Origin of the sequence: Dinoroseobacter sp. S375 (genome assembly GCF_049800775.1) — a bacterium.
In the GTDB taxonomy this organism is placed as follows: Bacteria; Pseudomonadota; Alphaproteobacteria; order Rhodobacterales; family Rhodobacteraceae; genus Dinoroseobacter.
The window spans coordinates 55,866-167,251 of record NZ_JBNAFR010000003.1; the positions used below are offsets into that span (position 1 = coordinate 55,866).

A 111,386-nucleotide genomic window follows, 5' to 3' on the forward strand; every position below is an offset into this window, starting at 1 on the left:
AGAGCCGCCAGATCGGTGGAGACCGCCGCCAGACCGGCACGCTGGCTGCCGCCCTTGGTGGTGAAACCATGGCCGGGCAGATCCACCGCGACCACCCGGTAGCGCGGTGCGAGCGCGGTCATCAGATCGGCGAAACTATGCAGCGACGCCCCCGCCCCATGCAGCAAGAGCAGCGTCGGTCCCTGCCCCATGACCTGCACATGCCATTGATGCGGCGTCACCCGCAGAAACCGACTGGCCTCCGCATGGGGCCAGTGGCGCTTCTCGAGATCCCAGTTCATGTCTCCAGCGCGGCGGTCACGGCGCTGGACAGGCGTTGGCTGTCCGCGCGGGGCATGGGGATATACGGCGCAGCGAGTTCCCCGGCCAGCTCGCGCAACTGCGGCTGCGGGCGCTTGCCCATGTCGATCACGACCGAGGGCGTCTCTTGCCCGCGCAGGGCCCGCGCCATGGCGCGGGCGTCCTCGGCGGCACTCGGGCGATCCGGCGAACCATCCAGCGCGATATTCGCCCGCCCATCCGTCAAAAGCGCCACGGTCGGGCTCAGCCCGCGCCCCTTGCTCAGCTCCGCGAGATCCAGCGAGGCCCGAAGCCCCGCCGCCAGAGGCGTGCCGCCCCCACCCGGCAAGGCCGCCAGACGGCGCTTGGTCTGCACCAGCGACCGGGTCGGCGGCAGCAGCAGCTCGGCCCCCGTGCCGCGAAACGCGATCAGAGCCACGTGATCCCGGCGGGCATAGGCCTCGGCCAGCATCAACTCCACCGCGCCCTTGGCTTCGGCCAACCGCGCCAGCGCGGCGGAACCCGAGGCATCCACGGCAAAGATCAGCAGGCGGTCGGATTTCTCTTCAAAGCGGCGCAGGCGGATATCCTCGGCCCGCACCAGCACCTTCTGCGGCGCATCCGGGGTCAATTTCCGGCGGATTGTCTGCCATGGCGCTGCCGCGCGCAGGGTCGCGACCAGATCGATCCGCGCCTGCCCGTCCAGCCGCCCGGGGCGCGATGGCAGGGGCCGTCCGCGTCGATTGCCCTTCTTGGCCGCACCCGCGCCGCCGCCGGATTTGGCCGTGCGCGGCGCCTTGGCCGCCGCGATCCGCGCCAACAGGTCGGGCGGAAGGACCGCTTTGGCGGCTTCCAGAAGGATCTCTTCCGGCAAGCGCTGGGGCGTGTCGTCGCTGTCCTGCTCCTCATCCGGCGCGGCATCGCTTTCCGGCGGCGGGCTGTCCGGCGGGGTTTCGGGCGGGTCCGCGTCCTCCGTCTCTTCACTCGGAAACCGGGTGGCGCGCGGGGCGAGCACAAGCTCGGTGGCCGTGATCAGGTCGTCCTCGGACGCCTCGGCCCGGCCGTCCAGCGCCGCCGCGGCACGCGCCACGCGCAATGCCAAAAGGGGCGCGCGCAGGCTGTCGATGCCGAGCCGCACGGCAGCCACGGTCATCGCCGTGATGGCGGTATCGGGCAAGCGCACCTGGGTGAGCCGGGCGCGGGCAGCGGCGATTTCATCGCGGTTATAGGCGGGCTCGGGACAGTCGCCCTGGGCCAACCCCTCCAGATCAAGATGCAGCGCCAGCCGGTCCGCGAGGCACTGCGCGAGGCGCTCGTCCTCCTCCGCACCCTCATCCATGGCGATCAGGGCATGACCCTGATCCGTATCCAGCATCTGGGCCAGACGCGCGGCGAGCCCGGGTGTCATTCGCTCGGCCATGGGCGCGATCAGCGCAACAGGACCAGCCCCCAGCAGGCCCGGCGCCCGCACAAGCCGCCCGGCCGAGAGCGTCGCCGCCAGATCCACGCCACCGAACAGCTGCGCATCCCCGATCCCCGGCGGCAGGCGACGCGGAGCCGCAAGCAGATCGCGCAGGGGGGCGAGCAACCGGTCCCGCACGGGACCCGAACGCGCGCGCATCCACAGCCCACCGAGACCTTCGGGGTCAATGGCGAGCAAGGCGACCGCCGTGGCCGCCTGAGCCCAGCGCTCCACCGGGTCCGTATGGGGGGTCTGGATCACGCGAGAACGCTGTCGACCACGCGGCTCACTCGGGTGGTCGAGCCAGCCTCGTCCAGCGGGTCACGCCGCAGACGGTGGCGCAGGGCCGAGGCCGCGATGGTGCGCAGGTGGTCGCGTGTCACTTCGGTGGCACCCGCATAGGCCGCCACGGCCCGTGCGGCCTTGAGCAGGGTCAGCTCGCCCCGCAGCCCATCCGCGCCCAGCGCCACGCAGAGCTCGGCACAGTCCCGCAGGGTGGCCTCGGGCGTCGCCACCGCGCGGAGCCCCGCGCGCGCCGCCAGGATCCGGGCGCGCAGATTGGCGTCCTCGCCCTGCCAGTGATCCATGAACGCTTCATAATCCATCTCATAGGCGTCGCGACGGCGGATCACCTCGATCCGGTCGTCGATCTCGGTCGGAGAGCTCACCTCGACGCTCAGCCCGAACCGGTCCAGAAGCTGCGGACGCAGCTCGCCCTCTTCGGGGTTGCCCGAGCCCACCAGCACGAACCGCGCCGGGTGGCGGATCGAGAGGCCTTCGCGCTCGATCACGTTCTCACCCGAGACCGCCACATCCAGAAGGAGGTCCACAATGTGGTCCTCCAGCAGGTTGACCTCGTCGATATAGAGATAGCCCCTGTTGGCGCGCGCCAGCAATCCGGGCTCAAACGCTTTCTCGCCACGGGTCAGCGCGCGCTCGATGTCGAGCGCGCCCACGACCCGGTCCTCGGTGGCGCCTAGGGGCAGGTCGATCACCGGGGTCGGTTTGGACACCATCGCCTCGCCCACGCCTTCGGCCCATTCGGGCACCGCATCGCGGGTGGCGGAATTGCAGGGGCAGCGCTCGACCACCTCGATCTCGGGCAAGAGCGCGGCGAGCGCCCGCACGGAGGTCGATTTCCCCGTCCCCCGGTCGCCGAACACCAGCACGCCGCCAATGCTCGGGTCGATGGCCGTGAGGATCATGGCCTGCTTCATCTCGGACTGGCCAACGATGGCGGAGAAGGGGAACGGGTGGGTCATGCGGTCTCTTTCATGTCGGGTCGGCGCGCGGAGACGGGAGAGAGCGGTCGCCGCCCCTGCCAGGTGCCGTGATCGCCGAGAACGGAAAACCGGGCGTAGAGCTCTTCGGCAAAGAGCCCGCCCTCGCGGACGGCCCGGATCGCCTCGGCATGGGGGCCTCCGCGCCGGGCGAAGGCGGCCATGCTCTGCGTGTCGGGCCAGATGGAGAAGGTGACCTGCTGCATCAGGGGGACCTCGCCGATCCCGATCTTGAACAGGACGTTCGGATCGCGGCCGATCATGTCGCTGATGGCCGGTTCATGTTTCCAGAATTGCAGCGCGCGCGACGGGCGCACCGTGGCCCGGGTCAGCGCGGCGAGCGGGCCCGGGGCACTGGGCGTGTCCACCTCGAACGGCGCTTGCCCGGACCATTTGCCCCGCGCCGATGTGGTGGCCAGCAGGACGGTCCAATCTTCACATGCCTTGGCGCGGTAGCGCGACCAGACCGCGCCTTCGCGGGTCTGCGCCTCGGCGGTCTCGCGATCCGGCCAAGTGGCAAGAATTGCATAGACGGCGGTGTTGGGAACCGGGGTGAACCCCTCGCCAGAGCCCGAGCCGCAGAGTTTCCAGAACCCGATACCGGGGGTCTGCGGCAGCGCAAACCGGGCCGCACCCATCTGGGTCAGCGCCCAAAGGCGGTCTATCACGCTGTCGAAGCGAAAGAGGCTGAGACTGACGGTCTGAATCGGACTCACTCCAATGTGTAAACTAAGTTTGACACACTGCCTGTAAATCCGAAAGACTTATTTACATCAGCTCGTCAGACCCCCTCGGGGCGGAGGCCGCGAACTCCTCACGGCGCACCCGGGCCAGAACGGCCACGTCAACCTCGGCCGCGCCCGCATCGAAACAGGCGATTGCGCAAGCCGCAAGTGTTGCACCGCTGGTCAGCACATCATCCATCAGTAGGACATGGCGCCCCTCGAGCCCCGCGCTGCGCGCGCGGGCCGGGTTCACGCTGATGGCGCCGTCGAGATTGGCAAAGCGTTCGGTGTGACTGCGGTGGTCCTGCATCGGCGTGCGTCGTGTCCGCACCAGAAGATCGGGCACCATCTGCCGTTCCAGATGCCGGGCGGCGACCCGCGCCAGCAACACGGCCTGATTATAGGTCCGCTTCAACAGGCGCGTGCGATGCATCGGCACCGGCAGGATCAGCGTATCGCCCTGCACCAGCGGCCGGGCCGCCCGTGCGAGCCACGCCCCCGCCGGACGCGCCAGATCCGTGCGGTCGCTATGCTTGAGCTGCAGCACCAGCGTCCGGCCCAGATCCTCGTAGGTCATGGCGGCGCGCCCGCGATTCCACGGGCGCTGCGTGGTCATGCATTCCTCGCAGATATCGGTTTCATCCTCGGCCAGACCCGAAACCGGCACCCCGCAGGTCCCGCAAATCCCGCCCGCGATGAAGGGCGTCTCGCGCAGACACTCCCCACACAGGCCGAAATCGCTGGCCACCGGCGCGCGACAGCCAACGCAACTCGGCGGATAAAGCGTCTGCAGCGCGGTTTGCAATTGTCCCTGAAACACTTAAATAGCCCTCTCAACTGAGGACACTTGATGGATCGCCCACCCCGCCTGACCGATCGCACCGCACTTGCGGCGCACCGTGCCCGCGCCTGCCGCGGCGGCGGTCCTGAGCTGTTTCTCCATCGCGAAGCCCTCTCTGAGCTTCAGGAAAGACTGAGTGAGGTTAACAGGAGCTTTACCAAGCCCGCGATTGTCACCGGTTTTCCCGCGTTCTGGGCCGAGGCCTTTCCGGACGCCACGGTGGTGGCGGATACCGACCTGCTCGATCTCGAGCCCGGCGCCCATGATCTGGTGATCCATGCCATGGCGCTGCATTGGGCCGATGACCCGGTGGGGCAACTGGTGCAGGCACGCCGCGCGCTGGTCGAGGATGGCCTGCTTCTGGCGGTGAGCTTTGCCGGTGACACCCTGCGCGAGCTGCGCATCTCCTTTGCCGAGGCCGAGAGCCGTCTGCGGGGCGGGCTCAGCCCCCGGGTGGCCCCGATGGGCGATCTGCGGGATCTCGGCGGGCTTCTGCAGCGGGCGGGCTTTGCCCTGCCGGTTGCGGATCTCTCCCCCCGGCAGGTGGATTATGCCACGCCCCTGCATCTGATGCGGGAGCTGCGCGCCATGGGCGAAACCAATGCGCTCGACCAGCGCGACCGCCGCCCCCTGCGCCGCGATGTGCTGGCGGCGACGCTCGATCTCTATGCGACGGAATTTCCGGGCGACAACGGCCGTGTGCGCGCTACGTTTCAGTTTGCGTTCCTGACCGGCTGGGCGCCTTCCGAGAACCAGCCGCAACCGATGCGCCCTGGATCGGCGTCTCACCGCCTGGCCGATGCGCTGGGAACGGTGGAATTCGACCGGGATATGAACCCAATGACCGACTCGGCTGCCGCCGACAAAGGCGACGACTGACAAAGGCACGATACCGATGAACATGATGTCCAAGACCACGTCCTCTCACCTGCCGAGTGACCACCCGCCCGTCAATTTCGGCAAGATCGGCATCCTGCTGGCCAATCTCGGGACACCGGACAATTACGACTACTGGTCCATGCGCCGCTATCTGAACGAGTTCCTGTCGGACAGGCGCGTGATCGATTACAGCCCGTGGATCTGGCAGCCCCTGCTGCAGCTGGTGATCCTGACGAAGCGCCCCTTCAGCTCGGGTGCGGCCTATAAGTCGATCTGGAACGAAGAGGCCGGCGAGAGCCCGCTGATGACCATCACCAAGGACCAGACCGCCAAGATGAAAGCCGCGATGCAGGCGAAGTTCGGCGATGATGTCGTGGTCGATTTCTGCATGCGCTACGGCAATCCCTCCACCAAGTCCAAGGTCGAGGAGCTGCAGGCGCAGGGCTGTCAGAAGATCCTGTTCTTCCCGCTCTATCCGCAATACGCGGGCGCGACCTCGGCCACGGCCTGCGACGAGTTCTTCCGCTCGCTGGAACACATCAAGTGGCAGCCGATCGTGCGCACTGTAGAGCCGTATTTCGAGCATCCGATGTATATCGAGGCGCTGGCCCAATCGGTGGAGCGCGCCTATGCGGATATCAAGGACCGGCCGGATGTGCTGGTCGCCTCCTATCACGGGGTGCCCAAGCGCTACCTGATGGAGGGCGATCCCTATCACTGCCAGTGTCAGAAGACCTCGCGCCTTTTGAAGGAACGTCTCGGCTGGCCAGATGGCGAGATCGTCACCACCTTCCAGAGCCGGTTCGGCCCCGAGGAGTGGCTACAGCCCTACACCGTCGAAGAGGTCGCGCGCCTGGCCGAAGGCGGCAAAAAGAAGATCGCCGTGATCGCGCCAGCCTTCTCGGCCGACTGCATCGAAACGCTCGAAGAGATCAACGAAGAGATCAAGGAAAGCTTCGAAGAAGCGGGCGGCGAAGAGTTCACCTATATCCCCTGCCTGAACGATGACGACGCCCATATCGCGGCGCTCGCCCAGGTTGTCGAGGACAACCTCGCAGGTTGGATCGCTCCGCGCGGCTGAGCCCGAGCTGACCTGCGGACACTAAAAAAGGCGGCCCCGGGAGGCCGCCTTTTCTAATTTCTCGATCGCGTGACGCGATTAGGACGCGACTGCGGCCAGAACTGCGATCAGCAGCAGCGGCAGAACGATGCCACCTGCGGACGAGTTGGTTTCTTCAACGATGACCGGCATTTCCATCATCGGCTCTTCCATGGAGCCAGCGAAGGCGGTGGAAGCTGCTGCAGACAGGACGGCTGCGAGAACGAGTTTTTTCATGGTTCCCTCCAAAGAGATGCTCACATTTACGACTTGGACACGCCAAGAGACGCTGGTGAGCGTTCTAGACTGTACCTCGTGGTATTTTTTAAGCAGGAGAAAGTTCCGAATGCAATCAACGCCGGAGCTTCGCCCGCGCGGATGCCCAAATGTCGTCAAAACTGCAACACTCCCCATTCAAGTGAGGTCAGGGCACCCCGGTCCATGGCTTTACCCCCCTGCGTCCCCATGAAGGAGTGTCGGGAATTCAGGATTTTATGAGGCGACCTTCACAAAACCTTACGTCAAGGCGGTGCTTTGCGCGGATCTGAAGAGGCCAAGAAAAAACGGCGCCGGGGCGCCGCTTGATTTCGATCATATTCCTGCGCGGGCAAAGTCAGATCAAAAGAACCTGTGTTCCGCTGCGGGCCTTTTCGAACAATTCCGCGATGTCTTCGTTGAACAGGCCAATGCAGCCATTCGACGAGCGGCGCCCAATCTTGCGCGTGTCATGGGTGCCGTGGATTCGGTAATAGGTCCAGCTGAGATAGAGCGCGTGGGTCCCAAGCGGGTTGTCCGGGCCCGGACCCACAAAGTCCGGCCATTCCGGATTGCGCTTTTTCATGGAGGGCGTCGGACGCCAACTCGGGCCTTCGACCTTCTGGGTCACGCGGGTACGACCCTTGCGCGTCAGGTCTTCGGACAGCGGCACGGAGGTCGGGTACAGCCGGTACTCGGTCTGGTCCTCGGACCAGTAATGCAAGGCCCGGGACGAGATATCCACGAGGATCGCACCGTTCTTGGTATCCGAGAAGTATGGCCGCCAGTCGAGCGCGCGGAATCCCGAGATATTGCGGCGCACGGATTGGGTCGGCTCCTGCTCGATCTCGGTCGTTCCGGCCATCTGCGCCAGAGCCGGGCTCGCCAGCAGGGTAGAGGCCGCGCCCGTGGTCGCAAGGAAGCGACGGCGCGATACGTCAGGGGTATTTCGTCTGGACATGGTCGGACTGCTCCAATGATCTCAGAAGTTTTCGGCTCAACCTAAGCGAGTCGGTCTTAACGTACAATTCACACGCATGTCATCACATCGTGCGCAGGCAAGCGGTTGGACGTTCCGTCGAATAATCGCTAGGGAAGAGAGAAGGCACGCTATGCGAGGGGGTTACATGCGCCGAATTCTAGCTTTGTGGCTGATCCTTCCGATCATTCTGGCCGCCTGCACGCCGCCGCCGCCCACCCTGGGCCCGGATGGGCAACCCCTGCCCCGGGTCTATGATATCAACGCGTCCGATACCGGGCGGATCCAGTTCGCGATCCTCGATTCGGTCAATGTCCTGCGGCAGGCCGGAGGGCGCAGCCCGCTCGCGCTTAACCCGCAACTGAACGCCGCGGCCGCCACCCATGCGCGGGACATGGCCGTGCAGAACCGGCCCTGGCATTTCGGCTCCGACGGCTCCTCGCCGCCCGAACGGACCGCGCGCTCGGGCTATCCGGGGCAGTTCCGGGCCGAGCTGATCTCCGAGACCTACGAGACCGAGCTGGAAACCCTCGCCGCCTGGATGGAGGACCCCGCCACGCGGGAGATGATCCTCGACCCGGAGGCGCGGGATCTGGGCTTCTCCTGGTATCAGGAACCCAATGGCAAGCTGTGGTGGACGATGGTGCTCGGCGGCAGCGGCCCGCAAGTGGTCCCGGACGTCTGAGCCACGCCCCGATCCGGCACGGGATCAGGGATCAGGGATCAGGGATCAGGGATCAGGGATCAGGGATCAGGGATCAGGGATCAGGGATAGATGTCGATCGGCGTGTCGTTCTTGACCATGGCATAGATGTCTTCCATCTCGCGATTGGTCACGGCGATGCAACCGGCAGTCCAGTTCTCGCCGGTGCGCGGCCCGGTCAGGTTCGGCTGACCATGGATGAAGATATCGCCCCCCGGGCTTTGGCCCATCGCGCGGGCGCGGGCGACATCCGCCGTGTTCGGATAGGAGATCCCGAGCGACAGGTGAAAGCTGCTATTGGGGTTGCGTCGGTCGATGCGGTAGCGCCCCTCGGGGGTCTTGCCATCGCCCTCGACCTCCTTGGGGCCCACGGGCGCAAAACCGAGATCGATGTCGAACCCCCGCAGCACCGTGTCGTGATGCATCAGGTACATACGCAGCTCGTCCTTGAACACGACGATCCGGGTCACTTCGGGTCCGTCATAGCTGCGGAATCGCGAAGCTCCGCAGCCGGATAGCCCGACAGCGATACCCAGCAGCAAGAGGCGGCGGGAAAGGGTCATATGTGAAGCCTGCTCGAAAGAGGTGACGTTTTTGTTATTGGCCACAGAGTGCCAGATTTCGCCGCCCCGGACCAATCACGAATTGGGGGGAGACCGCTTTTCCAGCGCCTCTTCGATCGCCTTGAGCCGGTTCATCACCTCATCCCGATACGCGTCGGTGGCGGCGACCTCTTCGGCGGAGTGGGCATCCTGCATCGAGTTTACGATCAGACCCACCAGCAGGTTCACTACCGCGAAGGTCGTGACCATGATGAAAGGCAGAAAGAACATCCACGCATAGGGGTAGACCTCCATCACCGGGCGTACGATCCCCATGGACCACGACTCGAGGGTCATGATCTGGAACAGGGAATAAGCCGAGCGGCCCAGATCTCCGAACCAAGTGTCGAACTGGGCCGCTTGCTCGGGCGTGCAGGTCGGACAGCCAGTGCCAAAGAGCTTCGTCGCCATGACCGCGCCGATATAAAAGATGATCGCCATCAGCAAAAACACCGACCCCATGCCGGGCAGCGCGGTTACAAAGCCCTCGACCACCCGGCGCAAGCTCGGCGCGACAGAGATCACGCGCAGCACCCGGAGGATGCGGAGCGCCCGCAGGACCGAGAAGCCCTGCGCCCCCGGGACGATCGCCACACCGACGATCAGGAAGTCAAAGATGTTCCAGCCCGAACGAAAAAAGCGCGGCCCAAGGGCAACGAGCTTGATCGCCAGTTCAACGATGAAGATCCCGAGGCAGATCTTGTCGAGGGTCGTGATCAGCCCGCCTGTCGCCGCCATCAGGCTTTCGGAGGTTTCCATCCCCAGAAGCACCGCGTTCAGCACGATCACTCCGATGATGAATGAGCGGATCCGAGGGCTCTCGATCCAGTCGGCTAGGCGGGCGCGCAAGGCTGTCATCGGCGGAATTCCTCAGCTGTCGGGGTCGATATGGGGTGCGGTGAAGGCGGCAGCAAGCTCCACATGGGGGGACCAGCGGAACTGATCCACCACCTGCACCCAAGCGAGGCGATATCCCGCATCACAGAGCATCTTGGCATCGCGGGCAAAGGTCACCGGGTTGCAGGACACCGCCGCGATCCGGGGCACGCGCGCCTCGGCGAGACAGCGGGTCTGGGCTTCGGCCCCGGCGCGGGGCGGGTCGATCACCACCGCATCGGTTTTGGCCAGCTCATCGGGCAGTAGCGGTCGGCGGAAGAGATCCCGCGTCGCGACCTGCACCCGCGACAGGCCGGGCGTCTTGCGCCAGGCGGCGTCGAGCGCTTCGAGCATCTCGTCATCGCCCTCCACGGCAAGCACTTCGGCGCGTTGGGCCAAAGGCAGGGCAAAGGTCCCGCATCCGGCAAAAAGGTCGATGACCTGTTTGGCCGGGCCGACCGCCTCGGTCACGGCCGCCAGGAGCGCGCCCTCCCCCTCGCGGGTGGCCTGCAGGAAAGCGCCGGGCGGGGGCGTAACCACCGCCGGGCCAAAGCGCTGCACCGGGGGGCGGAGCGTCACCAGCACATCGCCCTCCAGGCTGAGCCGGGCCAGATCCAATCGCTGGGCCAGTGCCGTCAACCGCAGGCGCAGCGCCTCGTCCAACGCCTTGCCGCCCCGGACATCCACGTCCAGCCCCGCCTCGGACACCGTCACCGCCAGCGACAGTTCCCCCTTGCGGGAGCCAAGCTCGGGCAGAAAGGCCGCGAGATCCGGCAGGGCCGCCGTGATCGCAGGGTCCAGCACTTCGCAGGCCGGGATATCAACAATCGTGTCGCTGCCGCGGGTGTGAAACCCCAGCAACGTGCCCTTCTTCAGCCGCCGTCCGGACAGGGTCGCGCGACGACGGGAGCGGGGTGGCGAGGTCTGGATCGACCGCATCGGGGCGCTCAGGCCATGGGCGGCGAGCGCCTCGACCACGATCTGCGTCTTCCAACTGGCGACGAACGGGTCCGAGGCGTGCTGCACCGCGCAACCGCCGCAGCGCGCGTAATGGGCGCATGGGGCTTTCACCCGATCCGCCGAGGGCGTCACGATCTTGGGTGCAGAGATCCGGTCGCCGTCGATCTCGCCGCGGATCTCTTCTCCGGGCAGGGTGCGCGCCGCATAGATCGGCCCCGGCGCGATGCCGTCGCCATGAAGGCCCAGTCGGGTGATGGTCACTGTCTCGGTCATGGCCGGGCTTTAGCGGGCGCGCGCGGCTCCGGCAACTTGGTTATTCCGCCGCATCCACCAACCCGATGAAGCCTCCGGACTGGCGATTCCAGTACCGCGCATAGAGACCGCCCTTGGCCAGAAGCTCCGTATGGGTGCCGTCTTCGACGATCCGCCCCTGATCCAGCACCACGATCCGGTCCATCTGGGCAATGGTCGAGAGCCGGTGCGCGATGGCGATCACCGTCTTGCCTTCCATCACCCGGTCGAGCGCATCCTGGATCGAGGCTTCGACCTCGCTGTCCAGCGCCGAGGTCGCCTCGTCCAGCACAAGGATCGGCGCATCCTTCAGGAACGCCCGCGCCAGGGCGATCCGCTGCCGCTGTCCGCCGCTGAGCTTGACGCCGCGCTCGCCCAGATGAGCGTCATAGCCCTTGCGCCCGGCGTGATCCTCCAGATCCAGAATGAACGCGTGCGCCTCGGCCCGCTCGGCGGCGGCGATCATCTCGGCCTCTGTCGCGTCGGGACGCCCATAGAGGATGTTCTCGCGCGCCGAGCGGTTGAACATGGCCGTCTCCTGCGTGACCATGGCGATCTGCTGGCGCAGGCTGTCCTGGGTAACCGCGCGCAGGTCGGTGCCATCGATGGTCACCCGCCCGGATTCCGTATCATAGAGCCGCAGAAGCAGCCCGGTCAGGGTTGATTTGCCCGCCCCCGAGGCCCCCACAAGACCCAGTTTCTGCCCCGGCTCCACCGTCAGCGAGATCCCGTCAATCCCGCCCACATCGCGGCCATACATGAAGGTCACATCCTCGAAGGCGATCCGACCCTGTGTGGTTTTCATGGCCTCGGCCTGCGCTGCATCGGTCAGCTCATGGGGCACGGTCAGCGTGCGCATCCCATCCTCGACCTCGCCGACATTCGCGTAAATCGCCATCAGTGTGAAGCTGACCCAGCCGGTCATCTGCGCGATCCGGATCGCGATGGCCCCCGCGGCGGCGATGTCCCCCGGGGTGGCGGCCCCGTTGGTCCACAGGACCAGCGTCCCGCCGATCAGCAACACCGGCAGCACCCCCGCAATCGCCATGAGCCAGAACCGGAAGCTCGACGAGATGTACCCGAAATCCAGCGCCTTGCGGCGGTAGCTGCCCATGGCGTTCAGGGCCGCGCGGTCCTCATGCTCGGAATGCCCGAACAGCTTGACCGTCTTGATGTTGGTCACCGTATCCACGACCTGCCCGGTGACATTCGCCCGCGCCCCGGCCCGCGCGGCAGAGCGTTTGCGCACCTTGGGCAGAAACGCCCGGATCAGGCCGAGATAGGCCACGAGCCAGACGCTCAGCGCCAGAGCAACCCAGGGGTCGATGGTCAGAAGCAGGATCGCCGAACCCAGGATGGAGGCGAGCGCGAAGGCGACCACATTGATCACCTCGGAGGTGACATCCGTCACCGCGCGCGCGGTCTGCATCTGCTTCTGGGCGATGCGCCCGGCGAAATCATTGTCAAAGAAGCTCACCGACTGGCCCATGGTCCAGCGGTGCAGCCGCGACAGGACCAGCGGGTTCAGGTTGGGCTGCACCACGATGGCATTGGCCGCCGAAGACAGGCCAAAGATCGCCGGCCGGATCAGGATGAAGAACCCGGCAAAGAGCAGGACCGTGGGCCATTGGCTGGCAAAGAACCCCTCGGGCCCGGCGCCCAGCGCCGTGTCGATCACATAGCCCAGCAGCATGGCCGAGATCACCTCGAGCGTGCCCGCGAGCGCCGAGAGGGCCGCCGCCGCCCAGAGCACGGGCATCGAGCCCCGCAAGCACCAGCGCAGGAACGCGCCCAGCTGTTGCGGTGGCGGCCCGTCGGCTGGCTGGAACCCGTCGATCAGATCCTCGATCCGGCGCAAAACACTCATTCCGCGGCCTCCGTCGTATCAATGAACCCACCCGATTGCCGCGACCAGAACCGGGCATAGAGCCCGCCCTTGGCCAGCAGATCCGCATGGGTGCCGTCCTCGATCACCCGGCCGTCATCCAGAACGAGGATCCGGTCCATATGGGCGATGGTCGACAGGCGGTGCGCGATGGCGATCACCGTCTTGCCCTCCATCACGCCATAGAGCGTGTCCTGAATGGCCGCCTCCACCTCGCTGTCGAGGGCCGAAGTCGCCTCGTCGAGCACGAGGATCGGCGCGTTCTTGAGGATGACACGCGCGAGGGCGATCCTCTGGCGTTGCCCGCCGCTGAGTTTCACGCCCCGCTCGCCCACATGGGCGTCATAGCCGGTGCGGCCCTCAGGGTCCGTCAGCCCAAGGATGAAATCATGGGCCTCGGCGCGTTCGGCGGCGGCAATCACCTCGGCCTCGGTGGCGTGGGGCTTGCCATAAAGGATGTTGTCGCGGACCGAGCGATGGAGCAGCGCACTGTCCTGCTGCACCATCCCGATCTCGGCGCGCAGGCTATCCTGGGTCACCTTCGCGATGTCCTGACCATCGATCAGCACCCGACCGGCATCGGCGTCATAGAACCGCAACAGAAGCTTCACGAGGGTCGACTTCCCCGCCCCCGAGCGCCCGATCAGCCCCACCCGCGTGCCCGGCGCGAGGGTCAGGTCGATCTTGTCGAGACCGCCAGTCTCCTGCCCGTAATGGTGGCTCAGGGTCTCCAGTCTGATCTCGCCCTCGCGCAGCTCCAGCGGTTTGGCATCCGGCGCGTCCACAAGGGTGATCGGCTGCGCAATGGTCTGCAGGCCTTCGGCGATCACGCCGAGATTCTGAAAGAAATTCGACACCGCCCACATGATCCAGCCGGTCATGGCATTGAGCCGCAAGGTCAATGCCGTCGCCGCCGCGACCACACCCACCGAAGCCGCATCCTGCATCCAGAGGACCACTGCCCAGCCGACCACCCCGACGATCAGCAATCCGTTCAGGATCACCAGCACGATATCCATGGTGGTGAAAATCCGCATCTCGCGGGCAAAGGTCGTCCGGGTGGTCTCGATCGCCTCTTTGGCGTAGTCGAGCTCCCGGTCATGATGGGCAAAGAGTTTCACCGCGTGAATGTTGGTGTAGCTGTCCACGACCCGGCCCGTCACCTCGGACCGCGCCTCGGAGCTTGCCTTGGACGCGGGGCCGATATTCACGATCGTCCAGCGCACCAGCGCGAGATAGAACCCGAACCACAGGATGAGCGGCAGCGCGAGGCGCGGATCCGCCCCCATGAGCAGGATCGCAGCCCCGATCAGATACGCGAGCGAGAAGCTCAGGGCGTCGAAGACCTGAAACACCGCCTCGCCCGCGGCCGGCGGCGTCTGCATCACCCGATTTGCGATCCGCCCGGCAAAGTCGTTCTCGAACCAGCCCACGGATTGCCGCAACACCTGCCGATGGGCGCGCCAACGAAAGAGCGTGCTGTAATTCGGCAGAATCGCATTGTTCAGAAGCAGCACGTCAAAGGCCTGCAACACCGGGCGCAGCAGCAGGATGAACACGGCCACCAGCACCAGTTCAAGCCCGTGGCTCTCCCAGATCGTGGCGGGCGTGTTCGAGGATAACAGGTCCACGACCCGTCCCATGTAGAAAATCAGCCCGATCTCCACAGCCGCCACCAGCACGGACATCACCCCGGCAACCGCAAAGACGCCGCGGAACGGCTGCGACCAAGATTTGATGAACGGCCAGAGGCGCGTGGGGGGGCGATCCGTCTCGGAATAGGCCACATACGGGTCTATGAGACGCTCGAAATAGCGGAACATGGGAACGGTCCTTGGGCTGTCCTAGCTATATAGCCTCGGACACGCGAAATGCCACGGCCATAGGCTCAGAGGCGGGCCAGCAACTCCGCCTTTGACAAGCGCATGCCCGAGGCAATCCAGGCCGTTTCCAACTTGCGCAGCGCGGCCCCGATCTCGGGTCCTTGCAACGCGTCCGGCAAGTCCTTGGCCCGGAGGGGGAAGACCATCTGCGCGCCCCGTTCGACCTCAGGGATCTGCGCGGGGTCCAACGGCGTCGAGAATAGCGCGGCCCTCAGGGTCAGGACATCCCGCGCGACGAGCGCGCCAAGACGATAGCCCAACTCCGCCGGGCCGGTCAGAGCCCCCAGATGGTGACGCAGCTCTGCCAGTCTGCGGGCCTGCGCTTTGGAGAGGCGCAGCGCGTCGGTCGAGCCACCCAGGCCGGCCAACCGGCGCAGCGGCTCGGGGGACAGATCAAGCTGGCCTTCCAGGTGGATGAGGGGCGCGAGCGCCTCGGCACTCGCGCCGGGCAGCGTACGGGCGAGGACCCCAGATTGCGCCATCGCTGCGACCGCCGGGGCCGGATCTTGCGCCGCCAGCAGTTTCAGAAGTTCCGCCGTGACCCGCTCGGCCGAGAGCGTGCGCAACCCTCCGGCGAGCGCGGCGCAGGCCGCAAGCCCCTCGGCATCCAGCCCCTCCTCGGGCGCGCCATACCAGGCGGTGAACCGGAAAAAGCGCAGGATCCGCAGGTAATCCTCACGAATGCGATCCTCGGGCGCACCAATGAACCGCACCCGCCGCGCCGCGAGGTCCGGCGCACCGCCCAAAGGGTCGACAACCTCTCCGCACGCAGTGGCATAGAGCGCGTTCATGGTGAAATCCCGGCGGCTGGCATCCTCGGCAACATCCTCCGAGAACGCGACTTCGGCGTGGCGGCCATCGGTAGCGACATCCCGGCGAAAGGTCGTGATCTCAATGGGGTGACCGTCGGCGATCACGGTGACGGTGCCGTGGGACAACCCGGTGGGAATGACCTTGAACCCCGCCCCCTCGGCCAGGGCGCGCACCGTGTCAGGCAAAGCGCTGGTGGCCATGTCGAGATCGGTCACAGGTGCCCCGATCAGAGCGTTCCGGACCGTTCCGCCGACATAGAGCGCTTGATGCCCGGCCTCGGTCAACAGGTGCAGAACCCGCTGCGGGGCGGGGTCCGCCCAGGGTCCGGGCGGCAGGATCACTGCAGTGCGTCGGCGAAGCCTCGCAGGATCCGCGCAGTCGCCCCCCAGATGTAATAGGGCCCATAGGGCACCGTGTAAAAACGACGGGATTTCCCCTGCCAGATTCGGTCCTGCACGGAAAACCGGGCCGGATCCGTGACATGGCCGTAGGGCACGCGGAACACCTCCGCGACCTCGCCAAGTTCCGGCACGATCTCGAACGGGTTTGTGACAATGCCCACGAAGGGCTGCATCCGGTAGCCGGTCACCGTCTCGTGGGCAGGCAACTCGCCCACGAGTTTCACCGCATCGGCGGGCAGGCCAATTTCCTCCCAGGCTTCGCGCAGAGCCGCATCCGCAGCGGAGGCATCGCCCTCATCCACCTTGCCCCCCGGAAAGGCGATCTGACCCGGGTGATGCTTGAGCCGCGAAGAGCGCTTGGTCAGGATCAACTCGACCCCGCCGGGCCCCTGGATCAGAGGGACGAGCACCGCCGCTGGTCGCAATTTCCGGGTCGGCGGCGGCGCAAATTCCGGGTTCAGGTCGAAATCCGAGGAGCCTCCGCGCGCCGCCTGCAACGCCAGCGCGACGCGACTGGCGACATCATCCAGCGGCATCCGGACCCTCCACCGCCTCGAACCCGAGGGTTTCGGGCTTGAATTCGTAATGCGCGCCGCAGAACTGGCAATCGGCGGTGACGATGCCCTCCTCGGTGGTCATATGCGCGATGTCTTTGGCCGAGTAGATCGACAGGCTCTGGCGCACGCGGTTCGGCGAACAGGTGCATCCGAACTTCACCGGAAGGGCGTCATAGACCCGCGGGTCTTCCTCGTGGAACAGCCGCACCAGCAGGTCCGATGGCGCCACAGAAGGGCCGATCAGTTCCAGAGCCTCGACCGTATCGAGCAGGACATTCGCGCGGGTCCAGTTCTCACCCTCGTCGCCGGCCAGGATATCATCGGGTTTGAGCAACCCCGCCTCTCCGGTCGCATCACCCGCGGCAAAGGGCGACGCCTTGGGCATATGCTGGAGCATCACGCCACCGGCGCGCCAGTGTTCCGCCTGACCTGGTTCGGTGCTGCGCCCGAAGCTGATCTCGAACCGGGTGGGCAATTGCTCGGACTGGGCGAAATAGGTCTCGGCGCAGGCCGAAAGGCTGTCACCTGCGATCGGCGTGATGCCCTGATAGGGCTCCATCCCCTTGCCCTGATCGATCAGGATCGCGAAGTAACCCCGGCCGATCGCCTTGAAGGGGTCGGTCTCTGCGGCGAGCCGCTCGGCATCATAGCTGGCATAGGCGCGAATCTGGGCCGGCGCGCCCTCTTCCTCGGGCGCGTAGAAATCCGTCGCGATCAGGCGGGCGGGGCCATCGCCGCGGATCTGGAGCGACAGTTTCCACTGCAGCTTGATGGACTGGCCAATCAGCGCGGTGAGAACGGCGGCCTCCGCGACCAGCGCCTCGATCATGGGGGGATAGTCGTGCTGCGCCAGGACACCATCGAGCACACCATCGAGCCGGGCCACCCGCCCCCGGATATCGGACCGGTCGAGTTGAAACGGCAGGACTGTATCGTCCCAGGCAAGTTTGGACGCGAGTGTCATGGAGGGGCCTTCCTAGAGGGGCGCGTTGCTGGCATACCGAAGCTATATAGAAGCCGTCCGCGATGCATCCAAGGGCGCGCACAGGCAACGCGGGAGGCGTTGGACGGGTATGATCAGACGGTATGGCGAAGCAGTTCGGGCAGGGCAAGCCTATCAAAGGCGCCCGGGTGCCTATGCGATCCTGCAGCGGGGGTCACAGATCCTCACAACCGTTCAGTTCGGGGCCCAGACAGAGATCCAGCTGCCGGGGGGTGGGATCGACCCCGGCGAAGCCCCGTTACCAGCCCTGCACCGTGAGGTGCTCGAAGAGACTGGCTGGCATATCTGCGTTTTGCGAAAGCTGGGGGTTTTTCGTCGGTTCACCTTCATGCCGGAATACGGGATCTGGGCTGAGAAGCTCTGCCATATCTATCTCGGGAGGCCGACCTTGTGCATGGGCCCCCCGGTGGAAGAGGATCACTTACCGCTCTGGATGAGCCCGAGCGAGGCGACCGTGGAGCTCGCCAATGCCGGGGACCGTGCTTTTGTTTCGCAATGGGGTCGCAGTCAGGGCTTGATCTGAGAACAGCGTTCCTCACGTGTCGCTTGATACACGGCCAAAATCGAGCACGAGGCCCGAGATATCGTCGCCGAAATCCGCGCCCTGAGCGAAGCTGTCCAGTTCCCGCGGCAGCACCTCCATCAGTGTCGGGCCATCGAGGTCACGATGCTTCGCGACCCATTTTGACAGCCCGGCATCATCCAGCATGTTGCCATCGGGATCTGTGCATTCCGTGAAACCATCCGAGACCATCAGAATGCGATCGCCCGCGTTCAATGTGGTCTCGAAGCTCGTATACTCGGCCCCATCGAGCAGACCGATTGGCAATCCACCATCGCCCATGAGCTCCGGGCTGCCGCCACTGCGCAGAAGTTGGGCATGGGGATGGCCTGCCTGCACGAGACGGATATGCCCCGTTTCACTGTTCAGGATGGCGAGGATGATGGTGAAATAGTGCTCGGTATCCATCTCCTCGAGGAGCAGCGTATTCAAATCCGCCGCGACCGCACCCGGATCCCGCCCAACCGGGTTCCCGTCTGGATCCGCCTCAATCGCGATGTTCTTTCCCGGAACCGAGCCGGACAGCACACCCGCGAGACGGGCCGTCATCAATGCAGAGCTCACTCCATGGCCGGACACATCGAGCGAATAGAGACCGATTTCCGACGAGTTGATTCGGAAGAAACCGACCAGATCGCCGCCCACATGCCCGCTTGATTGCAACATCAGAGCAATCTCCGCATCGCGGAACGTCCCGATCTTGTCCCGCACCAACGATTGCTGAAGCTTCTTGGCCTCGATCAGATCGTTGTCCACGGCCTGATAAAGCGTCTTAAGCTCCGCCAGCGTCTCGGAAATCAGCGCATTCTTGTTGGTCAGCTCCCGCTCCATGCGCATGACACGCTCGCCCGCGGTGATTCTCGCCATAAGTTCGACCGTGTGCACAGGCTTGGACAGGAAGTCGTCCGCGCCGGCATCAAACCCCTCAGCGATCTCATTCTTTTCAGTCTTTGTGGTCAAAAGAATGATGTAGACATAGTGATCACAGTTCAGATCACGCAAAGCGCGACACATCTCCGGGCCGGAGAGACCCGGCATCATCCAGTCGCTGATCACGATATCGATGCGATTGTCCTGAAACACCTCCAGCCCGTGATTCCCATCCTCGGCCTCAAAGACCACATAGCCCTTTTTCTTCAACGCCATGGAGAGAATGCGGCGCTGCAATCGACTGTCATCGACCACGAGCACGTGAAGCGCACCGGCAGTCGTATCGTGGGGGGGCAGGTCGTCTGTTGGCTCAGGAATCATTCGGAACTACTCGTGTTGCTGACTTGTTCCTAAGCCCCCCCACTTAACAGGGGATGAAGTTTAAAATGCTTCGGAAATCCATTCGTCCACTCAGGATTCGTTAACATGCCCGGCCTAGAGTTCCGGCCAATGCGAGGGCGGAAAAGCGAGTGAATCATGATTGATTGGAACCGGGTCAGGGAGCTGCAGGACGAAATCGGCGCGGACGATTTCGGCGAAATTGTAGAGGTGTTTATGGAGGAGGTTGAAGCCGCGATCGGCCAGCTTCCGACCGCAGACAAGGGTGCGGATCTCGAAGCTTTGATGCACCTGATCAAGGGCTGCGCCTGGAACCTCGGGTTTCGCGCGCTTGGCAAGCTTTGCGCTGATGGGGAAGCCGCGGCTGCGGCGGGCAACGGCGCCTCCGTGGACATCCCCGAGATCGTTGCCGCCTTCGAGACCGCCAAGGCTGTGTTCTCGGACGGTCTTGAAACGCAGCTGGTCGCCTAGGCTGACGGCCTAGCCGATATCCTGCTTGGCGACCGAGACCGATTTCAGAATAGCGTAGCAGGATTGCCCGATTTTCAGGTCCAGCGCGTTGGCAGATCGGCGCGTGATCCTGCACAATAGCAGGTCAGAGCCCACCCTGAGCTGCACGAGAACGCCCGGACCCTCCCCACGCCGGATCATTTCGATCCGGGCCGTGAGACAGTTGAGCGCGGAAATCCCACTGGGACGGTCGATCGCCAACATAACATCCTTGGCCTCGATCCGGACCCGCAACTCTGTGCCCACCGGGTCACGTTGGCGCGGCAACATCAGTGTTCCGCCACTGAACGTCAGCGCACTGACACCATCGTCGAAATGATCCGTCAGCACGCCTGAGATCAAGGCACCCGCATCGCGGATCCCGAGCACAGGCGCGATGTCTGGATCCGCGAGAACCTCTTCCGCGCGCCCCACGCGCAGGACGCGCCCCCTGTCCAAGGCGACAACGGTTGTAGCAATCCGCGCAATCTCGGGCACGGAATGGCTGACATAGAGGATCGGAACGCCGACCTCGCTACAAAGCCTCTGAATATAGGGTAGGATTTCGGCTTTCCGGGACATGTCCAGAGCCGCCAGAGGTTCATCCATCAGGAGCATATCGGGCTCCGACAGAAGCGCACGGCCGATGGCCACGCGCTGCTTTTCGCCTCCGGACAGATCCGTCGGTCGACGCGGCAAAAGCCCAGAGAGCCCCAACAGGTCCACAACGGAGTCAAGAGACGCTCCGCTCATCTGGGTTCCGCGCCGTTTCTGACCATAGAGAAGGTTTTGGCGCACGGTGAGATGCGGAAACAGCCGCCCTTCCTGAAACACATAGCCCAGACGCCGCGCATGAGGTGGCACCCAGACACCCTGCCCCCGATCCACAAGAACCCGACCGGCGACACGCACCGACCCGGCATCCGGGCGCAAAAGGCCCGCCACCGCATTGACGACGGTTGTCTTGCCGGAGCCGGATTTGCCAAACAGCGCTGTGACCCCCGGCGGCGCTTCGAACTGCACATCGAGCGCAAAGGATCCGGCCCGATGCTGGACGGCGACAGACAGGGTCATGCGCCTGAAATCCGCCGAGCGACTGCGCGCGAAACCATCTCGGACAGCAGCAGCGCGCCCATGGCCAGCACAACCGAGACCAGCACGAGCCGAAAGGCCGTTTCTTCGCCCCCGGGCACCTGCAGAAACGCATAGATCGCCGAGGGCACCGTCTGGGTCTCGCCCGGGATATTAGACACAAAGGTGATCGTCGCCCCAAACTCGCCCATCGCCTTGGCAAAGGCGAGGATCGCCCCCGTCAGAACACCCGGCAGGATCAGGGGAAGCGTGACGGTGACAAAGACGACCAGCGGCGAGGCCCCGAGCGTGCCTGCCGCCTGCTCCAGCCGGGGATCCACGGCTTCGATCGCGAGGCGGATCGCCCGAACCATCAACGGAAACGCCATGATCGCCGCGGCGAGGACAGCGCCGGTCCAGCGAAAAGCCAGCACGATCCCGAAGCTCGATTCGAGGAAAGCGCCCACTGGTCCGCGTCGCCCGAAGGTCAGCAACAGCAGGTAACCCGTAACCACGGGTGGCAGGATCAAAGGCAGATGCACGAGCCCGTTGAGGATCTGCCGTCCGGGAAAGCGCCAGCGCGCCAGCGCATAGGCCACGAGGATCCCCAGGGGCAGGCTGCACAGCGTAGCCCAGATCGAGACGCGCAGAGACAAGGCGACCGCGTCCCACGCATCCGGGCCCAGCCAGTCAGTCATCGGTCTCGAACCCGTGCCGCTCGAATACAAGACGCGCTGCATCACCCGCGAGAAAGGCGAAGAATCCGAGTGCGTGATCGAGGCTTTCGGCGTTCAAAGCAGCCGGATAGCGGATGGGCGGATGGCTCTCGCGCGGGAACTCCCCTGCAATCGTCACACGCGTCTCGGCCCGAGCATCACTGGCATAGACAATGCCAAAGGGGGCTTCGGCGGTGGCGACCAGCGCGAGCGCGGCCCGGGCATTGTCCGTTTGCGCGATGCGCGGCGCGACGTCCGGCCAAACACCCAGATTGGTCAAGGCCGCCTTGCCGTAGATGCCCACGGGCACCGCGTCGACAAGGGCCATGGCGAGACGATCCTCGCCCAGCGCCTCGGCCAAGGGAAAACCCGGCGCGGGGGTCAGGGAAACAGGCTCCGCCGCGATCAGGACCAGCCGATTGCCAACCAGCCCATGGCGGGTCTCGGGACGCAGGCGATCCCGCTCTTCGAGCCAATCCATCCAGGCCTCATTGGCCAGCAGGACAATATCCGCGGGCGCGCCCTGATCCACCTGCCGGGCGATGGTCGAACTGGCCGCGAAAGTCAGGGTCACCTTTTCACCCGTGCGTTCGGTCCAAGCCGCAGCAATTTCCTCGAGGGCATTCTTGAGGCTCGCGGCGGCAAAGACCGAGACATCCGCCTCCACGCGCAGGGGCAGCGCCATCGCCATGACCAGAAACGCCAGAGCCCGCAGTCTAGTCATCCTGCGTCTCCTTGCGCAGGGCGGTTATGGCCGCGATCTGGGCGGCACCCGCCTCCTGCGCTGCGGTCTCGAGGGCGCGGAACGCGGCGAGCACCTGCTGGCCGGCCTCGGTCAGCTGCGCGCCGCCGCCCTTCGCCCCGCCCCGGGCACTGGCCACAAGGGGTTCGGCGAAGCTTTCATTCATCTGCTCCACCAGTGCCCAGGCGCGCGTGTAGCTCATCTTCATCTCGCGCCCGGCGGCCGAGATCGACCCGGTCCTTCCGATCGTCTCAAGCAGGTCAGCCTTGCCCGGCCCAAGACGCGAGCCTTCTTCGAATTGCAGGCGGATGCGGAGACGGGGGGCGGCAACCATCGGGGGGACTCGCTGACACTGGATCAGGGGGACCGTACTCGCGTTATTGTTCTCCGGCAATAACGAACCTGTGGCGGCCTCATAACGTTACAGAATATCATACAGCTAATCCAATCTGTAACGTTTTTATTGCGCGACCTTCGACGCTGCCTTATCCTACCCCATGAGGGGGAGAGGACCGGTCATGACCGAAGCCTATGTTTTTGACGGTGTGCGCACGCCGATTGGCCGCTTTGGCGGCGCGCTGTCACCTGTGCGCGCGGATGATCTGGCCGCGATCCCGATCCGGGCGCTTCTTACCCGCCACCCGAAGCTCGACCCGAGGGCCACCGACGAGATCGTGCTTGGTTGCGCAAACCAAGCCGGGGAGGACAACCGCAATGTGGCGCGGATGGCGGGCCTGCTGGCCGGACTGGGCGAGACCGTACCGGGGATCACGGTCAACCGGCTTTGCGCCAGCGGCCTCGACGCGGTGGCCCAGGTCGCACGCGCGATCCGGCTTGGCGAGGCGACGCAGGTGGTCGCGGGCGGCGTGGAATCGATGACGCGCGCGCCCTTCGTGATGGCCAAGGCCACCCGGCCCTTCGACCGGCAGGCCGAGATCCATGACACGACCATCGGCTGGCGTTTCGTGAACCCGGCCATGGCGGCGGCATTTGGCACCGAGTCCATGCCCCAGACCGCCGATAACGTAGCCGAGGATCATGGCATCGCCCGCGCGGATCAGGATGCCTATGCGTTCCGCAGCCAGACCCGCTGCGCCAAGGCCATGGAGAACGGTCACTTCGCCGAAGAGATCACCCCGGTCGAGATCTCCACGCGCAAGGGCACGACCCGGATCGACAGGGATGAGCATCCGCGCGCCGAGACAACACTGGACGCGCTCGCCCGGCTCAAAGGGATCAACGGACCGGAACGGAGCGTGACCGCAGGCAATGCCGCCGGGGTGAATGACGGCGCGGCGGCGCTCCTGCTTGGGGGCGAGGTGCTGAGCCGCCATCACACGCCCCTCGCGCGCATCGTCGCCACGGCCAGTGCCGGGGTTGCGCCCCGCATCATGGGGCTCGGTCCCGTGCCCGCGACGCGCAAGGTGCTTGAGATCGCGGGATTGTCCCTCGACCAGATGGATGTGATCGAGTTGAACGAGGCTTTCGCGGCTCAGGTGCTCGCCTGCCTGCGCACGCTCGGCCTGCCGGATGATGCGGGCCATGTGAACCCCAATGGCGGCGCGATCGCCCTCGGCCATCCGCTGGGCATGTCCGGCGCGCGGCTGGTGCTGACGGCAGTGCGCGAGTTGCACCGCAGGCAGGGGCGCTATGCCCTGTGCACCATGTGCGTCGGGGTCGGGCAAGGCGTGGCAATGATTTTGGAAAGGGTCTGACCGATGTATGCACAGATGATCAAATCCACCGGACGCGGCGTGAAGTCCCACGAGGAGATGACCCCGCAGGAGCGCGCCTTTCAGGCCCGGATCGACGCGGGCGAGACCATCGAGCCCAAGGACTGGATGCCCGAGGGCTATCGCAAGACCCTGATCCGGCAGATCGGGCAACACGCCCATTCCGAGATCGTCGGCCAGCTGCCCGAGGGCAACTGGATCACCCGCGCCCCCACGCTGGAACGCAAGGCGATCCTGCTGGCCAAGGTGCAGGATGAAGCGGGCCACGGGCTCTACCTCTATTGTGCGGCCGAGACCCTCGGGGTCAGCCGGGATGAGCTGTTCGAAGCGCTCCACGAGGGGCGGATGAAATACTCGTCGATCTTCAATTACCCGACCCTGACTTGGGCGGATATGGGGGCGGTAGGCTGGCTCGTCGACGGGGCCGCGATCATGAACCAGGTCCCGTTGCAGCGCACCTCTTACGGGCCCTATGCCCGGGCCATGGTGCGGATCTGCAAGGAGGAATCCTTCCACCAGCGGCAAGGGTTCGACATCATGCGCAAGATGGCCGAGGGCACGCCCGCCCAGCGCGCCATGGCCCAAGATGCGCTCGACCGGTTCTGGTATCCGTCGCTGATGATGTTCGGCCCGTCCGACAAGGACAGCGTACATTCCGCGCAATCCATGGCCTGGCGGATCAAGATGAACACCAATGACGAGCTGCGCCAGAAGTTCGTCGACCAGACCGTGCCACAGGCGGAGTATCTCGGCCTGACCGTGCCGGACCCGGATCTGCGCTGGAATGACGAGACCGGGCAGTATGACTTTTCCGAGCCCGACTGGGACGAGTTTTTCGAGGTGCTCAAGGGCAACGGGCCCTGCAATACCGAACGGCTGCAGGCGCGGCGGGATGCGTGGGATGACGGTGCCTGGGTGCGCGACGCCCTGAGCGCCCATGCCGCGAAATGCGCAACCCGGGTGGCGGCGGAATGAGCGGTGAATGGCCCCTCTGGGAGGTGTTCATCCGTGGGCAGCATGGGATGGGTCATCGCCATGTGGGCAGCCTGCACGCGCCGGATGCCGAGCGCGCGATCCTGAATGCGCGCGACGTCTATACCCGCCGCAACGAAGGCGTCAGCATCTGGGTGGTCGAGGCCCGGCATATCGCCGCCTCCAGCCCGTCGGACAAGGGTCCGCTCTTTGATCCGGCCGAGGACAAGGTCTATCGCCACCCGACCTTCTTCGACATTCCCGACGATGTGGGGCCGATGTGAGCGCGGTCCTGTTCGAATACCTCTGTCGTCTTGGGGACAATGCGCTGCTGCTGGGTCACCGGGTCTCGGAATGGTGCGGTCATGCGCCTGTGCTCGAAGAAGATATCGCGCTGGCCAATACCGCGCTGGATCTCATCGGGCAGGCGCAGATGTGGCTGGGCCTCGCCGCCGAGGTTGAGGGGGCCGGGCGCAGTGCCGATGATCTGGCCTATTTCCGCGATGAACGCGGGTTTCGGAATCTGTTGCTGCTGGAACAGCCGAACCGGGATTTCGGCCATACGATCCTGCGGCAATTCCTGTTTGACGCCTATCAAGAGCCGCTTTTGGCCGCCCTGTCCCAGAGCAGCGATGCCAGGATCGCCGGGATCGCGGCCAAAGTGGCGAAGGAAAGCGCCTATCATCTGGAACGGTCCCGGGGTCTTGTGATCGCATTGGGCGACGGGACCGAGGAAAGCCATCGCCGCATGCAGGCCGCGCTGGATCGGCTCTGGCCCTATGCGGGCGAGGCGCTGACATCGGATGCGGTCGAGACCGAAATCGCCGAGGCCGGGCTGGGCCCCGCGCCAGATAGCCTGCGCCCGGCATGGGAAGAGACGGTTCGCGCGACACTGACCGAGGCGACCCTCCGCATTCCCGAGAGCGATTTTGCCCAGACCGGCGGCAAGACCGGCGCGCGGCATACGGAGCATCTGGGTCCGATGCTGGCGGTGATGCAGATCCTGCCGCGCAGCCATCCCGATGCGGTGTGGTGACATGCGCCCCCCGGTCGCGCAGATCTGGTCCTGGCTTGAGAAGGTTCCGGACCCCGAAATCCCCGCCATCTCGGTCGTGGATCTGGGCGTCATCCGCGATGTCCGGTGGGAGGCCGAGACCCTGTCCGTCACCGTGACCCCGACCTATTCCGGCTGCCCGGCCACGCGTGTCATCGCGCAGGATATCGAGACGGCCCTGACCGCGCGCGGCATTGAGGCGCTGCGGATCGAAACACGCATCGCCCCGCCCTGGACCACCGACTGGATCAGCGCGGCCGGGCGCGCCAAGCTCACGGCCTTCGGCATCGCGCCGCCCAGCCCGAGCGGCGGCCCTGCCGCCTGCCCCCGTTGCGCGGGGACGGATCTCGAACGGGTCAGCCAGTTCGGCTCCACGCCCTGCAAGGCCCAATGGCGCTGCCGCAGCTGCCTTGAGCCTTTCGATTATTTCAAATGCCTCTGAGGATGTGACCATGGCCGCGCCGCGCTTTCACACTGCCACCGTCACCCGGATCGACCGCACGACACGGGACGCGGTGGCCGTGACCCTGCGCCCGGACACGCCCGAGGCGTTTGCCTTCAAGGCCGGGCAATACCTGACCTTTCGACGGCAGATCGGCGAGGTGGAGCTGCGCCGGTCCTACTCGATCTGCGCGCCCGAGGGGGACGGGGCCTTGCGCGTCGGGATCAAGCATGTGCCCGGTGGCGCGTTTTCCGGCTGGGCCAATACGGAGCTGCGCGTGGGTGACAGCCTGCAGGTGATGCCGCCCATGGGGCAGTTCACCCTGCCCGAGACGGCGGGCAGACATCTGCTTTTTGTGGCGGGCGGATCCGGGATCACACCGATCCTGTCGCTGATCGGGACACTGCTCCGGCAGGATGGAGCGGCGCAGGCGACGCTGATCTATGCCAATCGCAGCCCGGCCTCGATCATGTTCCGGGACGCGCTGGAGGACCTCAAGAACCTCTATCTCGACCGGCTGACGGTGATCCATGTGCTCGAAAGCGGGCAGGACATTCCGCTCTTCTCCGGGCGTCTCGATGCCGAGAAATGCGCCGCGCTCTTCACCCGGTGGATCGCGCTGGATCAGGTTGATGCGAGCTATATCTGCGGCCCCGGCCCGATGCGGGAGGCGGTCGCCTCCGCGCTCGCCGCCCATGGCCAGCCCGAAGATCGCATTCGGTTCGAGCTTTTTGCCGCCGATCAGCCGGGCAAACTCGCCCCCGCGCCCCGCCATGTGGCGCCGGATGCGCCGGGCATCGCGACACAGATCACCGTGGGGGGTATTCGTCAGGATCTTATCGTCGCGCAGGATCAGAGCTTGCTCGAGGCCGCGCGGGCGGCGGATATCGACGCGCCCTTTGCCTGCACCGCCGGGGTCTGTTCGACCTGTCGCGCACGGGTGCTGCGCGGCGAGGTCGAGATGCGGGCGAACCACGCGCTTGAGGACGATCAGGTGCGCGACGGCTATATCCTCACCTGCCAGAGCTATCCGGTCTCGGGCCCGCTCGAGATCGATTATGACGCCTGATCGCCTTGCTTAGAGCCTGTTTCGCGCGCTCATCCCGGATCGGACCGTCGGTCGATCACCCGCACGGCCTTGCCTTCGGACCGCGCCACGCTGCCCGGATCGCCCACGGCGACCTCGACGCTGACGCCGACCGTTTCACGGACCCGGCGCACCAGCGCCTCGCGCGCGGCACCCCGGCGTGCGTCATCGGCAGCACTCGGAAGGGCCTCCACATGGACCCGCATGGCGTCGAGCCGCCCATCCGTGAACCGCTCGATCTGGAAATGGGGCGCAAGGCCATCCGTCGCCATCAACTGCTCTTCGATCTGGGTGGGAAAGACATTCACCCCGCGCAGGATCATCATGTCATCCGAGCGCCCCGTGATCTTTTCCATCCGCCGCATGGACCGCGCAGTCCCCGGCAAGAGCCGCGTCAGGTCCCGCGTCCGGTAGCGCACCATGGGCAGACCTTCCTTGGTGAGCGTCGTAAAGACCAGCTCCCCCATCTCGCCATCTGGCAGGACCGCACCCGTCGCCGGGTCGATGATTTCGGGATAGAAGTGGTCCTCCCAGACATGGAGACCATCCTTGGTCTCGACGCATTCATTGGCGACCCCGGGCCCGAGGATCTCGCTGAGCCCGTAGATATCCACCGCATGCATATCGAACGCCGCCTCGACCTCGGCGCGCATGGCGTTGGTCCAGGGTTCGGCGCCGAACACCCCGACCTTGAGCGAGCTGTCCTGCGGGTCGAGGCCCTGCCGGTGAAACTCTTCAAGGATGTTGAGGATGTAGGAGGGCGTGACCATGATCGCATCCGGCGCAAAATCCGTGATCAGCGTCACCTGGCGCTGGGTCATGCCGCCCGAGACCGGCACCACGGTCGCGCCCAGCCGCTCGATCCCCACATGAGCGCCAAGCCCGCCCGTGAACAGGCCATAGCCATAGGCATTATGCACCATATCCCCCTTGCGCACCCCCGCCGCGCGCAAAGAGCGGGCCACCATATTGGCGAAGAGGTCGCAATCCCCCGCCGTGTAGCCGACCACCGTCGGCTTGCCCGTCGTCCCCGACGAGGCATGGATCCGCAGGATTTCGGACCGGGGCACGGCAAACATGCCGAACGGATAGTTCGCCCGCAGGTCATCCTTGCCGGTGAAGGGAAAGCGCGACAGATCCGAGAGCTGCTGCATCTGATCGGGATGCACCCCGGCCGCATCGAACCGCGCGCGGTACATGGGCACATTGGTATAGGCGTGGTTCAGGGACCATTTCAGCCGGTCCAGTTGCAATGCTGCGATCTCGTCGCGCGAGGCCCGCTCGATCGGTTCGAGCTCCTCGGGCCGTGCCCCCAAGTCTTCCATATGCGCCCCTCCCGTGGCTGGACGAAAGGTGCACCGAAGCGGATCGCAGATCAATGCGGATGCAACGAATGACGCACACAGAAACCACGGACCTGATCGCGACGCTTTGCCAGACAGGCGACCTGAAGGTCTGGTCCCTGCTGGTGACCCTTTTTGGTGACGCCGCCATGGCAGACGGGGCGGTCCTGTCGGGACCTCAGATCTCGGAAATCCTCGGACGGCTGCAGATCAGGCCCGAGGCCCAGCGCGTGGCACTACACCGGCTGCGCAAGGATGGCTGGATCACGGCCACCCGGCGGGGACGGATCGGGCTTTACGGGTTGAGCACTCGGGGCCGGGCCGAGACAGCCGCCGTCGCCGACCGGGTCTATGCCCCGTCCATCCCCGACGCCCCTGCACGCTACGTGATCGTGACACGAGACGGGACCGAGGCCCCAAAACAGGCTCTTTTACTGGGTGCGGGCCGATATCTCGGCCCTGTGCCCGGTGGTGCGGACACCCTCTCAGCCCCCCTGCCCGGGCCATTGCCGCCCTGGGTCGCGGCCTCGGCGGTGCCGGAACCGCTCGGCACAGATCTGGCATGGCTTCGGGATGCTCTGGACCACGGCCCAACCCGCCCCGAAGACCCCATGACCGCCACGGCCCAGCGCCTTGTGATCCTGCACCATTGGCGGCGTCTTGCCCTGCGGCTTGCGCCCGAGGCAGAGGCGCTTTTGGGTCCCGATTGGGTCGGCGCGGCTTGCCGGGCGCGTGTGGCCGCGCATCTCGCTGCCCTGCCCCGTCTCAGCCCGACGGCCCCCGCGCCCTAACCGGGTCCGGATCAATTTACTTGGACGGAGGATGGGACTAGCCTCATCCTTGCCGCGTTCACGGAGGAGAGGATGCGCACTCAGGTCGCCATCATTGGCGGGGGACCGTCCGGGCTCCTGCTGTCGCAGCTTCTGCACACGCGCGGGATCGACTCCGTCGTGCTCGAACGGCAAACAAAGGCCTATGTCCTGCAACGGATCCGGGCCGGCGTGCTGGAACAGGGGCTGCTCGATCTGATGACCGAGGCGGGCGTGGGCGAGCGGGTCTATCGCGAGGGCTTTGCCCATGACGGGACGCTGCTCTCCTATGGCGACGAGATGTTCCGCATTGATTTCACCGAGCACACGGACAAGCCGGTGATGGTCTATGGCCAGACCGAGGTGACCCGCGACCTCTATAAGGCGCGCGAGGCGACGGACGGACGGCTGGTTTTTCAGGTCTCGGATGTGGAGATCGTCGGAGCCGACACGGACAGCCCCGAGGTGCAGTACACGGTGGATGGCGCACGCCAGACGCTGGCTTGTGACTATGTGGCGGGCTGCGACGGGTTCCACGGGGTGAGCCGCAAGACCATCCCCGAAACCCTTCGCAAGGATTATGAAAAGGTCTATCCGTTCGGGTGGCTCGGGGTCCTCTCGCGCACACCGCCGGTCCATCACGAACTGATCTATGCCAATTCCGAGCGGGGATTTGCGCTGTGTTCCATGCGGAACGAGGCGCTCAGCCGCTACTACATCCAGTGCCGTCTCGATGACCGCCCCGAAGACTGGAGCGATCAGGCCTTCTGGGACGAATTGCGGCGGCGGATCCCCGGCGAGCAGGCCGCGCGGCTCGTGACCGGCCCCTCTATCGAGAAGTCCATCGCGCCCCTGCGCAGCTTCGTGACCGAACCCATGCGCTGGGGGCGGCTGTTTCTCTGCGGGGATGCGGCGCATATCGTGCCGCCCACCGGGGCCAAGGGGTTGAACACGGCCGCCTCGGATGTGCATTACCTCTATACCGGGTTGCGCCAAATCTATGAGGAGAGCGATGCCGAGGGCCTCGACCGCTATTCCGAACGCGCCCTCGCCCGGGTCTGGAAGACCGAGCGCTTCAGCTGGTGGTTCAGCACGCTGATGCATCGCTTCCCAGATCAGACGGAGTTCGAATACAAGATCCAGCTGGCCGAGATCGAGTTCCTGCGCACCAACAAGGCCGCCCAAGCCGCGATGGCGCAGAACTATGTCGGATTGCCCTATTGAGAGACGGTTTTCATGAGCACAGACACCCCCAACACACGCTATGACGCGGGCATGGCCGTCCGGCGCGAAGTTCTGGGCGACGTCCATGTGGACCGCGCCGAGGCCGCGCGCAGCGACCTCGACACGCCGTTCCAGACCCTGATCACCGAGGGTGCCTGGGGTACGGTCTGGGCCAGCGATGCGATCACCCGGCGCGAGCGGTCGATGCTGACCCTCGCCCTGCTCGCGGCCACCGGGAATTTCGCCGAGATCCCAATGCATGTCCGCGCCTGCGCCAATACCGGGGCCAGCCAGTCGGACGTGATGGAGGCGTTCCAGCATGTGGCCATCTATGCCGGCGTGCCCAAGGCCAACCACGCGATCAAGCTTGCCAAGGCGACCTTCGCCGAGATGGAGGGCGAGGCATGACCGAGGCGCCACCCTCGGGGGGCTATTTTCGCCGTAACCGGGACTGGCACCCGGCCCCGCTGAGCCCGGCCTACAAGACCACCGTGAAGCGGGCGCCGAGCTTTGCCCCGCTCTCCTTCCCCACGAGCCTCGGCGAAGAGACCGGACCGGTTTTTGGCCATGACATCCTCGGGCCGCGGGACAATGACCTGATCCACAATTTCAGCAAGGATGGCAGCGCGGCCATCGGGCCCCGGATCGTCGTTCATGGGCGCGTGCTGGATGAGACCGGGCGCGGGGTGCCGGATGCGCTGATCGAGATCTGGCAGGCCAATGCAGGCGGGCGCTATCGTCACAAGAAAGAGAGCTACCTCGCACCGCTCGATCCGAATTTCGGCGGGTGCGGGCGGGTGATCTCGGGCCCGGATGGACATTACGAGTTTCGCACGGTGATGCCCGGCCCCTATCCCTGGCCCAACACGGCCAATGACTGGCGTCCGGCCCATATCCATCTGTCGGTGTTTGGCCCGGCCTTCGCCCAGCGCCTCGTGACCCAGATGTATTTCGAGGGCGATCCCCTGATCTGGCGCTGCCCGATTGTCGGCGCGATCTCGTCGCCCGAGGCGGTCAAAAGCCTGATTGCCCCACTGGACATGGCCCGTAACATCCCCATGGATGCGCGCGCCTACAAGTTCGATATCGTACTGCGCGGGCGCCGTCAGACCATGTTCGAAAACCGACCCGAGGGGATGTGACCATGACCCAACCCCTGCACGATCTCAAAGAGACCCCCTCTCAGACTGCCGGACCCTATGTCCATATCGGCTGCGTTCCGAACCGGTCGGGGATCGCCGGTGTTTATCCCGAGGATCTCGGCGCGCGTCTGATCACAGGACCGGTGGAGGGCCAACAGATCACCCTGACCGGGGTGGTCCATGATGGCGCGGGGGCACTGCTCAAGGATGCATTGCTCGAGATCTGGCAAGCGGATGCAGCGGGTCGTTTTGCGGCAGGGGACCCGCGCGGTCCGGGGGATCCGCATTTCACCGGCTGGGGGCGCAGTGCCAGTGATGGCGCAACCGGCGCCTACCTCTTTGAGACGGTGAAGCCCGGGCGCGTGCCCTTCCACGACGGCAGCTTGCAGGCGCCCCATATCACCCTCTGGATCGTGGCGCGCGGCATCAATCTGGGCCTCCAAACCCGGATCTATTTCGCCGATGAGGCCGAGGCCAATGGCGAGGACCCGGTCCTGACCCGGATCGAGCATCAGAGCCGGATCCCCACCCTGCTCGCCACGCCCGAGGGCCCGGACCGCTACCGGTTCGATGTGCATCTGCAGGGCCCCCAAGAGACGATCTTTTTTGACTTCTGAGGATGGAGCCATGAGCACCAAACCCTGCATCATCTGCGTTGCGATCACCGGTTCCGTTGCCACCAAGGCGGCGAACCCGGCCGTGCCGATCACGGTCGCCGAACAGGTCGAGAGCACCCACGAAGCCTTTGAGGCGGGCGCGAGCATCGCCCATTGCCATGTGCGCAACCCCGATGAGAGCCCCTCGAGCGACCCTGAGAAATTCGCGCGCCTGCAGGAGGGTCTGCTCAAGCATTGCCCGGGCATGATCATCCAGTTTTCCACCGGCGGGCGATCCGGGGCCGGGCAGGATCGGGGCGGGATGCTGCCCCTGCGCCCGGACATGGCCTCGCTCACCGTCGGGTCGAACAACTTCCCCAAGCGCGTGTACGAGAATCCGCCCGTTCTGGTGGATTGGCTCGCCAGCGAGATGGTCACCCATGGCGTGATCCCCGAGATCGAGGCGTTCGATCTCAGCCATATCCATCAGGCCGCCGCGATGCATCGGGACGGGCGGCTGCCGGCGCGGCCCTATATTCAGTTCGTCATGGGCGTGAAGAATGCGATGCCCGTGGATCGCGAGAGCTTCGAGTTCTATGTGAAAACGGTCGAGCGGCTGCTGCCCGGGGCGGAATGGTGCGGCGCGGCCATCGGGGCCAATCAGATCGTGATGAATGAATGGTGCGTGGCCGGCGGCGGGCATGCGCGCACGGGCCTCGAGGACAACGTCCGGCTGGACCGTGAGACGCTGGCGCCATCGAATGCGGCACTGGTCCGGCGGGTCGTCGCGCTTTGCGATCAGTATGAGCGCCCGGTGGCGCGCCCGGATCAGGCGCGCGAGATCCTCGGCCTCCGCCCTGCAGCCGTCGCGGCCTAGGCCGTTGGCGTGCCGAGCCGCTCGATCCCGTTTAGCAGGTCCCGCGCATGGAGGAGCGCGGCCCCGGTTGTCTCGCACATCTGGGGCAGGATCATCCATTCCAGCGACCAGGCCGCCCCGGACCGTTCCTGCTCATGCACCATGGCGTGGTGCAGTCCACTGATCTGAGTGGCGTTGAACCGCGAGAGCGTTACGAGGATCTCGGCGGCAACCGGGTTCTGCTTGTGCGGCATGGCGGAGCTGGCACCACCACCGCTGAGCTGCACCTCATCCAGACCCTGTTGCGCCATGAGCGCGAGGTCCTGCCCCATCTTGCCGAGGCTGCCGCTCACCAGCGCGAGCCAGTTGCCATAGGCCACCACGCCATCCCGCGTCGCATGCCAGACGGGACCGGGGGGTTGCAGGCCCAACGCCTTGGCCATGTCGGCAGCAACCGCATCATCCTCCGGTGCCCGGACGCCAACCGGCCCTCCGAACTGCAGATGTTCGACCCCGGCGCGGATCTCGGGCAGGCGGGTGCGCACGCGTTCGAGGGGCGCGGTCCAGCTTGCCAGCCGATCCGCCACGGTCATGGGCAGGGCCGCCTGCATCCGGGTCCGTCCCATCAGAGGTGCCGTCCCATGTTGATTTGTGAGCGTTGCGAGCTGCGCCAGAAGGTTCGAGAGTCGCGCGTCCAACAGGTCACTGACACCGCGCAGGGACAGGGCAAGGCTCGTATCCATCACATCCTGGCTCGTCGCGCCCTGATGTAAGGCGTCGGCATCCGCGCCCATCTCGGCCCGGAGCGCGGCCACGAAGGCCGGGACGGGAACCCCGTCCCGGCGGACCCGCGCTGCAAGACCCTCCGGATCAAGGCGCACCGTTTCCATAAGCGCGACCGCGCGCTCTGCGTTTCGCAGAGCGCGCCACCGACCCTGCGCCCGGGTGAGCGCGCATTCAAAGGCCATGAACTGCGCCAGCATTGTCTCGGCAGAGAAGAGCGCCGCCACCTCGGGATCCGCAAACAGCCCGTCAAACAGCCTGTTCTGCCCCCCCGCCGCCATCAGATCAGAAACTCTGACAAAAGCGCGTCCTCGGTGATGTCCCGAAACGGGAAGCCCGCCGCATCGAGCCTGGCAAAGAGCTGCTCGAAGGCACGGGCATCCTTGGTCTCGATCCCGATCAGAACCGAACCAAAATTCCGCGCGGATTTCTTGAGATACTCGAACCGCGCGATGTCATCCTCGGGGCCGAGAAAGCCCAGAAACTCTTTCAGGGCGCCCGGACGCTGCGGCAACCGCAGGATGAAGTACTTCTTGAGACCCGCAAAGCGCAGGCTGCGTTCCTTCACCTCGGGCAACCGCTCGAAATCGAAATTGCCGCCGGACGTCACGCAGACCACCCGCTTGCCCCTGATCTCGGAGCGCAGCGGCTCCAACACGTCCACGGCCAGCGCCCCGGCGGGCTCCAGCACGATCCCTTCGACATTCAGCATCTCGAGCATCGTATGACAGATCCGGTCCTCCGGCGCCGAGAGCACGTGATCCCGCGGCACATCGCGCAGGATCTCGAAGGGGCGCGCCCCGATCCGCGCCACAGCGGCCCCATCCACGAAGTTATCGACCCGGGCGAGGGTCTGTGGCGCGCCTGCCTCCAGCGCGGCAGCGAGGCTTGTGGCCCCCGACGGCTCCACCAGGCGCAGGTCGACCGCAACCCCCGACGCGTCGAAATACCCCTTCATCCCTGAAGAGAGACCGCCCCCACCCACAGGCAGAATCACCATGTCGGGCGGGCTGTCCAATTGGTCCAGCAGCTCGACCGCGACGGTCGATTGCCCCTCCATCACATCCGCATCGTCAAAGGGCGACAGAAAGGTCGCGCCCGCCTCACCGCAATAGGCCTGTGCCGCAGCCAGCGTATCGTCGAAATAGTCCCCAACGAGCTGGATATCGATGGCCGCGCCACCGAAGATCCGCGTCTTGTCGATCTTTTGCAGCGGGGTCGTCACCGGCATGAACACCACCCCATGCACCGCGAAATGCTGACAGGCATAGGCAACGCCCTGGGCATGATTGCCCGCACTGGCACAGGCAAACTGGGTCTGCCCCTCGGCGACACGCTTCGAGATCGCGTTGAACGCCCCGCGGATCTTGTAGGACCGGACCGGCGAGAGATCCTCGCGCTTCAGCCAGATCTCGGCTCCGAACCGCTCGGACAGATGCGCGTTCCGCTGCAGCGGCGTGGCAGGGAAAAGCGGTCGCATGGCGCGCTCTGCCCTATGGGCATTATCGGCAAACTCGGTCATGGGCCGACAGTTTCAGCATCCTGCAGCGGGTGCAAGGCGGGGTCCGCTTGCCCTGCCGCGCAAAAGTCGATAACCGCACGGGCGAAGTAGCCCAAGGAGACTCCCGCCCATGTCCGCGCCAAAGAAAGTCGTTCTCGCCTATTCCGGTGGTTTGGACACGTCGATCATCCTGAAATGGCTGCAGACCGAGTATAACTGCGAGGTCGTGACCTTCACCGCCGATCTCGGTCAGGGCGAAGAGCTGGAGCCCGCCCGGGCCAAGGCCGAGATGATGGGCGCGAGCGCGATCTATATCGAGGATCTGCGCGAGGAATTCGTTCGCGACTTCGTCTTCCCGATGTTCCGGGCCAATGCGGTCTATGAGGGGCTCTACCTGCTGGGCACCTCGATCGCGCGGCCGCTGATCTCGAAGCGGCTGGTCGAGATTGCCGAGGCCGAGGGCGCGGATGCCGTGGCCCATGGCGCGACCGGCAAGGGCAACGACCAGGTCCGGTTCGAACTGGCCGCCTATGCCCTGAACCCCGACATCAAGGTCATCGCCCCCTGGCGCGAGTGGGACCTGTCGAGCCGCACCAAGCTGGTCGATTTCGCAGAGAAGAACCAGATCCCGATCGCCAAGGACAAGCGCGGCGAGGCGCCGTTCTCGGTGGATGCGAACCTGCTGCACACCTCGTCCGAGGGCAAGGTCCTCGAAGATCCGGCAGAAGACGCACCCGATTACGTCTATCAGCGCACCGTCTCTCCCGAGGACGCGCCGAACGAGCCGGAATATGTCGAGATCGGGTTCGAGAAGGGCGATGCGGTCTCGATCAATGGCAAGGCCATGTCCCCAGCGACCGTTCTGACCAAGCTCAACGAGCTTGGCGGCAAGCACGGGATCGGGCGTCTCGACCTTGTGGAGGGCCGGTTTGTCGGCATGAAATCCCGCGGCATCTACGAGACGCCGGGCGGTACCATCCTGCTGGAGGCCCATCGCGGGATCGAGCAGATCACGCTGGATCGGGGCGCGGCGCATCTCAAGGATGAGCTGATGCCGCGCTATGCGGAGCTGATCTATAACGGCTTCTGGTTCTCGCCCGAGCGCGAGATGCTGCAGGCCCTGATCGACCAGAGCCAGGAACATGTGACCGGCACCGTGCGGCTGAAGCTTTACAAGGGTCTCGCGCGCACCGTAGGCCGCTGGTCCGAGCACAGCCTCTATTCCGAGGCCCATGTCACCTTCGAGGATGACGCCGGGGCCTATGACCAGAAGGACGCGGCGGGTTTCATCCAACTGAACGCCCTGCGCCTGAAGCTGCTGGCAGCCCGGAACAAGCGCCTGAAGTAATATCGTCGCGGTCCGTCCCAGCGCCTTTGTTTTGCCAGTTTGCCCGGCTTAGGCTTGCGGGCGACACAAGCAGAGGCAGCCATGGGCGAACGCGTTGAATTCAATGGCACCACGAAAGAGTGGTTCGGGATCTGGATGGTCAATCTGGTCCTGACCATTCTGACGGTCGGGATCTATTCCGCCTGGGCCAAGGTGCGGACCAAGCAATACTTCTATCGCAACACCAAGATCGCCGGGCGGAGCTTCGACTACCACGCCACGGGCAAGCAGATCCTGATCGGGCGGATCATCGTGGTGATCGGGCTGATCGCCTATTCGGTGCTCGCAACGATCCCCATTCTGGCAATCGTTCTGCCCCTGCTATTCGTAGGGGTCTTTCCCTACCTGCTCTACCGGTCGCTCCGGTTCAACGCCCGGGTGTCGAGCTGGTCCGGCGTGCGCTTCAACTTCACCGGGACCTATGGCGGGGCGTTCAAAGCCTATCTGCTGGTGCCCTTCCTGACCGTGTTCACGCTCTATCTTGCCTGGCCCTTTGCCGAGCGCGCCCAGCGCCGCTACACCACAAACGGCCATGTGCTGGGCCGGAGCCCCTTGAGCTTCGACGCCCCGATTGGACCCTTTTACAAGGCCTTTGGCCTCTCGATCCTGTGGTTTCTGCTCGTGGTATTCTGTGGACTTGGGGTGATATTGGCCCTTTCGATCGGCCAATCGGGCATCACCGGTATGGATTTCAACGATCCGCAAGACACGGCGGAGCTGTTCGGAGGGACCGTGTTTTTGCTGGCCCTTTTCTTCCTGTTCTTCGCCTTCGTGACCTCGGTCACCCTCTTTCAGGCCTTCATTCGAAACATCGTGTACAACAATACGCTGCTGGATGGACGCCACAGCTTTGTCTCGACGGTCTCGCCCATGGCCATTTTGTGGATCGTCGCCACGAACGGTGTCGCGGTGATCTTCTCCTTCGGGCTGCTCCTGCCTTGGGCCCAGATCCGACTGACCAGCTACTTTGCCGCCCATACGGAATTCGTGCCGGACGGGTCGCTGGATGGCTTCATCTCCCATTTCGAGGCGGAGAAGAGCTCCATCGGCGATGCCTTTACCGATATCGAGGGCATCGATTTCGACATCAACTTGTGAGCCTCCGATGACCGACATACGCGCCAAGGGGATGGCCACATCCGGCGGCAGCTCGATGCAGAGCGCGGCCGAGCTCCGGGTTCAGGGCGGACATGCCCGGCTCTTTGGGGCCGAGGGCGGGTTGATGGCCGAGGACGCGCTGGGTGATGTGACCATCGAACCGCGGCTCGGCGCGCTGCCCCGCAAATTGCGGTTTCAAAACGGCGCGGAGTTCGAAAGCGAAGATTTCGACGCCATCGCCACGCTGGACCCACCCGGGTTCTGGTCACGCCTGCACGGGTTCGAACGATTTCACCCGCGCCTGATCCTCTTCGTGATCGGCGGATTGCTCGGTGGCTGGCTGGTGTACACAGTCGCGCTGACGGTTCTGGTCAATGTGGCGGTCGTGCTGACCCCTGCGCCCCTGATCCATGCCATGGACCGCAGCACGCTCGCGGCCATGGATGCCACGATCGGGCGACCAACCCAGCTGAGCGCGGGCCAGCAGGCAGGTGCGCGCGAGATTTTCGAAGATCTGCGCGCAGTGGTGCCGGACCACGCGATTGCCGAAGAGCTGACTTTGGAGTTCCGTGCCCTGCCCGGCCTCGGGCCCAACGCGCTCGCCCTGCCGGGCGGCACGGTGGTGCTGACCGATGCGCTGACGAACCAGTTCGACGATGATGTGATTGCTGCCGTGCTTGGCCATGAAATGGCCCATGTGATGGAGAAACACGCGCTCAAGCGGCTCTATCGCTCCCTCGGGATCTACGTGATGGTCGCGCTGATCGCCGGGGAAACGGGTCCGCTGCTCGAGGATGTGCTGCTCGAGGGGAATGTCCTGCTCTCGCTCTCCTTCTCGCGCGAGCAGGAAACCGAGGCCGATCAGGTCGGCCTGCGGCTGGCGGATGCGGCGGGGTATGATCCCGCGGGCCTCAAGGAGTTCTTCGAAGCCCTCGCCGCCGAGGTTGGTGATGGCGGTGGCTGGCTTTCGACCCATCCCGGCAACCGAGACCGGATCGACGATATCGACGCCTATCTGGATGCGCGCTAGCCGTCAGGAAAGCTTTCTAGCGGCCAGCTCCTCATAGATCTCCAGCGCCTCGGGCAGGAGCGGGGACTCCGTCTCGGGCAGCGGCCCTTCGGGACCGGCAAACCCGGTGGACCGGTGCACCGCCCCGTACCAATGCCGGGCCCAGACCCCGTCCTCGGGGCGGCCCCCGGCAGGCCAGGACAGCATCGCCGGATCGTAAGACAGACCAATCTCGGCACATATCCGCTGCAGCATGCCCGCAGGATCCGCGCGGATATCGGCGCTGTCCACGACGACTCCGCCGATCTTGTCAAAAAGCGCGCTCTGCTGGGGGAACCCGATATCCTCCAGCGTCATCTCCGCCCGTTTCGCCCCGTAGCTCGCAATCACCCGGGCCGGATGGCGGATCAGATGTACGTTCACGCACGCCTCGGCCCAATCCACCGGCACGCCCGGGACCATATGGTGGGGCATATGCTTCATGTAGAGATGAGGCACCCCCTCGGGGATGGGCGCCAAGCAGGATGCGGCGATCACCTGCGGGTCGGTTTCATGGGCGGCGATGATCTCTTCGGCCATGGGGTGATCCTGACCGGTCAGGGCGAGATAGGCGCCGTAGAACGGTTCGTCGCGCACGGCACAATCAGCCCGCGCGCCGAAACTGTACATCATCGCTGTCGACAGGTTGCGTGGCCCGCTCCACATGGCGATCCGCATCACGCAGCCCCCCCCGTGACACGCTCACCAATCGCGGCGGCCGCGAGTCCTGCTGCAAGGCGGCATCTGAAAATGTTGAGATCTGTAACCATTCGCCCGTGATTTCCCCTGTTTTCCGCCGAAGTTAGACCCGGATTGAAACATAGCCAAGCTTTGCCTCACCACTGCGTGACCTCACGGGCCGGTGACTTGAGCCTGTGCGACAGCTCGCGGCAAAATACCCCCATCGCAAGGAGGCCTTTATGACCCATCCCTCGTTCCCCTTCCCGAATTTCGCCCGGTTCAAGCCGGTGCTTCTGGCCGTGGCGATCGTGCTCGGCATCGCCGCGGAATGCCAGCAGGCCCATGCGGGCGGCACCGAGAAGATCGTCGTGGCGGGCGGCTGTTTCTGGTGCGTCGAGAAAGACTTCGAACAAGTGCCCGGCGTGATCGAGGCGGTCTCCGGCTACGCGGGCGGCACGGTCGACAACCCGAGCTACAAGCAGGTGACGCGCGGCGGAACCGGCCATCTGGAAGTGGTCGAAATCGAGTATGACCCGCGCAAGGTCTCCACGCGCGAGATCCTCGACAAGTTCCTGCGCAGCATCGATCCGCTGGATGCGGGCGGGCAGTTCTGCGACCGGGGGCACAGCTATACAACGGCGATCTTCGCCACCTCGGCCCAACGTGCCGATGCCGAAGCCGCCGTGGCGCAGGCCGAGGCCGATCTCGGCCGCAAGATTGTCACCCCGATCCGCGAGGCCGCGACCTTCTTCGAGGCGGAGGACTACCACCAGGATTACTACAAATCGCAAACCCGCGTCCTCACCCGGTTCGGACCCAAGACCAAGGCCGAAGCCTATAAGCGGTACCGCAAGGGCTGCGGACGCGATGCCCGGGTCAAGGCGATCTGGGGCGACGCCGCTCCCTTTACCGGAAGCTGAGTACGCATCACCCATCTCCATCGCAAAAGGCCCCGGAAGGGGCCTTTTTCATGTCGCGCGCTGAGGCGGTGGCGTCACCGGCCGCAAAACCGATGCAGCTGATGCGCGTCCGCGCGGTCCGCAGGGACCGCGCCCCCTAGCCCACCTTACAGGCCGCCAGAACTGCCATGTTCAGAATGTCATTGGCCGTCGATGTCGCCGAGCAGAGCTGGATCGGCTTGCCCACACCGGACAGGATCGGCCCGATCACCGTCGCATCGCCGAGCTGCTGCATCAGCTTGACCGAAATCGAGGCCGAGTGCCGCGCCGGCACCACCAACACATTCGCAGGCCCCGTGAGGCGGCAGAATGGATATTGCTCCATGATGTCCGGGTCGAGCGCCACATCCACGGTCATCTCGCCATCATACTCGAAATCGGCACCGCGCTCGTCGAGAACACGGGGCGCTTCGTGCATCTTGGTGGCCCGCTCCGAGACCGGATAGCCAAAGGTTGAGAAGCTGACAAAGGCCACACGAGGTTCAAGTCCCAGAGACCGCGCCGTCCCGGCCGCACGCGTCGCGATATCCGCCAGATCCGTCTGGCTCGGCCATTCATGGACCAGCGTATCCGCGATCAGCACGATGCGCCCCTTCACCAGAAGCGCCGTCACACCGACCGCGCCATCCTCGGCGGTGGCGTCGAACACCGTGTTGATCAGCCCCAGAACATGGGCCGATTTCCGGGTCGCCCCGGTCACAAGCCCATCCCCATGCCCATGCGCCAGCATCAGCGACGAGAAAACATGCCGGTCCCGCGCCGCCAGACGGTGCACATCGGACCGATCGTAGCCCTTGCGTTGCAGCCGGGTGTAGAGCAGCTCCTTGTAGCTGTCCAAATGCCGGGTGTTCCGCGCATTCACGATCTCCAGCTCACGGTAAGCATCGCCGATCCCGGCGGCCTCCAGCCGTTCGCGCACGTCATCCTCGCGGCCCACGACCAGCGCTTTGCCAAGGCCGGACCGTTGGTAGGTCACCGCAGCCCGCAGAACGCGGATATCGTCGCCCTCGGCAAAGATCATGCGCGCCTGTGTGCCCTTGGCCCGGGCAAACATGCCCTGCAGCATCGAGGCTGTCGGGTCCATCCGCGCGCGCAGTGATTGCTCGTAGCCCGCCATGTCCACGATGGGTTTGCGCGCCACACCCGTATCCATCCCGGCACGCGCCACGGCGGGCGGCACCGTATGAATCAGGCGCGGATCGAACGGCGTCGGAATGATATAATCCCGGCCAAAGCTCAGCTTGCGGCCATAGGCCAGGGCGACCTCATCGGGCACATCCTCCCGGGCAAGCTCGGCCAGAGCCTGGGCACAGGCGATCTTCATCTCGTCATTGATGGCCCGCGCCCGGATATCCAGTGCGCCGCGGAACAGATACGGAAAGCCGAGCACGTTATTCACCTGGTTCGGGTAATCCGAACGTCCGGTGGCGACGATGGCGTCGGGGCGAATGGCGTGGGCCTCTTCCGGGGTGATTTCCGGATCCGGGTTCGCCATGGCAAAGATCACCGGATCATCGGCCATGGATTGAAGCATCTCTGCCGTCACCGCACCCTTGACCGACACACCGAGGAACACATCGGCCCCCTTCATCGCCTCGGTCAACGTGCGCAGATCCGTCCGCGCCGCATGGGCCGATTTCCACTGGTTCATACCCTCGGTGCGACCCTGATAGATCACGCCCTTGGTGTCGCAGACGATGCAATTGTCATGCTTGGCGCCCATCGCCTTCACAAGCTCGATACAGGCGATCCCCGCCGCGCCCGCCCCGTTCAGAACGATGCGGCAGTCTTCGATCTTCTTGCCAGTGATGTGCAGCGCGTTCAGCAGCCCCGCCGCCGTGATCACCGCCGTGCCGTGTTGGTCATCATGGAAGACCGGGATGTCCATCTCTTTCTTGAGGCGCTGCTCGATGATGAAGCATTCGGGCGCCTTGATATCCTCGAGATTGATCCCGCCAAAGGTCGGCCCCATCAGCTTGACCGCCTGAATGATCGCGTCGGGATCCTCGGTGTCGAGCTCGATATCGATGGAGTTCACATCCGCGAACCGTTTGAAAAGGACCGACTTCCCCTCCATCACCGGCTTGGAGGCCAGCGCGCCCAGATTACCGAGCCCCAGCACAGCCGAGCCATTCGAGACCACCGCCACAAGGTTGCCCTTGGTCGTATAGTCATAGGCCGTCTCGGGGTTTTCGGCGATCGCTTCGCAGGGCACGGCGACGCCGGGCGAATAGGCGAGGCTCAGATCGCGCTGCGTGCTCATGGGGGTCGAGGCATTGACCGTCAGCTTGCCCGGGGTCGGCTCCAGATGGTAGGCGAGCGCGTCCTCGCGGGTGATCTTGTTGTTGCCGGCCATGGTCTCTCCTCCTCAACGGTCCGACTGGTGTAACGAGGTTGGCGGGGTGCCTCAACACCTTGCACGCACGGGCGATTGCGACTTTCGCACCGGCGCGCAGAGGCATACTCTGCGCGCGGGCAAGGGGGATGCAGGTGGCCAGCACAACCGTGACGCCGATGATGGCGCAATACCTGGAGATCAAGGCAGATCACGCGGATGCGCTGCTGTTCTACCGGATGGGTGATTTCTACGAGATGTTCTTTGACGACGCCGTCGAAGCGGCGGCGGCGCTCGACATCGCGCTGACCAAACGCGGCAAGCATAATGGCGACGACATCCCCATGTGCGGCGTCCCCGTGCATGCCGCCGAGGGCTATCTGCTCACCTTGATCCGCAAGGGGTTTCGGGTCGCCGTCTGCGAACAGATCGAGGATCCGGCCGAGGCCAAGAAGCGTGGCTCGAAATCGGTGGTCAAACGGGCGGTGCAGCGGCTGGTCACGCCGGGCACCCTGACCGAGGCCAGCCTGCTTGAGGCGCGACGCAACAACTTCCTCGCGGCCTTCGCGGTCGTGCGGGACGAAGCGGCGCTGGCCTGGGTCGATATTTCGACCGGCGAGTTCCGCGTCATGGCCTGCCCCCCGGCGCGGCTGCCGCTGGAACTGGCGCGTCTTACCCCGCGCGAGGTGCTGCTGACCGAGCAGAGCGACCTGCGCGCGCTCGTCGAAGAGCATCAGGCAGCCGCGACCGAAATCTCCCGCGCGAGCTTTGACAGCACCGGCGCCGTCGGGCGGCTTTGCCGGCTCTATGGTGTGGCGGATCTCGATGCGTTCGGCAGTTTCGAGCGCGCGGATCTCTCGGCCATGGGGGCGATTGTCGGCTATCTGGAACTCACGCAGAAAGGCAAGCTGCCCCTGCTGCGCAAGCCGGTGAAGGAACGCGCCCAGCGCAGCCTTCAGATCGACGCCGCGACCCGGCGCAATCTCGAGCTGACCCAATCCCTCTCCGGAGGGCGGGATGGCGCGCTTCTGTCGGTGATCGACCGGACCGCCACGGCCCAGGGCGCGCGGCTGCTGGCGCGGCGACTGGCGAGCCCGTCGGCGGATCTCAACGTGATCCGCGACCGGCTGGACGGGGTGCGGCACGGGCTTGAGGCGCCTGACCTTCTGGACATAGTGCGCAGCGCGCTGGCACAGGTCCCGGATATGGATCGCGCTCTGTCGCGTCTGGCCCTTGAACGGGGCGGTCCCCGGGACCTCGCCGCCATTCGCAACGGGCTGGCTCAAGCCGAGGCTTTGGCCGAAGCGCTGCCCGAGGACGGGCTTCCCCCGCTCTGGGCCCAATCAAAGAGCCGCTTTTTCGGCCATGACGCCCTGCGCGATCTGCTGGAAGAAGCGCTCATTGCCGAACCTCCATTGCTGGCACGGGATGGTGGGTTCGTCGCCTCCGGGTTCGAGCCGGAACTTGATGAGGCCCGCCAGCTACGCGACGAGGGGCGCGGCGTGATTGCGGGGATGCAGGCGGACTATGCCGAGGTCACCGGGGTCAGCTCCCTGAAGGTGAAGCACAACAATGTGCTGGGCTATTTCATCGAAACCACCGCGACCCATGCGGACAAGATGCTGTCCCCGCCCCTGTCCGAGCGGTTCATCCACCGTCAGACGACCGCGAACGCGGTGCGCTTTACAACGGTGGAGCTCTCGGAGCTTGAGACGCGGATCCTGAATGCCGGGGGCCGGGCGCTGGCTCTCGAAAAGGCCGTGTTCGAACGGCTCCGCGCGGCGATCCTGGATCAGGCAGCGGTTCTGTCCGATTGCGCCCGCGCGCTCGCCGAGCTCGACGTGATGACGGCCATGGCCGTGCTCGCCCGCGACGAAGACTGGTGCGCCCCGCAGGTGGATGACAGCCGCCGGTTCGACATCACCGGCGGGCGCCATCCGGTGGTCGAGGCCGCTTTGCGCGCCACCGGCAGCCCGTTTGTGCGCAATGACTGCGACCTGAGTGCGGATGACGCCGCGATCTGGCTGCTGACCGGGCCAAACATGGCGGGTAAGTCGACCTTCCTTCGGCAAAACGCATTGATCGCGATCCTCGCCCAGATGGGCAGCTACGTCCCCGCCGAGGCCGCACATATCGGGCTCGTCACGCAGGTTTTTAGCCGGGTGGGCGCGTCGGATGATCTGGCCCGGGGCCGCTCGACCTTCATGGTCGAGATGGTCGAAACGGCGGCGATCCTGAACCAAGCCGGGGATCGGGCGCTGGTCATCCTCGACGAGATCGGCCGCGGCACCGCGACCTATGACGGGCTGTCAATCGCCTGGGCCACGATGGAGCATCTGCACAGCGTCAACCGCTGTCGGGCCCTGTTTGCCACCCATTACCACGAAATGACCGGCCTCGCGACGCAGCTGCCCGGTGTCGAGAACGCGACAGTTTCGGTCAAGGAATGGGAGGGCGACGTGATCTTCCTCCACGAGGTGCGGCGCGGGGCTGCGGATCGCTCCTACGGGGTTCAGGTGGCCAAACTCGCCGGCCTGCCGGAGAGCGTGGTGGCCCGGGCCCGCGTGGTGCTGGACACGCTGGAATCCGGTGAGCGGGAGGGCGGCAATCCGGCGAAAGCCTTGCTGGAGGATCTGCCGCTTTTTGCGAGCGCGCCGCCCCCGACCCCGGTTGCCCCGGCCTCGCATCCCGTGGAAGACCGTCTTGCCAAGATCTCTCCCGATGCGCTCAGCCCGCGCGAGGCGCTCGACCTGATCTATGAATTGAAGGCACTCTCAGAAGACGAGGCGACATAGAATCCTTGTGAAGAGCCTGTTTTCGGCCCCTCATCGCGAGCTCCGAGCATGAAAAAGCCCCCACCGGCCCGAACCGGCGGGGGCTTTTCAATCTGTGACGCGTTTAGCTCGCCGGGGTCGAGGATACCCCAACATGGGCCGGGCGCAGCAACCGGTCATGGAGGAGGAAGCCCTCGGACATGACCTGAATGATGCCGCCAGCCGGAATGTTCGGCACCGGGGCTTCGAACATCGCCTGATGAAGCTGCGGATCAAACGTGTCGCCCACTTCGGGCGCAATCGGCGTGATGCCATGCTTGCCAAAGACATTGAGGATCTCGCGCATGGTCAGCTCCACGCCTTCGATCATGCCGCCCGCGATTTCACGCTGGCTGTCGTCAACGGTATCGAGCGCACGGCGCAGGTTGTCGAACACCGGCAGCATGTCGCGCGCAAGCTTGGAGCCGCCATACTGCTCGGCCTCGCGACGATCCCGCTCGCCACGCTTGCGGATGTTCTCGGCCTCGGCCAGCGAGCGCATGAGCCGATCCTTCAGCTCGTCCCGCTCGGCAATGATCGCCTCGACCCCGGGACCGGGGGCATCGGGCCCCTCTTCCGCAAGGGCGGCTTCCATTTCGGCATTGGCGGCCTCTTCTTCCGCGGCAATCTCCGCGTCGACCTCAGCGAAAATGTCTTCTTCGGTTTTGGGGTCTGCCATCTCTTCGTTTCCTCTATGCCCGGTCGCCCAGGATCTTGCCGACCAGTTGCGCTGTATACTCCACCACCGGAACGACTCGTCCGTAATTCAGTCGGGTCGGTCCGATCACACCAACGGCTCCGATAATCTTGCGGTCCGCGTTCATATAAGGGCTGACGACCAGAGAGGAACCCGAAAGTGAGAAAAGCTTGTTCTCCGAACCGATAAAAATGCGCACACCCTCGCCCGTCTCGGCCAGATCGAGGAAAGCGGCGATATCCCGCTTGCGTTCCAGATCGTCAAAAAGCTCGCGCACCCGTTCCAGATCTTCGGAGGGCGGACCATCGCCCAGCAGGTTCGCGCGGCCCCGCACGATCAACCGCTCGCTCGATTCGCCCGCATCCTGCCAGACGGCGGTTCCGGCCTCGACCAGCGCCGCGGCGATGCGATCCAGCTCGCTGCGCCGTGTCGCAATCTCGCGCCCGATGACATCAGACAGCTCGGACAGGGTCCGACCCTCGGCCAGAGCATTCAGAAAATTCGCAGCCTCACGCATGGAGGACGGCGTCTGCCCCGGCGGAGGCGAAAACACCCGGTTTTCCACATGGCCATCGGCAAAGACCAGCACCACCAGGGCGCGGTCCGGTCCAAGGCTGACGAACTCGATATGCTTGATCGGCGCGGATTCGTGCTTTGGCGTGAGCACAAGGCTCGCCCCTTGCGTGATCCCCGAGAGGGCCGAGCCCACACGATCCAGCAAGGTGCCCACATCATTGTTCTCACCCGCCGAGGATTCGATCGTCTCGCGATCCTCGCGCGACAGGTCCCCAACCTCGAGCAGGCCGTCCACGAACATCCGCAAACCAAGCTGCGTCGGGATCCGACCGCTGGAGATATGAGGCGAGTCGAGCAGGCCGAGATATTCCAGATCCTGCATCACGTTCCGGATCGTCGCGGCCGAGACCTTTTCCGACATGCTGCGCGTCAGGGTGCGGCTGCCCACCGGGTCGCCCGAGCTCAGATAGCCTTCGACCACCCGGCGAAACACCTCGCGGGAGCGATCGTTCATTTCTGCCATCACCTGGGATCGGTCATCCATCGGGTCGCGCGCCTTTGTCATGCTCAACAGAACGGCTTGGGGGCCGCTCTTTTATTTCACGCCCAACTCTGGCGTCAACGGCTTGCCATTTAGATAAGGGCGCGCCTATCTGGCGCAAATAGCGAAAGGATCGTCATGCGACCGTCAGGACGTCAAGTCAATGAAATGCGCGCTGTCTCCATCGAGACCGGGTTCACGAAACATGCCGAGGGCTCCTGCCTGATTTCCATGGGCGAAACCCGCGTCTTGTGCACGGCCTCGGTCGAAGAGCGCGTGCCCCCCTTCCTGCGCAATTCCGGACTGGGCTGGGTCACGGCGGAATACGGCATGCTGCCCCGCGCGACCCATACACGGGGGCGACGCGAAGCCGCAGCGGGCAAGCAATCGGGCCGAACGCAGGAAATCCAGCGTCTGATCGGGCGCAGCCTGCGCGCAGGCGTGGACCGGGTCGCCCTGGGCGAACGGCAGATCACGGTGGATTGCGACGTGATCCAGGCCGACGGCGGCACACGCTGCGCATCGATCACCGGGGCCTGGGTTGCCCTGCGTCTGGCCGTGAACAAGCTGATGAAGACCGGCGACATTATCACCGATCCGCTGATGGATCACGTAGCAGCGGTGTCCTGCGGGATCTACGCGGGTCAGCCCGTCCTCGATCTTGACTATGCCGAGGATTCCGAGGCCGGCACGGACGCGAATTTCGTGATGACCGGATCTGGGGGCCTGATCGAGGTTCAGGGCTCTGCCGAGGGCGCACCCTTCTCGCGCGATGCGTTGAACACCTTGATGGATCTGGCCGAAGCCGGTGTCGCAGAGCTGGTAGCAGCTCAGAAAGCGGCCGTCGGCCAATGACCCTCTTTGCCGACAAGACCCTGCTCGTCGCCAGTCACAACAAGGGCAAGATCGAAGAGATTGCCCATCTGCTGGAGCCTTACGGCATCGCCGTGACCTCGGCGGCCGAGCATGGTCTGTCGGAACCCGAGGAAACCGAAACGAGCTTTGTCGGTAATGCCCGGATCAAGGCTCATTACGCCGCAAAAGAGACCGGTTTGCCCGCCCTCGCCGATGATAGCGGGTTGGAGGTCGACGCACTCGACGGTGCCCCTGGTGTCTACACGGCAGATTGGGCCGAGACCACGTCCGGACGCGATTTCAAGATGGCCATGGCCAAGGTGCACGACGCGCTTCTGGCGAAGGGCGCCGCAGCCCCTTGGCGAGCACGGTTCTGCTGCACGCTGGTGCTCGCCCTGCCCGACGGGACAGATCACGTTTTCCCCGGCACCATGGATGGTCAATTGGTCTGGCCCATGCGCGGGGATCAGGGACATGGCTATGATCCGGTGTTCCAGCCCGATGGCTATGACATCACCTTTGGCGAGATGGACCGGTGGGAGAAGAACAAGATCAGCCACCGCGCCGATGCTTTCGCGAAATTCAAAGCGGCGTGTTTTCCGGAGGGGTCATGAGACGCCTGATATCCTCCGGATCGCCCTTTGAGGCCGAAATTGGCTACTCCCGGGCGGTCGTACAGGGGGATTGGTGCTTCCTGTCGGGCGTCACCGGGTATGACTACACAACCATGAGCTTGCCAGTGAGCGTTGAAGAACAGGCAAGTAATTGTTTTAAAACGATATTTAGTGTCTTGGAGGAAGCTGATTTCAGCCCCGATACGATCTGCCGGGTCCAATACACGCTATCGGACCGCGCGCTGGCCCAAAAGGTCATCCCGGTTCTTGGCGCCGCCCTGGGCGAGATCCGCCCGGCCGCCACCATGGTCTTTGCCGGGCTGCTGGAGCCCGAAATGCTGATCGAGATCGAAGTTACGGCGTTCAAAGGCTAACCGTGATGGAGGATTGGCAGCATGGCGGCTTCGGGCTCTATCTGCACTGGCCGTTCTGCGCCTCCAAATGCCCCTATTGCGACTTCAACAGCCATGTCCGCGATCGCGTTGATCAGGATCTGTGGCGGAGCGCTTTGCTCTCTGAAATCGACCGCGTCGGTCAGGAAACCAAGGGTCGGACGCTGGATACCGTGTTCTTTGGCGGCGGCACGCCGTCTCTGATGGATCCCGACTTGGTGGCGGATCTGATGGATCGGATCCGGACCACATGGCGGACCTCGAACATTTTCGAAACGACGCTTGAAGCGAATCCAAGCTCTGTCGAAGCCGGACGGTTTCGTGCGTATCGGGATGCCGGGATCAACCGCGTGTCCATGGGGGTGCAAACGCTGAACGATCGCGACCTGCGGGCTTTGGGTCGGCTGCACAGCGTCGCCGAGGCCCGCAAGGCCTTTGACATCGCGCGGGATTGCTTCGATCGGGTGAGCTTTGACCTGATTTATGCCAGGCAAGATCAGACCCTTCAGGAATGGGAGGCTGAGCTCAAAACGGCTCTAAATATGGCGGTTGACCACCTGTCGCTTTATCAGCTCACCATTGAGCCCGGCACGGCGTTTGGCGCTCGCGAGGCCATTGGACGGCTTCCGGGCCTGCCGGACGAGGATCTCGGCGCCGACATGTATGAGCGCACGCAGGAGATATGCGGGGCGGCGGGCATGCCCGCCTATGAGGTTTCGAACCATGCCCGCCCCGATGCCATGTCACGTCACAACATGATCTATTGGCGCTACGGAGATTACGCAGGGATAGGTCCCGGGGCGCATGGACGCCTGTCGCTCACGTCCGGGAAATGGGCGACCTCAACCCATCTCTCACCAGAAAAATGGCTGGACGCGGTTCAGAGAACCGGAAACGGTGAAACCCCGCGTTCCCGCATTCCCCTTGCAGATCAGGCCGATGAGATGTTGATGATGGGGCTGCGTCTTCATGACGGTATATCGACGGACAGATATGAAGCGCTCTCGGGGCACGCCCTTCCTGTGGAACCCCTCAAGGAGTTGATCGAAACTGGTCTTCTGAAACTGGACGGAACGCAGCTGCGCGCCACTTCTTCCGGTATGATGGTGTTAAACGCAGTCCTGCGGCAACTTTTGCTGGCGCATACATGAGGGTTCTTTGGGTCACGGGCGGCTCGGCCGCGCTTGGACTTGGGGTCATCGGGATCATTTTCCCCCTTCTGCCCACAGTTCCGTTTCTGCTCCTCGCAGCGTTCTGCTACGCGCGAGGTTCGGATCGGCTGCACCTCTGGCTCATTGAGCATCCACGACTAGGGCAACCCATTCTCGACTGGCAGGAACGCGGCGCCATCAGCCTGCGTGCAAAATGTCTGGCCAGTGTGTCTGTTCTCGCCGCCTTTTCAATCAGTCTGATCCTCGGCGTTGCGCCCTTCGTTCTCGCGATCCAAGCAGTCGTTCTGAGCCTCGTCTCGATATTTATCTGGACGCGACCGAGCGACTAGAGCTCACCCGCCAAGACGGCGACACAGGTCATCCAGCTCGTCCAGGGATCCATACTTGATCGTCAGAGCGCCGGATTCCCCGTTCGGTTTGTGGTCAATCGAGACGGACATCCCCAGATTGGCACCAAGGTCGAGCTCCAGAGCGCGCGTATCGGCGTCTTTCTCGAGTTTACCGGACGCTGGCTTCTTCGCGGTCGGGGGTTTCGCCGTCACACCTTTGGCCAGCCGCTCAGCATCCCGTACAGACAGACCCTTTTGAATGATCTCCCGCGCGAGCGCACTGGGCGTGTCAGCAGTGATAAGCGCGCGCGCATGGCCAATGGTCAGGTCACCGGCGGCAAGAAAGTCCAGAACATCCTCGGGCAGCGACATCAGACGCAACATGTTGGCTATGTGACTGCGGCTTTTACCTAGGGCTTGTGCCAGACGCTCCTGAGTGTGTCCGAAGCGGTCCATAAGCTGACGATAGCCCTGCGCTTCTTCAACCGGGTTGAGATCCGCCCTCTGAATATTCTCGATAATCGCGACTTCCAGAGATTCCGTGTCGGACAGGTCGCGCACCAGAACAGGAATGTCGTGCTGCTGTGCCAGCTGAGACGCGCGCCAACGTCGTTCACCCGCAACGATCTGGTACATCTCCGAGTCGTCGGGGTCCTTCCGTACGATCAATGGCTGAAGAACGCCCTTCTCTCGAATCGACTCCGCTAGACTGTCCAAGTCTTCCTGCGGAAAAACTCGACGGGGCTGATCCGGATTGGGTCGAACCGTTTCAATGGGCACACGGAGATCCGCGCTTGTCGCACGCTCCGCCGGGGCCTGATCTGCATTCTCAGGGGTGCCGATATTCACATCGGCCATCAAGGCTGACAGGCCACGCCCGAGCCCGCGACGTTCCGCTTTCTTGTCTGCGCTCATCTCTTTCCCTCTCAGGCAACCAGGCTGTGACGTTCGAGTATTTCTTCGGCAAGACCAAGATAGGCCTGCGATCCAAGCGATGTCGGATCATACTTGATAACCGGCATCGCATAGGACGGTGCCTCGCTGACCCGCACATTCCTTGGGATAATCGTCTTGAAAATAAGGTCACCGAGGTTCTCTCGCGCATCCTCTTCAACCTGCCGCGACAGGTTATTTCTTCGATCGTACATTGTAAGGACAACACCCTCGATCCGAAGTTTCGGGTTCGCCGTCTCCCGAACCTCACGAACAGACATCAGCAACTGAGACAACCCTTCGAGCGCGAAGAATTCGCTTTGCAACGGCACAAGAACGGAATCTGCCGCCACCATCGCGTTGATCGTCAGAAGATTCAGGCTTGGAGGACAATCGACCAGAACATAGTCGATCCTCTGAGGCATATTGGAGAGCTGGGTCAAAGCCGTCCGAAGTTTGAACACACGACGGCTATTGGAAATGAGCTCGATATCCGCCGAACTCAGGTCCGTCGTCGCCGGTGCAAGGTAAAGGTTGTCGATTGATGTTTCACGTGAAACATCTGCGATCGATGCGTTCTCTATCAAAAGGTCATAGGTTGACAGCGTCCGCTCCTCCGGGGGAAATCCCAGTCCAGTGGACGCATTTCCCTGCGGATCAAGATCGATAATAAGCACCGATTTACCGGAGAGAGCCAAAGCTGTGGCTAGGTTGATCGCCGTCGTCGTCTTCCCGACCCCCCCCTTTTGATTGGCAATCGCAATAACACGCGAGCGGGGTTGGTGCGAAAATTCAGACACGCGCGAAAGCTCCAACTTCTAGAATAAACGTGCCCGGCTCAGTTTGACTGGCGTGGGCCTTGAAATCAAAATCCCACATTTTCTGCGCTGCGGCCAGCTCCTTTTCATATGATTTGCCCTTGGGAAATAGAGAAACGCCTTCGGGCTTCCGGTGCCGTTCGGATGCGTCCAACAGCGAAGGAAGCGCGGCAAATGCCCGAGCTGTTACAAGATCTGCCTCCAGGGGTTCTATCGCTTCAACACGGTCATTGAGAACTCTGACATTAGCACCGACTTCGCGAGCGACAGTCCTGAGAAAAACCGCCTTTCGACTGTCAGATTCGATGCAGGTCACAGTGAACTCTGGACGCTGTTCAGACGCGAGGATTCCAAGAACCATCGCTGGAAACCCGGCTCCAGATCCGAAATCTACGAGGCTTTCGACACAATGAGGGATAAACTCATACAGTTGGGCAGAATCGACAATATGGCGTTCCCACAGTTCCGGCACAGTACTCGGAGCGATCAGATTGATCCTCTTCGTCCATTTCTTGGTAAGAGCTTCGTAAATCTGGAGCCGTTCGCGTGTTTCACGTGAAACATCCTGCAAGACCATTCCCAGACTCAAACAGCTTTGCGCAAGGGGCGCTTGCGTACGGACGACAAAATCAACGTCAGCGCGGCCGGTGTCACCCCCTCAATCCGGGCAGCCTGCCCGAGATTGTCCGGACGCGCCGCCTCAAGCTTTTGACGCACCTCGTTCGACAGCCCCGCAATCGTCGAATAGTCCAGGTCTATCGGCAGTTCGAGCGCCTCGTCCTTCTTCATTGCTTCAACGTCCCGCTGCTGACGCGCTACATAGTGCGCATACGTTGCTTCGATTTTGACTTGCGCGGCAACCAACGTTTCCACCTCAAGCTCCGGCCAAATGCCGGATAACTGATCAAAGCCTACGCTCGGCAATGCGAGCAAATCCAATCCTGAGCGACGACGGCCATCCTCGTTCACATGAAGACCCGCCAGGTTCGCTTGCTTGGGTGTTAGGGAGCGCTCGTTGAGCAAGTCGAGCGCGGAACGCAGCGCCTCGCTCTTCCGAGAGAAGACCGTGCTTCGCTCAGGTCCGACACATCCCAGCGCAATACCGAGCGGCGTCAGCCTTTGATCTGCGTTGTCGCAGCGCAGCGCGAGGCGATACTCAGCGCGAGACGTGAACATTCTGTACGGCTCAGCGACGCCATGGGTGACCAAATCATCAACCATAACCCCGATATACGACGTTGATCGGCTTGGAACAAAACTGCGATCTGGGGCTAGTGCGGCATTCAATCCCGCGACAAGACCTTGCGCCGCAGCTTCTTCGTACCCTGTTGTCCCATTAATCTGTCCCGCCAAGTACAGTCCGCTTAATCCCCGAATCGCCAGAGTATGATCCAATGCTCGGGGATCCACATAGTCATATTCGATCGCATAACCCGGCTGCAGGATTTCCGCCTGCTCCAACCCTTTGATACTTCGCACATAATCAATCTGAACATCTTCCGGCAAGGAGGTCGAGATCCCATTCGGGTACACTGTATTGGTGTCGAGACCCTCGGGTTCGAGGAAGATTTGGTGAGACGTCTTATCGGCGAACCGGACAATCTTGTCTTCGATGGACGGACAGTATCGGGGCCCTACCCCCTCAATATGCCCGCCATACATCGCCGAGCGATCAAGGTTCTGCCGGATGATATCGTGTGTATGTGGGTTTGTATGAGTGATCCCGCAGGAAATCTGCCGCGCGGTCGGTGCCGACGACAGGAATGAAAACATCGTTGGGTCGACGTCCCCAGGCTGACTTTCCAAAGACGACCAATCAATAGTTCGTCCATCAAGCCTAGGCGGGGTCCCGGTTTTCAGCCGCCCCAAGCGCAGGTCAAAACTGTCAAAGCGTTCAGCCAGTCTGATCGAAGGCCGGTCTCCAATCCGGCCACCAGAGAAACTCCGATCACCGATATGAATAATCCCGCGCAGGAAGGTTCCTGTTGTAACGATAACGGACCTCGCACGGATTTCTGCTCCATCCGCAAGAACGACTCCCTCAATCGCAGTTCCCTGTTGGATGAGATCAGCGACCTCGCCCGCTATCAGCTGCAGCGATGGCAGGGACTCTATCTCCCGCCGCATTTCCCTTTGATAAATCTTTCGATCACTTTGCGCGCGGGGTCCTTGGACAGCGGGCCCCTTCCGCTTGTTCAGAAGTCGAAATTGAATTCCCGCCTTATCGGCAACGCGGCCCATGACGCCATCCATGGCATCGATCTCACGTACCAGATGGCCTTTGCCCAAGCCCCCAATCGCCGGATTGCAGGACATGACCCCGATATTGTCGAGCGACAACGTAATGAGGGCCGTGCGAGCCCCCAGCCGCGCCGAAGCAGCGGCTGCCTCAGTACCGGCATGGCCGCCACCGATTACAATCACATCGAAGTCGGTTTGTTTCACGTGAAACACTCCCTCACTTGCCGAGGCAAAAACTGGAGAAAATATCGCCGAGCACATTTTCGATACCGATGCGTCCCACGAGAGATTCGAGATAGCTGGTTGCTTGACGCAGGTCTTCTACCACCAACTCGACCGGAAGGTCACTGGCAATTCCACTGCGCGCGGACTGTATGGAGGTCGAAGCGTTTTCGAATGCAACCCTGTGACGCGCGTGTGTTGCTGTTCCGACTGAAATCGCGCGATCCGAGAGCCGCGTATGTATAGCATCGACCAAAGAGCTCACCCCGGCGCCGGTCTTTCCAGATACGGACAGATCGGTACTCCGAGCTCTAAGATCCGCTTTCGCATGAACAACAAGATCGTCGGAGAGTGCATCAACCCCGGTCGGCAAAACGCCATCCTCGGTCAAGATCACGCGCAAATCTGAGCGGGATCCTCGTTCCAGTGCGCGAGAGATGCCGATCTTCTCGATCTCATCTGCGGTCTCTCTAAGACCGGCGGTATCCAACATCGTCACGGGAAGACCCTTGAGATCCATCCGAACTTCGACGACATCGCGCGTTGTTCCAGCAATGTGAGACGTGATCGCCGCGTCCCGCCCGGCCAGCGCATTGAGCAAGGTTGACTTGCCCACATTGGGCGCGCCGATAATTGCCACTTCGAAACCGGTTCGAATTCGCTCGGCAACGTAGCTGCCATCGATCTCAGACTGGAAGTCCCGCGCCAGATCGAACAGCAGTGCCCCGACCTCCGGATAGACATCCTCCGGAACTTCCTCGTCGGCGAAATCGATCGTTACTTCGAGCAAAGCCATAGCCCGGATCAACGAGGCACGCCATGCCTCGACCTTTGCCCCCAAATGTCCCGAGAACGTCCGAAGCGCCTGCTTCCTCTGCGCCTCGGTCTCGGATTCTATGAGATCCGCGAGTCCTTCGACCTGTGCGAGATCCAGGCGGTCATTCTCTAACGCCCGCCGTGTGAACTCGCCGGGTTCCGCCAGGCGGGCATCGTCGAACTCGGACAACCGCGCAAGCAGTGCCGAGGTGATCGCTTGCGACCCATGTATTTGAAATTCAACAATATTTTCTCCGGTAAAGCTATTCGGTGCTGCAAAACACAGCACCAATGCCTGGTCCAGGAATTCCCCGTCCCGATCTGTCAGATTTCGGAGCGCAGAGCACCTCGGCGCCGGCAAGGACCCAGCAACAGCCTGCCCCAGCGCAAAGGCGCCGGGGCCGCTGATCCGTATCACGGCGACTCCAGATTTTCCCGGCGCCGTGGCCAGCGCAAAGATCGTGTCCATAGCCGTGTCCCGGTACGATTTAAGTGTTCATCGAGTCGAAGAATTCGGAGTTTGTCTTCGTCTGCTTCAGCTTCGAAATCAGGAACTCGATCGCATCCGTGGTGCCCATCGGGTTCAGGATGCGGCGCAATACGAAGGTCTTCTGCAGATCCTTGGAATCGACCAGCAAGTCTTCCTTCCGTGTCCCGGATTTGAGGATATCCATCGCGGGGAAGACACGCTTGTCTGCAACTTTGCGATCCAGAACGATCTCGGAGTTACCCGTGCCTTTGAACTCTTCGAAGATCACCTCGTCCATCCGCGAGCCCGTATCAATCAGAGCCGTCGCGATGATCGTCAGCGATCCGCCCTCTTCGATGTTCCGCGCGGCTCCGAAGAAGCGTTTGGGGCGCTGCAAGGCGTTCGCATCCACACCACCGGTCAGCACCTTGCCCGAGGACGGCACCACGGTGTTGAAGGCCCGGCCGAGACGGGTGATCGAGTCCAGCAGGATCACGACGTCGCGCTTATGCTCGACAAGCCGCTTCGCCTTCTCGATCACCATCTCGGAGACCGCCACGTGACGTGAGGCCGGCTCGTCGAAGGTCGAGGAGATAACCTCCCCCTTCACAGACCGCTGCATGTCCGTGACTTCCTCGGGCCGTTCGTCGATCAGCAGAACCATCAGGTAGCATTCCGGGTGGTTCGCGGCGATGCTCTTGGCGATGTTCTGCAGCAGCACCGTCTTACCGGTCCGCGGCGGCGCCACGATGAGCGACCGCTGCCCCTTCCCGATCGGTGCCACCAGATCAATGATCCGGGCGGAACGGTCGCGGATCGTCGGATCCTCGATCTCCATCTTCAGCCGCTCATCCGGATAGAGCGGCGTGAGGTTGTCGAAGCTCACCTTGTGGCGTGCCATTTCCGGGTCCTGGAAATTGACCTGGCTGACCGAGGTGATCGCGAAATAACGCTCATTCTCACGCGGAGCCTGAATGACACCTTCAACGGTGTCACCGGTGCGCAGGGAGTGCTGGCGGATCTTCTCGGGCGAGACATAGATGTCATCCGGGCCCGGCAGATAGTTTGCCTCGGGCGAGCGCAGGAAGCCGAAGCCATCCTGCATCACTTCGAGCACGCCATCCCCGGAAATCTCCCAGCCGTCTTCGGCCCGTTCCTTGAGGATGGCGAACATCATGTCGCCCTTGCGCATGGTCGACGCGTTCTCGACCTCCAGCTCTTCAGCCAGAGGGAGAAGGTCAGCCGGGCTCATGGCTTTGAGGTCAGCGAGGGCAAGACGCTCTTGAGTCATAGGGATATCCCATACTGGCGCCACTTGGGGCGCAGATCATATGTATTCAGTGAGAGAACGCCTCCGGACGGAGGGTTGGCGGCTGTCCTAGACCGGCGCGCGGTCTGAGTCAATCATTCTGGACACTGCGTTCAGAATGGACGGGCAATCACCGAGAACACAATGACCAGCATTAGCACTGTCGGCACCTCATTCATCTTTCGGTAACCAGTTCCCGTCACAGTCGCAGTACCGGCCAGAAGCTGCTTGCGTTGACCGGCACACCACATGTGAAACCACGTCATGCCAAGGATCGCCGCGAACTTCGTATAGGGCCAGATCGCCCCCCAATCCACCACACCGGGTGTCATCACCAGCCAGAGGCCAAAGACCCAGCTCGAGATCATTGCCGGGTTCATGATCGCCCGCAGCAGCCGGCGCTCCATCGTCTGAAACAGCTCCTTGGTCTCGCCAGTGACCGCGTCGGATTCCACGTGATAGACAAAGAGCCGAGGAAGGTAGAACAGACCTGCCATCCAGGCGATCACAGAGATCACGTGAAGCGACTTGATCCAGGGATAAAGGTCCATCTGACTTCCTTCATTGGTCTGATCTTCTATTCATAAAATATAAAGAAAAGAAAAGATGATGATTATGTAGGTACTGGGGATAAGTCGAATTCTTTGATTATGCACAGGGTTGTTCACTTGGGGATGAGTTTTCCCGGTTCTGTGGATGAAACCAATTGATTCTGACAAAACAAGTGCTTGGCGTCTCTGGAATTCGTCTAAATCTGTGGATCATTCTGGAGTAGACCTGTTTTGATCCCGTACGGTGGTGTCTCGCCCACATGGGATGGAAATTGCACGACTCTGTGGTTATTCGACTTGTCTTTGGACCAGATCGTGAACACCTTCTGATGGGCAGAAACCATGGACATTCTGCGACCAATCTATCCACAGGGGTATCCTCATGGCTGTCAACATCGTGCTTGCCTCCGGATCCGAGATCCGGCGGACGCTGCTGGAGAATGCCGGGGTTCCCGTGCGTGTGGATCCGGCCCGGATCGATGAAGAGATGATCACGCAATCTCTGCAATCCGAAGGCGCCTCTCCTAGAGATGTGGCCGACGCCCTCGCGGAATTCAAGGCCGAGAAGGTTGCGCGGCGTGCGCCTGACGCTTTGGTCATTGGCTCTGATCAGGTGCTCGATATCGGTGGTACACTTCTGTCGAAACCTGAGACACCAGAGGATGCCGAGGCCCAGATCACCATGTTGTCGGGCAAGACTCATCGGTTGCATTCGGCTGCGGTGATCTATCATGAGGGCAAGCCTATCTGGCGTCATGTGGGGCAGGTACGCCTGACCATGCGCCCGGTCGGAGCTGACTATATCAAGACCTATGTCACGCGGAACTGGGATAGCATCCGGCACGCGGTCGGTGCCTACAAGCTCGAGGAAGAGGGCGCGCGGCTCTTTGCGCGGGTCGATGGCGATTATTTCACGGTTTTGGGCCTCCCCTTGTTGGAATTGTTGAGCTATCTCACCCTGAGGGGAGAGATCGACGGATGACAGACCACAAGGTGCCCATAGCTGGCGTGATCGGAAACCCGATCGCGCATTCCCGGTCGCCGCATTTGCACGGCCACTGGCTTCGGACCTATGGGATCGATGGGTATTACGTGCCGCTGCATGTCCAGGGTCAGGATCTGGCCGAGGTGTTTCGCGCCCTGCCCAAGTTGGGGTTCAAGGGCGTGAATGTCACCCTGCCTCATAAAGAACGCGCGCTGGAACTTGCGGATCGTGTCTCGGACCGAGCGGCGCTGATCGGTGCGGCAAATACCATTACATTCCAACCGGATGGCACGATCCATGCGGATAACACCGATGGCTATGGCTTCATCGAGAACCTGCGCGCCGGAGCCCCGGGTTGGTCGCCCCGGACGGGTCCCATCGTCGTACTGGGCGCGGGCGGTGCCGCGCGCGGTGTCCTCTCGGCCTTGCTCGAGGCCGGAGCGCCGGAGATCCGTCTGGCCAACCGCACCCGCGTAAAGGCTGAAAGCCTGCGCCATGATTTTGGGCCCCGGGTCACGGTTGTCGACTGGCACCGGGTCTCAGACGTTCTCGAGGATGCGACGACGCTGGTGAACACGACCTCCCTCGGGATGGAGGGGCAGGCGGAACTGTCGATCTCCATCGACGCGCTGCCGAGGGATGCGGTTGTCACCGACATCGTCTATCGCCCGCTGATCACCAAACTCCTCGGCACGGCCATGGCCCGTGGCAATCCGATTGTGGATGGGTTGGGCATGCTCCTGCACCAGGCCGCACCCGGGTTTGAACGGTGGTTCGGATTGCGCCCCGAGATCACGCCGGAGCTCCGCGCGGCGGCTCTTGCCGAATGATCAAGATCGGGCTGACCGGCTCCATTGGGATGGGCAAAAGCACCACCGCCGCCATGTTTGCGGCGCGGGGCGTTCCGGTCTGGGATGCGGACGCGGCGGTTCACCGTCTCTATGGTCCGGAAGGTGCCGGGGCGGAGGCGATCAGCCGCCTCTTTCCAAGCGCAGTCACCGCCGATGGTGTGGATCGTAGCGTCCTCAAAGCCGAGATTTCCCGGGATCCGAGCGCCCTCAAGTTCATCGAGGCCGTGATCCATCCACTCGTGGCCGCGGATCGCGCGGCGTTCGTGGCCGAGGCCGAGGCCTCCGGTGCGACCGCGGTGCTGCTGGATATCCCTCTTCTCTTTGAAACCGGATCCGCTGATCAGATGGATCTGGTGGTCGTTGTCTCGGCTTCGCCCGAAGCGCAACGGGCGCGGGTGCTCGCGCGCCCGGACATGACCGAGGCGCAGTTCGAGACGATCCTCACCAAGCAAATCCCCGATGCCGAGAAACGCGCCCGGGCGGATATCGTGATTTCGTCCGAGACTCTGGACAGTGCCGAGGTGGGGGTGGACACTGTCATACAACACCTGTCGGAGAGCCAAGATGCGTGAGATCGTTCTGGATACGGAGACCACCGGGTTCGAGCCGTCGGAAGGGGACCGCATCGTCGAGATTGGCGCGGTTGAGCTCTTTAACCACATGCCCACGGGCAAGGTGTATCACCAATACATCAACCCGCAGCGCAGCATGCCGCAATCGGCCTTCGAGGTGCACGGGCTGGGCGATGAGTTCCTCGCTGAAAAGCCGGTCTTCGCCGCAATTGTTGATGAGTTTGTCGAGTTCGTCGGGGATGCCAAGCTGGTCATCCACAACGCGGCCTTCGATATGAAATTCCTGAACGCAGAGCTAGGATGGGTCAACCGCCCGCTCCTGCCAATGGATCAGGCCCTCGACACTCTGGCGATCGCGCGCAAGAAGTTTCCCGGGTCTCCGGCATCGCTCGACGCTTTGTGTCGTCGGTTTGGCGTCGACAACTCCGCGCGCGAAAAGCACGGCGCCTTGCTCGATTCCGAGATTCTGGCCGAAGTGTATCTCGAACTGATCGGGGGTCAGCAGCCAGGCCTGGAGCTTGGCGCGCGCGCGTCCAGCGGTGGGGCAGGGGCCAATGCCCAGTCCCAGAGGGTCGCAGCGCGGCCAAACCCGCTTCCGCCCCGGATTACGGACACGGAAAAGGCGGCTCACGCCGCCTTTGTCGAGAAGCTTGGGGATGGCGCGCTTTGGATGAAAGCGCGCTGATCTCTTAGGCCTGCGCGGTCGGCGCGGCCTGCTGAGCGGCCGCGCGACGGGCGAGTTCCTGACGGTAGAGCGCCACGAAATCGATCAGGTCGAGGTTCAGCGGCGGGAAGCCACCATCGCGGGTCACATCGGACACGATGCGGCGCACGAAGGGGAAGATCATCCGCGGGCATTCGATCAGCAGGAACGGATGCATCTGCTCATCCGGCACATTCTCGATATGGAAGACGCCTGCATATTCGAGTTCCAGCCCGAAAATCATGTCACCGCTGTCCTTCGTCTTGGCGGTGATGTTCAGCTTCATCGCGACTTCGTACTGGTTGTCCGCCGGACGCTTCTTGGCGTCGAGATTGACTTGCACCTGAATGTCGGGCTGGGCATCGCCCTGCAGACCCTTTTGCGCGGCGATATTTTCGAAGGACAGATCGCGGATGAATTGCGCCAGGATCTTGAGTTGCGGCATCGCCTGCTGTTCTTGCGGAGCGGCGGCGCCGTTCGTGGTTTCGTCAGCCATGGAATCCTCGTCGGGTTATCTGATTGGAGCCGCTCCTATCAGGATGCGCGCGGCCCCTCAATCCCGGCTCGGGTCTTTCGTCCATCCGGACGGGCTGCTCGGCCCGGGCTCGGCGACGTCAAGATCCGTGTACTCCGCCGTATCGATGGTCTGATCCGAGGCCGGCTGCCGCCGCTGCGGACCCGCGCCCATCTCGAATTTCTGCACATTGATGCGGGACTTCGCGTAACGCATGATCGCCAACCGTATGGGCGGGATCAGCAGGGCAAATCCAACCGCGTCGGTAAAAAACCCCGGCGTCAGCAAAAGCGCGCCGGAGAACAGGATCATCGCCCCATGGGCCAGGGCCTCGGACGGATCACGCAATTCCGAGAAGGATCCGCGCAGGTCATTCATCGCCTGTAGCCCCTGGGACCGGACAAGTGTCGTGCCCAAAAGCGCGGTCAGCACCACCACAGCAAGGGTTGGCCAGAGGCCAATTGCCCCGCCGACCTGAATGAACAAGGCGATCTCGATCAAGGGCACGGCCACAAAGAGCACAAAGAGCCACATTTTAAGCTCCTCCGGGGCAGGGGTGAAGGTGGACTTGCCACCGGCTCGACCTTACATATGCAATCTGACCCAAGATACCATAGATACACCGCCGCGCGAGGATCCAATGAATTCAAACATGCTCCAAATCCTGGTACTGATTGGAGTCGCTGTCTTCCTGATCCTCCGGCTGCGCAGCGTTCTTGGCACCCGCGAAGGGTTTGAGAAGAAACCGATGCCGCTGGACGCGCCGGAGCGCGATGTTTCACCCCGTCGCGATTTCGAGGTGATCGAAGGTGGACCGGACAGCGACATCACCGACCACGTCCCCGATGGCAGCGATAGTGCAAAGGCGTTGGCGGCCATGAAGATGGCCGAGCCGGGCTTCAATGTGAGCGAGTTCCTCGCCGGATCCCGGGGGGCTTATGAGTGGATCCTCATGGCGTTCGAGAACGGGGATATCTCCGAAGTTCAGGACTTCATGTCCGAAGAGCTGTACGAGGCCTTTGACGAGGTCATTTCCCAGCGTGCCGAACAGGGCCTGACGGTGGAAGCCGAGTTTATCGGTGTCCGCGAGACCAGCCTTGTGGAGGCGGCGTTTGATCGCGACACCTCTGAAGGTGAGATCACCGTGCGTTATGTGGCCGAGCTGGTCTTTGCCGTGCGCAATGCTGCGGGTGAGATCGTCGAGGGCGACAGCACCGAGATCAAGCGGCAGCGCGACGCCTGGACCTTTGCGCGGATCATGGGGTCGGACGATCCTAACTGGCGGCTTGTTGCGACCGGGGAATGAGGCAACTGGGCGCGGCGCTTGCCGGGCTGTCTCTGATGATTGGCACAGCGGCACACAGCGCTTCTGTTAAACTCCTGTCGTTTGACGACCTCAGCGGCTGGGCGGTCGACAGTCATTTGGCCGCGCTCGAGGCGTTTCGGACGACATGCGTTGACCTCAGGGACCCGGAATGGGCCCCGATCTGTGCTCTTGCGCGCGAGACCGAGGATGCACGCGGGTTCTTCGAGACACTCTTCCTGCCGGTGTTGATCGGCGGCGAGGAGGAGGCGCTCTTTACCGGTTATTACGAACCGGAACTGCGCGCCTCGCTTCGGCGCGAGGGCCCGTACCAATACCCGCTTTACCGACGCCCGCCCGAACTGCCGCGCGGGCAGGCATGGCATACGCGCGGTGAACTCGAAGAGGGTGGTCTTCTCGACGGGCGCGGGCTCGAAATTGCTTACGCGCGCGATCCTGTAGAGGTGTTTTTCCTGCAGGTTCAGGGCTCTGGCCGGTTGCGCTTGCCCGATGGCAATGTGCTGCGGGTCGGGTTTGCCGCCAAGAACGGCCATGACTACAGCTCGGTCGGACGCGAGCTGGTGCGCCGTGGGCTGTTCCAGCCGCATCAGGTCTCGGCGGATCGGATCAAGGACTGGGTTCGCGCCAATGGCGAGGATGGGCGGCGGCTTCTGCACCACAACAAATCCTTCGTGTTCTTCCGCGAGGTTTCGCAAGTGCCGGCCTATCTTGGGCCGCTCGGCGCGATGAACCGCTCGATCACCGAGATGCGCTCCATCGCTGTGGACCCGGCCTTCACCCCCTTGGGGGCGCCGGTCTGGATCGAAAAGGGCGGGGCGCGGCCGCTAAACCAGTTGATGGTTGCGCAGGATACCGGTTCGGCGATCAAGGGCGCGCAGCGGGCCGATATCTTTTACGGCACGGGCGAGGCTGCGGGCGCGCAGGCGGGGCGGATCCGTGATCCGGGCCGGATGGTTGTGTTGCTGCCGATCGAAATGGCGTTGGCCTATGCGGAAGGTGGGGATTGAGATGTCCAAGCGCCCGCCCAGACGACTGCGCCCCGATGAGGAGGCCTTGTGGCAACGCGTGGCCGAGACCGCAACGCCGCTGCACAGGACGACCCTGCCGAAACCGACCGATATCGAACGGCCCAAGCGGACCCCGAAAACCCCTGTTGTAGAGCCTGTTTCGCCCTTCTCGATTGGGGAAAAGGCTCAGACCCGGATGACCCATGATATCGCGCCCAGCATGGCCGATCAGATCCGCGCGGCGCCGGTGGCCATGGATCGCAAGGCGTTTGGTCGGCTCAAGCGCGGCAAGCTCAGCCCCGAAGGGCGGCTTGATCTTCATGGGATGACGCTCGCGCAGGCGCATCCGGCCTTGAACCGCTTCATTCTCGGGGCGCATGCGCAGGGCAAGCGGCTGGTGCTGGTGATCACGGGCAAGGGCAAGGATCGCGATGCGGGCGGGCCCATTCCCGAACGTCTCGGGGTGTTGCGCCATCAGGTGCCCCACTGGTTGCAGATCCCGCCGCTGAACGCGGTCGTGTTGCAGGTCAGTCAGGCCCATATCCGCCATGGCGGGGGCGGGGCCTATTACGTCTATCTACGTCGGTCGCGCTAGCCCGGCCGTGGCCTGCAACCGGCGCAGAGACAGGGTCAGCAGCAGGATTGAGGCGAGAATATAGAGGCTGATCCAAGGCATTTGCGTTGGAAAACCGAACCCGGCATCGATCCCGAACCCGGTGAAAAGCGGCCCGATGGCCGACCCGACGACCATCAGGGCCGTCGCCACCGCCTTGATCGCACCCAGATGCCGTGTCCCGAAACTGTCAGCCCAGAAGGCGGCGGGCAGGGCGTTGTTTGCCCCGGCAGTCACCGCCATCAACCCGATGCCGAGGCTCAGGGCCCAGATGCTCTCGGCACCGGCGAGGATCAGAAATCCGAGCGCGAGGGGCAGGAGGTAGAGCGGCATCAACCGCATGCTCCCCACCCGGTCGATCAATGCGCCCGTGCTCAGCATCGCCATCACCGACAAGGCGGAATAGAGCGGAAAGAGCGCTACGAGCTCCAGATGTGGCAGGCCCTTGGCCTCGGCCAGGTGGACCTGTTGAAAAAAGAACGCCGTAATCAGCGCAGGCGGCGCGATCAACCCGGGCACAAGTCCCCAGAAGAGGGGCGAGCGCAGCACCTCGGTCCGGGACCAATGGCGATTGCCCAACCCGGTGGCTTCGTAGGTTGCTGCGAAGCTTTGCGGCGTGCGTTCCGTCCGCAAGAGAAGCCGCAGAAGTGGGATCGTCAGCAGGGCGAGAGCCGCCGTCAGAACCCAAAGCTCCCGCCACGATGCGACGGTCAGAAGTGCGACGAAGATCAGCGGTAGCAGTGCCTCTCCGACGGAAAACCCAAGCGAAGAGACGGCAATCGCCTTGCCCCGGGTGGCCGTGAACCAGCGTGCGATGGCCACGCGCGAGATGTGGCTGAGCATACCTTGACCGGTGAGCCGGAGGGCAAAGACCACAACTGGCAGCATCCAGACCCAAGGGTTTACCGCCATGGCGAGGCAGGCGCAGGCCAATCCGCCCATGGCCCAAGGGCCGAGACTGCGGGCGCGGTGTTGATCGGTGAGCGCGCCGAGCCAGACCATCACCGCCGCCGCGGCAAGAGTGCCGCTGGCATAGATCGCCCCCCATGCGCCGTGGCTCAGGCCAAAGCTGGCCTGGATCTCGCCTGCGAAGATCGAGATGAAGAAGGTCTGGCCATAACTGCTGGAAAACGCGAGCAACCCGCCAGCGCCAAGCCAGCGGGCATTGCTGCGAAGGAATCCGGAACGCGCCATGGCCCAGCCTTAGGGCCGGGCGCAGGCAAAGGAAAGCTCAGAGCACGTAGCGGCTGAGATCGGTATCCTTGGTCAGCGCGCCGAGGTTTTCCTCGACGAAGGCTGCATCGACCGAGATCTCGTCACCGGACCGGTCCGGGGCGGTGAAGCTGAGCTCTTCGAAAACCCGTTCCATCACCGTGTAAAGCCGCCGCGCACCGATATTTTCCACCGACTGGTTCACCTCGGCAGCGATCCGGGCCAAGGCGGCGATACCGTCCTCGGTGAACGAGACGGTGACCTCTTCGGTGCCCATCAGGGCGGTGTATTGCAGGGTCAGGGCGTTGTCGGTCTCGGTCAGGATCCGCACGAAATCCGCCTCGGTCAGGGCGCGCAACTCGACCCGGATCGGCAACCGCCCCTGCAATTCCGGCAAGAGGTCCGAGGGTTTGGCAATGTGGAACGCGCCAGAGGCGATAAACAGGACATGGTCGGTCTTCACCGGGCCGTATTTCGTGCTGACCGTGGTGCCTTCGATCAGGGGCAGCAGGTCGCGCTGCACGCCCTCGCGGCTGACATCGCCGCCGCGCGCGTCGGACCGGGCACAAACCTTGTCGATCTCATCAAGGAACACGATGCCGTTCTGTTCCACCGCGCTCACGGCGGTGCGATTGACGGTCTCGTCGTCGAGCAGTTTGTCGGCCTCTTCGCCGATCAGCACCTCGTAGCTTTGGGCCACGGTCATCTTCTTGCGCACGGTGCGCCCGCCAAAGGCCTTGCCGAAGATATCGCCCAGATTCATCCCGCCGCCCATCTGGCCCATGCCGGGCTGACCGGGAATGTCGAACATCCCCATGGGGTTCGAGGTGTCCGCCACTTCGAGCTCGATGATCGTATCGTCCAGCTCCCCGCTTTTCAGCTTGCGGCGGAACATCTCGCGGGTTGCTTCGCGGGCATCGGTCCCGGCGATGGCCTCGATCACCCGTTCCTCGGCGGCGTTGTGGGCGTTGGCCTTGACCTCATCGCGCATATGCTCGCGGGTCATGGTGATCGCGTTCTCGACCAGATCGCGGATGATCTGTTCCACGTCGCGGCCGACATAGCCGACCTCGGTGAACTTCGTCGCCTCGACCTTGATGAAGGGGGCCCGGGCGAGCTTGGCCAGACGGCGACTGATCTCGGTCTTGCCGACGCCGGTCGGTCCGATCATCAGGATATTCTTGGGATAGACCTCTTCGCGCAGATCATCGCTGAGCTGTTTGCGGCGCCACCGGTTGCGCAGGGCGACGGCGACCGCACGTTTGGCGTCTTTCTGCCCGATGATGAAGCGATCCAGCTCGGATACGATTTCGCGGGGGGTCAGGTCGGTCACGGGGCGGTCTCCTGCGGTAAGTCTGCTCGCTAGGTAAGGATGTGCGCGGAAAACGCAAGCCGAGGGGCGGTGTGGGGCCTAGGCCTCGATCGTCTCAACGGTGAGGTTTCCGTTGGTATAGACACAGATATCGGCTGCGATCTGCATCGCTTTGCGTGCCACGGCCTCGGCGTCATGATCCGTCTCGATCAATCCGCGCGCGGCGGCGAGGGCGAAGTTTCCGCCCGATCCGATCGCTGCAATGTCGTGCTCAGGCTCCAGAACATCCCCCGCGCCGGTGATCACCAGAAGATGCGTGCCATCGGTCACGATCAGCATCGCTTCGAGCTTCTGCAGGTACTTGTCCGTGCGCCAGTCCTTGGCAAGCTCGACCGCTGCGCGCTGCAGCTGGCCCGGTGTTGCCTCGAGCTTGGCCTCGAGCCGTTCGAGCAGGGTGAAGGCATCGGCGGTGGAGCCCGCGAACCCCGCGACCACGTCATGGCCCCCCGGGCTCAGCCGTCGAACCTTGCGCGCGGTGCCCTTGATGACGGTTTGTCCGAGGCTGACCTGTCCATCGCCGGCAACGACGACCTTGCCGTCTTTTTTCACGCCGATGATCGTGGTCCCGTGCCAGCCGGGGAAATCTGTGTCTGCCATGGGGGCCTCCGTCCTTGCCGGTCTTATATGCGGGTGCGGGCCCGGTTTCGCAATGTCCCCGGTCCCTAGGTGTGGCCGAGCGCGGCGGATCGGGCACGAAAAAGGGCGCCCGGAAGCGCCCTCACCCGTGTCATGTTCAGGCTCCGCGCGTTCAGAGCGCTTCCTGAATCCAGCTTTGCAGGGCCGCCTTGGGGGCCGCGCCGACTTTGTTCGAGATGACCTGGCCATCTTTGAACATGAAGAGGGCCGGGATCCCGCGGACGCCCATCTGCGCCGGGGAGTTCGGGTTCTCATCCACGTTGATCTTGGCGATCTTCACCTGACCGTCGAACTGCTCGCTGAGCTCTTCGAGGGCGGGGCCGATCTGCTTGCAGGGGCCGCACCACTCCGCCCAGAAATCCACCACAACGGGGATGTCGGATTTCGTGACTTCGGCGTCGAACGTATCGTCGGTAACGGCAACAGTGGCCATGTCGGTGCCCTCCTTGGGGGATGCATATCTCGGGGACGGAACGTAGGAACCAGCTCGGGAAAGGTCAAGCAGAGGCTCTGGTTTGCAACGCCTCGATCACCAGCTTGTGCGGCAGGGGCATGAGCGTCGCGGTCCGGGTCCAGAGGATGGCGGTCTCGATGGCGCGGTCCGGGTAGATTGCGCCAAGCGCTTCGGCATAGGCCCCCATCTGCCGCAAAAGGCCCAGCGGCACGGTCTCGGCCCTGTCCGGCACCACGGCGTTGGTCTTGAAATCCACCGCGAGGACCCGGTCGGGCGTCACCAGCAGACGGTCGACCGTGCCGATCATCTGGCCACCGCCGAGACTGGGGAGCGGTGCGGTCAGGTCTACCTCTGCCAAGGTCTCTGGGGCGAAGATCTCTGCAAGCGCTGGCGCGTCGAGCACGGATTGCGCCTCCGCCAGACAGGTGGCGCTGTCCTCGGCCCCGTCCAGCAGGGCGGTCGTCGCGGCGGGCCAGTCGGCACGGGGCAGAGAAGGCAGGTGTTCGAGCAAGCGGTGGATCCGATCACCGCGCGCCATGGCCGCATCTTTGTCGCGCCCCCCATCGCCGCCCTCGACGATCTTCGCCCCATCGAGCCGGGAAGGCGTGATCTTTGCCAAAGCTGGTGGCGGCGGGGCGAGCGGCGTGCCCGGTGGGGCCGGGGGCCGGGGCGTCTCGACCGCCGCAACCGGCAAGGCGCCTTGGAGGGGCCAGTCCCCATGGGCCGCGCGCAGCCCTTCGCCGGTGGGCGTGGCCAGTGGCATCGCATTTTCCATCGCGCCCATCCCCGCGCTGACCATGGCATGCCAACTGTCCGCGCCCGCGCCGGTCTCGCCCGCTGCCGCCACGATCAGCCAGCTCTCGGCCCTAGTTAGCGCCACATAGAGAAGCCGCATCCGCTCATCATCGGCTCGGTCTTTCTGTTCCTGCGCCACGCTCTGGCAGGTCCGTGGACGCGAGGCGTCATTGCCCGCCCAGACCAACGGCCCTTCGGGCAGGGGCAGCATCACCGTGCGCCCGGGATTGCCCCGGGGCTTGGCGCAGTCGGGCAGGATCACGATCGGCGCCTCGAGGCCCTTGGCCCCATGGACCGTCATCACCCGGATCTCGTCCCGACGGGCATCGATCTGACGCTTGATCTCCATATCGTCCTGGCGAAACCAGCTGACAAACCCGGTCAGGCTCGGCACTTCGGCCTGCTCGTATTGCAGGGCCTGCGCCAGCAGAACGTCGATCCCTTCTTCGGCCTCGGTCCCGAGCCGCGCGATCAGCCGTTCGCGCCCCCCGTGCCGGGTGAGGATCCGGTCGAGCAGGTCATAGGGGCGCAGAAAGTCCGCCTGATCCCGGATGTCCTGCAAAAAGGCGACGGTCTCGGCCTGGGTGTCGCCCTCGTCTCGGAGCGCGGCCCAGAGGAAGGGCGATTTCCGGGGTTGCGCCAACGCGTGGAGCTCTGCCGCGCTCCAGCCACACAGGGGCGAGCGCAATACGCAGGCCAGGGACAGGCTGTCCTCCGGCGTGGCGGCAAAGGCCAGGAGCGCCATGAGATCCCGCACCGCCAGTTCCGCCCCTACACGCAGCCGGTCCGATCCGGCGATGGGCAGAGCCTCGGTCTTGCAGGCGCGGATCAGCTCGTGAAAGATCTCGGACCGCCGCTGCACGAGGATCAGGATATCGCCGGGCGTGACGGGCCGCGTCTCGCCTCGGGCGGTGGTGATCTGTGTGCCGCGGTCGAGCATCGCCCGGATCTCGCGCGCGATCTTTCGGGCCAGCAGGAGCCGTGCATCGTCCTGCGCCGGTTGGTCCACCGGATCGGTCCAGGGGCGGGCCTCCTCGGTTTCGGTCTTGGGCAGGGCTGGCCAGAGGTCCACGCGCCCGGGCAGATCCGGGTGAAAGGCCAGATGTTGCGATGCGCTGCCCAGCCCGCGATGGGCAAAGAGCGCGAAGGTCTGGTCCACCAGCTGCAGCACCGCGCGGGACGACCGAAAGGAGTAGAGCAGGAGCTTTTCTTCCAACGGCGTGCCGACCTGCGCGAGGGCCGTGCCGAAATGGCCGCGCATCCGGTCGAACCCGGCAGGATCCGCGCCCTGGAAGGAATAGATCGACTGCTTTTGATCCCCGACGACAAAGATCGTGCGCCGTGTGTCCGTGCGCGCACCCTGACCGGCGGTGAATTCGCGGGTCAGAAGGCGAATGACCTCCCATTGCACGGGCGCGGTGTCCTGCGCCTCGTCCACCAGCATATGGTCGATCCCGCCATCGAGCCGGAAGAGCACCCATTGCGCCACGCCCGGATCGGTCAGCAGGGCCTGGGCCCGCAGGATCAGGTCATCGAAATCGAGCCAACCGCGCGCCTGCTTGCCGTCCTGATAACGGCGGATGAAGGCATGGGCAAAGGCGTGGATCCGCGTGGTCATCGCGGCCAGCCCGAGGGCCAGCCGCGTCTCGCGGGCCTCTTCGATCCGGGCCATCAACCCATTGAGCGCGTCTTGGTCCGGGCCGAGGGTCGCGCGGGTGGCCTTGGTCGGAAACCCGTCAATCTTGGCCCCGAAAGGGGATTTGGCCTTGGCGCCAAAGAGGACCAGCGCCTCCAGCGCCTCGAGCCATGCCGGACCCTCGGGCAGGGCGCGGAGCGCGCGCAGTTTCCCGCTGGCTTTCTGATCCGTGGCCGTGCCCGACGCGCAAGCCGTCGCAACCCGGTCGAGCAAGGCTGCATCCCCGGGTGGCAGCGTGCGTGCGACCAGTGTCTCCATGCTCTCGTCCGGGTCTACCTCCAACGCGGCATAGATCGCTCCGGGGTCCGGAGCGCTCTCGAAATGCGCCCTGTGTTTCAGCAGGGTCTGGATCAGATCCGGCAGGGTCGTCTCGTCGATATCCCGTGAAATCGCCTGCAAAAGAGCCTGATCCGGCCCGGAGGCCATGTCGCGCAGCACCGCCTGCAGAAGCTCGGCCTCGGCGCGGCTGTCCATCTCCTGAAACTGGGGGGAGACCTCGGCCTCCAGCGGGAAGCGCCGCAAGAGCCCCGCGCAAAAGGAATGGATCGTCTGGATCTTCAGCCCGCCCGGCGTCTCGATCGCGCGGGCAAAGAGGGTCCGCGCGGTGCGGCAGAGGTCTTCGGTCAGGTCCTGCTGCAGCAGCCCCAGCGCGCCCAGCTTGCCGCGCAATGCGCCATCCTCCAGCATCGACCACGCGCCGAGCGTCCGAAAGAGCCGGTTCTGCATCTCGCTCGCCGCCGCCTTGGTATAGGTCAGGCAGAGGATCCGCTCTGGCGGCACCCCCTCCAGCAGCAGTCGCGCCACCCGGTCAGTCAGAACCTTGGTCTTGCCCGAGCCCGCATTGGCCGAAAGCCAGACGGAATAGTCCGGATCGGCGGCTTGCATCTGCGCAAGGCTCGCGTCGTCAGGCGCGATCATGGCATCTCCTCCGGGCTGGGCAGGTCGGTCTGATCCCATTCGCCAAACCGGCTGAGATGATCGTATTCCGAGACATGTTTCAGGTCGCGCGGCATCCGGCGGGCGGTGTAGCCGCGGCTGCCCGCGAGGAACCCGTCGAGGATCTCGACGAACGCCTCCCGCGCCTTGCCGATCTCGTCGGGTGTGAGCGCGAGGCTGCGCTCGCCCAATCCCTTGTTCAGCCTCAGATAGCTGATCCGGGCAATGTCCAGCGGGGGAAGATCCTCGAAATCGCCAGCGGCGGCGATGATCGCCTCGAGATGGAGCTGTTTGACCAGCGCGTCGATCTGCTTTTCGGAAGGAAGCTGCCCGGTCTTGTAGTCATAGAGGATCGCGCTGCCATCCTCGGCCCGGTCGATCCGGTCGGCATTGCACGAGAGTGTCACGCCGTTGCCGAGCTGGGTCGCGCCCCTGATCTCGAAGGCGATGGGGCTGGCCATGGCTTGCCGGGCGCGTTCCTCGGCGGCGAGGGGTCCGGCGAAACTGGCAAAACGTGCGGCCCATTGCAGGCGTATCTCGGGCCAAGGGACCAGTGCGCCGATCACCCGGTCCGCCGTCTCCATCAGATGCGCCTCGGTGAGTTCGGCGCCCTCCGGAAGGGATTTGAGCGCAGATTCCATGATGCCATGGAAAACGGTCCCGCGCAGGGCCGGGGTCGGTCCGGGATCCAGCGGTTGGAGCGGCGCGAGGCGCAGCACATCGCTGGCATAGATCTGGTATGGATCGCGGATTAGCGTTTCCACCCGCGAGGCCGAGATCCGGGGCCGGATTTGTGCGCGCTTGACCCGAGGGGAGGGGCGCGGTGTCGCCGGGTTCATGATTTCTGGCCGATCCAGCTGCCCGGCGCAGGCAATCATCGCATCCCCCCGGGCGCGGGCCGCTGCCAGGGCCGTCTGCCCTTCGGGACCGATCCCGTCGAGCAGGTTCGTCAGCCGGTTCAGCCATCGCGACGGCACGGTTTCCGCCTCGCTGTCCCGGGTGGCGCGGGTCAGGATCACCTCGCGCGCGCCAAAGGCCTGTTGGAAATCATGGGCCGAAAGGCCGACCTGCCGTTCCGGGACCAGAAGCCCGGCTTCATGCCGCATCCGTCGGTTCATCCACGGGTCCGGATCAGGAAGCCCCGGCCAGACGCCCTCGTTCAACCCCGCAAGCACCACAAGATCCGCGCCTTGCACCCGCGCCTCCAGCGTTCCCCAGAAGGTGATCCGGGGATCGGGCTGGATCGGGTCGCGCACCTCTCCGGCTGCAAGGACCGAAGCCAGCAGGGACGCATAATCCCGGGGCGTGATCGTGCCGCCAGCCTCCGCCGCCTCGCGGATCTGGTCGAGCGCCTTGAGCGCCTGGGCCCCGGCTTCCTTGTCCCAAAGCCCGCCCGTCCCCGCAGCATCCGGCCCGGCGGCAAGTGCTTCGCTGCGCGCCCGGTGCAGAGCCTCCAGCGCGGTGACGCTCTGCGCTTGGGTCTCGGCCAGATCGAAGAGCGTCGCGATCACCCAATCGGCCCAAGGCGCACGGGTCGGATCGGTGGTTTTCGAGCCCGGGGGCGGAGTCTCGGCCCATTGGCGCAGGGTGTCCGGGCTGATCGCAAGACCGGGCGCGCCGCGTAAATGCAGTTCCAGCTCCCGTGTGTGGCGCAGATGGGTCCCGCGTTCGGGATGCTCGGAATGGGTCAGCGGATGTTTGAGCACAACAAGCAGGTCCGCGGCCCCAAGCTCGGCCCCGATCAGCCCCGCCACATGTCGCAGAAGCCGCCCCGGGGCCGACAGGATCAGTGGTTTTCCCGCGCTGTCATCCGGAACGATCCGCCAGCGATCGAGTGCCGCCGTCACCTGCCGGGTCAGAACGCGGTCCGGCGTGATCAGCGCCACATGGCGGTTCTGGGCGGCTGCGGCGCGCAAGGCGGTGGCGATGCTGAGGGCCTCCTCCCGCTGGGAACTCGCCTCGATCAGGGTCACCCCCTCCACCGCCTCTGCGATCTCCCCGAGGCTCGGCCCCTCGGCACGCCATTGGTCGGTCACCGGCGCCGGGCGCAAGGCCAGCGAGGTCAGCCGGTTCCGGGCGGGCACGGGCGCGGGCGCCGTCGTCCAGAGCGGCAACTCCTCGGGCCGCAGATCCAGTGCGGCAAGCAGGCGGGCATAGCGAAACTGCGGATGATCCTCATTGCTGAGCGCGTCGGTCATCCGGTGCCAGACCGCGGCAGGCTGGTCGGTATCGAAGCCGGGCAGGATCAGCGCCCCTTGGGGCAGGCGCGCGACTGCCTGCATCAACAGTGATGTCGTGCCCCGCGACCCGGTGGACCCGATGATCAGGATCGGGTGGTCCGGGGGCTGTGCCTCCCACTGGGCGATCTGGCGCAGGACCGCGTGGCGTTGGCGTCCTTGCGGTCCCGGCGGCGCGGCGGTGCTGTCGAGAAATGGCGCGACAATCGAGATGAAGCGCAGCGCGCGCTCCCAATGCGCCGAGAGATCGCCCACATCGAGCCCGGTCAGCCGGTCGAGAGACACGCCCTCTCCCTCGCATTCATCGAGCAGCCGGACGAGGCTGGCTGACAGGTCAAACAGCGCCGAGCGCGGTGCGATATCCGGCGCAGCAGCGATGAGTTCGGCGACCAGTGCGCTCAGCTCAAGCTGCCGTTGCAAGCTGGGTGTGGCCTTGGGCAGTGACAGATCCCGCGCCCCGATATCCGTCAGCAGCCGGATGCGGGGCAGGAACCCGGCGCGGCCCTGCGCGCTCAGCACGTCGGTCAGACGGCGTTGCATCCGCGCGGTGTTCACGAAGATTTCGACCCGGGCCAGCGCCTCGGGCGGGTGATCGGTCAGCCGCTGGAGCAGCCCGTCGAGGCTTGCCTTCGGGAAGTCGAGGCCGATGGGCACCCCAAAGACACGGGCGGTATCGGTGGGCGGAAAGAGAGGCTTGGTCGTCATCGATGCGTCGCGAGCATGGTCTCGGCGATGGCGATCCCCTCGGGTGTGCCCACATCCGCCCAATGGCCCAAATAGACGAGCCCGCAAAGGCGGCCCTGCATGGCCATTCTGTCCCAGAGCGTGTTGAGCGAGAACACCCGGTCCGGGATCTCGGCGAGGCCATCGGGCGCGATGATCTGCGCGCCGGTATAGGTGAGCGGTCCGCCCCGGGTAAGTCTGCCATCGTGCGCGCAGGTGAAGTCCCCTGCGCCCGCATGCCCGTGGGCGCGCTCTGTGGGAATCAGCAGCAACAGCGCGTCCATGCGCGCCGGATCCCAGGCCGCGCGGAGCTGTGACAGCGCGCCCGGGTCGGACCAGACCGCGTCGGAGTTCAGGGTGAAGACCGGGCCAGGCCCCAACAGGGGAAGTGCGGCGCGCAACCCGCCGCCGGTTTCGAGCCTTTCCTCGGGTTCGGGGCTGATCCGGATCTCCGGTCGGGTCGAGAGATGCGCTGCGATTTGTGCCGCCCGGTAATGGGTATTGACCACGCAGCGGGGCAGATTCGCCGCCGCGACCAGATCCAGTGCGTGATCCAGCAGAGGTCGTCCAGCCACGCGGACAAGCGGTTTCGGCATGTGGTCGGTCAGGGGCGCCATACGCGTGCCGCGCCCCGCCGCAAAGAGCATCACCGCGTCGGGCATGAACCGGCCCGTGCCCTGAGGTCGTCCAGATGCGCCGCGCTGGGTGGCGGCAGGGTTTCGGCCACCAAAGACCGGAGCGTTCCGAGGCTCGGGTGCTGCAGGCTGTGCTGCAACTGGTCCCAGACCCGGGGGATCAGGTCCACGTAGCCGGGCTTGTCGAAATGCAGGGACAGGCGGGCGAAGACCCCGAGGATCCGCAGGGCGCGCTGGGCCGTCAGGACCGCCACCGCATGATCGAAGCCAGGCAGATCACTCGCGAACCAACCGAACACCTCGCAGCGCAGCGCCTCCACGACCTCAGGCGGGACGTCGCGACGCGCATCGTAGAAGAGCGAGGCCACGTCATAGACCGGATGCCCGAGGGCTGCGTCCTGAAAATCAAGCAGGCCGACCCGGCGCAGCCCGGTCTCATCCGGGCACCAGATCAGGTTCTCAGCATGGTAGTCCCGCAGCACCGGAACCGATCGCGACCAGTCGAGCGCTGCCAGCGCCGCGGCCATTTCGGCGGCGAGGGGGGCGGTGTCTTGGCTGCCTGCGTACCAGATCGGTGCAAGGGTCGCGGCTTCGGCCATCTCCGGCGCGCCATAGGCGGGCAAGGGCGGCGGCGCACCCGCATGCAGGCTACGCAGAACGGCGAGCGCTTCGCAGTAGAGCGGGACCTGCTGCTCTGGGTCGGCTTCGAACAGCCGCGCATAGAGGCCATCGCCCAGATCTTCGAGCAGCAGGAAACCCTGCGCCTCATCTGCCGCGAGAATGGCGGGCGCGTGCAGGCCGAGACCGTCCAGATGCCGCGCGACAGAAAGAAACGGCGCAACCCGTTCGCCGGTTTCGGGCGGGGCATCCATCAGGACAACCGGGCGGTCCCCCAGGGTCAGCCGGTCATAGCGCCGGTTCGAGGCATCGCCTGCAAGGCTGCGGATCGTCTCGCCCTGCCACCCGGCCTGGGTAAGAAAAGCGAGCTTGGCTGCGTCTCGATCCGTCATGCGGCCTGCCTCAGACAGGGGGCCAGCCGCGCGGTCCAATTGCCCCCCAGCTCGGTGAGGGTCAGCATCCGCCCCTCGCCCGTATCCGCCGGGCGCAGGGCCAGGACCAGGGCGTTATGCGGCAGGTCCGCGCCCAGCCGGTCGGGCCATTCGATCAGGGTGATCGCACGGGCATAGGCGTCATCGAGCCCGAGCGCATCGATCTCGCCGGGATCGACGAGCCGGTAGAGATCACAATGCCAGAGCTCAAGCGAGCCCAGATCATAGGTTTGCACGAGGGTGAATGTGGGCGAGGGGACATCCTCGAGCCGGTCCAGCGCCGCGAGCCTGGTCTGGATGATGGCGCGGCTGAGCACGCTCTTGCCGGCACCGATCTCGCCCACCAGAAGCAGGCTGTCCCCGGCACCGAGCAGCGGCGCGAGACAGGCCCCGAAGGCCTGCGTGCTGGCCTCATCGGGGAGGGAAATCGTGGCGAAAGGTGCTGGCGACATACCTTGGTTGTACCCGGTGCGCGCCCGGCTGCAAGCCTTCGCAGTCCGCCCGTGTCAGGCGGTTTGCGCGATCTCTTCGGTCCGCGCCGGATCGAGGAGTTCGGCCACGGGCTCCAGCGGTTTGAAGCTGACCAGCGTCATGCCCTGGGCCAAGGGAGAGACGTGGCAGCGCACGATCTGGCCGCTGCCATTCAGCCGGGCGAAGTCCTCCCAATCGGAGCGACCCTGGCTTGTGGTGGCAAAATCGCGGATATCGCCCCAGATCGGTGTCGGTTGGCAGGCATCCTGCCATGTGCGCGAGGCATCCACGATGCTGGTCGGCAGCACGCCATCGGCGTCTTCGGTATCCCAGAGCTGGCCATAGGCCGCGTTGGACAGCACCAGCGTACCATTCTCGGAAAAGACCGCGATCGCGTCTTCGAGCGTATCGAGCACCCGCTGGCCCAGCTCGATCTCCGAGCGGAAACGGCGGGTCAGCGACACCTCGGAGGAGATATCCTCGAAGGTCAGCGCGATCCCGCCATCATGGTGCGGGCGCCCGAGAATGCGATAGTTCTGACCCGTGGGCAGGGCCCAGGTCTCTTCAAATGTGCCGTTGGTCGCCGCTTTCTCCAGCCCGGTCAGGCGGTTGCGCCATTCCTTGTAATCCTTGGGTTCCGGCAGCATGTTGCGATCCCGCAGCCGGTCGAGCACTTCCGACAGGCCCGGGCGCGCGCTGAGCCATTCCGGCTCCAGCGTGGTGAGATCCGTGAGCGCCGGGTTGAACAGCACCAGTTGCCGCCGCTTGTCAAAAATCGCGAGCCCCACCTGCAGATGGGCGAATGTGCTGGTCAGGGTCTGGACGAAATTGCGCAGGGACATCTCGGCCCGCACGGTCAGGTCAATCGGCGTCGCCGTATAAAGCACCTCGTCCTGCACCCGGTGGCCTTCTACCTCGAACCAGCGTTTCTCGGTTTCGGACATGTCCACCGAGACCCGCCGTTGCCCCGGTGTATCGGGATGAGCGAGGGATTTCTGTTTGAACAGATGCGGCATCGGCCAGCTGCCGGCACGATCCGGGAACACCGTTTCGGTCAGGTCGATATAAGGCTTGTTCGCCCAGGTCAGCGCACCATCGCGGTCCTGCCGCCACATCAGGAGCGGGACATGTTCCACCGTCGCGCGAAGTTGCACGAGCTCCCGGCGCTGGGCCGCGGCTTGTTCCGGGCTTGGGTCCATGGGGCCGGTTTCGACGCTGGTGGTCTGCGAGGCATGGCGCGCGGCCTCTCGCCGCGAGAGAACGTTCAGGACATAGAGCGCGAAGGCCGCAGTGAGGAACGCGACCGCCAGCAGCGTCGCGAGAAGCGAGAAGTCCATACCATTCATCAACAATCTGCCTATTGTTTTAGACAGTTGTGCCAATCAATGGTTAACACCCTCTTAAACTTCGATGGGTTGGTTCTCGCCCAGGGCCACGCTCTCGCTGGTTTCCGGCAGGGCGATCTGCTCGCGCGGCCAGATCGCCTCGACGATGGCACCGCTGCGCACGGGGCGCTCTTCTTTGGGCAGGAACGGGTCGGAGCCATTGGCAAAGCTCATCTCGGCCCCGGTCCGCTCCAGCAGGGTTTTGGCGATGAAAAGGCCGAGCCCCATCCCCTCGTAACCGGGGCGGCGCGGGTCGCTGGCGGATTTGCGTTTGCGCACGAACGGATCCCCAATCCGGCCCAGCAGGTGTGTGGGATAGCCCTCGCCGTCATCGATGATCCGCACCAGGATCACGTCATCTGTCCAATGCAGGTCGATCCAGACATTGGCCTCGGCAAAGTCCACGGCGTTCTGCACGAGGTTGCGCACCCCGTGGATAATCTCCGGGTGGCGGCGGATCGTGGGTTGCTGATTGCTGCCGCCCGGGGCGGGCGAGACATCAAAATGTAGTGATTTGCCGCGCTGGGAATGGGGCTCTGCCGCCTCCCGGACCACGGTGCCAAGGGGGGCGGTTTTGAGGTGCAGATCGTCCTTCCCGGCCCGACCCATGGAGCGCAGGATATCGCGACATCGGTCGGCCTGATCGCGGATCAGCTCGGCATCTTCCTTGAGCACCGGATCATCCAGCTCCTCGGCGAGTTCCTGGCTCACCAGCTTGATCGTCGCGAGGGGCGTTCCGAGCTCATGGGCGGCAGCGGCCACCACACCGCCAAGATCCGTCAGCTTCTGCTCGCGGGCCAGTGCCATCTGGGTGGCCAGCAGGGCCTCGGACATGGAATTCGTCTCGCCCGTCACCCGGTAGGCATAGGCGCCCAGAAAGACCACGCCGATGATGATCGCGCACCAGAACCCGAAGACGAGCACTTCGGGCATCCGCAGGATGAACCCCTGTTCTGTCCGTAAAGGCACATGAAAAAAGGCCACGAGGCTCACCAGACACATCGCCACCACCCCGAGGATCAGGGTCGAGCGCAGCCGCAAGGTCGCCGCGGAAATCGTCACCGGCGCCAGGATCAGCAGGGCAAAGGGATTGTTCAGCCCGCCGGTCAGATAGAGCAGGAAGGCCAGCTGCGAGACGTCGAACATCAACGTCAGCATCGCCTCGTTTTCCGACAACCGCTTGTTCTCGGGGTAGACGAACATCGCAACGGTATTGGCGATGAAGGACGCGCCGATCGCGAGATACAGCAACCCGTAATTCAGAGTGAGGTTCAGAACCTGCGAAGCGACCGCGATTGTCACAATCTGTCCGGTGATCGCCAGCCAGCGCAACAGGATCAATGTGCGCAGCCGGACCCATGTGCTGCGGTCCTTTGGAACAACGGGAGGCGTGGCGGTCTCTGTCATTCCCTCGGTCGAAGTGTCACAGGTGTCTGGACCTAGACCATAGAGCCTCCCCATCTAAGAAGACAAGAGAAGTCGATGTGAACGGATGGGAGACGCGCTCGATGAAACTCTATGCCGGGACGGCCATAGCCCTTGTGACAGCTCTGATTGGCGGGACGGTCTATATGGCCTTCTTCAACTCGCCCGATGATCCGCTGGCCCAGTGTCGCGGCAGCGTGGTGGCGACGGGCACGGCCTCCATCGGCGGACCGTTCGAACTGGTCTCGGAAACCGGCGAGACGGTGACGGACGCAGATGTGCTGACCAAACCCTCGTTGATCTATTTCGGCTACACCTTCTGCCCGGATGTCTGCCCGTTCGACGTGGCGCGCAATGCCGAGGCAGTGGATCTGCTGCAGGAGCGGGGCATCGATGTGCAGCCGGTCTTCATCTCGATCGACCCCGAGCGCGACACCCCCGAAGCGGTCGGATACTTCACCGACGCGATGCATCCCGACATGCTCGGCCTGACTGGTTCGCCAGAACAGGTGGCGGCGGCTTCCAAGGCCTACAAGACCTATTACCGCAAGCAGGAAGGCGACCCGGAATACTACCTCGTGGACCACTCGACCTTCACCTATCTGATGATGCCCGAGAGCGGTTTTGCTGATTTTTTCCGCAGGGAAGCCTCCCCGACGCAGATGGCTGAGCGGGTAGCGTGCTTCGTCGAGCATTCAACCTGAGGTCGAGGTTTGACCCCGAGACAAAATGACACTAGAGAAATATGAACGAAAGATAATTACCAAATCAAACCCTGGGGGATAGATGACCGAACAGACAGCCCGAGACATCGGCCCTGACGCGTCCCTTCTTCTCGTCGATGATGATGAACCGTTTCTGCGCCGCCTCGCTCGGGCGATGGAGAAACGCGGGTTTGAACCGGAAATGGCCGGGTCTGTCGCGGCGGGCAAGGCCATCGCGACGGCACGCCCCCCGGCCTATGCTGTGGTGGATCTGCGGCTCGAGGATGGCAACGGGCTCGACGTGGTCGAGGTTCTGCGCGAACGCCGCCCGGATGCGCGGATCGTGGTGCTGACGGGCTATGGGGCCATCGCGACGGCCGTGGCCGCGGTCAAGATCGGCGCGACGGATTACCTGTCGAAACCGGCAGATGCCAATGACATCACCTCTGCCCTGCTGGCGCGGCCCGATGAGCTGCCGCCGCCGCCGGAGAACCCGATGTCCGCGGACCGGGTCCGGTGGGAACATATCCAGCGGGTCTATGAACTCTGCGACCGGAATGTCTCGGAAACCGCGCGTCGATTGAACATGCATCGCCGGACGTTGCAGCGGATTCTGGCCAAGCGCAGCCCGCGCTGAACCCCGACCTGATACGGATTGAAACGGCTCGCCTCTGGCGGGCCTTTTCTTTTGTCGGGCGGGTCAGTCCAGATCGTAGCGCTTGCTGACCCGGTCCACGACGAGGCCGTTGCCCAGCGCCACATCCTTGTGCCGGGCGTAATCCTCGAAACCGCGGCTCTGATAATATGTCAGGCCGCTCTCGTTATCGGCGCGGATCGTGGCATTGATCCAGCGATAGCCGAGAGCGCGCGCAGCCTCGGTGCTGGCCGCAAAGAGCTTGCTGCCTATCCCGAGACCCGTCTGGCCCAGCTTGACGAAGGTCGCGATATCGCAAGCTTCGGGCGGCAGAGACCCGCGCGGCTCGATGGATTGGAACCCGAGGATCTTGCCGCCGGTATCCTCGGCGATGTGCCAGACAGACCGTTCCGGGGCGAGGGCGAACCATCCCAGCAGGGTATCGCCGGTGACGTCCTCGACAAAGGCGGTGGTGCCGCCCTTGCGGATGATCGCGTTCAACAGGTCGGCCATGGGGCGGGCGTCGAGCGCCCCGGCGCGGCGGATCGTCAGGCTCATAGCTGCTCCAGAAGTGCGGTATGCCGGGCGGTGAACGCGTTGCGGACGTCGACGGGGGGTCGCAGTTCGAGGGTCAGACCATCGATCACCTCGGGCTTGGGGCGGCCAAAGAATTTCGTGGCCTCCGCTTCGGCGAACCCGGCGATCTGAGTCGCTTCGAGCCAAGCACTCACCTTGTCGGCGCGCTTGATGGCGGCCTTCACGGTTTTCGGCAACTGGCCCGGCAGGCCAAAGCGCAGGTGGATGGCGGCGGTCAAACGCTCGTCCAGCGCGGCATATCCCGGGCCGACGGCGGCTTTCACCGGCGAGATCATGTCCCCGATCACGTATTCCGGGGCGTCATGCAAAAGTGCCGCAAGCCGCCATTGCACCGGCGCCTTGGGGGTCATCCGGCTGTAGAGCGTTTCAACCAGAAGCGAATGCTCGGCCACGGAATAGGCATAATCCCCAAGGGTTTGGCCATTCCACCGGGCCACGAAGGCGAGGCCGTGGGCGATATCCTCGATCTCGATATCCAGAGGGGTCGGGTCGAGCAGGTCCAGCCTGCGGCCCGAAAGCATCCGTTGCCAAGCGCGGGGAGGTGCCATGTCTGTAGTCTCATTGGTTGCGGCGCTGGGCTCAGTCCTACGCCGGGCCGACACGAAGCTCAATTCCTCGTGTCTGTGTGACCCAGTTCATAGTTCTGCCATGCAAAGGCTGTCATGCTGTCCCAGGTACGAGTGCAGAGTCTGCTTGCAGACCTGGTAGTTCGCGATCTCGCGGCGGCGTGTTTGGCGTCGCGAGGTCGCCATATTTCGGAACGGTTTTTCAGGTCGCGCGTTTCAGTATCGGAGGTTGTCATGTTCAAGAGTGTTTTCTTCGCTGCCCTTTTTGCCCCCGCTCTGGCTTTGGCCCAGGGCGCTGATACCTGTATGACCGCAGGGGAGCTCGATGCCGGTCTGATCGACTGGTATGGCGAGAGCCCGGTGGAAACCTCCGATGATGGCAGCATGGTCCTGTGGCAAAATGCAGAGACCGGCACCTGGACCCTGGTCGCCTATCGCCCCTCGGGCATGGCCTGCACCCTCGATACTGGCAGCACGGGCCTCGCTGGCGCGGCGGCAGACCAGATCATGGCGAGCTATGACGGATCGATCCTGCGCTGAACCCTCAACCGGGCGTCTGCAGCACCATGTCATCGGGAAACCGCGCCAGGTAAGCGGCCATCTTGTGGCAGGACAGCATGTGCTTGCCCATGGATTTCATCATCTTGCTTCGGTCCTGTAGCGGCGTCTGCGCCGCAGGCTCCGGGCATCTGTCCGGGAAATGCGTCGCCAGAAAATCCCGGAAGGCCCGGGTGATGAACCCGGGAAACACACCGTCATGGGTCTGCCACGGCTTTTTCGGCCCGATGAAGTGAAGGATCCGCGCATCCTCCGTCAGCGCAAAGAGCGATGACGCCCAGGTGAACTGCCAATTCCAGCGCGGCGACATCTCGGCCCATGCCCCGCGCAGCACGCAATTCAGCAAGGTCTGATCATGACCCACCAGCCGGTCCTTGTGCTCTTGACCAAAGGCGATGCAGCGCGCTTCGAGATCCTGCTGACCGAAGGCCTCTGTGTCGATCATGGTCACACCGGAGTTGAAGTAGGGACCGCTTGGCCAACCGAACCTGCGATACTGTTCCGGTTGCCGCCCGGGTGTGCGCCACTGGATATTGTCGCGCACTGCCGCCACGGCGGATCCGAGCATGTCCGCATCAAGCAGCGTACTCATCCCGTCGCGGGCGCAGTAGATGTCGGAATCGAGATAGAGGATCCGGTCATAGGTCTCGGCGAGCAGGGCCGGAAGCGCGAGCCGCAGATAGACCGCCTCGGTGCGCCGCGCATCCAGCCGCAACCCCGTAAACCGCGTGCCCATATCGACCTGCAACAGACGGATACCATGGCGGGCCAGAACCGGGATTTCGGGCAGGGCCTCGTTCGAGACGATGAAGATGTCGAATGTTCGCTCCGGGTGCAGTGCCGCGATCTGGCTGGCGGCAAAGGCGGCGAAGGGCAGGTATCGTGTGTCGCTGCAGAACCCGATGGCGCGACGGTGTGCGGCGGGCGCGTTCGATTGAATCAGACGGACATCTGTCACGTGGTTTTCCGGTCTTCTGTGGTCTTATGGGCAGCTTGCGCCAAAGGCGCTGCCGACTGAACCCAAACCTGATCCGACATTGTTGTTCAAGGTCTCTGGTGCTACTGCGACGGGAACAAACGCAGATGCACGCAGAAGGATGATCCCGGTGTCGCTCGATTATACCGTCAAAGACGTCTCCCTCGCCGAGTTCGGTCGCAAGGAACTGGACATCGCCGAAACCGAAATGCCCGGCTTGATGGCCCTGCGCGAAGAGTATGGCGAGAGCAAACCCCTGAGCGGTGCGCGCATCGTCGGCTCGTTGCACATGACGATCCAGACGGCGGTTCTGATCGAGACGCTGGTGGCGCTGGGCGCGGATGTGCGCTGGGCCTCCTGCAATATCTTTTCGACCCAGGATCACGCCGCGGCGGCGATCGCGGCGGCGGGCATCCCGGTCTTCGCGATCAAGGGTCAGAGCCTTGAGGAGCACTGGGATTACCTCGACAAGTCCTTCATGTTCCCCGAGGGGCCGAACCTGATCCTCGATGATGGCGGCGACGCGACGCTCTACATCCTGCTCGGCGCACGGGCCGAGGCGGGCGAAGAGATCATCGCCGTCCCGCAATCGGAAGAAGAGGCCGTCATCAAGGTACAGATCGCCAAGCGCATGGCGGCCAGCCCCGGCTGGTTCACAAAGATGCGCGACCAGATCAAGGGCGTCTCCGAAGAGACAACGACCGGTGTGCACCGTCTTTACGAGCTGATGCGCGACGGCCAGCTGCCCTTCCCTGCGATCAATGTGAATGACAGCGTGACCAAGTCGAAATTCGACAACAAGTACGGCTGCAAGGAAAGCCTCGTGGACGGGATCCGCCGCGCCACGGACACGATGATGGCGGGCAAGGTCGCCGTGGTCTGCGGCTATGGCGATGTGGGCAAGGGCTCTGCGGCGTCGCTCCGCGGGGCGGGCGCGCGTGTGAAGGTCACCGAGATCGACCCCATCTGCGCATTGCAGGCGGCGATGGACGGGTTCGAGGTCGTGACACTCGAGGATACCGTGGCAGACGCGGATATCTTCATCACCACCACCGGCAACAAGGACGTGATCCGCATCGAGCATATGCGCGAGATGAAGGATATGGCGATCGTCGGCAATATTGGCCATTTCGACAATGAGATCCAGGTCGCCGCCCTGAAGAACCACAAATGGACCAACATCAAGGATCAGGTGGACATGATCGAAATGCCCTCGGGCAACCGCATGATCCTGCTGTCCCAGGGCCGTCTGCTGAACCTCGGCAATGCGACCGGGCATCCGTCCTTCGTGATGTCGGCCTCCTTCACCAACCAAGTGCTCGCGCAGATTGAGCTCTGGACCAAGGGCGACCAGTACAAGAACGAGGTCTATGTCCTGCCCAAGCATCTGGACGAGATGGTTGCCAAGCTGCATCTGGCCAAGGTCGGTGCCAAGCTGACCGAGCTCGCCAAGGAGCAGGCGGACTACATCGGCGTCACCGTCGACGGCCCCTACAAGCCCGAACACTACCGCTACTAAAAAAGATTCTTCGAAGAAAATCGCCGTCGGATGAAACTCCGGCGGCGTTTGCGTGTTGAGACAGCATCACGAACAACCACCAGTATGGAGGCCATGATGACTGTTAAGCATCTTCTTTCGACCGCAGCGGCTGCTGCGCTGATGACCACTGCCGCTTTTGCGGAGATGGACAAAGAGACCGAAGCAACGACCTATGACGCGGCCAAGGCCGAAGTCGAGGCAGGCGTCGCTGAAATGAAATCCGATGCCGAGGATATGGCGGAGGCGACTGGCGACGCGATCTCCGAAGGCGCTGCCGAGGCCGAGGACATGGCAGAGAAAGCCGGTGACGCGATCTCCGAGGGCGCGTCCGATGTGGCAACCGCCACGTCTGAAGCCGCCGAAGACGCCGAAGCTGCCGTGACCGAGATGGCGAATGACGCCGAGAACGCCATGGAGTCGACGGAAACCGAGATCGAGACCACTGCCAGCGACATGGCGAACGATGTCGAGACCGAAGTGGAAACCGCCACCGCACCGACCATGGTGACAGAGCCCAACGACTGGGACCTGAATTGGGGTGACGATGCCGGTACGCTGACCGTTGCCGACATCATCGGCATGAATGTCGTGAACGAAGATGGCGATGTGATCGGCGAGATTGACTACGTGGTCGGTTCGGAAAGCAAGCCCATGGGCATCATCGGCATCGGTGGATTCCTGGGTCTGGGCGAGTACACCGTGTCCGTCCCGCTGGAAGAGTTCTCCATGAAGGATGACGAGACCCTCATGCTGGCCGGTGCCACCGAAGAGGCTCTGAAGACCCGTCCGGAATACGACGAGTCCGAAGCCGAGAACATCAGCAACGATATCCCCCTGGGTGACCTGCTGACCGGGGCATATTTCACCAGCGCCTCGTAATTTGCGCTGATTTTGCCTAGGGGTCCGGCACACGCCGGGCCCCTTTTGCGTTCCGGGTGCTGTGCTGCCCTGGATGTCCCCCGCTCATGAGACGAGTGGGGGTTTATTTTTTGACGTAGCCTTGCCAGTCTCTGGCTCAGGCCGAAGGCATGTCGGTCAAACACCCAGGGAGACAGAGATATGGGCAAGCGCGACGATCTGATTGCGAAATACGCGGACGACCTGAAGAGCAAATGCGGCATGGATCCGGATATGGATCTGCTGACCAAGGTGACCATTGGCTGCGGGCCGTCGATCTATGATTCCGACGCCTCGACCGTTGCCAGCTCGCAGGATGGCGAGCTCGAAACCGTGAAGACCAATTTCCTGATCAAGAAGCTGGGCCTCGCGGATGGGCCGGAGCTTATGGACGGGATCAATTCGGTCATCGAGACCTATGGCAAGTCCGAGCGCAACAAGTACCGCGCGGTCGTCTATTACATGCTGACCAAGCATTTCGGGAAAGAAGCCGTCTACGGCTGACCCACCGCGCCTGCGGGCGCAGGTCCGTTTTCGGAAAAAGCGCAGCAAATCTTAGGCACTTGGTGTTTGGGATTATGCTGCGTTTGCAGTATTGATCAGGTGTCCCGCCAGGATGGTAGGACCCTAATCAGATACACGTGTGGTGCGCTCGTCAGAGTAACATGTGGGTACGGTGGAGGGTCCTAAGGGGTTGGGGCCCTCCATTTCCGTTTCAGAGACCGTTTCGCGTCAAGCCTGCATCGTTGCGGCCACGGCCCGTTGCCAGGCGGCGTACTTGCTGTCCCGTGTTTCGGCTTCCATGGCCGGTTCGAACCGCCGCTCCAGCGCCCAGTTCTCGGCAAAGCCCGCACGATCGGGGAACAGCCCGACCTTCTGCCCGGCAAGCCAGGCCACGCCCATGGCCGTGGTCTCGGTAATCTCGGGGCGGTCGACGGGCGCATCGATGATATCGGCCAGAAACTGCATCGCCCAATCGCTGGCCACCATGCCGCCATCCACCCGCAGGGTGGGTTGCGCGCCCGAGGCGGACCAGTCCTTGTGCATCGCCTCCAGCAGGTCACGGGTCTGGTAGCCGACGCTTTCCAGGGCGGCCCGGGCGAACTCCGCTGGGCCGGAGCCGCGCGACAGGCCAAAGACCGCGCCCCGGCATTCCGCATTCCAATAGGGCGCGCCGAGCCCGGTGAAGGCCGGCACGAGGATCACCGGGTCATGGGGGTCGGCCGTCTCGGCCAGCGGTTGGGTCTCGCCCGCGCTGGCGATGATCCCCAGCCCGTCGCGCAGCCATTGCACCACGGCCCCGGCCACGAAGATCGACCCTTCGAGCGCATAGGTCGGCTTGCCGTCGAACTGGTAGGCGATCGTCGTCAGCAGGCGGTTGGTCGAGGTCACCGCCGTATCGCCCGTGTTCAGCAGGGCAAAACAGCCCGTGCCATAGGTCGATTTCAGCATGCCCGGCTCAAAACAGGCTTGTCCGATGGTTGCGGCTTGCTGATCGCCGGCCACGCCGAGCACGGGGATCGCCGCGCCGATATGCTCGGGTTCGCAGATACCGAACTCCGCATCGCAATCCAGCACCTCGGGCAACATGCCCATGGGGATGTCGAAAAGGCCGCAGATCTCGCTGCTCCAGGCGCCCTTATGGATGTCATAGAGCATGGTCCGGGCGGCGTTGGTCGCGTCCGTCACATGGGCCTTGCCGCCGGTTAGCCGCCAGATCAGGAAGCTGTCCACGGTCCCGAACAGAAGCTCGCCCGCCTTGGCGCGGTCCCGGGCGCCCTCGACCGTGTCGAGGATCCATTTCAGCTTGGTGCCCGAGAAGTAAGGGTCGGCCAAGAGCCCGGTCTGGGCCGTGATCAGCGCATCGGACCCAGCGGCGCGAAGCTCGGCGCAGTAGGGGGCGGTGCGCCGATCCTGCCAGACAACCGCGTTGTGGATCGCGGCACCGGTCGCCTTGTCCCAGACAACCGTGGTCTCACGCTGGTTGGTGATGCCGATGGCGGCGATATCGCCCGCGCTCAACCCGGCCTCGTCCAGCGCCCCGCGGCAGGTCCGCAGCACGGTCTGCCACAGGTCCTCGGGGTCATGCTCGACCCAGCCGCTATCGGGATAATGCTGGGCGAATTCCTCCTGGGCGGAGGCCACGATTTTCATCTCTGCATCGAACACGATGGCGCGGCTCGATGTGGTCCCCTGATCAATGGCGAGTATGTGGCGCACGTGACCCTCCCCGGTCTTGGCTGAAGCAGGCTCAGGTGTAGGCGCTTGGTCCCGGTCTGTCGATCCGGGCCGGGTGATTTCTCATCCTTTCCAAATCGCACAGAATGCAGTCAACTGCGGACATGATAGCGCCTGAAACGATCCCCGACCTGACCCTCCTTGAGTTACAAAAAGCGCTGCGCGCTGGTGAATTGACGGCATTGGAGCTGACCGACGCCTGTCTCGCCCGCATTGCGGCCCGCGAGCCGGAGGTCGGGGCCTGGGCCTTTCTCGACCCGGAGCTCGCCCGGGCGCAGGCCAAGGCCTGCGACGCACAGGCCGCGGCGGGGGCTCCGCTCGGCCCGCTGCACGGGATTCCGGTCGGGCTGAAGGATGTGATTGATACCGCCGACATGCCCACCGCGAATGGCACGCCGCCCGATCAGGGCCGTCGCCCCGAGGCGGACGCCTGGGTCACGGCGCGGCTGCGGGCGGCAGGGGCGGTCATTCTGGGCAAGACCACGACGACCGAGCTTGCCTTCATGAACCCGACCGCCACGCGCAACCCCCATGACCCGGCGCACACGCCCGGTGGGTCCTCGGCGGGGTCCGCCGCAGCGGTGGCCGCAGGCATGGTGCCGCTGGCCATCGGGACGCAGACCGGCGGGTCGGTGATCCGTCCGGCGGCCTTCTGCGGTGTGGTGGGCGTGAAGCCAAGCTTCGATGCCATCCCGCGCGATGGGGTCTGCATGCAATCCCATACGCTCGACACGCTGGGGGTTTTTGCCCGCGATCCCCGGGATGCGGCCATCGCGGTTGCCTTGCTGGTTGCGCCCGAGGGCAGTGACCCGGCCCGGATCCGCGAGGATGCGGGTGCGCCGGTCCTGCGCGCGGCCAGTCGCCGCCCGGTCTTCGGCTATGTCCACCCCCCGGAATGGGAGCGTGCGAGCCCCGAGATGCAGAGCCGCCTCGATGCGCTGGCCGCCGATCTCGGCGCGGTGCCCGTCACCCTGCCCGAGGGCTTCGCCCATGTGGCCGAGCAGCGCGCCGTGATCAACTCCGTCGAGATGGCCTGGCATTACCGGCGGTACCGCAGCGCGGGCTGGGACCTGCTGAGCGAGGTGACCCGCAACGCGATGGACGAGGGCGCGGCCACGGCGGCCACCGATTACGTCGCCGCCCTGCGCCAGCGCGAACCGCTCTATGCCGGACTGGAGGAGGTGTTCGGCGAGGTCGATTGCCTGCTCTGCCCGCCAGCGCTGGGCGCGGCCCCCCATGGGCTCGAAAGCACGGGGGATTCGATCTTCAACGGGCTTTGGACCTTCATGGGCACGCCCTGCATCACGCTGCCGCTCCCCCATGGCGACGGAGAACTGCCGCTGGGCGTGCAGCTCGTCGGACGGCGCGGCGAGGACAAGGCGCTTTTGGCCAAGGCGATGTGGGTGTCGGAATATCTCGAGACGCTCTGAGCGGCGACCGGGCCAAGCCTGCGCGCGGGGCGCGTCCTGCGGAAAGGCGGGCTGTGGCATCTGCATCGGGCGGGCTTGCGGAGATCTCATCATCTGATCCGGCTCTCTGGTGCGCATTCCGCGCTGGGCCGGGATTGGGCGGGCCGCCAAAGCAGCCCGCCCCGTGATCGGTCAGACCTGGGTTACTGCCAGGACTTGATCAGCTCGTCATAGGCGACGGTCTGAGGCTCTTCGTCCTCATTCTCGAGCTTGGCGTAGGGGGCGCCGGGCTGCGAGAACCAGTGGTCGGCGCTCATCTCGTCGTTCAGCACCGGACCCAGGTCGCCTTGAACGCCCGCACGCTCGAGACGCTGGAGAACACGCTCCTGATCCGAGCAAAGCGCATCGAGCGCCTCTTGCGGGGTTTTGGCGCCGGACATGGCGTCACCGATGTTCTGCCACCACAGCTGTGCCAGCTTCGGGTAATCCGGAACATTGGTGCCCGTGGGCGACCATGCGACCCGGGCCGGGGAGCGGTAGAATTCCACCAGACCGCCGAGACGCGGGGCGCGCTCGGTGAAGTGCTCGCTGTCGATGGTGCTCTCGCGGATGAAGGTCAGACCCACATCGGACTTTTTCAGGTCGACAGTCTTGGAGACCACGAACTGCGCATAAAGCCAGGCTGCCTTGGCGCGATCCACCGGGGTGGACTGCATCAGGGTCCAGGACCCAGCGTCCTGGTAGCCGATCTTCTGGCCTTCTTTCCAGTAGACACCATGGGGCGAGGGGGCCATGCGCCACTTGGGCGTGCCGTCCTCGTTCATCACGGGCAGGTCGGGGTCAACCGTGGCCGCGGTGAAGGCGGTGTACCAGAACATCTGCTGGGCAACGTTCCCCTGCGCCGGGATCGGACCGGCTTCGGAGAAGGTCATGCCAGCGGCTGCCGGGGGCGAGTACTTCTGCAGCCATTCGATGGCCTTTGTCACGGCATAGACCGCCGCCGGAGAGTTGGTCGCCCCGCCACGTGCCACGCAGGACCCGGTCGGCTGGGAGTTCTCGTTCACACGAATGCCCCACTCGTCCACGGGCAGGCCGTTCGGCTCGCCCACGTCGCCCATTCCGGCCATGGACATCCACGCATCGGTGTAGCGCCAGCCGAGGGACGGGTCTTTCTTGCCGTAATCCATGTTGCCAAAGACTTCGCCTTCGACACCCAGATGGCTCAGATCGCGCCCGGTGAAGAACTCGGCGATGTCCTCATAGGCTGTCCAGTTGACCGGAACGCCGAGGTCATAGCCATAAGCCGCCTTGAAGTCGGCCTTGTTCTTCTCGTCGTTGAACCAGTCATAGCGGAACCAGTAAAGGTTCGCGAATTGCTGGGTCGGCAGCTGGTAGAGCTTGCCATCGGGACCGGTGGTGAAGGAGGTGCCGATGAAGTCATCCACATCCAGCGTCGGCAGCGTCACATCCGCGCCTTCGCCCGCCATCCAGTCGGTCAGGTTGCGCACCTGCTGGTAGCGCCAGTGGGTCCCGATCAGGTCACTGTCGTTGATATAGGCGTCATAGATGTTCTCGCCGGACTGCATTTGCGTCTGCAGCTTTTCCACCACGTCGCCTTCGCCGATCAGGTCATGGGTGACCTTGATACCGGTGATGGCCTCGAAGGCGGGGGCGAGCACTTCGCTCTCATATTGGTGCGTCGCGATGGTTTCGGAGACCACCTTGATGTCCATGCCCTGGAACGGCGCGGCCGCGTCCACGAAGAACTGCATCTCTGCTTCCTGATCCGCGCGGGACAGGACGGACAGATCGCCGATCTCGGCATCCAGGAATGCGCGGGCCGCGTCCATATCGGCATATGCCGGCGCCCCGATCATCCCAAGTGCCAGCGCGAACGCCGTACTTGATTTTAGCGTGTAGGTCATCATTTCCTCCCTATGGAAACCAAAGACTTATGAGGCATCCCGCGGACCCGCTATGTCCGTGGGGTGCCGTTTCCTCCCTATACCCAGCGGAACACCGCCGCAGCATAGATCAGACAGACGATCAGCGCGTAAGGTTGATTGGCGCCGATCACGCCCAGCCAGGCCAGATTGATAAAGGCCGAGCCGAGGAGCGTGATGAAGAGACGGTCCCCGCGGGTCGTCTCCATCCCGAGCACACCCTTGCGGGGCGTCTCGGGGAATTTAATGGCCAGCACGGTGAGCGTGATGAGCATCGTGGCAATGCAGATAAAGAAGATCGCCGTCGGCCAGGTCCAAGCCATCCAGTCCATATCAGGTCCCTCCCGGCTGAGTTAAACGCGGCCCAGGGCGAAGCCCTTGGCGATGTAGTTACGGACGAAGTAGATCACGAGCGCGCCCGGAATGATCGTCAGCACACCCGCTGCGGCGAGCACGCCCCAATCGATGCCGGCGGCCCCTTGGGTTCGGGTCATGATCGCCGAGATCGGCTTGGCGTCCACCGTGGTCAGGGTGCGGCTGAGCAAAAGCTCGACCCAGGAGAACATGAAGCAGAAGAACGCGGCCACGCCGATGCCCGACGAAATCAGCGGCATGAAGATCTTCACGAAGAAGCTGCCGAAGCTGTAGCCGTCGATATAGGCGGTCTCGTCGATCTCCTTCGGGACGCCGCGCATGAAGCCTTCGAGGATCCAGACCGCGAGCGGCACGTTGAAGAGGCAATGGGCCAGCGCCACGGCGATATGGGTGTCGAACAGACCCACCGAGGAATAGAGCTGAAAGAAGGGCAGGGCGAAAACTGCGGGCGGGGCCATGCGGTTCGTGAGCAGCCAGAAGAACAGGTGCTTGTCGCCCATGAACGAATACCGGCTGAAGGCATAGGCCGCAGGCAGCGCCACCGCCAGAGAGATCGCCGTATTCATGAGTACGTAGATCAACGAGTTCACATAGCCCATATACCACGCCGGATCCGTCAGGATCGTCGCGTAATTCGCGAAGGTCAGGTCATTGGGCCAGAGCGAGAAGGTGTTCAGGATCTCGGTATTGGTCTTCAGGCTCATGTTCAGCAGCCAGTAGATCGGCAACAGCAGGAACAGGAGATACAGCGTCATGACCACGGTCGATCCCTTGATCGGGAAGCGCCGGGGGCGGGTGGTGGCCGCCGCAGGGGCGGCGGTGCTGTTGGCCGCAGGGCTCAGAGTGCTCGTGGCGTCGGTCATCGCTCAGCCCTCCTTTTTGTCCATGGTGGTCATGACGGTGTAGAACACGTAGCTGATCGTCAGGATCACGAGGTAATACATGATCGAGAAGGCTGCGGCGGGGCCGAGGTCGAACTGCCCCAGAGCCATTTTCACCAGATCGATCGACAGAAGCGTGGTGGCGTTGCCGGGCCCACCGCCGGTGACGACGAATGGCTCGGTATAGATCATGAAACTGTCCATGAAGCGCAGCAGGATCGCGATCATCAGCACGCCCATCATCTTGGGCAGCTCGATATAGCGGAACACGTTCCAGCGGGATGCCTGATCGATCTTGGCCGCCTGGTAATAGGCATCGGGGATCGATTTCAGCCCGGCAAAGGCCAGCAGGGCCACCAGCGAGGTCCAGTGCCAGACATCCATCACGATGATCGTGGCCCAGGCCGCAAGCACGTCCTGCGTGTAGTTGTACTCAATCCCCAGCGCGTCGAGCGTGTAGCCCAGAAGCCCGATATCCACCCGGCCAAAGATCTGCCAGATCGTGCCGACCACGTTCCACGGGATCAGCAGGGGCAGGGACATCATCACGAGGCAGAAGCTCGACCAGAACCCGCTTTTGGGCATGTTGAGCGCGACGAAAATCCCGAGGGGAATCTCGATGGCCAGAATGATGCCCGAGAACATGAGCTGGCGACCCAGCGCGTTCCACATCCGCTCGGACTGGAGCATCTCGGCATACCATTCGATCCCGGCCCAGAAGAACTGGTTGTTCCCGAACGTGTCCTGCACCGAGTAGTTCACCACGGTCATCACCGGGATCACCGCCGAAAAGGCCACCAGCAGCAGCACCGGGATGATCAGGAACCACGCCTTCTGGTTGACTGTCTTTTCCATCAGGCGGCCTCCCCCTCTTTGAGCCAATCGTCCACATAGACGTTCACGTGATCCGCATCGAAGGTGACCCGGGTCATGTCCGGCGAGATCGCGGTGTCTTCGCCCGCCACGATGTTGATCTCGGTCCCGAAGAGGTCCGCGCGGATGATCTTGTGGCGGCCCACATCCTCGACCCGGCGCACCTGCACCGGCAGGCCCTCGCCCTCGGTCAGGGTGACGTATTCCGGACGCACGCCCAGCTCGACCTTGCCCGACAGCGGCGCGAAGGCCTTGGCGAGGGGCAGCTCGGCGCCATGGACATTGGCCATGTTGCGCTCGATCGCGGCGGGGATGACATTCATGCCCGGCGAGCCGATGAAATAGCCGACAAAGGTGTGCTCGGGCTTCTCGAACAGCTCCTGCGGCGTGCCGATCTGGACGACCCGCCCGTCATACATGACCACAACCTTGTCCGCGAAGGTCAGCGCCTCGGTCTGGTCATGGGTTACGTAGATCATCGTGTGCCCGAACTCGTGGTGCAGGGATTTCAGCTGGGTCCGCAGCTCCCATTTCATATGGGGGTCGATCACGGTCAGCGGCTCATCAAACAGGAGCGCGTTGACATCCTCGCGGACCATGCCGCGCCCGAGCGAGATCTTTTGCTTAGCATCCGCCGTCAGGCCCCGGGCGCGCTTGTCGAGCATCGCCTCCATCCCGATCATCGCGCCGATCTGCTGCACGCGCTCGGCGATGTATTGCGGGCTGGCGCCGCGGTTTTTCAGCGGAAACGCGAGGTTATCGCGCACGGTCATCGTGTCGTAGACCACGGGGAACTGGAACACCTGCGCGATGTTGCGATCCGCCGTGCTGGCGTGGGTCACGTCCTGATCATCGAACAGGATCCGGCCCTGGCTGGGTTCCAACAGGCCCGAGATGATGTTGAGAAGGGTCGATTTCCCGCAGCCCGACGAGCCCAGCAGGGCATAGGCCTCGCCATCGGACCAGGCGTGGTTGAGCTCCTTGAGGGCGTAGTCATCCTCGCTCTTGGGCGAGGACAGGTAGGAATGGGCGAGGTTGTCCAGGGTGATCTTGGCCATCTGTCTGCTCCTTCACGCGGCTTGCGCGTAGGACGCCGGGGCCACCAGCGCGCCGTCTTCGCGGAAAATGTAGACATGGCGCGGGTCGAGATAGACCTGCAGGGCCGCGCCCAGTTCGAGGTCATGGACCCCGTGCACCAGCCCGACCCATTTCTCGCCATGGTGATCGAGATGGACGAAGGTTTCCGACCCCGTAAGCTCGGTCACGATCAGCCGGGTTTCAAACTCCATCGCGCCTTCGGTATGGGAGACGATCTCTACATGGTTGGGCCGGAAGCCCGCGAGGTAATTGCCATCGGCGAGGCCGGTCATCTGGCCCGTGGCGCGGGCGCTCTGACCGTCGCCAAAGGTGATGCTGTCGCCGGATTTGCGCACCTTGAGGAAGTTCATGGGCGGATCGCTGAAGACCCGTGCCGTGGTCGCATCCACCGGCTGGCGATAGACATCCGGGGTCAGGCCGAACTGTGTCACGCGCCCTTCCCACATGGCGGCGGTGTTGCCGCCGAGCAAAAGCGCCTCTTCGGGCTCGGTCGTGGCATAGACGAAGATCGACCCGGCCTCTTCGAAAATCTTGGGGATCTCGACCCGCAACTCTTCGCGTAGCTTGTAGTCGAGATTGGCCAATGGCTCGTCCAGCAGGACAAGCCCCGCATCCTTGACCAATGCCCGGGCAAGGGCACAGCGCTGTTGCTGCCCGCCCGAGAGCTCGAGCGGTTTACGCTCCAGCATGGGCGAGAGCTGCATCAGGTCGGCGGATTTGCGCACCGCCGCATCGATCTCGGATTTCGATTTGCCCAGAAGCCGCAGCGGCGAGGCGATGTTGTCATAGACCGTCATGGACGGGTAGTTGATGAACTGCTGATAGACCATCGCGACCTGCCGGTCCTGCACGCGCATGCCGGTGACATCCGTGCCCTCCCAGATGATCTGGCCTTCGGTGGGTACATCCAGCCCCGCCATCAGCCGCATCAGCGAGGTCTTTCCCGACAGGGTCGGCCCCAGCAACACGTTCATCGTGCCCTTCTGCAGAGTCAGATCCGTCGGGTAGATATGCGTCTGCCCATTCACGACCTTAGACACGGTCTTGAGTTCGAGTGTCATTCGGCCTCCCCCCTTATTCCGCCGCTGCCGCGTGCGATGACCTGAGCCGTTCGGTCATCCAGGCATCCAACCCTGCGATGGCATCGCTGTCCAGACGCAGACCCAGTTTGCTTCGCCGCCAGACGACATCGGCCGCCTCGCGGGCGTATTCCTTATCCATAAGCCATTCCACTTCGCGCGCCGTCAGGGTCGCGCCGAAGTCCTTGCCAAGATCCGCTTCGCTTTGCGCCGTGCCCAGCATCTCGCGGGCCTCGACGCCATAGGCGCGCACAAGGCGCAGCGCCCAGCGCTCGGTCAGGAAGGGAAAGCTTTCGCGCAGACCGGCGACCAGATCGGCCACCCCATCCACAGGGAAATCCCCGCCCGGAAGGGGCACGCCAGCGGTCCAGGGCCCCTTGGTCACCGAAAGTTCCTTGCCGATCTCCTCCATCGCGCTCTCGGCGAGACAGCGATAGGTGGTGATCTTGCCGCCGAACACGTTCAGCGCAGGCGCGCCGCGGCTGCTATCGACCTTGAGGACGTAATCCCGGGTCGCCGCCGCCGCCGTGCTTGCCCCGTCATCATAGAGAGGCCGCACGCCGGAATAGGTCCAGACGATGTCCGCATCGCTGATCGGGTTGGCGAGGTACTTGTTGATGAAGGCGATCAGATAGCTCTGCTCTTCGGGCGTGATCTCGGGCTTGCGCGAGGCATCCGTGTGATCCGCATCCGTGGTCCCGATCAGGGTGAAATCCGTCTCATAGGGGATCGCGAAGATGATCCGTCCGTCGGAGCCCTGAAAGAAGTAGCATTTATCATGCTCGAACAGGCGCTTGGTGACGATATGGCTGCCGCGCACGAGGCGGACGCCATCGCTTGCATTGCTCTTGAGCACGCCATGGAGGACATCGCTCACCCAGGGGCCGGCGGCGTTCACGACCATCTTGGCATGGACCACACGGCTCTCGCCGGTGACGGTGTTTTCCAACGCCACATGCCAGAGGCCGTCTTCCACATGGGCCGAGACCACCTTCTCGCGCAGCAGGAGCGACGCACCCCGCGCCTCGGCATCCCGCGCGTTCAGAACGACGAGCCGCGAATCCTCGACCCAGCAATCGGAATACTCGTAGGCCTTCTCAAATTTCGGATCGAGCGGTTTGCCCTCGGGCGCGCTGCGCAGATCGAGGCTGCGCGTGCCGGGCAGGATCTTGCGACCGCCCAGATTGTCATAGAGGAACAGCCCTACCCGGATCAGCCATGACGGGCGCCGGCCCTTCATCCAGGGCATCAGTACGCCCAAAAGCTTGGAGGTCGGCGTCGAGGAATCGAACCGCATGCTCTTGTGATAGGGCAGCACGAAGCGCATGGGCCACGAGATATGCGGCATCGCCCGCAGGAGCGTTTCGCGCTCGATCAGGGCCTCGCGCACCAGCCGGATTTCGAAATACTCGAGATAGCGCAACCCGCCATGGAACAGTTTGGTGGAGGCCGCAGAGGTTGCCGACCCGATGTCGTTCATCTCGGCCAGGCCGACCTTCAAACCCCGACCCGCCGCGTCCCGGGCGATGCCGCATCCATTGATGCCGCCCCCAATGACAAGCAGGTCAAACGACGTGTTCATTCTGGTTCTCCCCCCAGCTCTGTTTCCAGAGACTTTCTTCGTTTCTGGCAAAAAACGATCATGAAAGGAAGAAATTTTTGTTCGTTTTCGCTCGTTATCGCGCAAACCTCTGTGTTCTCGGGATTCTTTTCGGGCCGCAGATCTTCGTTTTCAAGGCAGAACGCGCATGAAATTTGCGCAAACGCGCAAAACCGCGCTACAACTTGGAAAGACAGACTGGAAAGCCGACCATGCCGCAAACCATCCGAAAGCCCGAGATCATCAATATCGCGCGGCGCGAGGGCAAGGTGACGGTCGAAGGGCTGGTCGGTCATTTCGGGGTGACGCCCCAGACGATTCGCCGGGATCTGTCCGAGCTTGCCGATAGCGGACAGCTCGAACGGGTCCATGGTGGCGCGATCCTGCCGTCGACCACGGTCAACATCGGCTATTCCGAACGGCGGCAGCTCAACCAGTCCGCCAAGGTGGACATCGCCCGGGCTTGCGCCCGCGAGATCCCGAATGACTGCGCGGTATTCCTCAATATCGGCACCACCACCGAGGCGGTCGCGGCTGAACTCTCGCACCATGTCGGCCTCTTGGTGGTCACGAACAACATCAATATCGCGACCATCCTGTCCAGCAATCACGAGATCGAGGTGGTGGTCACTGGCGGCCATCTGCGCCGCTCGGATGGTGGCCTGATCGGCGAGCGCGCGCGCGATGCGATCGCCCATTTCCGCTTTGACTACGCGGTGATCGGTTGTTCGGCCCTGCATGAGGAGGGCGAGATCCTCGACTATGACGTGCAGGAGGTCGGCGTCAGCCGCGCCATCATCGGGCGCAGCGATCAGGTGTTTCTCGTGGCCGATGCCTCGAAATTCGACCGCAAGGCGCCGGTGCGGATCGGCACGCTCGCCGATATGGACGCGGTCTTCACCGATCAGGCCATTCCACCGGCCTGCACGGCGCTTTGTCGGGATGCGGGCACGCGGGTCGTGGTGACCTGACCGGTCTGGCCCGCTTGGTCCTCTGCGCGCGGTTGCGTGGCGCGCCAATTCCTGCATCTTGGTCCGGCACCTGATCTGACCGGAGGGATCCGCGCTGGCCTCTTACCCGTCCATGAAATGGCTGAGCGTGTTTCGCTATGTGGTCCAGTCCGGCACGGTGCAGGGCGCGGCAGAGGCGACGGGCCAATCCGTCAGTGCGGTGTCGAACCAGCTCAAGGCGCTGGAGGCGCATCTGGGTGTGCCGCTCGTGGATCATGGTCGCCGTCCCATGGTGCCCACGGCCCAAGGCCTTGCTTATCTGCGCACGGTGGAAGAGGTATTGGGCCTGCTCGACAGTGCCCAGGCCGAGATGACCGCGGCCAGCCCGAACAGCCTGCGGCGCCTGCGCTTTGCCATGATCGACGATTTCGAGACCGATATCGGCCCCGAGATCACCCGGATGCTGGCCGCGCAGCTGCCCGAATGCCAGTTCATCCACCTGACCCGGGTCAGTCACGAGATCCTCGATCTGTTGCGGACGCGGGATCTGGACATGGGCATGGCCACCCAGCCCCAGACCCCGCTGCCGAATGTGGTCGAGTTTCCCGTGCTGCGCGATCCTTTCGTGCTGGCCGTACCCGCCTCCCTGTCCCTGCCGCCCGAGGCCTTTCTCGATGGTAGCGCGGGCTTGCCCTTTCTGCGCTACAACCGCGCCCACATCCTCGGCAGCCTGATCGAGGCGCAGCTCGTGCGCTTGCGGCTGGATCTGGAAACCAGCTTCGAGTTCGACAGTACCTCGTCGATCATGGCCCTTATCGCTCAGGGGGATGGCTGGGCGATCACCACGCCGAGCAATTATGCCCGCACCCGTCGGTTCCAGAGCGATGTGCGGCTGGTGCCTTTTCCGCGCAAGGGGTTCGCGCGGCGGATCTCGATCTTTGTCGCCGATCCACAGGCCGAGCAGGTCGCCCGCAGCGTGGCGAGCGCCGTGCGCAGCCTGCTGGTGCGGCACCGCATCGCCCCCACGGTCGAGGCCTATCCCTGGTTGCAGGACAGCTATCGCCTGATCGACGGCTGAGGCTCAGTCGAGGATCTTGAACGTCGCGCGGATCGCCGCGTCCTGCTCCTCGGTCAGATAGGCCGGGTGATGCTCGGCCAGGATGCTCTGGGCCGTGAGCTTGGCGCGGCTCCAGGCATCCTGCGCGCCTTCCTCTGCCCAGGCGCTGGGCTGGGCGCGGTCGGCAAGCTTGGGATAGTGATAATCCCGCTCCATCGCGCGATAGGTGTGATCGAGGCCGAGGAAATGCCCCTCGCCCATCACCGCGCCGACGATCTCGTCATAGCCGAGATTGTCCTCGGTCACCTCGACCCCGCGCAGGGTTCGGTAGGTCAGGGCGTGCATCTCGTTGTCGATCACGAAGCCTTCGAAACTCACCCCCAGAAGCGAGGCGGTCATGCCCGCGCTCTCATAGATCAGGTTGCCGCCCGCAAGGGCCGCCGCCGCGCTGGTCATGCCCTTTTCATAGCCATATTGCGCGTCGATCGCCTTGGCATCCGTCATCGAGCTCGCCACGCCCGAGGGCAGGTCGAGCCAGTTGGACAGCTGCGCCGATGCCGCGTTCAAGAGCATTGTCTCGCCCCCGCCCCCGGCAAAGGCCCCGCTGCGCAGGTCGATCACGAAGGGCCAGTTCGAAAAGATCATCGGAAAGCCCGGCGCAATCACGTTGACCACCACGAGGCTCGCCAAGGTCTCGGCGAGGGACTGGGCGAGGAACCCGGCCATGGTCGCGGGTGCGGTGGCCCCGGCCTGGGCGGCGGTGATGCAGTTGACGGGGATGTTGTGGGCGATGCACTCGTAGATCACATCGATCGCGTCTTCGCCGAACCGCATGGGCGAGATCACGGGGCTGATATGTGCCGTAAGGAAGGGCCGCTCGGCAAACTTGCCCGGGCCGCCCGCGACGATGTCCAGCATCTCGACCGCCGGTGCCACGTATTCGCCCAGGGTGAAGGAGGTCGCGATGGGTTTGGTGGTGTTCTTCACCAGCGCATAGACCGTGTTGATGTCCAGATCGCGATTGTCCGGCACATCCGTCGCCACGCAGCAGCGCGTGAACCAGGCCACGTTTTCCAGCTTGTCCTGCAAGCGGGCGAAATCATGCAGATCCGCGAGCGTCGAGGGGCGATAGAGCCCGGTCTCCATGTCCAGCGTGTTCACCGCCGCGCCGCCCGTGCCGAAATAGACCTTGTCGCCGCCCACCTCGATCGAGCGTTCCGGGTCACGGGCATGAAGGGTGAAGGTCTTGGGCGCCGTATCGATACACTGCTCGACAAGGGCGCGGGGCAGGCCGATCCGTTCGCCGCCCAGATCCTCCGCTCCGGCGGCCAGCAAATCGTCCCAGAGCCGTTTGGGCACCTCGCCCATGCCAAGCTCGGACAGAAGCCGCAGGGCGGTGCCATAGATCTGCACCATGTCGCTGTCGCTGAGCGGGCGATAAACCCCACCGGGCACGCCGGGCGGGGCCGGATTGACCGCCACCGGTTTGGCCCGTTGGGCCAGTCGGGCCGAGCGCCCGGATCTGCGGGATTTCTGTCGGGTGTCAGCCATGGCGCCTCCTAGAGGCGATGGGACGCCAGCCTTGCAAATCTGGCAATACGGTTTTTTCAGATTGCGATTTTCGGGAACTAGAATTGCAAAAATGGCGAAACTGCGGTCTGTGATTGACCCTTGGGCCCGGTTTTTCCTCTTTAGGGGCAGAAAACGGAAAGGCCTGACCATGAAGACCCAGACCCGCGTCGTTGTCATTGGCGGTGGAATCGCTGGCTGCTCGGCCCTCTATCACCTCACCCGCGAGGGCTGGACCGATGTCGTGCTGGTGGAACGGGACGAGCTGACCTCGGGCACCACCTGGCATTCGGCGGCGCAGGTCACCAATTTCGGCCAGACCCAGACCATGGTGGGCCTCAAGTCCCATTCCATCGCCCTCTACCAGGAGCTGCGCGATGATCCGGACTACCCGGTCGACTACAAACATGGGGATGGTGGCATCCGGCTCGCCAATACCGAGGCGCAGATGGATGGCTACCGACACTTCGCCTCCATGGCGCGGGGGATGGGGGTCGAGTTCGAGGTGCTGGATGCGGCGGAATGCGCCCGGCGGCACCCGCTGATCTCCACCGAGAACCTGCTGGGCGGGCTCTGGGATCCGAGCGATGGGGATATCGACCCGGCGCAGCTGTGTCAGGCATTGGCGCGGCGCGCCCGCAAAGCCGGGGCCGAAGTGTACCGGAACACGCCGGTGACCGGGCTGACCCAGCACGCCGATGACAGCTGGACCGTCCATACGGACAAGGGCGATATCGCCTGCGAGATCGTGGTGAATGCCTGCGGCTACCGGGTGAACGAGGTGGGCGCGATGATGGGGGTGCATCACCCGGTCATGTCCATGGAGCACCAGTATTTCGTCACCGAAGAGATCCCCGCGATCCGCGAGGCCGGGCACCGGATGCCGCTGCTACGCTGTCCGATCAGTGACTATTACTGCCGACAGGAAAAGAACGGGCTGCTGGTGGGGTTCTACGAGCAGGACTGCAAGACCTGGGGCATGGACGGGATCGACCCGCATTTCGTCAACGCGCTCTGCCCGGATGATCTGGACCGGATCACCGATGTGCTCGAAGGCGCGTTCGAACGGATGCCCGCCCTGATGGAGGTCGGGATCCACACCGTCGTCAACGGGCCGATCACCTACACCATCGACGGCGCGCCGCTGGTTGGTCCGATCCCGGGCAAGCGCAATGCGTTCTGCATCATCGGTCTGCGCGCGGGTCTGGGCGAGGGGGGCGGTCATGGCTGGCTGCTCGCCCAGCAGATCGTCCATGGCGAGGCGGTCTATGACACCTGGGGTCTCGATCCGCGCCGTTTCACGGGCCATGCCAATGTGGAACTGACCGGGCTGAAAGCCATCGAGGATTACCAGAACGAGTTCCGCTTCCACTTCCCGAACGAGCATCGCCCGGCGGGGCGCATGGCCAAGACCACGCCACTCACCCCGGTGCTGGCGTCCGAAGGTGCGGAATTCACGGTGGTCAACGGGTGGGAGCGCGCGGAGCTTTTCAAACCCGACCCCGGGTTCGAGATCACCCATAGCTTCCGCTTTGACGAGGCAGAGGCGCTGGTGGCCGCAGAGGTCGCCGCCGTGCAGACCGCCGTCGGGCTGTGTGAGGTGAACGGGTTCAACCGGATCGAGATCACCGGGGCCGATGCCGAGAGCTTCCTCGACCGGATGATCTGCGGGCGGATGCCCCGCAAGGACGGGCGGGTCGGCCTGACCTATCTGCTCAACGACCACGGCATGGTGAAGGCCGAAGCGACGCTCGCCCGTCTGCCCGCCTCGGATCGCGGCCCGGCGCGGATCTGGTACGGCTCGGCGGCGGCGGCGGAGTTCCATGACATGGACTGGCTGGCCCAGAATCTGCGCAAGGATGAGGATGTGCAGCTGCGCAGCCTGACCAATGACCAGACGATCCTCGTGCTGGCCGGTCCCAAGGCGCGCGAAGTGCTGAGCGCCGTCAGCCGCGGCGACTGGTCGGCCAAAGGGTTCCCCTGGCTCTCGGTCCGCGAGGCCTTTGTCGGGATCGCGCCGGTGACGGTCATGGCGGTAAGCTTCTCGGGGGAGCTGGCCTATGAGATCCATGTGCCCAATGCGTCCCTCTACACCGCCTACTTGTCCCTCCGCGCGGCGGGGGAGGCCCATGGCCTACGCCTTTTCGGGGCGCGGGCGGTGGACTCCATGCGGCTTGAGAAAGGCTACCTGCACTGGAAGGCGGATATCCTGACGGAGTTCGACCCCTATGAGACGGGGCTCGACCGTTTCGTGACGCCGGACAAGCCTGATTTCATCGGCAAGGCAGCGTTGCTGGCACGGGAGGGGGCCGCGCGGCATCGGCTCGTGACCCTGCGCCTGCCCGGCGGGGCTGATGCGCCCCATGCGGCGGCTCATCCCGGGGCCTCGGTCATGTGCGGTGATGCGGTCGTGGGGACAGTGACATCCGGGGGCTATGGCCACCGGGTCGGGGCCAATCTGGCCTATGCCTTCCTCAAACCCGGCGCGCCCGAGACCGGGCTGACGGTGGATGTGCTCGGCACACAGGTTGCGGCAGAGATCACCGAACGGGGGCTTTACGATCCGCAGATGGCGCGCGTTCGGGCCTGAGCCCGGGCGGCGCGGAAAGGTGCCGGCCCGCAGGGGTCTGCTGCGGACCGGCCGGGGCCATCAGGACAGGTGGTGGACATCCTGGAGGCCATAGACCGGGGTGGGGATACCCTCCATCCGGGCCTTGATCTGTAGCGACAGGAACTGGGAGTAATGCCGCGACTGGTGCAGGTTGCCGCCATGCATCCAGAGGTTCGGCACCTGGGTCGGCTTCCACATGTTGCGCTGTTCGCCTTCCCACGGACCGGGGTCCTTGGTCGTGTCCGACCCGAGACCCCAGACCTTGCCAAGCTGGTCGGCCTTGTCTTGACCCATCAGGTCCGCGACCCAGCCATTCATCGAGTTGTAGCCTGTCGCATAGACGATCAGATCCGCCTCGAGCTTGGTCCCGTCATCGAGGATCACGCCGTCCTCGACCACCTCGGTGACCTGCCCGCGCTTGAGCTTGACCTCGCCATCGATGATGAGCTGGCTCGCGCCGATATCGATGTAATAGCCCGATCCGCGCCGCAGGTATTTCATGAAGAGCCCGCTCTCGTCATCGCCCCAGTCGAGCCAGAAGCCTGCCTTTTCAAGCCCGGCATAGAACTCCTTGTCGCGCTCCTTCATCTCCGCATAGGCGGGGATCTGGAACTCATGGAGGATCCGGTAGGGCAGGGAGGCAAAGATCAGGTCCGCCTTCTCGGTGGTTACCCCGGCATTCACCGCCTCCTCGGAATAGAGCGCGCCGAGGCCCACATCCATCAGCGTATCCGAGCGCACGATATGGGTTGAGGAGCGCTGAACCATGGTCACATCCGCCTCGCCTTCCCAGAGGGCCGCGCAGATATCATGGGCGGAGTTGTTCGAGCCGACCACCACGCATTTCTTGCCCTTATAGGCGTCCGGACCCGGATGCCTCGAGGAATGGTGCTGGTCGCCCTTGAATTTCTCCATACCCGGGAAGTCGGGCATCCGCGCCTTGCCGGACATGCCCGTGGCCATCACAAGCTGCTTGGGCTTGAGGGTGACCTCTTCGCCGTCGCGGTCCACCACGATGGTCCATTCGCCCGCCGCCTCGTCGAAGCTGGCCGATTTCGCCGTGGTGCGGGTCCAGTAGTTCAGCTCCATCACCTTGGTATACATCTCGAGCCAGTCGCCGATCTTGTCCTTGGGGCTGAAGATCGGCCAGTTCTCGGGGAACTTGAGATAGGGCAGGTGATCGTACCAGACCGGGTCATGCAGGCAGAGCGACTTGTAGCGGTTGCGCCAGCTGTCGCCGGGGCGGTCGTTCTTCTCGACGATGATCGTGGGCACGCCAAGCTGGCGCAGCCGCGCCCCCATGGCGATGCCGCCCTGTCCGCCGCCGATGATCACGCAATAGGGCTGCGTCGAATAGCCGAGCTCGGTCAGCTCCGCCTCGCGCTCTTCGGCCCATGTGGTGCGGTTGCGGCCCGCCCCGTGTTTCGCGCCGAGGGGGCGGTCGAACCCCTTGGGCTCCTCATGGCCCTTCAGCTCGACCATGGTGGTGAGCAGGGTCCAGATCTTGCCTTCCTTGAGGCGGATCAGACCGTAGCCGCGCGCGACATCGGTTTCAAAGGTGATCCAGGCGGTGGTCACGCCATCTTCCTCGGTGGCAAACTCGCCTTCGGCCACGTGCCAGTTGCGCGGCTTGGTCGTGGCCAGCTGGTGTTTCAGCATGTCCTCAACCTGCGCCTTGCCCTCGACCGTCTTGATGTTCCAAGTGAAGGTCACGAGGTCCCGCCAGTAGCAATCGTCCTGAAACATCTCGACGGCCCCGGCGATATCTTCGTCTGCCAGGGCTTTGCCGAAGCTTTCGAGGAAGGCCTCTGTCTGGTCTGTCACGGTTGTATCAAGCATCACGTCCTCCCGATTGTGCGCTGTCGGGGGCAAGCCTGCCCGACAAGTGCGTCCCACGGCTATGCCCGGGCCGGGGATGGGAGCAAAAAAGCCCCTGCGCCGGGCAGGGGCGTTGCGCGCGCAACACCGCGCAACAGGGCGCGCATCGCATCAAGAGGGGGGTGTCAGCCCCGCCTTGCGCACCCGGCGCAACACGGTGGACCGGTTCACGCCCAGTCGTCGTGCGGCTTGGGACATGTTCCAGTTGCACGCATCGAGCAGGCTCTGCAGGTCCTCTTCCGGGGCTTCGGGGCGCGCCATCAGACCGGGCGCGGGCAGGTCCGGCAGGTCGATCACCTGCCCCTCGGTGACGGCGGCGGCCACGTCGAGCGCGGCCTGAAGCTCGCGGATATTGCCGGGCCAGGGGCGGGCGGCCAGCTCTGCCTTGGCGGCGGGCGAGAGGCTGAGCTCCTGCGCGCAATAGCGCCGCATCATCCGGGTGATCAGCCAGTCGAGATCATGGCGCAGGCGCAGGGGCGGGATCTCGACCCGGTGCCCGGCGAGGCGGAAATAGAGGTCGGCGCGGAATTGCCCGGCGCGAACCGCACCGGCCAGATCCTCGGTGCTGGCGGCGATCACCCGCAGGTCCGAGCGCGCCTCGATCAGGTTCAGCACAGCCGCCTGCCCGGCCGTGTCGAGATCGGCCGCCCCCTTGAGGAACAGCGTGCCCTGCGCGGTCTCGGGCAGCTTTGCCTCGACCAGCCCGGCGCAGCGCAGCACCGAGAAACCCTGCCCCGGAGGGCCGCAAAGATGGATCGCCCTGGCGAGCCGTTCCTTCCCGGTGCCGGTCTCGCCCTCCAGCAGCAAGGGGACTTGGGTCCGCGCGAGCTGCGCGAGGTTCCGCAGCAGAGGTGTCAGCACGGGATCGGGCCCCGCGAAACTGTCCAACGGGCCCGGCAGCGCTTCGACCGGGGCGGCAGGGCGCGAGATCCGGGGGGCCTGCGGGGCGATGGCGTGGCCGAACACGCCGCGCCCGTCGCGCAGCCGCAGCACCCGGTCCTCGGTGGGTCGCCCGCGCATCAGGTCCGGCAGGTCATCGATCGAGACCTCCATCACCGTGTCGATCCGCGTTCCGATCAGGGTTGCCGGGTCCTCGGCCCCGAGCACTGTCTGCGCCGCATGGGTCATGCCGATGATCCGGCCGGAGCCGTCCAGCGCCACGGCGGCCTCGGGATCGACCTCGAGGAATTCCGGCGAAGTCGAGAAACGCAGCACCCAGTCGCGTCGCGCCGTCGTCATCAGGTTGGCCATCTCGACGCGTCGGGCCGAGGACTTTACGAGGCTCATGGCCAGATTCTGGCTCGATTTCGGGCCGGGCGAGCGCAAGAGCGAGATGTCGAGCACCGCCGATAGCTGTCCGAGCGAGTCGTAGATCGGCGCCGCCGTGCAAGAAAGCGGCGTATGCGCGATGCCGAAATGATCGTCCTGATGGATCGTCACCGCCTCGCCCGTCACAATGCAGGAGCCCACGCCGCAGGTTCCGGCCAGATCCTCGGACCAGTCCGACCCGAGATAGAGCCCGGCGCGCCGCAACTCATCCTCGAAGCGCGGATCGCCGAAGAAATCGACGCAAACCCCCTGCGCATCGGCCAGAAGCAGCACGTAATTCTGCCCGGCCACCTGCCGGAACAGCCCCTGCAGCCCCGACCGCGCTACGGCGATCAGCCGCTCCGATTGCTCGCGATGGGCGCGCAATTGCGTATCGGTGACGATATGGGGGGCATCCGCGCTGGTCGGGTTCAGCCCATAGGTATCAATGCAGCGGCGCCAGCTTTCGGTGACGATCGCATCGCGCCCGTTGCTGACGGCCTTGCCGCTGACGACACGGTCAATCTCCGTGACATGTGCCAGATCGCTCATGGCGTCCTCCCCTCGCCAATCCCGGGCCAGACTAGCAAGGACGCAGCGTCAAGGCGACACTGCTTTGGTGGCGGGTGCCCTGCATGCCGGGGGGCGGTCTCACGAGACGGTGAACTCCGACCTTCGGCGCGTAGCGAGATGACATGATTTTTGCTACGGTCGTGCAGCTTCGGGGCGCATCAGATGTGTTCCGATGCCGGACGATCTGGGAGGAGAGCCTATGACACGTATCACCGCGCTGGCCACGACCGCCACGATTCTGACTGCCACCACGGCCCTCGCGGGGTCCCAGACGCCGCTCGAGGATCCGATGAAATCGGGCATGTGGGACTATCATCAAGAGAACCTGCTGGGCGATCCGGCGGTGATTTCCTTCGATGATCGGGTGATCGTGCGCGGCCCGGCAGAGGCGGAGGATACAGTGAACGTGCCCCTTCTGGTGGATGCGACGGCGTTTGAGGATGTCGAAGAGATCGTGATCTCGGCCGACTACGGCCCGATCCCCCATATCATGACCTATTACCCGGGGCAGGCGGAGGCCAAGATCTCCCTGCGGTTCAAGATCGATCAGGCCACGGCGATCCGCGCTTCGGTGCGCACGGCAGACGGGGCCTGGCATGTGGGTTCGACCTATATCGACGCGGCAGGGGGCGGCTGCACCGCGCCCGCCGCGGCCTATGCCAATGCGGACTGGTACGACAAACTGGGCGAGATCCATGGCCAGATCTGGCCGGCCTCGGGCCGCGCCCGGATGGTGGTGGATCACCCGATGGATACGGGCCTTGCCGGGGATATCCCCGTCTTCATCATCGAAAAGCTCGACATTCAGAACGACGCAGGTGACACCCTCGCCCATCTCGAACTGAAGGAGCCGGTGAACGAGGACCCGGCCTTTACCCTCTATTTCGATCCCGCGACCATGCCGGCCGCGCTCCATGTGGATGGGCGTGACAACAATGGCAACGAGATCGAAGGTCTGCTCACGGCGTCCGAGACCCACTGATGATCACACGACGGACGAGCCTGGGCCTTCTGGCCTCGGCGGCCTTGGTGCGCCCGGCGCGCGCCGCAAGCCGCCTGAGTTATGACCTGCGCCCGCAATCGGTGGCGAACGGGGTCTGGATGATCGAAGGCAGCACCGATTACTTCACCATGCAGAATGGTGGGGCGATTGTGAATTGCGCTCTGTTTCAGGGGCAGACGGGGTTGATCGTGATCGATACGGGCGCGAGCCTGCGCTATGGCGAGGCGCTCAAATCCGTGGCGGATGGGCTCGATCTGCGCGGGGTTTCGGCGGTGGTGAACACCCATCACCACCCGGACCATTTCTTTGGCAATCAGGTCTTCGCCGACAAGCCCATCCATGCGCTGGGCGAGACGATCCAGCAGGCCAATGCCAATGCCGACGCCTTTGCGGACAACATGTACCGGATCCTAGGGGATTGGATGCGCGGGACCGAGCCAGTCATGCCGCGCAACGTGATCGCGGGCGGGGATGTTACCATCGACGGGCGCGTGTTCGAGGCGCTGCCGCTCTCGGGGCATACGGCGGCGGATCTGGCCCTGCTTGACCGCGAGACGGGGATCCTCGTGACCGGTGATCTGGTGTTCTATGAACGTGCGGCGACCACGCCCTCGGCGGAGCTACCGGACTGGCATGCCTCACTCGATGCGCTCGAAGCGCTGCGGCCGGAGGCGGTCCTGCCCGGGCATGGACCGCTCGACCGGGGCGGTGCCGCGATCCCGCAGACCCGCGCCTATCTGCGCTGGCTGGAGGACACCTTTCGGGGTGCCGCGGCCTCGGGGCTCGACATGATAGAGGTGATGGATCTGGAGATCCCCGCGGAATTTGCGCGGCTGGGCTCGGAACCGGAGGAGTTCTATCGCTCGGTCTCCCATCTCTATCCGGGCATCGAGCTGGAGGTCATGCCCCGCGCGAACTAGGCGCGGGCGGAGGTCCATCAGTCCACATTGACCGGAACGGGGGTGGCGGGCACCAGCCTCCGCCCCTCGTCGAGCCAGCCATCGGTCCCCAGCCGGAACCAGTAGACCGCCCCATAGCCGAGATCCGAGATCCGCTGGGCGGCGTTCCAGCTCATCCAGCAATCGGCAATGCAGAAGACCACGATCGGGCGATCCGGTTGTCCGTCCATCGCCGCAGCCAGATTCGTCTCGAGATAGGCCTGCATGGTTGGGCTCAGCCGTCCGCGCCCTGTCTCAGGCAGCCAGAGCGCCCCGGGCAGGCTCAGCCGCTCCTTCGAGACCAGCCATGTCCCGTCCAGCTCGTCGAAACGCGATTGGGCTGCGCCGAACACATCCAGCACCAAGGCGCCTTCGGCGATCAGGGCCGCGGCGGAGTCCGTATCCACCAGCTGCGCAGGCGGCGGGATGTCCGAAGGGGTCGGCGCGCGCTGCCGCCCGATGCGATAACCGGTGTCCGGATCAAAGAGTTCGGGCCGCTTGTCCCGCGCCTCTGCATAGGTCGCGGCTTGGGCGGGGAGGGCGAGACACAGGGCAAGGCACAGCAGGATCCGAAGCATGGCCCAAACTAGACCGCCCGGGCTGGCAAAACCATGCTTCTGACAACTGAGTAAAAGAGTCGGAATTGACTTTCCCGACTAAACCTGTCAACTTTGAGTCCAACACCTCCAAACCCAAGAGCCCCGGCATGAAAATCGAAATGACAACAATCGCGGAAGGCCCTGTCCGGATCCCGGAAATAGATGTTCGCAAGATGCTGGGCGACGATCTGCGGGCCTATCTGCGCCTTGATGAGCAGATCTATACCCTCCGCATTACCCGCAATGGCAAGCTTATCCTCACCAAATAGGAGCAGACATGGCCAAAACCCCCAGCCCCTGCATCGATGTCTGCAAGTTCAAGCGGCAAGGTCATTGCATCGGGTGTTCGATGACGAAGGCTCAGAAGTCTCTGTTCA

At 64.0% G+C, this 111,386-nt stretch carries 110 protein-coding genes (2 of these 110 cut by a window edge); 48 read left to right on the top strand and 62 right to left on the bottom strand.

The window, feature by feature from the left end:
• The 5 genes in view from bchO to ACP150_RS08140 are tightly spaced (at most 52 nt apart) and all read right to left on the bottom strand, a layout consistent with a single transcriptional unit that may run on beyond the window.
• On the bottom strand, positions 1-281 hold the start of the coding sequence (gene bchO, locus ACP150_RS08120; protein ID WP_424966082.1) for an alpha/beta fold hydrolase BchO. The gene continues 601 nt to the left of window position 1, outside the view; the window shows 281 of its 882 coding nt (coding positions 1-281); its start codon is at positions 279-281; its stop codon lies off the left edge, out of view.
• The gene (locus ACP150_RS08125) at positions 278-2,002 is read right to left on the bottom strand and encodes a magnesium chelatase subunit D (RefSeq protein WP_424966084.1); all 1,725 of its coding nucleotides are present in this window, start codon (positions 2,000-2,002) and stop codon (positions 278-280) included. The genes bchO and ACP150_RS08125 overlap by 4 nt, the downstream gene beginning before the upstream one ends.
• Positions 1,999-3,003, bottom strand: a complete 1,005-nt coding sequence (bchI, locus tag ACP150_RS08130; RefSeq protein WP_424966085.1) for a magnesium chelatase ATPase subunit I — start codon at positions 3,001-3,003, stop codon at positions 1,999-2,001. The genes ACP150_RS08125 and bchI overlap by 4 nt, the downstream gene beginning before the upstream one ends.
• Positions 3,000-3,737, bottom strand: coding sequence for a spheroidene monooxygenase (gene crtA, locus ACP150_RS08135; RefSeq protein ID WP_424966086.1), 738 nt, complete (start codon positions 3,735-3,737; stop codon positions 3,000-3,002). The genes bchI and crtA overlap by 4 nt, the downstream gene beginning before the upstream one ends.
• Before the next feature lie 52 nt (positions 3,738-3,789).
• A complete protein-coding gene (locus ACP150_RS08140) occupies positions 3,790-4,566 on the bottom strand; it encodes a double zinc ribbon domain-containing protein (RefSeq protein ID WP_424966087.1) in 777 nt (258 codons plus the stop codon).
• Between the two features lie 30 nt (positions 4,567-4,596).
• Between ACP150_RS08140 and ACP150_RS08145 the strand changes: the two genes are divergently transcribed.
• Entirely contained in the window at positions 4,597-5,466 is an 870-nt protein-coding gene (locus tag ACP150_RS08145; protein ID WP_424966088.1) for an SAM-dependent methyltransferase, read from the top strand.
• Positions 5,467-5,491: 25 nt separating this feature from the next.
• Positions 5,492-6,547: a ferrochelatase gene (gene hemH / locus ACP150_RS08150; RefSeq protein ID WP_424966089.1), complete on the top strand. Its 1,056-nt coding sequence runs from the start codon at positions 5,492-5,494 to the stop codon at positions 6,545-6,547.
• 78 nt (positions 6,548-6,625) lie between these two features.
• Here the strand turns inward: hemH and ACP150_RS08155 are convergent, their stop codons facing one another.
• Together ACP150_RS08155 and ACP150_RS08160 are read right to left on the bottom strand one after the other, a co-directional pair.
• The gene (locus ACP150_RS08155; RefSeq protein ID WP_424966090.1) at positions 6,626-6,802 is read right to left on the bottom strand and encodes a hypothetical protein; all 177 of its coding nucleotides are present in this window, start codon (positions 6,800-6,802) and stop codon (positions 6,626-6,628) included.
• Between the two features lie 376 nt (positions 6,803-7,178).
• A complete protein-coding gene (locus ACP150_RS08160) occupies positions 7,179-7,781 on the bottom strand; it encodes a L,D-transpeptidase (RefSeq protein ID WP_424966091.1) in 603 nt (200 codons plus the stop codon).
• Positions 7,782-7,947: 166 nt separating this feature from the next.
• Here ACP150_RS08160 and ACP150_RS08165 point away from each other — a divergent pair, with 166 nt between their 5' ends.
• On the top strand, positions 7,948-8,484 hold the full coding sequence (locus ACP150_RS08165; protein WP_424966092.1) for a CAP domain-containing protein: 537 nt from the start codon (positions 7,948-7,950) through the stop codon (positions 8,482-8,484).
• A gap of 80 nt (positions 8,485-8,564) precedes the next feature.
• Here ACP150_RS08165 and ACP150_RS08170 read toward each other — a convergent pair whose 3' ends face one another.
• The 8 genes from ACP150_RS08170 to ACP150_RS08205 all read right to left on the bottom strand — a co-directional run bounded on the left by ACP150_RS08170 (position 8,565) and on the right by ACP150_RS08205 (position 17,734).
• Entirely contained in the window at positions 8,565-9,065 is a 501-nt protein-coding gene (locus ACP150_RS08170) for a L,D-transpeptidase family protein (RefSeq protein WP_424966093.1), read from the bottom strand.
• 75 nt (positions 9,066-9,140) lie between these two features.
• Positions 9,141-9,962 (bottom strand): ion transporter, encoded by an 822-nt coding sequence (locus tag ACP150_RS08175; RefSeq protein WP_424966094.1) that lies wholly within the window; start codon positions 9,960-9,962, stop codon positions 9,141-9,143.
• A 12-nt stretch (positions 9,963-9,974) separates the two neighbouring features.
• Positions 9,975-11,213, bottom strand: coding sequence for a class I SAM-dependent RNA methyltransferase (locus tag ACP150_RS08180; RefSeq protein ID WP_424966095.1), 1,239 nt, complete (start codon positions 11,211-11,213; stop codon positions 9,975-9,977).
• 40 nt (positions 11,214-11,253) lie between these two features.
• Positions 11,254-13,098: an ABC transporter ATP-binding protein gene (locus ACP150_RS08185; protein ID WP_424966097.1), complete on the bottom strand. Its 1,845-nt coding sequence runs from the start codon at positions 13,096-13,098 to the stop codon at positions 11,254-11,256.
• Positions 13,095-14,939 carry an ABC transporter ATP-binding protein gene (locus tag ACP150_RS08190; RefSeq protein ID WP_424966098.1) on the bottom strand — a complete coding sequence of 615 codons (1,845 nt, stop codon included), beginning with the start codon at positions 14,937-14,939 and terminating at the stop codon, positions 13,095-13,097. Before ACP150_RS08190 ends, ACP150_RS08185 begins: the two co-directional genes overlap by 4 nt.
• Positions 14,940-15,004: 65 nt before the next feature.
• A complete protein-coding gene (locus ACP150_RS08195; protein ID WP_424966564.1) occupies positions 15,005-16,150 on the bottom strand; it encodes a CCA tRNA nucleotidyltransferase in 1,146 nt (381 codons plus the stop codon).
• Entirely contained in the window at positions 16,150-16,749 is a 600-nt protein-coding gene (locus ACP150_RS08200; RefSeq protein ID WP_424966099.1) for a CoA pyrophosphatase, read from the bottom strand. Before ACP150_RS08200 ends, ACP150_RS08195 begins: the two co-directional genes overlap by 1 nt.
• Positions 16,736-17,734 carry an Hsp33 family molecular chaperone HslO gene (locus ACP150_RS08205; protein ID WP_424966100.1) on the bottom strand — a complete coding sequence of 333 codons (999 nt, stop codon included), beginning with the start codon at positions 17,732-17,734 and terminating at the stop codon, positions 16,736-16,738. Before ACP150_RS08205 ends, ACP150_RS08200 begins: the two co-directional genes overlap by 14 nt.
• Positions 17,735-17,843: 109 nt before the next feature.
• Between ACP150_RS08205 and ACP150_RS08210 the strand changes: the two genes are divergently transcribed.
• Positions 17,844-18,296: an NUDIX hydrolase gene (locus ACP150_RS08210; RefSeq protein WP_424966101.1), complete on the top strand. Its 453-nt coding sequence runs from the start codon at positions 17,844-17,846 to the stop codon at positions 18,294-18,296.
• A gap of 12 nt (positions 18,297-18,308) precedes the next feature.
• Here the strand turns inward: ACP150_RS08210 and ACP150_RS08215 are convergent, their stop codons facing one another.
• Positions 18,309-19,586, bottom strand: a complete 1,278-nt coding sequence (locus ACP150_RS08215) for a PP2C family protein-serine/threonine phosphatase (RefSeq protein ID WP_424966102.1) — start codon at positions 19,584-19,586, stop codon at positions 18,309-18,311.
• A gap of 156 nt (positions 19,587-19,742) precedes the next feature.
• Here ACP150_RS08215 and ACP150_RS08220 point away from each other — a divergent pair, with 156 nt between their 5' ends.
• The gene (locus tag ACP150_RS08220) at positions 19,743-20,075 is read left to right on the top strand and encodes an Hpt domain-containing protein (RefSeq protein ID WP_424966103.1); all 333 of its coding nucleotides are present in this window, start codon (positions 19,743-19,745) and stop codon (positions 20,073-20,075) included.
• Positions 20,076-20,084: 9 nt separating this feature from the next.
• Here the strand turns inward: ACP150_RS08220 and modC are convergent, their stop codons facing one another.
• The 4 genes from modC to ACP150_RS08240 are packed head-to-tail and all read right to left on the bottom strand — an operon-like array spanning position 20,085 to position 22,956.
• Positions 20,085-21,167, bottom strand: coding sequence for a molybdenum ABC transporter ATP-binding protein (modC, locus tag ACP150_RS08225; RefSeq protein ID WP_424966104.1), 1,083 nt, complete (start codon positions 21,165-21,167; stop codon positions 20,085-20,087).
• A complete protein-coding gene (gene modB / locus ACP150_RS08230) occupies positions 21,164-21,862 on the bottom strand; it encodes a molybdate ABC transporter permease subunit (protein ID WP_424966105.1) in 699 nt (232 codons plus the stop codon). Before modB ends, modC begins: the two co-directional genes overlap by 4 nt.
• Positions 21,855-22,604 (bottom strand): molybdate ABC transporter substrate-binding protein, encoded by a 750-nt coding sequence (gene modA / locus ACP150_RS08235; protein ID WP_424966106.1) that lies wholly within the window; start codon positions 22,602-22,604, stop codon positions 21,855-21,857. The genes modB and modA overlap by 8 nt, the downstream gene beginning before the upstream one ends.
• Positions 22,597-22,956 (bottom strand): winged helix-turn-helix domain-containing protein, encoded by a 360-nt coding sequence (locus tag ACP150_RS08240; protein WP_424966107.1) that lies wholly within the window; start codon positions 22,954-22,956, stop codon positions 22,597-22,599. The genes modA and ACP150_RS08240 overlap by 8 nt, the downstream gene beginning before the upstream one ends.
• 184 nt (positions 22,957-23,140) lie before the next feature.
• Between ACP150_RS08240 and pcaF the strand changes: the two genes are divergently transcribed.
• The 6 genes from pcaF to ACP150_RS08270 are packed head-to-tail and all read left to right on the top strand — an operon-like array spanning position 23,141 to position 27,892.
• Positions 23,141-24,337, top strand: a complete 1,197-nt coding sequence (pcaF, locus tag ACP150_RS08245) for a 3-oxoadipyl-CoA thiolase (RefSeq protein ID WP_424966108.1) — start codon at positions 23,141-23,143, stop codon at positions 24,335-24,337.
• A 3-nt stretch (positions 24,338-24,340) separates the two neighbouring features.
• Positions 24,341-25,330, top strand: coding sequence for a 1,2-phenylacetyl-CoA epoxidase subunit PaaA (paaA, locus tag ACP150_RS08250; RefSeq protein WP_424966109.1), 990 nt, complete (start codon positions 24,341-24,343; stop codon positions 25,328-25,330).
• Positions 25,327-25,611, top strand: coding sequence for a 1,2-phenylacetyl-CoA epoxidase subunit PaaB (paaB, locus tag ACP150_RS08255; protein WP_424966110.1), 285 nt, complete (start codon positions 25,327-25,329; stop codon positions 25,609-25,611). Before paaA ends, paaB begins: the two co-directional genes overlap by 4 nt.
• Positions 25,608-26,363 carry a 1,2-phenylacetyl-CoA epoxidase subunit PaaC gene (paaC, locus tag ACP150_RS08260; RefSeq protein WP_424966111.1) on the top strand — a complete coding sequence of 252 codons (756 nt, stop codon included), beginning with the start codon at positions 25,608-25,610 and terminating at the stop codon, positions 26,361-26,363. Before paaB ends, paaC begins: the two co-directional genes overlap by 4 nt.
• Position 26,364: 1 nt before the next feature.
• Positions 26,365-26,823 carry a 1,2-phenylacetyl-CoA epoxidase subunit PaaD gene (gene paaD, locus ACP150_RS08265; protein ID WP_424966112.1) on the top strand — a complete coding sequence of 153 codons (459 nt, stop codon included), beginning with the start codon at positions 26,365-26,367 and terminating at the stop codon, positions 26,821-26,823.
• A 10-nt stretch (positions 26,824-26,833) separates the two neighbouring features.
• Positions 26,834-27,892: a 2Fe-2S iron-sulfur cluster-binding protein gene (locus ACP150_RS08270; protein WP_424966565.1), complete on the top strand. Its 1,059-nt coding sequence runs from the start codon at positions 26,834-26,836 to the stop codon at positions 27,890-27,892.
• A gap of 29 nt (positions 27,893-27,921) precedes the next feature.
• Here the strand turns inward: ACP150_RS08270 and paaK are convergent, their stop codons facing one another.
• Positions 27,922-29,235 (bottom strand): phenylacetate--CoA ligase PaaK, encoded by a 1,314-nt coding sequence (gene paaK, locus ACP150_RS08275; protein WP_424966113.1) that lies wholly within the window; start codon positions 29,233-29,235, stop codon positions 27,922-27,924.
• A 68-nt stretch (positions 29,236-29,303) separates the two neighbouring features.
• Between paaK and ACP150_RS08280 the strand changes: the two genes are divergently transcribed.
• The 6 genes from ACP150_RS08280 (at position 29,304) to ACP150_RS08305 (ending at position 33,901) form a co-directional block, all read left to right on the top strand.
• Entirely contained in the window at positions 29,304-30,044 is a 741-nt protein-coding gene (locus tag ACP150_RS08280; RefSeq protein ID WP_424966114.1) for a hypothetical protein, read from the top strand.
• A 72-nt stretch (positions 30,045-30,116) separates the two neighbouring features.
• Entirely contained in the window at positions 30,117-31,286 is a 1,170-nt protein-coding gene (gene pobA, locus ACP150_RS08285) for a 4-hydroxybenzoate 3-monooxygenase (protein ID WP_424966115.1), read from the top strand.
• Between the two features lie 12 nt (positions 31,287-31,298).
• On the top strand, positions 31,299-31,694 hold the full coding sequence (pcaC, locus tag ACP150_RS08290) for a 4-carboxymuconolactone decarboxylase (protein WP_424966117.1): 396 nt from the start codon (positions 31,299-31,301) through the stop codon (positions 31,692-31,694).
• The gene (gene pcaH / locus ACP150_RS08295; protein ID WP_424966118.1) at positions 31,691-32,428 is read left to right on the top strand and encodes a protocatechuate 3,4-dioxygenase subunit beta; all 738 of its coding nucleotides are present in this window, start codon (positions 31,691-31,693) and stop codon (positions 32,426-32,428) included. Before pcaC ends, pcaH begins: the two co-directional genes overlap by 4 nt.
• Before the next feature lie 2 nt (positions 32,429-32,430).
• Positions 32,431-33,045 carry a protocatechuate 3,4-dioxygenase subunit alpha gene (gene pcaG, locus ACP150_RS08300; protein ID WP_424966119.1) on the top strand — a complete coding sequence of 205 codons (615 nt, stop codon included), beginning with the start codon at positions 32,431-32,433 and terminating at the stop codon, positions 33,043-33,045.
• Between the two features lie 10 nt (positions 33,046-33,055).
• Positions 33,056-33,901, top strand: a complete 846-nt coding sequence (locus ACP150_RS08305; protein WP_424966120.1) for a 3-keto-5-aminohexanoate cleavage protein — start codon at positions 33,056-33,058, stop codon at positions 33,899-33,901.
• Here the strand turns inward: ACP150_RS08305 and ACP150_RS08310 are convergent.
• On the bottom strand, positions 33,898-34,944 hold the full coding sequence (locus ACP150_RS08310) for a 3-carboxy-cis,cis-muconate cycloisomerase (RefSeq protein WP_424966121.1): 1,047 nt from the start codon (positions 34,942-34,944) through the stop codon (positions 33,898-33,900). The two genes, ACP150_RS08305 and ACP150_RS08310, sit on opposite strands and share 4 nt — an antisense overlap.
• A complete protein-coding gene (gene ilvA, locus ACP150_RS08315; RefSeq protein WP_424966122.1) occupies positions 34,944-36,185 on the bottom strand; it encodes a threonine ammonia-lyase IlvA in 1,242 nt (413 codons plus the stop codon). The genes ACP150_RS08310 and ilvA overlap by 1 nt, the downstream gene beginning before the upstream one ends.
• Positions 36,186-36,294: 109 nt before the next feature.
• On the opposite strand from ilvA, the gene ACP150_RS08320 reads away from it, so the two are divergent.
• The 3 genes from ACP150_RS08320 (at position 36,295) to ACP150_RS08330 (ending at position 39,679) form a co-directional block, all read left to right on the top strand.
• The gene (locus ACP150_RS08320; RefSeq protein WP_424966123.1) at positions 36,295-37,512 is read left to right on the top strand and encodes an argininosuccinate synthase; all 1,218 of its coding nucleotides are present in this window, start codon (positions 36,295-36,297) and stop codon (positions 37,510-37,512) included.
• A gap of 81 nt (positions 37,513-37,593) precedes the next feature.
• Positions 37,594-38,649 carry a YjgN family protein gene (locus tag ACP150_RS08325; RefSeq protein ID WP_424966124.1) on the top strand — a complete coding sequence of 352 codons (1,056 nt, stop codon included), beginning with the start codon at positions 37,594-37,596 and terminating at the stop codon, positions 38,647-38,649.
• Positions 38,650-38,656: 7 nt separating this feature from the next.
• Positions 38,657-39,679 (top strand): M48 family metallopeptidase, encoded by a 1,023-nt coding sequence (locus tag ACP150_RS08330; RefSeq protein WP_424966125.1) that lies wholly within the window; start codon positions 38,657-38,659, stop codon positions 39,677-39,679.
• A gap of 3 nt (positions 39,680-39,682) precedes the next feature.
• On the opposite strand, the gene ACP150_RS08335 is transcribed toward ACP150_RS08330, so the two are convergent.
• On the bottom strand, positions 39,683-40,375 hold the full coding sequence (locus ACP150_RS08335; protein WP_424966566.1) for an HAD family hydrolase: 693 nt from the start codon (positions 40,373-40,375) through the stop codon (positions 39,683-39,685).
• A 242-nt stretch (positions 40,376-40,617) separates the two neighbouring features.
• On the opposite strand from ACP150_RS08335, the gene msrA reads away from it, so the two are divergent.
• Complete coding sequence (msrA, locus tag ACP150_RS08340) at positions 40,618-41,298, top strand: peptide-methionine (S)-S-oxide reductase MsrA (RefSeq protein WP_424966126.1); 681 nt, start codon at positions 40,618-40,620, stop codon at positions 41,296-41,298.
• A 136-nt stretch (positions 41,299-41,434) separates the two neighbouring features.
• On the opposite strand, the gene ACP150_RS08345 is transcribed toward msrA, so the two are convergent.
• The gene (locus tag ACP150_RS08345) at positions 41,435-43,693 is read right to left on the bottom strand and encodes an NADP-dependent malic enzyme (protein ID WP_424966127.1); all 2,259 of its coding nucleotides are present in this window, start codon (positions 43,691-43,693) and stop codon (positions 41,435-41,437) included.
• Between the two features lie 134 nt (positions 43,694-43,827).
• On the opposite strand from ACP150_RS08345, the gene mutS reads away from it, so the two are divergent.
• A complete protein-coding gene (gene mutS, locus ACP150_RS08350; protein ID WP_424966128.1) occupies positions 43,828-46,467 on the top strand; it encodes a DNA mismatch repair protein MutS in 2,640 nt (879 codons plus the stop codon).
• A gap of 103 nt (positions 46,468-46,570) precedes the next feature.
• On the opposite strand, the gene ACP150_RS08355 is transcribed toward mutS, so the two are convergent.
• Both ACP150_RS08355 and hrcA read right to left on the bottom strand, forming a co-directional pair.
• A complete protein-coding gene (locus tag ACP150_RS08355) occupies positions 46,571-47,164 on the bottom strand; it encodes a nucleotide exchange factor GrpE (protein WP_424966129.1) in 594 nt (197 codons plus the stop codon).
• 13 nt (positions 47,165-47,177) lie between these two features.
• The gene (gene hrcA, locus ACP150_RS08360) at positions 47,178-48,221 is read right to left on the bottom strand and encodes a heat-inducible transcriptional repressor HrcA (protein ID WP_424966567.1); all 1,044 of its coding nucleotides are present in this window, start codon (positions 48,219-48,221) and stop codon (positions 47,178-47,180) included.
• Positions 48,222-48,377: 156 nt separating this feature from the next.
• On the opposite strand from hrcA, the gene rph reads away from it, so the two are divergent.
• The 5 genes from rph to ACP150_RS08385 are packed head-to-tail and all read left to right on the top strand — an operon-like array spanning position 48,378 to position 51,601.
• Entirely contained in the window at positions 48,378-49,094 is a 717-nt protein-coding gene (gene rph / locus ACP150_RS08365; protein WP_424966130.1) for a ribonuclease PH, read from the top strand.
• Positions 49,091-49,708: an RdgB/HAM1 family non-canonical purine NTP pyrophosphatase gene (gene rdgB, locus ACP150_RS08370; RefSeq protein ID WP_424966131.1), complete on the top strand. Its 618-nt coding sequence runs from the start codon at positions 49,091-49,093 to the stop codon at positions 49,706-49,708. The genes rph and rdgB overlap by 4 nt, the downstream gene beginning before the upstream one ends.
• Complete coding sequence (locus ACP150_RS08375; RefSeq protein ID WP_424966132.1) at positions 49,705-50,082, top strand: RidA family protein; 378 nt, start codon at positions 49,705-49,707, stop codon at positions 50,080-50,082. Before rdgB ends, ACP150_RS08375 begins: the two co-directional genes overlap by 4 nt.
• Before the next feature lie 5 nt (positions 50,083-50,087).
• On the top strand, positions 50,088-51,251 hold the full coding sequence (gene hemW, locus ACP150_RS08380) for a radical SAM family heme chaperone HemW (protein ID WP_424966133.1): 1,164 nt from the start codon (positions 50,088-50,090) through the stop codon (positions 51,249-51,251).
• Positions 51,248-51,601, top strand: coding sequence for a YbaN family protein (locus tag ACP150_RS08385; RefSeq protein ID WP_424966134.1), 354 nt, complete (start codon positions 51,248-51,250; stop codon positions 51,599-51,601). The genes hemW and ACP150_RS08385 overlap by 4 nt, the downstream gene beginning before the upstream one ends.
• A 3-nt stretch (positions 51,602-51,604) precedes the next feature.
• Here the strand turns inward: ACP150_RS08385 and ACP150_RS08390 are convergent, their stop codons facing one another.
• The 7 genes from ACP150_RS08390 to ACP150_RS08420 all read right to left on the bottom strand — a co-directional run bounded on the left by ACP150_RS08390 (position 51,605) and on the right by ACP150_RS08420 (position 58,960).
• Positions 51,605-52,516 carry a ParB/RepB/Spo0J family partition protein gene (locus tag ACP150_RS08390; protein ID WP_424966135.1) on the bottom strand — a complete coding sequence of 304 codons (912 nt, stop codon included), beginning with the start codon at positions 52,514-52,516 and terminating at the stop codon, positions 51,605-51,607.
• An 11-nt stretch (positions 52,517-52,527) separates the two neighbouring features.
• Positions 52,528-53,334 carry a ParA family protein gene (locus tag ACP150_RS08395; RefSeq protein ID WP_424966136.1) on the bottom strand — a complete coding sequence of 269 codons (807 nt, stop codon included), beginning with the start codon at positions 53,332-53,334 and terminating at the stop codon, positions 52,528-52,530.
• On the bottom strand, positions 53,327-53,929 hold the full coding sequence (gene rsmG / locus ACP150_RS08400) for a 16S rRNA (guanine(527)-N(7))-methyltransferase RsmG (protein WP_424966137.1): 603 nt from the start codon (positions 53,927-53,929) through the stop codon (positions 53,327-53,329). The genes ACP150_RS08395 and rsmG overlap by 8 nt, the downstream gene beginning before the upstream one ends.
• Before the next feature lie 8 nt (positions 53,930-53,937).
• Positions 53,938-55,797 carry a tRNA uridine-5-carboxymethylaminomethyl(34) synthesis enzyme MnmG gene (mnmG, locus tag ACP150_RS08405; RefSeq protein WP_424966138.1) on the bottom strand — a complete coding sequence of 620 codons (1,860 nt, stop codon included), beginning with the start codon at positions 55,795-55,797 and terminating at the stop codon, positions 53,938-53,940.
• 13 nt (positions 55,798-55,810) lie between these two features.
• Complete coding sequence (gene mnmE, locus ACP150_RS08410) at positions 55,811-57,100, bottom strand: tRNA uridine-5-carboxymethylaminomethyl(34) synthesis GTPase MnmE (RefSeq protein WP_424966139.1); 1,290 nt, start codon at positions 57,098-57,100, stop codon at positions 55,811-55,813.
• Positions 57,101-57,119: 19 nt separating this feature from the next.
• The gene (gene rho / locus ACP150_RS08415; RefSeq protein WP_424966140.1) at positions 57,120-58,391 is read right to left on the bottom strand and encodes a transcription termination factor Rho; all 1,272 of its coding nucleotides are present in this window, start codon (positions 58,389-58,391) and stop codon (positions 57,120-57,122) included.
• A gap of 131 nt (positions 58,392-58,522) precedes the next feature.
• Positions 58,523-58,960 carry a CopD family protein gene (locus ACP150_RS08420; protein WP_424966141.1) on the bottom strand — a complete coding sequence of 146 codons (438 nt, stop codon included), beginning with the start codon at positions 58,958-58,960 and terminating at the stop codon, positions 58,523-58,525.
• Between the two features lie 382 nt (positions 58,961-59,342).
• Here ACP150_RS08420 and ACP150_RS08425 point away from each other — a divergent pair, with 382 nt between their 5' ends.
• Genes ACP150_RS08425 through dnaQ form a run of 4 tightly spaced genes read left to right on the top strand, consistent with a single transcriptional unit; the run spans position 59,343 to position 62,053 of the window.
• Positions 59,343-59,942: a Maf family protein gene (locus ACP150_RS08425; protein ID WP_424966142.1), complete on the top strand. Its 600-nt coding sequence runs from the start codon at positions 59,343-59,345 to the stop codon at positions 59,940-59,942.
• Complete coding sequence (locus ACP150_RS08430; protein ID WP_424966143.1) at positions 59,939-60,775, top strand: shikimate dehydrogenase; 837 nt, start codon at positions 59,939-59,941, stop codon at positions 60,773-60,775. Before ACP150_RS08425 ends, ACP150_RS08430 begins: the two co-directional genes overlap by 4 nt.
• On the top strand, positions 60,772-61,368 hold the full coding sequence (gene coaE, locus ACP150_RS08435) for a dephospho-CoA kinase (RefSeq protein ID WP_424966144.1): 597 nt from the start codon (positions 60,772-60,774) through the stop codon (positions 61,366-61,368). Before ACP150_RS08430 ends, coaE begins: the two co-directional genes overlap by 4 nt.
• On the top strand, positions 61,361-62,053 hold the full coding sequence (gene dnaQ / locus ACP150_RS08440) for a DNA polymerase III subunit epsilon (RefSeq protein WP_424966145.1): 693 nt from the start codon (positions 61,361-61,363) through the stop codon (positions 62,051-62,053). The genes coaE and dnaQ overlap by 8 nt, the downstream gene beginning before the upstream one ends.
• Before the next feature lie 4 nt (positions 62,054-62,057).
• Here the strand turns inward: dnaQ and secB are convergent, their stop codons facing one another.
• Positions 62,058-62,567 (bottom strand): protein-export chaperone SecB, encoded by a 510-nt coding sequence (gene secB, locus ACP150_RS08445; RefSeq protein WP_424966146.1) that lies wholly within the window; start codon positions 62,565-62,567, stop codon positions 62,058-62,060.
• Between the two features lie 57 nt (positions 62,568-62,624).
• Positions 62,625-63,119: an FxsA family protein gene (locus ACP150_RS08450; RefSeq protein ID WP_424966147.1), complete on the bottom strand. Its 495-nt coding sequence runs from the start codon at positions 63,117-63,119 to the stop codon at positions 62,625-62,627.
• Positions 63,120-63,225: 106 nt separating this feature from the next.
• Between ACP150_RS08450 and ACP150_RS08455 the strand changes: the two genes are divergently transcribed.
• The 3 genes from ACP150_RS08455 to ACP150_RS08465 are packed head-to-tail and all read left to right on the top strand — an operon-like array spanning position 63,226 to position 65,511.
• Complete coding sequence (locus ACP150_RS08455; RefSeq protein WP_424966149.1) at positions 63,226-63,891, top strand: Tim44/TimA family putative adaptor protein; 666 nt, start codon at positions 63,226-63,228, stop codon at positions 63,889-63,891.
• 35 nt (positions 63,892-63,926) lie between these two features.
• Entirely contained in the window at positions 63,927-64,916 is a 990-nt protein-coding gene (locus tag ACP150_RS08460) for a murein transglycosylase A (protein WP_424966150.1), read from the top strand.
• 1 nt (position 64,917) lies between these two features.
• The gene (locus tag ACP150_RS08465) at positions 64,918-65,511 is read left to right on the top strand and encodes a Smr/MutS family protein (protein ID WP_424966151.1); all 594 of its coding nucleotides are present in this window, start codon (positions 64,918-64,920) and stop codon (positions 65,509-65,511) included.
• Here ACP150_RS08465 and ACP150_RS08470 read toward each other — a convergent pair.
• The 11 genes from ACP150_RS08470 to regB form a co-directional block, all read right to left on the bottom strand.
• On the bottom strand, positions 65,494-66,723 hold the full coding sequence (locus tag ACP150_RS08470) for an MFS transporter (RefSeq protein ID WP_424966152.1): 1,230 nt from the start codon (positions 66,721-66,723) through the stop codon (positions 65,494-65,496). The two genes, ACP150_RS08465 and ACP150_RS08470, sit on opposite strands and share 18 nt — an antisense overlap.
• 37 nt (positions 66,724-66,760) lie before the next feature.
• On the bottom strand, positions 66,761-68,074 hold the full coding sequence (gene hslU, locus ACP150_RS08475) for an ATP-dependent protease ATPase subunit HslU (RefSeq protein ID WP_424966153.1): 1,314 nt from the start codon (positions 68,072-68,074) through the stop codon (positions 66,761-66,763).
• Positions 68,075-68,152: 78 nt separating this feature from the next.
• Positions 68,153-68,710, bottom strand: a complete 558-nt coding sequence (hslV, locus tag ACP150_RS08480) for an ATP-dependent protease subunit HslV (RefSeq protein ID WP_424966154.1) — start codon at positions 68,708-68,710, stop codon at positions 68,153-68,155.
• A gap of 151 nt (positions 68,711-68,861) precedes the next feature.
• Entirely contained in the window at positions 68,862-69,182 is a 321-nt protein-coding gene (gene trxA, locus ACP150_RS08485) for a thioredoxin (protein WP_424966155.1), read from the bottom strand.
• Between the two features lie 64 nt (positions 69,183-69,246).
• A complete protein-coding gene (addA, locus tag ACP150_RS08490; protein ID WP_424966156.1) occupies positions 69,247-72,612 on the bottom strand; it encodes a double-strand break repair helicase AddA in 3,366 nt (1,121 codons plus the stop codon).
• Complete coding sequence (addB, locus tag ACP150_RS08495; protein ID WP_424966157.1) at positions 72,609-75,572, bottom strand: double-strand break repair protein AddB; 2,964 nt, start codon at positions 75,570-75,572, stop codon at positions 72,609-72,611. Before addB ends, addA begins: the two co-directional genes overlap by 4 nt.
• Complete coding sequence (locus ACP150_RS08500; RefSeq protein WP_424966158.1) at positions 75,569-76,252, bottom strand: nucleotidyltransferase family protein; 684 nt, start codon at positions 76,250-76,252, stop codon at positions 75,569-75,571. The genes addB and ACP150_RS08500 overlap by 4 nt, the downstream gene beginning before the upstream one ends.
• Entirely contained in the window at positions 76,237-77,235 is a 999-nt protein-coding gene (locus ACP150_RS08505) for an aminoglycoside phosphotransferase family protein (RefSeq protein WP_424966159.1), read from the bottom strand. Before ACP150_RS08505 ends, ACP150_RS08500 begins: the two co-directional genes overlap by 16 nt.
• Entirely contained in the window at positions 77,232-77,726 is a 495-nt protein-coding gene (tsaE, locus tag ACP150_RS08510; RefSeq protein WP_424966160.1) for a tRNA (adenosine(37)-N6)-threonylcarbamoyltransferase complex ATPase subunit type 1 TsaE, read from the bottom strand. Before tsaE ends, ACP150_RS08505 begins: the two co-directional genes overlap by 4 nt.
• Before the next feature lie 54 nt (positions 77,727-77,780).
• Complete coding sequence (locus tag ACP150_RS08515; RefSeq protein ID WP_424966161.1) at positions 77,781-79,091, bottom strand: PAS-domain containing protein; 1,311 nt, start codon at positions 79,089-79,091, stop codon at positions 77,781-77,783.
• A gap of 54 nt (positions 79,092-79,145) precedes the next feature.
• Complete coding sequence (gene regB, locus ACP150_RS08520) at positions 79,146-80,537, bottom strand: sensor histidine kinase RegB (protein ID WP_424966162.1); 1,392 nt, start codon at positions 80,535-80,537, stop codon at positions 79,146-79,148.
• A 101-nt stretch (positions 80,538-80,638) separates the two neighbouring features.
• Here regB and ACP150_RS08525 point away from each other — a divergent pair, with 101 nt between their 5' ends.
• Together ACP150_RS08525 and ACP150_RS08530 are read left to right on the top strand one after the other, a co-directional pair.
• A complete protein-coding gene (locus tag ACP150_RS08525) occupies positions 80,639-81,259 on the top strand; it encodes an SCO family protein (RefSeq protein WP_424966163.1) in 621 nt (206 codons plus the stop codon).
• An 82-nt stretch (positions 81,260-81,341) separates the two neighbouring features.
• Complete coding sequence (locus tag ACP150_RS08530) at positions 81,342-81,896, top strand: ActR/PrrA/RegA family redox response regulator transcription factor (protein WP_424966164.1); 555 nt, start codon at positions 81,342-81,344, stop codon at positions 81,894-81,896.
• 63 nt (positions 81,897-81,959) lie between these two features.
• Here ACP150_RS08530 and ACP150_RS08535 read toward each other — a convergent pair whose 3' ends face one another.
• Both ACP150_RS08535 and ACP150_RS08540 read right to left on the bottom strand, forming a co-directional pair.
• On the bottom strand, positions 81,960-82,451 hold the full coding sequence (locus ACP150_RS08535) for an N-acetyltransferase family protein (RefSeq protein WP_424966165.1): 492 nt from the start codon (positions 82,449-82,451) through the stop codon (positions 81,960-81,962).
• Complete coding sequence (locus ACP150_RS08540) at positions 82,448-83,038, bottom strand: HD domain-containing protein (protein WP_424966166.1); 591 nt, start codon at positions 83,036-83,038, stop codon at positions 82,448-82,450. Before ACP150_RS08540 ends, ACP150_RS08535 begins: the two co-directional genes overlap by 4 nt.
• A gap of 252 nt (positions 83,039-83,290) precedes the next feature.
• Here ACP150_RS08540 and ACP150_RS08545 point away from each other — a divergent pair, with 252 nt between their 5' ends.
• Entirely contained in the window at positions 83,291-83,596 is a 306-nt protein-coding gene (locus ACP150_RS08545; RefSeq protein WP_424966167.1) for an S-adenosyl-L-homocysteine hydrolase, read from the top strand.
• 4 nt (positions 83,597-83,600) lie between these two features.
• Here ACP150_RS08545 and ACP150_RS08550 read toward each other — a convergent pair whose 3' ends face one another.
• The gene (locus ACP150_RS08550) at positions 83,601-84,572 is read right to left on the bottom strand and encodes a glycosyltransferase family 8 protein (protein ID WP_424966168.1); all 972 of its coding nucleotides are present in this window, start codon (positions 84,570-84,572) and stop codon (positions 83,601-83,603) included.
• Positions 84,573-84,720: 148 nt separating this feature from the next.
• Between ACP150_RS08550 and ahcY the strand changes: the two genes are divergently transcribed.
• The 3 genes from ahcY to ACP150_RS08565 all read left to right on the top strand — a co-directional run bounded on the left by ahcY (position 84,721) and on the right by ACP150_RS08565 (position 87,531).
• On the top strand, positions 84,721-86,109 hold the full coding sequence (gene ahcY / locus ACP150_RS08555) for an adenosylhomocysteinase (protein ID WP_424966169.1): 1,389 nt from the start codon (positions 84,721-84,723) through the stop codon (positions 86,107-86,109).
• 96 nt (positions 86,110-86,205) lie between these two features.
• The gene (locus ACP150_RS08560; protein WP_424966170.1) at positions 86,206-87,009 is read left to right on the top strand and encodes a PRC-barrel domain-containing protein; all 804 of its coding nucleotides are present in this window, start codon (positions 86,206-86,208) and stop codon (positions 87,007-87,009) included.
• A gap of 180 nt (positions 87,010-87,189) precedes the next feature.
• Complete coding sequence (locus tag ACP150_RS08565) at positions 87,190-87,531, top strand: DUF2853 family protein (RefSeq protein WP_424966171.1); 342 nt, start codon at positions 87,190-87,192, stop codon at positions 87,529-87,531.
• Positions 87,532-87,759: 228 nt separating this feature from the next.
• On the opposite strand, the gene glpK is transcribed toward ACP150_RS08565, so the two are convergent.
• The gene (gene glpK, locus ACP150_RS08570) at positions 87,760-89,247 is read right to left on the bottom strand and encodes a glycerol kinase GlpK (protein ID WP_424966172.1); all 1,488 of its coding nucleotides are present in this window, start codon (positions 89,245-89,247) and stop codon (positions 87,760-87,762) included.
• 122 nt (positions 89,248-89,369) lie between these two features.
• Here glpK and ACP150_RS08575 point away from each other — a divergent pair, with 122 nt between their 5' ends.
• Complete coding sequence (locus tag ACP150_RS08575) at positions 89,370-90,695, top strand: amidase (RefSeq protein ID WP_424966173.1); 1,326 nt, start codon at positions 89,370-89,372, stop codon at positions 90,693-90,695.
• A gap of 182 nt (positions 90,696-90,877) precedes the next feature.
• Here the strand turns inward: ACP150_RS08575 and ACP150_RS08580 are convergent, their stop codons facing one another.
• From ACP150_RS08580 to glpD, 7 genes are all read right to left on the bottom strand, one after another.
• The gene (locus ACP150_RS08580) at positions 90,878-92,599 is read right to left on the bottom strand and encodes an ABC transporter substrate-binding protein (RefSeq protein WP_424966174.1); all 1,722 of its coding nucleotides are present in this window, start codon (positions 92,597-92,599) and stop codon (positions 90,878-90,880) included.
• A 77-nt stretch (positions 92,600-92,676) separates the two neighbouring features.
• Entirely contained in the window at positions 92,677-92,949 is a 273-nt protein-coding gene (locus tag ACP150_RS08585) for a DUF2160 domain-containing protein (RefSeq protein ID WP_424966175.1), read from the bottom strand.
• Positions 92,950-92,970: 21 nt separating this feature from the next.
• Complete coding sequence (locus ACP150_RS08590) at positions 92,971-93,855, bottom strand: carbohydrate ABC transporter permease (RefSeq protein WP_424966176.1); 885 nt, start codon at positions 93,853-93,855, stop codon at positions 92,971-92,973.
• A gap of 3 nt (positions 93,856-93,858) precedes the next feature.
• Positions 93,859-94,728 (bottom strand): carbohydrate ABC transporter permease, encoded by an 870-nt coding sequence (locus ACP150_RS08595; RefSeq protein WP_424966177.1) that lies wholly within the window; start codon positions 94,726-94,728, stop codon positions 93,859-93,861.
• Positions 94,728-95,804, bottom strand: coding sequence for an ABC transporter ATP-binding protein (locus ACP150_RS08600; protein ID WP_424966178.1), 1,077 nt, complete (start codon positions 95,802-95,804; stop codon positions 94,728-94,730). Before ACP150_RS08600 ends, ACP150_RS08595 begins: the two co-directional genes overlap by 1 nt.
• 12 nt (positions 95,805-95,816) lie before the next feature.
• The gene (locus ACP150_RS08605) at positions 95,817-96,905 is read right to left on the bottom strand and encodes an ABC transporter ATP-binding protein (RefSeq protein WP_424966179.1); all 1,089 of its coding nucleotides are present in this window, start codon (positions 96,903-96,905) and stop codon (positions 95,817-95,819) included.
• Between the two features lie 13 nt (positions 96,906-96,918).
• Positions 96,919-98,505, bottom strand: coding sequence for a glycerol-3-phosphate dehydrogenase (gene glpD / locus ACP150_RS08610; RefSeq protein ID WP_424966180.1), 1,587 nt, complete (start codon positions 98,503-98,505; stop codon positions 96,919-96,921).
• A gap of 230 nt (positions 98,506-98,735) precedes the next feature.
• On the opposite strand from glpD, the gene ACP150_RS08615 reads away from it, so the two are divergent.
• Together ACP150_RS08615 and ACP150_RS08620 are read left to right on the top strand one after the other, a co-directional pair.
• Entirely contained in the window at positions 98,736-99,494 is a 759-nt protein-coding gene (locus ACP150_RS08615; protein WP_424966181.1) for a DeoR/GlpR family DNA-binding transcription regulator, read from the top strand.
• A 112-nt stretch (positions 99,495-99,606) separates the two neighbouring features.
• Positions 99,607-100,551, top strand: coding sequence for a LysR family transcriptional regulator (locus ACP150_RS08620; protein ID WP_424966182.1), 945 nt, complete (start codon positions 99,607-99,609; stop codon positions 100,549-100,551).
• A gap of 3 nt (positions 100,552-100,554) precedes the next feature.
• On the opposite strand, the gene ACP150_RS08625 is transcribed toward ACP150_RS08620, so the two are convergent.
• Positions 100,555-102,081 carry a trimethylamine methyltransferase family protein gene (locus tag ACP150_RS08625; protein ID WP_424966183.1) on the bottom strand — a complete coding sequence of 509 codons (1,527 nt, stop codon included), beginning with the start codon at positions 102,079-102,081 and terminating at the stop codon, positions 100,555-100,557.
• Between the two features lie 169 nt (positions 102,082-102,250).
• Here ACP150_RS08625 and ACP150_RS08630 point away from each other — a divergent pair, with 169 nt between their 5' ends.
• Entirely contained in the window at positions 102,251-104,689 is a 2,439-nt protein-coding gene (locus tag ACP150_RS08630) for a GcvT family protein (RefSeq protein WP_424966184.1), read from the top strand.
• Positions 104,690-104,749: 60 nt separating this feature from the next.
• Here the strand turns inward: ACP150_RS08630 and ACP150_RS08635 are convergent, their stop codons facing one another.
• Entirely contained in the window at positions 104,750-106,549 is a 1,800-nt protein-coding gene (locus ACP150_RS08635) for an NAD(P)/FAD-dependent oxidoreductase (protein WP_424966186.1), read from the bottom strand.
• Positions 106,550-106,699: 150 nt separating this feature from the next.
• Positions 106,700-108,448, bottom strand: coding sequence for a sigma-54-dependent Fis family transcriptional regulator (locus tag ACP150_RS08640; RefSeq protein WP_424966187.1), 1,749 nt, complete (start codon positions 108,446-108,448; stop codon positions 106,700-106,702).
• 220 nt (positions 108,449-108,668) lie between these two features.
• Here ACP150_RS08640 and ACP150_RS08645 point away from each other — a divergent pair, with 220 nt between their 5' ends.
• Both ACP150_RS08645 and ACP150_RS08650 read left to right on the top strand, forming a co-directional pair.
• Positions 108,669-109,451: a quinoprotein dehydrogenase-associated SoxYZ-like carrier gene (locus tag ACP150_RS08645; RefSeq protein WP_424966189.1), complete on the top strand. Its 783-nt coding sequence runs from the start codon at positions 108,669-108,671 to the stop codon at positions 109,449-109,451.
• Entirely contained in the window at positions 109,451-110,392 is a 942-nt protein-coding gene (locus ACP150_RS08650; protein ID WP_424966191.1) for a quinoprotein relay system zinc metallohydrolase 1, read from the top strand. Before ACP150_RS08645 ends, ACP150_RS08650 begins: the two co-directional genes overlap by 1 nt.
• A gap of 17 nt (positions 110,393-110,409) precedes the next feature.
• Here the strand turns inward: ACP150_RS08650 and ACP150_RS08655 are convergent, their stop codons facing one another.
• Complete coding sequence (locus ACP150_RS08655; RefSeq protein WP_424966193.1) at positions 110,410-110,988, bottom strand: rhodanese-like domain-containing protein; 579 nt, start codon at positions 110,986-110,988, stop codon at positions 110,410-110,412.
• A gap of 128 nt (positions 110,989-111,116) precedes the next feature.
• Here ACP150_RS08655 and hemP point away from each other — a divergent pair, with 128 nt between their 5' ends.
• Together hemP and ACP150_RS08665 are read left to right on the top strand one after the other, a co-directional pair.
• Positions 111,117-111,278 carry a hemin uptake protein HemP gene (gene hemP / locus ACP150_RS08660; protein ID WP_424966194.1) on the top strand — a complete coding sequence of 54 codons (162 nt, stop codon included), beginning with the start codon at positions 111,117-111,119 and terminating at the stop codon, positions 111,276-111,278.
• Between the two features lie 8 nt (positions 111,279-111,286).
• On the top strand, positions 111,287-111,386 hold the 5' portion of the coding sequence (locus ACP150_RS08665) for a DUF1289 domain-containing protein (RefSeq protein ID WP_424966195.1). The gene runs 158 nt beyond the window's last position; the window shows 100 of its 258 coding nt (coding positions 1-100); it begins with the start codon at positions 111,287-111,289; its stop codon lies off the right edge, out of view.

What these genes read in the sequence shown, in the direction of transcription:
- bchI (WP_424966085.1), bottom strand. Translation starts at nt 3,003, where the DNA reads ATGACCCACCCGTTCCCCTTCTCCGCCATCGTTGGCCAGTCCGAGATG.
- ACP150_RS08145 (WP_424966088.1), top strand. Translation starts at nt 4,597, where the DNA reads ATGGATCGCCCACCCCGCCTGACCGATCGCACCGCACTTGCGGCGCAC.
- hemH (WP_424966089.1), top strand. Translation starts at nt 5,492, where the DNA reads ATGTCCAAGACCACGTCCTCTCACCTGCCGAGTGACCACCCGCCCGTC.
- ACP150_RS08155 (WP_424966090.1), bottom strand. Translation starts at nt 6,802, where the DNA reads ATGAAAAAACTCGTTCTCGCAGCCGTCCTGTCTGCAGCAGCTTCCACC.
- ACP150_RS08160 (WP_424966091.1), bottom strand. Translation starts at nt 7,781, where the DNA reads ATGTCCAGACGAAATACCCCTGACGTATCGCGCCGTCGCTTCCTTGCG.
- ACP150_RS08165 (WP_424966092.1), top strand. Translation starts at nt 7,948, where the DNA reads ATGCGCCGAATTCTAGCTTTGTGGCTGATCCTTCCGATCATTCTGGCC.
- ACP150_RS08170 (WP_424966093.1), bottom strand. Translation starts at nt 9,065, where the DNA reads ATGACCCTTTCCCGCCGCCTCTTGCTGCTGGGTATCGCTGTCGGGCTA.
- ACP150_RS08175 (WP_424966094.1), bottom strand. Translation starts at nt 9,962, where the DNA reads ATGACAGCCTTGCGCGCCCGCCTAGCCGACTGGATCGAGAGCCCTCGG.
- ACP150_RS08180 (WP_424966095.1), bottom strand. Translation starts at nt 11,213, where the DNA reads ATGACCGAGACAGTGACCATCACCCGACTGGGCCTTCATGGCGACGGC.
- ACP150_RS08185 (WP_424966097.1), bottom strand. Translation starts at nt 13,098, where the DNA reads ATGAGTGTTTTGCGCCGGATCGAGGATCTGATCGACGGGTTCCAGCCA.
- ACP150_RS08190 (WP_424966098.1), bottom strand. Translation starts at nt 14,939, where the DNA reads ATGTTCCGCTATTTCGAGCGTCTCATAGACCCGTATGTGGCCTATTCC.
- ACP150_RS08200 (WP_424966099.1), bottom strand. Translation starts at nt 16,749, where the DNA reads ATGCCGCTGGATGATGTCGCCAGTCGCGTCGCGCTGGCGTTGCAGGCG.
- ACP150_RS08205 (WP_424966100.1), bottom strand. Translation starts at nt 17,734, where the DNA reads ATGACACTCGCGTCCAAACTTGCCTGGGACGATACAGTCCTGCCGTTT.
- ACP150_RS08210 (WP_424966101.1), top strand. Translation starts at nt 17,844, where the DNA reads ATGATCAGACGGTATGGCGAAGCAGTTCGGGCAGGGCAAGCCTATCAA.
- ACP150_RS08215 (WP_424966102.1), bottom strand. Translation starts at nt 19,586, where the DNA reads ATGATTCCTGAGCCAACAGACGACCTGCCCCCCCACGATACGACTGCC.
- ACP150_RS08220 (WP_424966103.1), top strand. Translation starts at nt 19,743, where the DNA reads ATGATTGATTGGAACCGGGTCAGGGAGCTGCAGGACGAAATCGGCGCG.
- modC (WP_424966104.1), bottom strand. Translation starts at nt 21,167, where the DNA reads ATGACCCTGTCTGTCGCCGTCCAGCATCGGGCCGGATCCTTTGCGCTC.
- modB (WP_424966105.1), bottom strand. Translation starts at nt 21,862, where the DNA reads ATGACTGACTGGCTGGGCCCGGATGCGTGGGACGCGGTCGCCTTGTCT.
- modA (WP_424966106.1), bottom strand. Translation starts at nt 22,604, where the DNA reads ATGACTAGACTGCGGGCTCTGGCGTTTCTGGTCATGGCGATGGCGCTG.
- ACP150_RS08240 (WP_424966107.1), bottom strand. Translation starts at nt 22,956, where the DNA reads ATGGTTGCCGCCCCCCGTCTCCGCATCCGCCTGCAATTCGAAGAAGGC.
- pcaF (WP_424966108.1), top strand. Translation starts at nt 23,141, where the DNA reads ATGACCGAAGCCTATGTTTTTGACGGTGTGCGCACGCCGATTGGCCGC.
- paaA (WP_424966109.1), top strand. Translation starts at nt 24,341, where the DNA reads ATGTATGCACAGATGATCAAATCCACCGGACGCGGCGTGAAGTCCCAC.
- paaB (WP_424966110.1), top strand. Translation starts at nt 25,327, where the DNA reads ATGAGCGGTGAATGGCCCCTCTGGGAGGTGTTCATCCGTGGGCAGCAT.
- paaD (WP_424966112.1), top strand. Translation starts at nt 26,365, where the DNA reads ATGCGCCCCCCGGTCGCGCAGATCTGGTCCTGGCTTGAGAAGGTTCCG.
- ACP150_RS08270 (WP_424966565.1), top strand. Translation starts at nt 26,834, where the DNA reads ATGGCCGCGCCGCGCTTTCACACTGCCACCGTCACCCGGATCGACCGC.
- paaK (WP_424966113.1), bottom strand. Translation starts at nt 29,235, where the DNA reads ATGGAAGACTTGGGGGCACGGCCCGAGGAGCTCGAACCGATCGAGCGG.
- ACP150_RS08280 (WP_424966114.1), top strand. Translation starts at nt 29,304, where the DNA reads ATGACGCACACAGAAACCACGGACCTGATCGCGACGCTTTGCCAGACA.
- pobA (WP_424966115.1), top strand. Translation starts at nt 30,117, where the DNA reads ATGCGCACTCAGGTCGCCATCATTGGCGGGGGACCGTCCGGGCTCCTG.
- pcaC (WP_424966117.1), top strand. Translation starts at nt 31,299, where the DNA reads ATGAGCACAGACACCCCCAACACACGCTATGACGCGGGCATGGCCGTC.
- pcaH (WP_424966118.1), top strand. Translation starts at nt 31,691, where the DNA reads ATGACCGAGGCGCCACCCTCGGGGGGCTATTTTCGCCGTAACCGGGAC.
- pcaG (WP_424966119.1), top strand. Translation starts at nt 32,431, where the DNA reads ATGACCCAACCCCTGCACGATCTCAAAGAGACCCCCTCTCAGACTGCC.
- ACP150_RS08305 (WP_424966120.1), top strand. Translation starts at nt 33,056, where the DNA reads ATGAGCACCAAACCCTGCATCATCTGCGTTGCGATCACCGGTTCCGTT.
- ACP150_RS08310 (WP_424966121.1), bottom strand. Translation starts at nt 34,944, where the DNA reads ATGGCGGCGGGGGGGCAGAACAGGCTGTTTGACGGGCTGTTTGCGGAT.
- ilvA (WP_424966122.1), bottom strand. Translation starts at nt 36,185, where the DNA reads ATGACCGAGTTTGCCGATAATGCCCATAGGGCAGAGCGCGCCATGCGA.
- ACP150_RS08320 (WP_424966123.1), top strand. Translation starts at nt 36,295, where the DNA reads ATGTCCGCGCCAAAGAAAGTCGTTCTCGCCTATTCCGGTGGTTTGGAC.
- ACP150_RS08325 (WP_424966124.1), top strand. Translation starts at nt 37,594, where the DNA reads ATGGGCGAACGCGTTGAATTCAATGGCACCACGAAAGAGTGGTTCGGG.
- ACP150_RS08330 (WP_424966125.1), top strand. Translation starts at nt 38,657, where the DNA reads ATGACCGACATACGCGCCAAGGGGATGGCCACATCCGGCGGCAGCTCG.
- ACP150_RS08335 (WP_424966566.1), bottom strand. Translation starts at nt 40,375, where the DNA reads ATGCGGATCGCCATGTGGAGCGGGCCACGCAACCTGTCGACAGCGATG.
- msrA (WP_424966126.1), top strand. Translation starts at nt 40,618, where the DNA reads ATGACCCATCCCTCGTTCCCCTTCCCGAATTTCGCCCGGTTCAAGCCG.
- ACP150_RS08345 (WP_424966127.1), bottom strand. Translation starts at nt 43,693, where the DNA reads ATGGCCGGCAACAACAAGATCACCCGCGAGGACGCGCTCGCCTACCAT.
- ACP150_RS08355 (WP_424966129.1), bottom strand. Translation starts at nt 47,164, where the DNA reads ATGGCAGACCCCAAAACCGAAGAAGACATTTTCGCTGAGGTCGACGCG.
- hrcA (WP_424966567.1), bottom strand. Translation starts at nt 48,221, where the DNA reads ATGGCAGAAATGAACGATCGCTCCCGCGAGGTGTTTCGCCGGGTGGTC.
- rph (WP_424966130.1), top strand. Translation starts at nt 48,378, where the DNA reads ATGCGACCGTCAGGACGTCAAGTCAATGAAATGCGCGCTGTCTCCATC.
- rdgB (WP_424966131.1), top strand. Translation starts at nt 49,091, where the DNA reads ATGACCCTCTTTGCCGACAAGACCCTGCTCGTCGCCAGTCACAACAAG.
- ACP150_RS08375 (WP_424966132.1), top strand. Translation starts at nt 49,705, where the DNA reads ATGAGACGCCTGATATCCTCCGGATCGCCCTTTGAGGCCGAAATTGGC.
- hemW (WP_424966133.1), top strand. Translation starts at nt 50,088, where the DNA reads ATGGAGGATTGGCAGCATGGCGGCTTCGGGCTCTATCTGCACTGGCCG.
- ACP150_RS08385 (WP_424966134.1), top strand. Translation starts at nt 51,248, where the DNA reads ATGAGGGTTCTTTGGGTCACGGGCGGCTCGGCCGCGCTTGGACTTGGG.
- ACP150_RS08390 (WP_424966135.1), bottom strand. Translation starts at nt 52,516, where the DNA reads ATGAGCGCAGACAAGAAAGCGGAACGTCGCGGGCTCGGGCGTGGCCTG.
- rsmG (WP_424966137.1), bottom strand. Translation starts at nt 53,929, where the DNA reads ATGGTCTTGCAGGATGTTTCACGTGAAACACGCGAACGGCTCCAGATT.
- mnmE (WP_424966139.1), bottom strand. Translation starts at nt 57,100, where the DNA reads ATGGACACGATCTTTGCGCTGGCCACGGCGCCGGGAAAATCTGGAGTC.
- rho (WP_424966140.1), bottom strand. Translation starts at nt 58,391, where the DNA reads ATGACTCAAGAGCGTCTTGCCCTCGCTGACCTCAAAGCCATGAGCCCG.
- ACP150_RS08420 (WP_424966141.1), bottom strand. Translation starts at nt 58,960, where the DNA reads ATGGACCTTTATCCCTGGATCAAGTCGCTTCACGTGATCTCTGTGATC.
- ACP150_RS08425 (WP_424966142.1), top strand. Translation starts at nt 59,343, where the DNA reads ATGGCTGTCAACATCGTGCTTGCCTCCGGATCCGAGATCCGGCGGACG.
- ACP150_RS08430 (WP_424966143.1), top strand. Translation starts at nt 59,939, where the DNA reads ATGACAGACCACAAGGTGCCCATAGCTGGCGTGATCGGAAACCCGATC.
- coaE (WP_424966144.1), top strand. Translation starts at nt 60,772, where the DNA reads ATGATCAAGATCGGGCTGACCGGCTCCATTGGGATGGGCAAAAGCACC.
- dnaQ (WP_424966145.1), top strand. Translation starts at nt 61,361, where the DNA reads ATGCGTGAGATCGTTCTGGATACGGAGACCACCGGGTTCGAGCCGTCG.
- secB (WP_424966146.1), bottom strand. Translation starts at nt 62,567, where the DNA reads ATGGCTGACGAAACCACGAACGGCGCCGCCGCTCCGCAAGAACAGCAG.
- ACP150_RS08450 (WP_424966147.1), bottom strand. Translation starts at nt 63,119, where the DNA reads ATGTGGCTCTTTGTGCTCTTTGTGGCCGTGCCCTTGATCGAGATCGCC.
- ACP150_RS08455 (WP_424966149.1), top strand. Translation starts at nt 63,226, where the DNA reads ATGAATTCAAACATGCTCCAAATCCTGGTACTGATTGGAGTCGCTGTC.
- ACP150_RS08460 (WP_424966150.1), top strand. Translation starts at nt 63,927, where the DNA reads ATGATTGGCACAGCGGCACACAGCGCTTCTGTTAAACTCCTGTCGTTT.
- ACP150_RS08465 (WP_424966151.1), top strand. Translation starts at nt 64,918, where the DNA reads ATGTCCAAGCGCCCGCCCAGACGACTGCGCCCCGATGAGGAGGCCTTG.
- ACP150_RS08470 (WP_424966152.1), bottom strand. Translation starts at nt 66,723, where the DNA reads ATGGCGCGTTCCGGATTCCTTCGCAGCAATGCCCGCTGGCTTGGCGCT.
- hslV (WP_424966154.1), bottom strand. Translation starts at nt 68,710, where the DNA reads ATGGCAGACACAGATTTCCCCGGCTGGCACGGGACCACGATCATCGGC.
- trxA (WP_424966155.1), bottom strand. Translation starts at nt 69,182, where the DNA reads ATGGCCACTGTTGCCGTTACCGACGATACGTTCGACGCCGAAGTCACG.
- addA (WP_424966156.1), bottom strand. Translation starts at nt 72,612, where the DNA reads ATGATCGCGCCTGACGACGCGAGCCTTGCGCAGATGCAAGCCGCCGAT.
- addB (WP_424966157.1), bottom strand. Translation starts at nt 75,572, where the DNA reads ATGACGACCAAGCCTCTCTTTCCGCCCACCGATACCGCCCGTGTCTTT.
- ACP150_RS08500 (WP_424966158.1), bottom strand. Translation starts at nt 76,252, where the DNA reads ATGCCCGACGCGGTGATGCTCTTTGCGGCGGGGCGCGGCACGCGTATG.
- ACP150_RS08505 (WP_424966159.1), bottom strand. Translation starts at nt 77,235, where the DNA reads ATGACGGATCGAGACGCAGCCAAGCTCGCTTTTCTTACCCAGGCCGGG.
- tsaE (WP_424966160.1), bottom strand. Translation starts at nt 77,726, where the DNA reads ATGTCGCCAGCACCTTTCGCCACGATTTCCCTCCCCGATGAGGCCAGC.
- ACP150_RS08515 (WP_424966161.1), bottom strand. Translation starts at nt 79,091, where the DNA reads ATGAATGGTATGGACTTCTCGCTTCTCGCGACGCTGCTGGCGGTCGCG.
- regB (WP_424966162.1), bottom strand. Translation starts at nt 80,537, where the DNA reads ATGACAGAGACCGCCACGCCTCCCGTTGTTCCAAAGGACCGCAGCACA.
- ACP150_RS08525 (WP_424966163.1), top strand. Translation starts at nt 80,639, where the DNA reads ATGAAACTCTATGCCGGGACGGCCATAGCCCTTGTGACAGCTCTGATT.
- ACP150_RS08530 (WP_424966164.1), top strand. Translation starts at nt 81,342, where the DNA reads ATGACCGAACAGACAGCCCGAGACATCGGCCCTGACGCGTCCCTTCTT.
- ACP150_RS08535 (WP_424966165.1), bottom strand. Translation starts at nt 82,451, where the DNA reads ATGAGCCTGACGATCCGCCGCGCCGGGGCGCTCGACGCCCGCCCCATG.
- ACP150_RS08540 (WP_424966166.1), bottom strand. Translation starts at nt 83,038, where the DNA reads ATGGCACCTCCCCGCGCTTGGCAACGGATGCTTTCGGGCCGCAGGCTG.
- ACP150_RS08545 (WP_424966167.1), top strand. Translation starts at nt 83,291, where the DNA reads ATGTTCAAGAGTGTTTTCTTCGCTGCCCTTTTTGCCCCCGCTCTGGCT.
- ACP150_RS08560 (WP_424966170.1), top strand. Translation starts at nt 86,206, where the DNA reads ATGACTGTTAAGCATCTTCTTTCGACCGCAGCGGCTGCTGCGCTGATG.
- ACP150_RS08565 (WP_424966171.1), top strand. Translation starts at nt 87,190, where the DNA reads ATGGGCAAGCGCGACGATCTGATTGCGAAATACGCGGACGACCTGAAG.
- ACP150_RS08575 (WP_424966173.1), top strand. Translation starts at nt 89,370, where the DNA reads ATGATAGCGCCTGAAACGATCCCCGACCTGACCCTCCTTGAGTTACAA.
- ACP150_RS08580 (WP_424966174.1), bottom strand. Translation starts at nt 92,599, where the DNA reads ATGACCTACACGCTAAAATCAAGTACGGCGTTCGCGCTGGCACTTGGG.
- ACP150_RS08585 (WP_424966175.1), bottom strand. Translation starts at nt 92,949, where the DNA reads ATGGACTGGATGGCTTGGACCTGGCCGACGGCGATCTTCTTTATCTGC.
- ACP150_RS08590 (WP_424966176.1), bottom strand. Translation starts at nt 93,855, where the DNA reads ATGACCGACGCCACGAGCACTCTGAGCCCTGCGGCCAACAGCACCGCC.
- ACP150_RS08595 (WP_424966177.1), bottom strand. Translation starts at nt 94,728, where the DNA reads ATGGAAAAGACAGTCAACCAGAAGGCGTGGTTCCTGATCATCCCGGTG.
- ACP150_RS08600 (WP_424966178.1), bottom strand. Translation starts at nt 95,804, where the DNA reads ATGGCCAAGATCACCCTGGACAACCTCGCCCATTCCTACCTGTCCTCG.
- ACP150_RS08605 (WP_424966179.1), bottom strand. Translation starts at nt 96,905, where the DNA reads ATGACACTCGAACTCAAGACCGTGTCTAAGGTCGTGAATGGGCAGACG.
- glpD (WP_424966180.1), bottom strand. Translation starts at nt 98,505, where the DNA reads ATGAACACGTCGTTTGACCTGCTTGTCATTGGGGGCGGCATCAATGGA.
- ACP150_RS08615 (WP_424966181.1), top strand. Translation starts at nt 98,736, where the DNA reads ATGCCGCAAACCATCCGAAAGCCCGAGATCATCAATATCGCGCGGCGC.
- ACP150_RS08620 (WP_424966182.1), top strand. Translation starts at nt 99,607, where the DNA reads ATGAAATGGCTGAGCGTGTTTCGCTATGTGGTCCAGTCCGGCACGGTG.
- ACP150_RS08625 (WP_424966183.1), bottom strand. Translation starts at nt 102,081, where the DNA reads ATGGCTGACACCCGACAGAAATCCCGCAGATCCGGGCGCTCGGCCCGA.
- ACP150_RS08630 (WP_424966184.1), top strand. Translation starts at nt 102,251, where the DNA reads ATGAAGACCCAGACCCGCGTCGTTGTCATTGGCGGTGGAATCGCTGGC.
- ACP150_RS08635 (WP_424966186.1), bottom strand. Translation starts at nt 106,549, where the DNA reads ATGCTTGATACAACCGTGACAGACCAGACAGAGGCCTTCCTCGAAAGC.
- ACP150_RS08640 (WP_424966187.1), bottom strand. Translation starts at nt 108,448, where the DNA reads ATGAGCGATCTGGCACATGTCACGGAGATTGACCGTGTCGTCAGCGGC.
- ACP150_RS08645 (WP_424966189.1), top strand. Translation starts at nt 108,669, where the DNA reads ATGACACGTATCACCGCGCTGGCCACGACCGCCACGATTCTGACTGCC.
- ACP150_RS08650 (WP_424966191.1), top strand. Translation starts at nt 109,451, where the DNA reads ATGATCACACGACGGACGAGCCTGGGCCTTCTGGCCTCGGCGGCCTTG.
- ACP150_RS08655 (WP_424966193.1), bottom strand. Translation starts at nt 110,988, where the DNA reads ATGCTTCGGATCCTGCTGTGCCTTGCCCTGTGTCTCGCCCTCCCCGCC.
- hemP (WP_424966194.1), top strand. Translation starts at nt 111,117, where the DNA reads ATGAAAATCGAAATGACAACAATCGCGGAAGGCCCTGTCCGGATCCCG.